Here is a 113886-nt window from a genome sequence, read left to right as displayed (position 1 = left end):
CGCTGGGCAACTGGATCGGCTTCGACAACTACACGTTCCTGTTGTCCGATCCCGCGTTCCGTGACTCGCTGCTGATCATCGCGCTGTTCACGGTGTTCATCGTGCCGGTCACGTTCGTCGCGTCGCTGGGGCTGGCCGTGCTGGTCAACAGCATCCGCCGCGGCAAGGCGTTCTTCCGCACGGTCTTCCTCATCCCCGGCGCGGTGTCCTACGTGGTCGCTGCGCTCGTGTGGAAGATGGCGCTGTTCAACGGCCTGCCCTCGGGTGTCGCGAACGTGATCGGCGGCCTGTTCGGCGCCGATCCCGTGGCGTGGCTGTCGGAGACGAGCCCGCCGGTGTACTGGGTCGCGGTGGTCACGCTGCGGTTGTGGCTGCAGGTCGGGCTGTACATGATCCTGTTCCTCGCGGGCCTGCAGGCGATCTCGCCGTCGCTCTACGAAGCGGGTGAGCTCGACGGCACGTCGAAGTGGCAGGCCTTCCGCTACATCACGTTGCCGCAGCTGCGGAACACGTCGGTGGCGGTGCTGCTGCTCATCCTCATCGCGGCGTTCCAGGCGTTCGACGAGTTCTACAACCTGTTCGGCACCGGTCTTTCCGGCACCGCGACCGCGCCGGTGAAGCCGCCGCTGGTGTACCTCTACGACTCCGCGCTGGGCGACCAGAACTACGGCGTCGGTTCCGCAGGCGCGTTCCTGCTGACGGTGATCATCGTGGCGATCACGTTGCTGCAGGGGAAGTTCGTGGGCTTCGGGAAGAAGGACTGACATGGCCGTGCTGACCGGAAGTGTCTCAGCAGCGCCCGCGAAGGTCCGGGAACGCCGCCCGGGCGGCTGGGGACGGGTGCCGAAGTACGCGCTGGCCACCGTGCTCGTGGTGATCTTCCTGCTGCCGTTCTACATCATGGTGCGCAACGCGTTGATGACGCGCGCGCAGGTCGCCTCGCCCGAGTGGTCGTGGCTGCCGGACCCGCTTTCGTGGGTGAACTTCGGCGACCTGTTCGCCGACGCGTCGGTGCCGATGGGCCACGCGCTGCTCAACTCGTTCGTCATCGCCATCATCACGGCGCCGGTGGGCACGATGTTCGGCTCGATGGCGGGCTACGCGCTGGCCCGCATCAACGTGCCCGGCCGCCGCGCGGTGTTCACCTACGTGCTGGTGACGCTGATGATCCCGCAGTCGGTCACGTTCGTGCCGACGTTCGTGGTCGTCGGCGCCATGGGCGGGGTGAACACGGAGTGGGGCATCATCGCGCCGAACCTGTTCAGCGCGTTCACAGTGATCCTCTTCCGCAACTTCTACCTGCGGTTCCCGGCGGAGATCGAGGAGGCGGGCCGGCTCGACGGGCTCGGTTACCTCGGTGTGTACCGCCGGCTCGTGCTGCCCAACTCCGGCAGCATGATCGCCTCGCTCGGCGCGCTGATGTTCATCGAGAGCTGGAACTCCTTCCTGTGGCCGCTGGTCATCGGGCAGGACCCGTCCTCGTGGACGGCCCAGATCGCGCTCTCGACCTTCCTCACCGCGCAGACGATCAACCTGCCCGCCCTGTTCGCCGGCGCGCTCGTGACCATCGCCCCGCTCGTGGCGATGTTCCTGGTGGCGCAACGGTTCATCGTCCGCGGCATCGCGGCGAGCGGGATGAAGGAGTAACCCCCACCCCACCGGGAGCGTGACCGATGAAGTCCACACTCCGTCGACTGTGGACGGTAGCCGCCGTCCTCGTCCTGACTGGGACCCTCGCCGCGCCCGCGGCGCAGGCCAAGACCACGTTCGTGACGCCGTTCATGGGCTGGAGCAGCTGGAGCGTCCAGTCGTCCACCCGCCCGACGTACGGCACGAGCTGGCTGGTCGACTCGCACATCCGCGACGCGGCCGACGCCGTGTCGGCGAAGCTCAAGTCCGCCGGCTACACGAACATCAACCTCGACGCGGGCTGGAACGCGAACTTCGACTGGGTGTTCCACAGCGACGCCAACGGGATCGCCGACCCCGACCCCGGCCGGTTCCCGAACGGCATCGCGCCGCTGGCGTCGTACGTACACGGCAAGGGCCTGAAGATCGGCCTGTACGCGGCGACCGGGCTCGACAAGGAGGTCTACGACAAGAACGCGCCCATCGCCGGCACCTCCTGCCACACGCGCGACATCGTGGTGCTGCCGCTCACGCCGTCGAACATGTGGGGCGGCAACTGGAAGGTCGACTACAGCAACCCGTGTGCGCAGAAGTACTACGACTCCGTGGTGGCGAAGTTCGCTTCGTGGGATGTGGACTTCCTGAAGGTGGACGGCACGACGGCCGACAACGTGCCCGACATCGCCGCGTGGTCGAAGGCGATCGACCACACCGGGCGCGCGATGTGGCTCACGGCCGGCGCGTGGCCGGTGCCGCGCGAGGCGGGGCCGGGGCTGGCGCCGTACGCGAACAGCGTGCGCGTGGACACCGATGTGGAGTGCTACTGCGGCACGGTGTCTTCGTGGGACAGCTCGGTGAAGAAGCGCTGGGACGACCTGCCGGCGTGGCAGGGCGTGTTCGACGCCGGCTACCGGCCGGACCTGGACTCGATGCCGATCTCGAACAACACCGGCAGCGGGATCCAGGACGGGCTCGACGACGCCGAACGGCAGAGCGTGATGACGTTCTGGTCGATGGCGTCGTCGCCGCTCTACGTGGGTGGTGACGTGTACTTCCTGGACGACTCGGCTGTGCGCATCCTCACGAACCCCGAGGTGATCTCCGTCGACCGGTCGGGCACGTATCCGGCGCAGGTGGCCGGCGGGACGCTGCAGGTGTGGAAGAAGCAGCTGCCCGGCGGGAAGCAGGCGGTGGCGGTCTACAACCTGGGTTCTTCGGCGGCGAACATCCCGGTGAGCTGGTCGTCGCTGGGGCTGTCGGGTTCGCGCGCGGTGCGTGACCTGGTGGCGCGGGCGGATCTGGGGTCGTTCTCGGGTTCGTGGACGGCGACCGCGGTGCCGGCGCACGGGTCGCGGTTGATCACGGTCGGCTGAATTTCCTGCCGAAGGCCCCTCCCCGAAGTCGTTGGGGGAGGGGCCTTTCCGTGTTTCCGGGCGTTTTCCGGCGGGTTTCGGGGCCTCGCCACGGGGCGCCGGTTCGTGCTATGTTCATATGAAGAACTTGTGTGCGCGATGCGAACACTTTCGAGTGTCAGCAGGCGCGCGGTCGAGATCCAGGACGGAAAGGCTCGCGATGGCTAGGGTGCTGTCGCTCGGCGAGGCGGTCGCCGAGCTGGTGCACGACGGGGACACCGTCGCGCTGGAGGGGTTCACGCACCTCATCCCGGTCGAGGCCGGGCACGAGATCATCCGGCAGGGGCGCAAGAACCTCACGCTGGTGCGGATGACCCCCGACATCGTGTACGACCAGCTGATCGGCGCCGGGTGCGCGAGCAAGCTGATCTTCTCGTGGGGTGGCAACCCGGGTGTCGGCTCGCTGCACCGGTTCCGCGACGCCGTGCAGCACAGCTGGCCGGTGCCGCTGGAGATCGAGGAGCACAGCCACGCGGGCATGGCCAACCGCTATGTCGCCGGCGCCTCGGGCCTGCCGTTCGCGGTGCTGCGCGGCTACACGGGCACGGACCTGCCGGCGCAGACGGACACGATCAAGCCGATCACCTGCCCGTTCACCGGTGAGCAGCTCACTGCCGTCCCGGCGCTGAACCCCGACGTCACGATCGTGCACGCCCAGCGCGCCGACCGCGCGGGCAACGTGCAGCTGTGGGGCATCGCCGGCGTGCAGAAGGAAGCGGTGCTGGCGGCGAAGCGGTCGCTGGTCACCGTGGAAGAGGTCGTCGACGAGCTGGAGCCGAAGCCGGGCGCGCTGGTGCTGCCGACGTGGGCCGTCACCGCCGTCGCCGAGGTGCCGGGTGGCGCGAAGCCGTCGTACGCGGCGGGCTACTACGAGCGTGACAACTCCGCTTACCAGGCGTGGGACCCGATCGGGCGCGACCGCGACGAGTTCACCAAGTGGCTGAACGAGCTGACCGGGGTGAAGGCATGAGCGAGTACACCTCCGACGAGATGATGAGCATCGCCGCGGCGCGCGCGCTCGGCGAGGGCATGTCCTGCTTCGTGGGCATCGGCCTGCCGAGCACCGCCGCCAACCTGGCGCGGCGCACGCACGCGCCGAACCTCACGCTGATCTACGAATCCGGCTGCCTGGGTGCGAAGCCGACCCGGCTGCCGCTCTCGATCGGCGACGGCGAGCTGGCCGACACCGCCGACGCCGTGGTGAGCGTGCCCGAGGTGTTCAACTACTGGCTGCAGCCCGGCCGCATCGACGTCGGCTTCCTCGGTGCCGCGCAGCTCGACAAGTTCGGCAACATCAACACCACCGTGATCGGGTCCGACTACCACGACCCGAAGGTCCGCCTCCCCGGTGCGGGCGGCGCGCCCGAGATCGCCGCCTCCTGCAAGGAGGTGTTCATCGTGCTGCGGCAGAGCCCGCGCGCGTTCGTGGACAAGGTCGACTTCATCACCTCGTTCGGCCACGGCACGGGCAAGGGTGACCGCGAGAAGCTCGGCCTCCGTGGCGCGGGCCCGACGCTGGTGGTCACCGACCTCGGCCTCATGCGGCCCGACCCGGAGACCGCCGAGCTCACGCTGACCGAGTTGCACCCCGGCATCGAGGTCGAGCAGGCGATCGCGGCGACAGGGTGGAAACTGAAGGTGGCGGCGGACCTCAAGACCACCCCGGCGCCCACGGACGAAGAACTGACCCTGCTCCGATCCCTGAAGAAGGCCGGCGAATGAGCGACGTATTCCTGTTCGACGCGATCCGCACCCCCTTCGGCCGCCACGGCGGCGCGCTGGCGAAGGTGCGCCCCGACGACCTCGCCGCCACCGTGCTGAAGTCGCTGGCCGAGCGCAACGACCTCGATCCGTCCACTGTGGACGAGGTGCTGCTCGGCGACGCCAACGGCGCCGGTGAGGACAACCGCAACGTGGCGCGCATGGCGACGCTGCTCGCGGGCTGGCCGGTGACTGTGCCGGGTGGCACGCTCAACCGCCTGTGCGGCTCGGGTCTCGACGCCGTGATGCAGGCCAGCCGCACGATCCAGGTGGGCGACGCGTCGCTGATCGCCGCTGGCGGTGTGGAGTCGATGAGCCGCGCGCCGCTGGTGATGGCCAAGCCGGACAAGGCGTTCCCGGCCGCCAACCAGACGCTGTACAACTCCGCGCTGGGCTGGCGCATGGTGAACCCGGCCATGCCGCAGGAGTACGTGATCTCCAACGGCGACTCCACCGAATACCTCGCCGAGCGTTACGGCATCACGCGCGAGGAGCAGGACGAGTTCGCGGTGCGCAGCCACGTCAACGCCGCCCGCGCGTGGGACGAGGGCTTCTACGACAACCACGTGGTGCCGGTCGAGGGCGTCGAGCTGACCCGGGACGAGGGCATCCGGCCCGACTCCACGATGGAGAAGCTGGCCAAGCTGAAGCCCGCGTTCAAGCGCGACGGCGGCACGGTCACGGCCGGCAACTCCTCGCCGATCAACGACGGCGCATCGGCGGTGCTGCTGGGCGACGAGGCCGCCGGCAAGCGGCTCGGCAAGGCGCCGCTGGCCCGGATCGCCGGCCGCGGTGCGGCGGGTGTCGAGCCCAACATCTTCGGCGTCGGCCCGGTCCGCGCGGCCGAGATCGCGCTGGAGCGCGCCGGCATCGGCTGGGGCGACGTCGCGGCCGTGGAGCTCAACGAGGCGTTCGCCGCCCAGTCGCTGGCGTGCCTCAAGGAGTGGAAGGAGCTCGACCCCGAGCTCATGAACGTCCACGGCGGGGCCATTGCGATCGGGCACCCGCTCGGCGCGTCGGGCGGCCGGATCCTCGGCACGCTCGCCTACCGGCTGCAGCAGACCGGCGGGCGCTACGGCGTCGCCGCGATCTGCATCGGCGTGGGCCAGGGGCTCGCCGTCGTCCTCGAACGCCAGTGACACCCCTGCTCTGAAACCACCGACCGGATAGGAGGAAACGTGGCCGCTCCCACCGATCTCCGCCTGCCCCGCTACCCGCGGGAGCCGGAGGACGCCAACGCCCCACTGGACTTCGCGGGGTACCGCTCCACGACGTTGCGCCACCCGTCGCAGCCGCTGGTGCTGCTCCCGCAGATGCTCACCGAGGTCACCGGGCCGCTGCTCGGCCCGGGTCGCCTCGGCGAGCTCGACAACGACCTGACCCGCCAGCACGACGGCGAGCCGCAGGGCCAGCGCATCATCGTCACCGGCCGGCTGCTCGACGGCGACGGCCGGCCGATCCGCAACTCGCTCGTCGAGATCTGGCAGGCCAACGCAGGCGGCCGCTACCGCCACACCGGCGACCGCTGGCCCTCGCCGATCGACCCGAACTTCTCCGGGCTCGGCCGCGCGCTGACCGACGACGACGGGCGCTACGAGTTCACCACCATCAAGCCTGGCGCATACCCGTGGAAGAACCACGACAACGCCTGGCGCCCCGCGCACATCCACTTCTCCGTGTTCGGCTCGGCGTTCACGCAGCGGCTGGTCACGCAGATGTACTTCCCGGAAGACCCGCTGTTCTCGCAGGACCCGATCTTCAACTCGATCCCCGACGAGAAGGCGCGGCAGCGGATGATCTCGCGCTTCAACCTGGAGCGCACGGTGCCGGAGTGGGCGCTGGCGTTCGACTTCGACATCGTCGTGCGCGGCCGTGAGCAGTCGGTGTTCGAGGACGAGGAGGACGAGGACTGATGGGCGAGCTGCTCACGACGCCGTCGCAGACCGTCGGCCCGTACCTGTCGATCGGGTTGCCGTGGGAAGACGGGCCGTTCGTGGTGCCCGAGGGCACCGAAGGCGCGTTCTGGATCCGCGGCACCGTCACCGACGGCGCGGGCGAGGTCGTGCCCGACGCCTTGATCGAGACCTGGCAGGCCGACCCGCAGGGCGGGTTCGACCACCCGGACGACCCGCGGGGCCGCAGCGAGTCGGGCTTCCGCGCGTTCGGCCGGTGCCCCACCGACGAGAACGGCGAATACCGCATCCTCACGCTCCTGCCGGGTGTCCTGCCCGGTGAGCAGGGTGAGCAGGCGCGCCACATCGACGTGTCGGTGTTCGCGCGCGGGCTGCTCAACCGGGTCGTCACGCGGATTTACTTCGAGGACCAGGACAACTCGGGCGACGCGGTGCTGGCGAGCGTGCCGGCCGAGCGCCGCGACACGCTCGTGGCGAAGAAGACCGAAGACGGTTACCGCTTCGACGTGCGGCTGCAGGGCGAGGGCGAGACGGTCTTCTTCGCGCTCTGATCGATAAACTGTCCACTTTGGAGGTACAGGCGTGAGCGGCGTGGCGGTGCACCGGGTCGTCGAGGGCCCGGACGACGGCCCGGTGGTGGTGTTCTCCAACTCGATCGGCAGCGACCACCGCATGTGGGACCCGCAGGTGGCGCCGCTCGTCGAGCGCGGCTACCGGGTCGTGCGGTACGACACGCGCGGCCACGGCGCTTCGCCCGTGCCGGACGGTCCGTACGAGCTGGCCGACCTGGGCGGTGACGTGCTGGCGCTGCTGGACGACCTGGGTGTGGAGCGCGCGCACCTCGTCGGGCTTTCGCTGGGCGGGATGACCGGGATGTGGCTGGGCGTCAACGCAGCCGAGCGGTTGCGGAGCCTCACGTTGTGCTGCACGTCGGCGAAGCTCGGCCCTCCGCAGATGTGGGCGGACCGCGCGAAGGTGGTGCGGGCCGAGGGCACCGGCGCCATCGCCGAGGCCGGGGTGGGGCGCTGGGTCACGCCGTCGTACGCGCAGTCGCACCCGGACGAGGTGGCGTTCCTGCGCGCGATGGTGGCCGACTGCCCGGACGAGGGGTACGCGGCCTGCTGCGGCGTGATCGAGCGCATGGACCAGCTGGCCGACCTGCCGAAGATCACTACGCCGACGCTGGTGATCTCCGGCGCCGACGACCCCGCGACTCCGCCCGACACCCACGGCCGGCTCGTCGCCGAAGGTATTCCGGGCGCGCGGTTCGAGGTCGTCGCTTCGGCCGCGCACCTGGGCAACTACGAGCAGCCGGCGGAGTTCACGCGGCTGATCCTCGAGCAGATCACGGAGGCAGTGTGATGGCCGACGTTCCGGGCGAACGTTTCGAAGCGGGCATGAAGGTGCGCCGCGAGGTGCTGGGCGACGAGCACGTGGACGCGTCGGTGGCGCGGACCACGGAGTTCAGCAAGCCGTTCCAGGAGTACATCACCGAAGCGGCGTGGGGCTCGATCTGGACGCGCGACGGCCTGGACCGCAAGACGCGCAGCTGCATCACGCTGGCGGCGCTCACCGCGTTGCACTGCCACGACGAGCTGGCCATGCACGTGCGCGCGGCCGTCCGCAACGGCCTCACCGCCGCGGAGATCCGCGAGGTGCTGATGCACACCGGCGTGTACGCGGGCGTGCCCGCGGCGAACACGGCGATGGCCATCGCCCAGCGCACGCTGGCCGAACTGGGCGAGCCCACCGCGCAGGTCCCCGACGCCGGATAGGGTTCGCGGCATGGACTCCGACGAACCGGCCGAACGCGGGGCACACCACGTGCAGTCGCTGGAGCGCGGGCTGGCGGTGATCAAGGCCTTCAGCGCCCAGGCACCGCACCCCACGCTCAGCGACGTCGCGCGGATCACGGGCCTCACGCGCGCCGCCGCGCGCCGGTTCCTGCTCACGCTCGTGGACCTCGGATACGTCCGCACGGACGGCAAGTACTTCTCGCTGACCGCGCGCGTGCTCGACCTGGGGTACGCGTACCTGTCGAGCCTGTCGCTGTCGGAGGTCGCGCAACCGCACCTGGAGCGGCTTTCCGCGCAGGTGCGGGAATCCAGCTCCGTGTCGGTGCTGGAGCCGCCGGACATCGTCTACGTCGCGCGCGTGGCCGTCTCGCGCATCATGACCGTGAGCATCAACGTCGGCACGCGCTTCCCGGCCTACGCCACGTCCATGGGTCACGTGCTGCTCGCCGACATGTCGGCGGCGGAGCTCGAGGCGTACTTCCTGATCACCGACCTCGACCGCCTCACGTCCCACACCCTCACCGACCGCCTCACCCTCGAGGCCGAGCTCGCCCACGTCGCCGAGCAGGGCTGGGCCATGGTCGACCAGGAGCTCGAGGAGGGCCTGCGCTCGGTCGCCGCGCCGATCCGCAACCGCCAGGGCCGCGCGGTCGCCGCCGTGAACATCTCCACGCACGCCAGCCGCACCCCCGCCCACTCCGTGCGCGAAGACCTGGTCCCACCCCTGCTCGCCACGGCCCACGCCATCGCCGCCGACCTCGCCGGCTCCAGCCCCGCGCAGGCCACCCGTGGCTGACCCCCGCTATGCCGGCCCTGCGCCGCGCGAGCAACCGACCGGCCCGCCCGCCGCGCCGCGCGCGGCCGCCGCCGCGACGGCGCTCGCAGGGTTTGCCGTCGGCCGGTCGGGTGCCGGTGTGGTTGCGCCGGATGGGGCGCCGGCCGCGGTGGGCGTGCTGAGAGCTGGCTCGGCTGGCACGCCGCGCGTGTCGGCAGCCGGTTCGGGCGCTGCGGATGGGGCGCCGGCTGGGTTTGCCGTGGGCCGGTTGGGTGTCGGCGTGGTTCCGTCCGATACGGCGGGGGCTGGCTCGGCTGGCACGCCGCCTGTGCCCGCAGCAAGTTCGGGCGCTGCGGATGCGGCGCCCGCTGGGTCTGCAGTGGGCAGGTCGCGTGCCGGTGTGGTTGCGCCGGATGGGGCGCAGGCTCAACTCGCGGCGCGCGAGTCCCCGGCCGCGGGCGTGCCACGAGCCGATTCGGTCGACACGCCGCGGGTGGCGGGAGTCGGTTCGAGCGCTGGCGATGCGATGTCGGCGGGGTCCGTGGCGGGTCCCTCCGAATTCGGTGCGGTTGCGCCGGGGCGGGCGCAGGCCGCGGCGCACGAGTCGCCAGCCGCGGTGCGTGGGTCGGTTACCGATGCGGCTCCGCGCGTGGCCGGGTTGTTGCTCGCCGCCGGGGCGGGGCGGCGGTTCGGGGGGCCGAAGGCGCTGGTCGAGCTGGACGGGGAGCCGTTGGTGCGGCGGGCGTTGCGGACGCTGACCGAGGCCGGGTGTGGCCCGGTGCGGGTGGCGGTCGGGGCGGCGGCCGAGGACGTGACGAAGCTGCTGCCCGACCCGAGCCAGGCGATCTATGCCGACGGCTGGGAGGGCGGCATGGGTGCCTCGCTGAAGGCGGGGTTGGCGGCGCTGGCGAGACAGTTCCCGGACGGCGAAACCGCACCCGTGGCGGTGCTCGTGCACCTGGTCGACCTGCCGTGGGTGCCGGCGGCGGCGTTGGCGCGCGTAATGGCGAAAGCTTCGACGACGGCCGTGGTCCGCGCGGCCTACGACGGCGTACCCGGGCATCCCGTGCTGTTCGGGCGGCGGTGGTGGGGCGAGGTCGCCGCGTCGGCGCAGGGGGACCGCGGGGCGCGGGACTGGTTGCGGGGCCGGGGGGACGTCGTGCTCGTCGAGTGCGGGGATCTGGGCAGTGGGCAGGACGTCGACCGGCCCGCTGACCTGGGGCGGACCCCGAAGACGGCGGGATGACCGGCGCAACCCCGCCCGGGAGCCCTACGATCGGGAGCGTGACCGAGTCCCTCGCCTCGCCCGAAGAGCTCACCGCCGCGCTCGACGCCACCGGGTACCTCGCCGACGAGGGTCTGGCGACCGCCGGGTTCCTCGCCCTGCGCCTGCGCCGCCCGTTGTTCTGTGAAGGCGAACCCGGGACGGGCAAGACGTCGCTGGCGCTGGCTCTCTCGGCCGCGCTCGACCTGCCGCTCGTGCGCCTGCAGTGCCACGAGGGCATCGACGCCGCGCAAGCCCTCTACGAATGGGACTTCCCCCGCCAGCTCCTGCACCTGCGCGCCCTCGAAGCCGCCGACGGCGGCCGCCTCGACGCCGACACCGCCGAGCGCTCGCTCTACACCGAGCGGTTCCTGCTCGCGCGCCCGCTGCTGCAGGCGCTGACCACCGCGCCGTGCGTACTGCTCGTCGACGAGATCGACCGCGCCGATGACGAGTTCGAAGCGTTCCTGCTCCAGCTGCTCGACGAGTACACCGTCACGATCCCCGAATACGGCGAGGTCCGCGCCGAGCAGCCGCCGCTCGTCGTGCTCACCTCCAACCGCACGCGCGAGGTCCACGACGCCCTCAAGCGCCGCTGCCTCTACCACTGGCTCGAGCACCCCGACCTCGCCCGCGAGATCACCATCCTGCGCCGCCGCATCCCCGGCATCGGCGAAACCCTCGCCCGCCAGGTCGCCGACGCCGTCCACCGCCTCCGCGCCATGGACCTCCTCAAGCCCCCGGGCGTAGCCGAATCCCTTGACTGGGCCCGCGCCCTCCTCGCCCTCGACCGCGACGAGCTCGACGCCGCCACCGCCGCCCGCACCCTCGGCGCCGTCCTCAAGTACAGCGAGGACATGGACCGCGTCCGCGCCAAACTGGACACGCTCTTCTCCTGACCCGGCACTCAACCCGGGCGACCCCGCCTCGCGCACGATCGCATCCTGCCGCCGCGCCGACGACCCCTCACGGCTCCGGGCCTGGACCCCCGCCGTCTCGGGGCGGCTCCTTCGGCGCGGCGTTCGAGCGCGGTCGCGGGTGAGTGGCGCCGGTGGCAATGCCCGCGCACGGCGAACAGCCACTTTGCGACTCGTAGCCGGTCCGCGACTGCGGCGCTGTGTTCCTGCTATACCTCGGGTTGCCTCCTTCGGCGCAGCGTTTGCGCGGTGCCGTTGTCGCGTGCCGCGGTGAGTGGTGCCGAGTGGTGATGATCGCGCGCCGAACAGCGGTTTTCCGTGGCGGCGTGGTTCCGCGAGCGTGGTGCCGTTCTCGTGCGAACCCTCGGGTCGTCTTGCGCGGCGCAGCGTTTGCGCGGTGCCGTTGTCGCGTGCCGCCGTGAGTGGTGCCGAGTGGTGATGATCGCGCGCCGAACAGCGGCTTTGCGTGGCGGCGTGGTTCCGCGAGCGTGGCGCCGTTCTCGTGCGACGCCTCGGGTCGTCTTGCGCGGCGCGGTGCTTGTGTGGGGTCGGCCGTTTGCCGTGATGCGTGGTGACGCGTGGTGATGATCGCGCGCCCTACAGCGGCTTTGCGTGGTGGCGTAGTTCCGCGAGCGTGGCGCTGTTCTCGTGAGAACCGTCGGGTCGTCTTAGGCGCGCAGTGTTTGCGGGGGGTCGGCCGCTCGCCGCGGTGCGTGGTGCCGCGAGGTGATGATCGCGCGCCGAACAGCGGTTTTCCGTCGCGGCGTGGTCCCGCGAGCGTGGCGAGGCCCTCCTGCAAAGCCTCGGGTCGTCTTGCGCGGCGCAGTGCCTGCGCGGGGTCGGCCGCTTGCCGCGGCGACTGGCGCTGTGTGGTGATCGCGCAAAGCGAACAACGGCTTTCGGTGGCGCCGTCGTTCCGCGAACGTGGTGTGGTGGTCGATCGTTCCGTAATCGTCCACTGTGGACTCGATGTTAATTGCGTTGACCGGACCACCGGCCGCGAGCCATGATTTTCCCATCAGCGCGACAGAAGCAGCCGAGAGGAGGAAGACCGTGTGGATGACCGAGATCGATCGCGCAGCAGCGGTCTTCCCCCGTGCTCTGACCTGGCACTGAACCCCGGCGCCGAACCCGGACAACGAACCGGCCCGGGCGCGCGCTGACCGCACACCGACAGCGGCACCGAAGCGCGAAACCGTGCCCGGAATCCACCACCTCACCTTCTCGATCTTTTCCCGATAAGTCTCCGCGCGCCCGCCCTCCCGCTACCTTGGGTGGTCGCTGTGCGGAGCCGCCGAGTGCGTGCGTCGTCCCGGGGGAGGGGCGGCGTGCGCGCTCGCGCGTCACCGAAAGCGCCGCCGCGGGCGAAAGCGTTGCACAATGGGGGCATGGACACCGAGGTCGCTGATCCGCTGGCCGGGTTCGCCGGGTTCGCGGCGGCTCTGCGTGAGGCGGGCGTCGCGTGCGATGCGCGGCGCGTGCAGGCGTATCTGGCCGCCGTCGCGGAGGTGGACATCGCGGAGCCCACGCAGCTGTACTGGGCCGGCCGGCTCACGTTGTGTTCCGATCCCGACGACCTGCCGCGCTACGAGGAAGCCTTCGCGCGCTGGTTCGAGGGCGACGAGACCCGCCGCGGCACCCAATCCGTCCCCGCGCAGAAGCGTGCCCGCATCGCGCCGTTGACCTCCGACAGTGGTGGCAGCGGCGAAGGCGAGGAAGAGCCCGACACCCTGAAGGTCGCCGCGAGTGACCACGAAGTGCTGCGCCACCGTGATCTCGCCGAGCTCACCAAAACCGAGCGTGAGCACCTGCGCGAGCTCCTGGCCACGCTCAAACCGGTTCCGCCGCAACGCCGCGCGGCACGCCGACACCCCGCCCACCGCGGCCGGCTGGACCCCGCCCGCACGCTGCGCGCCATGCTCGCCGACGGCGGCGAACCCGTGCGCCTCGTCCGCAGCCGCCGCGGCACCCGCCCGCGGAAGACGGTGCTGCTCATCGACGTCTCGGGTTCGATGAGCCCCTATGCCGACGCGTTGCTGCGCTTCGCCCACGTGCTCACCAGGTCCGCACCGTCGAGCGTCGAGGTCTTCACGCTCGGCACGCGCATGACGCGGGTGTCGCGCCAGCTGCGGCAGCGCGACCCGGAGCAGGCCATGCTCGCGGCCGGCAACGCGGTGCCCGATTTCGCCGGCGGCACGCGCCTCGGCGAGACGCTGCGGGTGTTCCTCGACCGCTGGGGCCAGCGCGGAATCGCGCGCCGCTCCGTGGTCACCGTGTTCTCCGACGGCTGGGAACGCGGCGACGTCGCGCTGCTGTCCGAGCAACTCGGCAGACTGCGCCGGCTCGCGCACGCCGTATTCTGGGTGAATCCGCACGCAGGGCGGGAGGGGTACGCTCCGGTTCAGTCCGGCATCGTGGCCGCCCTGCCCCACATCGACCGGTTGCTGGCCGGGCACAGCCTGGCGACTTTGGAACGACTGCTCGGGGAGATTGCCGATGCGTGACGTACTGGACGACGTGTACCGCCGCTGGCTGGCGGGCGAGACGGTGGGCCTGGGCACGGTGGTGGCCACGTTCTCGTCGGCGCCGCGGTCACCGGGCGCGTCGATGGTGGTGGCGCCGGACGGCACCGTCGCCGGCAGCGTGTCCGGCGGGTGCGTCGAGGGCGCGGTCTACGAGCTGGCCCAGGAAGTGGTCACCGACCGCAAGCCCGTGCTGCAGCGCTACGGCGTGACCGACGACGACGCCTTCGCCGTGGGCCTGACCTGCGGCGGGATCATCGACATCTACGTGGAGCACCTCGACCGCGAGTCGATGCCGGAGCTGGACCAGGTCGTGGCCTCGGTGCGCAGCGGCGAGCCCGTCGCCATCGTGACGATCGTCGAGCACGAGACGCCCGGCCTGGTCGGCGAGCGCATGATCGTGTGGCCCGACCGCGTCGAGGGCTCGCTCGGCTCTTCGCGCATGGACGACGCCGTGGCCGACGACGCGCGCGGCCTCCTGGCCAGCGGTCGCACCGGCACCCTGCGCTACGGGCCGGACGGCCAGCGCCGCGGCGAAGGCATGGCCGTGTTCGTGAACTCGTTCGAACCGCCGCCGCGGCTGCTCGTGTTCGGCGCCATCGACTTCGCCGCCGCCATGGCGCGCATGGGCGCCTACCTCGGCTACCAGGTCACGGTGTGCGACGCGCGGCCCGTGTTCGCCACCAGCAGCCGGTTCCCCGACGCGCACGAGGTCGTGGTCGACTGGCCCCACCGCTACCTCGCCGCCGAGGCCGAGGCCGGCCGCATCGACAGCCGCACCGCGATCGCCGTGCTCACGCACGACCCGAAGTTCGACGTGCCGCTGCTGGAGATCGCGCTGCGCCTCGACGTCGGCTACGTCGGCGCCATGGGCTCCCGCAAGACCCACGACGACCGCTTCGCCCGCCTTCGCGAAGCCGGCATCACGGAAGCCGAGCTGGAACGGCTTTCGTCGCCGATCGGCCTCGACCTGGGCGCGCGCACGCCCGAGGAAACCGCGGTGTCGATCGCGGCGGAGATCATTTCGCTGCGCTGGAGCGGAACCGGACGACGATTGGCCGCTTTGTCCGGCCGGATCCACAACTGAGTGTTTTTCAGAAAGTCCCGCACGCCACGGTGTGCGGGACTTTTTGATGAGTCCGCATCTGCGGAGGAAACACACGGGATAAACCGCACTTGCGGAATTTGATCCACTGTAGACCCGACAATGCGGTGAAAAACCCGTCCATCCTCGAGCGACTGCGGCGAGCAGTGGGGGACTGACCGGAAATCCCCACGCCCAGGCGGAAGTCGACCATGGCGTGACCGTCCACCTGAGACTCGGGTGAGTTTTGCCGCCGGGTGGAAAAATCACCCGGACGGAGGTCCGCATCTGCGGAATGGCCCTGCACATAAGCATGCAGATGCGGGAGTACGGCCCGGATGTACGACATCCGGACTTGTCCGCGCGCGTAAGGAGTAGCAGGCTCCCATGTGAGGCCGATCACGATCGACCTTGGCCGTTCCCGAACCGGCCCGCCGGCCCCACCCGGGTCAGGCGGGCATTTGCTCTTGGAGGCCTTTGATGCGCATCACCGTCACCGTCGACGGCACGAAGTACACCGATGAGGTGGAGCCCCGCACACTTCTCGTCCATTACCTGCGGGAACGCGTCGGGAAAGTGGGCACGGTCGTCGGCTGCGACACGAGCAACTGCGGCGCGTGCACCGTCCACCTCGACGGCCACAGCGTGAAGTCCTGCTCAGTGCTCGCGGTCCAGGCCGACGGCAGCGAGGTCACCACCGTCGAAGGACTCGCCCGCGACGGGCGGCTCCACCCGGTGCAACAGGCGTTCCACGACAACCACGCCCTGCAGTGCGGGTTCTGCACGCCGGGCATGATCATGCAGTCCATCGACCTGCTGGCCGACAACCCCGATCCAGACGAACAGGCCGTCCGTGAAGGACTCGAAGGCAACCTGTGCCGCTGCACGGGTTACCAGAACATCGTGCGCGCCGTGCGCGACGCTGCGAAGCACATGAGCCCGGGCGCCGGACCCGAGGCCGAACAGATCAAGCACGTCGGTGTGGGTGGTGAGTGATGACTGCCACGATCGAACCCGAAGTCGGGAAGTCCCGTCGCCGCAAGGAGGACGAGCGGCTCATCACCGGCCGCACCCGCTGGACCGACAACATCGCGCTCCCGGGCATGCTGCACCTCGCCGTGCTGCGCAGCCCCATGGCGCACGCGAAGATCACCTCCCTCGACACTTCGGCGGCCAAGGATTCGCCGGGTGTCATCGCCGTCTACACCGCCAAGGACCTGGATCCGGACGGTTCGATCGGCATGCCGTGCGCGTGGCCGATCACGCCGGACATGAAGGCGCCGCGCCGGCCCGTGCTGGCCGATGGCCAGGTGAACTTCGCCGGTGAGGGCATCGCCGTGGTCGTGGCGCGCAGCTCCAGCGAAGCCCACGACGCGCTCGAAGGCATCGAGGTCGAGTACGACGAGCTGCCCGTGGTGCTCGACATGGAGGCCGCGCTCGCCGAGGGCGCGCAGCTCGTGCACGAGGACCTGGGCACCAACAAGAACGCGTTCTGGGCGTTCGACTCGGCCGAGGCGGGTACCGGCGGCAATGTCGAGGACGCCATCGCCTCGTCCGAGATCGTGGTCAAGCGCCGCTTCCGCCAGCAGCGGCTCATTCCCGCGTTCATGGAGCCGCGGGCGTGTGTCGTCGATCCGACGGGCGCGCAGCTGACGATGTGGTCGGCCACGCAGGTCCCGCACATCCTGCGGGTGATGACGGCGCTGACACTGGGGCTCCCGGAGCACAAGGTGCGCGTGATCGCGCCTGACGTCGGCGGCGGCTTCGGCGGCAAGATCGCCGTGCTGCCCGAAGAGATGATGGCCGTCCTGGTGGCGCAGAAGCTCGGGAAACCGGTGAAGTGGAACGAGTCGCGCTCCGAGTCGATCCTCACCGCCCACCACGGCCGCGATCAGATCCAGGACATCACGATCTCCGCGAACGCCGACGGCACGGTCACCGGCCTGAAGGTCGAGCTGATCGCGAACCTGGGTGCCTACAACGGGCTCGTCGGCCCGGGTGTGCCGATCCTGGGCGCGTTCATGTTCAACGCGATCTACAAGTTCCCCGCCTACCACTTCGCTTGCACCAACGTGTTCACCACGACCACGCTCACCGACGCCTACCGCGGCGCCGGCCGGCCGGAGGCGACCTACGCCATCGAGCGGATCATGGACGAGCTCGCAGACGAGCTCGGCATGGACCCGATGGAGCTGCGCGAGAAGAACTGGATCAAGCACGAGGAGTTCCCGTTCACCACGGTGGCCGGGCTGACCTACGACTCGGGCAACTACGAGGCCGCCACCGCGAAGGCCAAGGAGCTCTTCGACTACGACGGCCTGCGGCGCGAGCAGCAGCGGCGGCGCGAATCGGGTGACCCGGTGCAGCTCGGCATCGGCATCTCCACATTCACGGAGATGTGCGGCCTGGCGCCGTCGCGGGTGCTCGGCTCGCTGGACTACGGGGCGGGCGGCTGGGAGTACGCGCAGCTGCGGGTGCTGCCCACAGGAAAGATCGAGGTGACCACCGGAGCCTCGGCCCACGGCCAGGGGCACGAGACGGCGTGGAGCCAGATCGTGGCCGACCAGCTGGGTGTGCCGTTCGAGGACATCGAGGTGCTGCACGGCGACACGCAGTCGTCCCACAAGGGCATGGACACCTACGGCTCGCGGTCTCTCGTCGTCGGGGGCATCGCCGTCGTGAAGGCGGCCGAGAAGGTCGTGGCGAAGGCGATGCCGATCGCCGCGCACATGCTCGAATGCGCCGAGGACGACCTGGAGTTCGGAGGTGGCAAGTTCACGGTCAAGGGCACAGATCAGTCGACGACGATCCAGGATGTCGCCTTGGCCGTGTTCGCGGCCCACGACCTGCCCGACGGAATCGAGCCCTCGCTCGACTCCGACGCGACGTTCGACCCGGAGAACTTCTCCTTCCCGCACGGCACGCACCTGTGTGCCGCCGAGGTGGACACGGAGACGGGCCGGATCAAGCTGCGCTCGTACGTGTGCGTGGACGACGTCGGCGTGGTCGTGAACCCGCTGATCGTCGACGGCCAGGTGCACGGCGGGCTCGCGCAGGGCATCGCGCAGGCGCTGTTCGAGGAGGCAGTGCACGACGAGAGCGGCACGCTCACCACGGGCACGTTCGCCGACTACCTGCTGCCCTCGTCGGCAGACCTGCCGTCGTTCACCACGGCGCGCACCGAAACGCCGTCGACGACGAACCCGCTCGGCGCCAAGGGCGTCGGCGAGGCGGGCACGATCGCCTCGACACCGGCGGTGGTCAACGCGGTGGTCGACGCCGTGCGCCACTTCGGCGTGAACGACATCGAAATGCCGCTGACGCCGATGCGCGTGTGGCACGCCATCCAGCACGGAACCACGGGAGCCGGGGGAGCCGGCTCGGAGGCCGGCGGCGGCCTCGGTTCGATCGACGCTTCCGGAGGTGCCCAGTGATCCCGGCCCCGTTCGAGTACGTGGCTCCGTCCAGTGTGGACGAAGCGGTGCAGGCGCTCGCCGCCGCGGGCGAGGACGCCAAGGTGCTGGCGGGCGGGCAGAGCCTGCTGCCGGTGCTGCGGATGCGGCTCGCCGCGCCGACCACCCTGGTGGACCTGCGCAACATCGCGGAGATGCGCGGTGTCCGCGAAGACGGCGACGCCATCGTGATCGGCGCGATGACCACGCACTACGACGTGCAGCGCGATGCCCTCGTCGCCGAGCACGCGGCGCTGGCCAAGGAGGCGACCGACAAGGTGGCCGACCCGCAGGTGCGCCACCGCGGCACGTTCGGCGGCTCGCTCGCGCACGCCGATCCGGCGGGTGACCTGCCGGCTGTGGCGGTGGCGCTCGACGGCTCGCTGGTGATCGCCGGACCGAACGGCCGGCGCACGGTGGGCGCGGGAGAGTTCTTCCAGGACTTCTTCACCACTGTGCTGGCGCCCGACGAGCTGCTCGTGGAGGTTCGCCTGCCCAAGCACACGGGCTGGAGCGCGCACTACGAGAAGTTCAACCGCGTCGCGCAGGCGTGGTCGATCGTCGCGGTCGCGGCCACCGTCCGCACCGAGGGCGGCGTGATCGAGGAGGCCCGGGTGGCGCTCACGAACATGGGCTCGACGCCGGTGCGGGCCGTCGCGGTGGAGCAAGCGCTGGTGGGCGCCTCGGCGAACGCCGACGTGATCCGCGCGGCCGCCGCGCACGCCGCCGACGGCACGAGCCCGGCCGCCGACGGCAACTCCGACGTCGAGTACCGGCAGCACCTCGCGCGGGTGCTCACGGGCCGTGCCCTCACGGCCGCGGTCGGAGGCTGATTGTCGACGAGGCCCACCTTTCGGCCGTCACGGTCGTAAGGTGGGCCTCATCGGTTCTTGGCTTTTGGTTCTGCGGTTCGAAGGAGAGGAGGTCGGCCCGTGCGGCTCGACCACGAATTCACCGTCCCCGCGCCTCTCGAGGAGGTGTGGCAGGCCGTCATCGACCCCGAGCGCGTCGCCCCGTGCATGCCGGGGGCCGCGCTCACCAAGGTGGAGGGCGACTCCTTCACGGGTACGGTGAAGGTCAAGCTGGGCCCGATCTCCTTGCTGTACAAGGGATCCGGCGAGTTCCTCGAAAAGGACGAAGCGGCCCGCAAGGTCGTCATCAAGGCCTCCGGCAAGGACGCCCGCGGCGGCGGCACCGCGGCGGCGACCGTCACGGTCACCCTGCGCGCGACCGACGACGGCGGCACCCACGGCGACGTGGCCAGCGACATCGCCATCACGGGCCGCCCGGCGCAGTTCGGCCGCGGCCTGATCTCGGAGGTGGGCGGCAAGCTGCTGGACACCTTCGCGGGCAACCTGGCCGACTCACTGCGAGCGGACTCCGGCGCCGGCGCCACGCCCGGCCCAGCCGCCGCGTCCGCCGGCTCGGGCTCGGTATCGACCACCCAGGCGGCGACCGCCCCGGCCGCCGAGGCGACCGCCAAGAGCGACCTCGCCGAACAGTCCGCCGCCGACAGCGCCGAAGCCGGCTCAGCGGCCAAGCCCCAGCTCCGCAGCGTCCCTTCCGGCGGCTCGACCGGCGAAACCGAAGCCATCGACCTCCTGGACTACGCGGGCCAGTCCGTGGCCAAACGCCTCATCCCGGTCGCCGCGGGCGCCGCGGTGCTGTTCGCGGTGTTCATGATCATCCGGGCCCTGCGCCGCCGCTGACATCCGCGCCTGCTCCGCGCCCCTAACCCGGCCCGGCGGACAAAGCCCCGCCCTCCCCGGGGGCGTGCCCATGTCCATTTTATCGGCCCACCCCGATGAAACCGGCCCGGAGCGGCACGGAGCGCCTGGTTGTCCACAACTCGACTCGGCTGTGGACAACCAGGGGCGGCGGGCTCGCGAGCACACCTGACGAACCGGAATTTGCCCACCCGCTCTACCCCAGCCATGACCGCGGGGCAGAGGAGCTCCGGGATTTCCCCCGGTCCGGCGACGGCGGAGGGTTGACCGGCTACCCTGGGCCACCTCGTCGGCCGAAGGGGCGTCACGATGCTGGGAGCGGGACCCCGCGGCGTGCGGGGTGCGCTGGCGGCGTGGCGGGAGTGGGACGGCCTGCCGGCGCGGTGGGGGATGTGGGTGGTGGCGCGGCGAAGGTGGATCGCGTACGCCGTGGTGTGCGAGGTGGCCGCCGTGGCGGTCGTGGCGGTCGGGTTCGCGACGAACTTCGGCGGCGCGGTGCAGTTCGGGTGGTTCGCGACGCTCGTCGTGCTCGGGATCGCGCAGGCGGAGATGTCGCGGCGGATCGAACGGCTGCGGCGGTGGATGAGCGGCCAGACGCACATCAACGTCACCTCCGTCTGGTACCTCGCGGGCGCGTTCCTGCTGCCGCCGGCGTGGGTGGCGCTGCTGGCGCTCGTCCTCTACCTGCACCTGTGGTTGCGAGTCTGGCGAAGCGTCCGCACGCGGCCTGCGCACCGGTTCCTCGCCAGCACGGCGTGGGCGATGCTCAGCTGCTTCGCGGCGTCCTCCGTGCTGACCATCGACCACCTCAACGACGCGCACCTCGACACGTGGCACGGTGTGCTCGCCCTCGTCGCGGCTGCCGCGGTGTTCGAGCTGGTCAACATGGCGCTGGTCGCCGCCGGCATCTACCTCTACACGGGCAGCCGCCAGGCCGCGGACCTCATCGGCACGTGGGAGGACAACGCCTTCGAGATCGCCACGCTGTGCCTCGGCGGCCTCGCCGCGCTCGCGCTCGTGGCGCAGCCCGTGCTCGTCGTCTTCGTGGTGGCGCCGCTGCTTCTGCTGCACCGCTACCTGCTTCTGAAACAGCAACTGCAGGTCGCCGCCGTCACGGACGAGAAGACCGGGCTGCTCAACACCGCCGGCTGGCACGACCTCGCCACGCGCGAGTTCACCCGCGCCCGCCGACGGGGCCCCGGCAGTGAGTTCGCCGTGCTGATGATCGACCTCGACCACTTCAAGCGCATCAACGACACCTACGGCCACCTCACCGGCGACGAGGTCCTGGCCGCCGTCGCCGTGGCGATCGCGGAGGCCGTGCGCCAGAGCGACACCGTCGGGCGCTTCGGCGGCGAGGAGTTCGTGGTGCTGCTGCCGGCCACCGGCGGCACGCCCGTGCTCGCCATCGCCGAGCGCGTGCGGGTCGCGGTGGGGGAGCTGAGCGTGGTGGTCGGCGGGACGGTGCAGGTCAGCGGCCTGTCGGTGTCCATCGGCGTCGCCGGCTACCCCGACGCGGGCGACACGCTCGACCAGGTGCTGCGCTCCGCCGACGCCGCCCTCTACCGAGCCAAGGACGCCGGGCGCAACCGCGTCGCCGTGTGAGTCACCGCTCGAAATACGCGTTCCCCGCGGTTGTTGAACGTTGTATGAGTGCGGATCACGAGACGGACGTCGTGGTGATCGGGGCGGGACAGGCGGGGCTGTCGGCGGCGTACCACCTGCGCCGCTCGGGTCTCGCCAACGAGACCGGCTTCGTGGTCCTCGACCACGGCAAACGCCCCGGCGGCGCGTGGCAGTACCGCTGGCCCTCGCTGGTCGTCGGCAAGGTCAACGGCATCCACGACCTCCCCGGCATGGCGTTCGGCACGCCCGACCCGGCCCGGCCCGCCAGTGAGGTCGTGTCCGAGTACTTCGGCCGCTTCGAGAAGACGTTCGACCTGCCCGTGCACCGCCCGGTCGACGTCACGGCGATCCGCGAGGACGGCGAACGCCTGCTGGTCGAGACCCCCGCCGAGACGTGGGCCGCACGTGCCGTGATCAGCGCGACCGGCACGTGGGACCGCCCCTTCTGGCCCCACTACCCGGGCCAGGAGCGCTTCGCCGGCCGCCAGTTGCACACCGCCGACTACCCCGGCGCCGAGGCGTTCCGCGGGCGCCGCGTGGTCGTGGTCGGCGGCGGAATCTCGGCGGTCCAGCTGCTGATGGAGATCGGGCCCGTCGCGAGGTCGACGACCTGGGTCACCCGCCGCCCGCCGGTGTGGCGCGACGAGGAGTTCAGCGAGGAGTGGGGCCGCCAGGCCGTCGCGAAGGTGGAGCGGCGCGTGCGCGAGGGGCTGCCGCCGCAGAGTGTCGTGAGCGTCACCGACCTCGCCGTGACGCCCGAGGTGCGGGCCGCGGAAGCCGCCGGGTACCTCGACCGCAAGCCGATGTTCGACCACCTCGTGCCCGAGGGCGTCGCCTGGGCCGACGGCACGTTCGAACCCGCGGACACCATTCTCTGGGCCACCGGCTTCCGCGCCTCGATCGACCACCTGGCGCCCCTGCACCTGCGTGCGCCCGGCGGCGGCATCCGCATGGACGGCACACGCGTGGTCGCCGAGCCGCGCCTACACCTCGTGGGCTACGGGCCCTCGGCCAGCACCGTCGGCGCCAACCGCGCCGGACGCGCCGCCGTGCAGGAGATCCGCCGGTACCTCGGCCTCTGAGCTCGACAACTCGACAACTCGATACGACGTAAAGTATCGTCGGCGCCAATCGCTTACAATGTAAAGAGATGGGGCCGACATGGTCACGCTGCCCGGCGGAACCACGATCGACGTCGAGGTGCACGGCGACGGACCGGCGTTGCTGCTGCCCGTGAACCCACGCCCGCTGGAAGGCGAGCAGGCCGAGTCCGTGCGTCAGTGGGGCGGCGACCCCGCGCTGGGTCGCTCGCTCATCGACGGCCTCGCCGGCTTCCGCGTGATCGCCTTCGACTACGAAGGCCACACCCTCGCCCACCCTCGCCCGGAAACCCTTACGCCGGAGGAAATCTCGGCCGACCTGCTGGCGATCGCATCCGCCGTGGACGCCGAACGCTTCGCCTACTACGGCTACTCCTGGCTCGCCCTCGCCGGCCTTCAGCTGGCCGTGCGCACCGACCGCCTCACCGCGCTGGTGATGGGTGGCTACCCGCCGCTCGACGGCCCGTACGACGCGATGCTCGCCGTCACCCGGGCGACGCACGCGATGCCCCGCACTGAAGGTGGCGACGCGACGCCGGGCGACTGGGACTCCGTCGGCTTCACGATGTCCACGGCGCAGACCCGCCAGTTCGTCACGCTTTATGAAGCCTTGCAAGGCTTCGACGACCACGCCGTCCACCTGACGTGTCCCCGCCTGTGCTTCGCGGGCGCCGAGGACCGCATCGAATACGGCGAACGCTGGGGCGGCGTCACGGTTGACATCGCGGGTCCCCTCGTGAGAAACCGCGCGGCCCTCGAGCGGGACGGCTGGAAGGTGGAACTCCTCGACGGTCTCGACCACATGACCGCCATGCAGGCCAAGGCGGTGCTCCCGATGATCTCGGCCATCAGGCCGCGCTGAGTCTCGCTCGGCCGGAGTCCTCGCGCGGGGTGGCCGGGTGTGTCAGTCGCCCGGCACCAGGACGATCCGGCCGACCGGCTCACGACGTTCCATCCGCTCGTGTGCGGTGACGGCCTCGGCGAACGGGAGCACGTCGATCTCGGTCTCACCGAGGCCGGCGGCGACCGCCGCCAGTGCCGCCTCCAATGCCGGCCGGATGACCTGCCGGTGGGCGGGCAGGTAGGCGCCCGCGTTGAAGCCGGCGACCGTGGTGCCCGTCAGCCACAGCTGGTTGGTGTCGACCTGGTGGCTCCAGTCGCCGCCGGCGTTGCCCGCCACGATCAGCCTGCCGCCCGCCTTGAGCAAAGCCAGGCTGTGTGTCCGGACGTCGCCGCCGACCGGGTCGACGATGACGTCGAACTTCTCCTCGCCCAGTGCGCCGGACAGATCGGCGGAGTCGACGATGGTGTCGTAGGGCAGCTTGGTCACGGCGGCCGCGGCGAGCTTGCCGCGGCGGACGGTGCCCACGACGCGGGCGGCACCGAGCCGGCGCGCGATGCCGGGGAACGCCGCGGAGAACCCGCCCAGCGCACCCTGGACCAGGACGCTCTCTCCCTCGGCGAGGTGAGCGACTCGGGTGAGCGCCACGTGGGCCATCGCCGCGTTCGGCACGACCGCGACCGCGACCGCGGGGTCGATGCCGTAGCGCTGCGTCGAGGCCACGAGCGCGGTGTCCGCGACGGAGATCGACGCGTACCCGCCCGCGCCGGTGGCCGACATCGAGACCACCGGTTCCCCGATGGCGAACCCGGTGACCCCCTCGCCCAGTTCGCGGACCGTCCCGGCGACCTCCAGGCCGGGGACGAACGGGGGCCGCGGCAGGCCCGGCCGGTCGCCGAACAGCCCTTGGCGCATGAACACGTCGATCAGCCCCACCGCGGCGTGGCTGACGTCGATGGTGATCTGGCCCGGCCCGGGCACCGGATCCGGCAACTCGGCGACCGACAGGACGCTCGGCTCGCCGAACGCGGTGATCTGCACTGCTCGCACGGAAAGGTCCTCTTTCGTTCAAGGAAGACTCATAACGCACCTCGTGATGCGCTATGCCGACCGTAGCACCGCGCACGGCGTTAGCGCACCCCATGATGCGCTAAAATTGATCCATGCGTGAACGAGCCCGATCGGCCGAAGACAAGGCGCAGCGGGCCGAGGACCTGCTCGGCGCTGCCGAATCAGTCGCTCTCGAACTCGGCGGGGTGCGGTTCGTCACCATCGCCGCGGTCACCGAACGGGCCGGCCTGCACCGGACCGGGGTGCGGCGCTACTACGCGAACAAGGAGGAACTGCTGCTGGAGCTGGCCGAACGTGGCTGGGGACAGTGGCGCGACGCCGTCGCCGCGGCCGTCCTCGACCGAACCGGGCTGGGGCCGGACCGGGTCGCGGCCGTCCTCGCGGACACCCTCTCGCCGCTGTCGGTGTTCTGTGACCTGCTCGGTCACGTCGCCATGCACCTCGAAGGCGACGTCGACATCGAACGGGCTCGTGCCTACAAGACCAACGCCTTCGCCGCCGCTGCCGGGATCGTCACCGCGTTGGAGCGGGCGAGCACCATGACCGCCGATCAGCTCCGGAACCTCATCACCACCGCGATCTCTCTCGCGGCCGCCCTGTGGCAGGCCTCGCACCCGACCCCGACGCTGGCGACGCTCTACGAGCAGGAACCGGACTGGGGGCATGTCGCGTTCGACTTCGAACCTCGGCTCGGCCTGCTCCTGCGCGCGACGGCCGCGGGGCTGGCGTAGATCAAGAAATTAGACAGCCAAGGCTGATCAGTATAGGCTGTCTATCGTGAACGAACAGACCTCTCCCGACGCCGTGGCCCAGCGGCTGCGGATCGTCTTCGGCCGGCTGCGGCGCCGGTTGCAGGACGCGTCGTCCGTGCGTGGCCTGAGTGCGCCGCAGGCGTCGGCGCTGGCTCGGCTGGCGATTTCCGAACCGTCGTCGGCCAGCCAGCTGGCCGGCGCGGAGCGGGTCCGGCCGCAGTCGATGGCCAAGACGGTCGCGGCCCTGCACGAGCAAGGCCTGATCCGGCGCGAGGCCGACGCCGAAGACGCCCGCCGCCAGCTGCTCTTCCTGACCGACGAGGGCCGCGCGGTCGCCCAGGGGGCCCGCGCGAGCCGGGAAGAGTGGCTGGCCAAGGCGTTCGAGCAGCGCTTCACCGAGGCCGAGCGCCGGGTGCTGGACCAGGCGCTGACCTTGCTGGAGCGCGTGGTCGAAGAATGAGCGCACCCGTGAAGCCGCGCCAGCGCTTCGGCGCGGAAGACGGGTTCAACCGCAAGCTCATCGCGCCTCTCGTCTCGGGTGCGATCCTGAACCCGATCAACTCCACGATCGTCTCCGTCGCGCTGGTGCCGATCGGCGCCGCGTTCGGCGCGCCGCCCTCGCAGACGGCGTGGCTGATCTCCGCGCTCTACCTCGCGACGGCGGTCGGCCAGCCCGTGGTCGGGCGTCTCATCGACGTCTACGGCCCACGCCGGCTGTTCCTCCCCGCGACGGCCCTGGTCGGGGTCGCGGGCGTGATCGGCGCCCTGGCCCCGAACCTGGCGGTGCTGATCGTCGCCCGCGTGATCCTCGGCTTCGGCACCTGCGCCGGCTACCCCGCGGCGATGCGGCTGATCCGCGACGAAGGCCGCCGCACCGGCAAGGACAGCCCTGCCGGCGTGCTCACCATCCTCGCGATCGCCACGCAGACCATCGCCGTGATCGGCCCGCCGCTGGGCGGGCTCCTGATCGGCCTCGGCGGCTGGCGCACCACGCTGGCGGTCAACATCCCCATTGCGATCGTGGCGTTCGTGCTCGGCCGGCTGCGGTTCCCGCGCGACGAACGCGCACCCGGCAAGCTGAACCTCGACGTCCCCGGCATGGCCCTGTTCGCGACGACGCTGGTCGCGCTCCTGCTGTTCCTCATGAACCCGCACACCGGCTCGTGGTACCTGCTCGTGATCACCGTGCTCGCCGCCTCGGCCTTCACGGTGCACGAGCTGCGCCACCCCAAGCCGTTCATCGACCTGCGGGTGCTCGGCGGCAACGTCCCGCTGCTGCTCACCTACGGCCGCGCCCTGCTCGCGTACGTCGTGTCCTACAGCTTCATCTACGGCTTCACCCAGTGGCTCGAGGACGGCCGCGGCTTGTCGGCGAGCACCGCCGGCCTGGTCACGCTGCCGATGTTCGCCACCGGCATCGTCGTCTCGGCGATCACCGGACGCCGGCAGGGCTTGCGCGGCAAGCTGGTCGTCGCGTCGGTCGCCCAGCTCGTCGCGTGCGTGCTCTTGCTGACGCTGGTGCCGGCCAGTCCGTTGTGGACGATCGTCGGCATCGTGCTGATCTTCGGCATCCCGCAAGGGCTCAACAGCCTCGCGCTGCAGAACGCCGTGTACCGGCAGGCGAATCCGGAGAACGTGGGCGCGTCGGCGGGTCTGCTGCGCACCTTCGGCTACCTCGGCGCCATCGTGTCCTCCGCCGCCCAAGGCGGATTCTTCGGCCAACGGGCCGACACCGGCGGCCTCCATCACCTGGCGTGGTTCCTGGTGATCGCGAGCGTCGTCTTCTTGCTCGTCAACGTCCTCGACCGGACGCTGGCGCGATCCACCCATCCCGAAAGGCACCCGGAAATGACCGAACAGCTCGACCCGGCCCGCACCGCCCTGCTCGTCATGGACTACCAGGCCGGCATCGTGAGCCGCGTCGCCGACGACCAGGCGCTGGTCGATCGCGTCGACACCGCCATCGCCGACGTCCGCGCCCACGGCGGGCACGTCGGCTGGGTCCGCGTCGGTTTCGACGACGCCGAGTTCGACGCCATCCCGGCCACCAGCGTGTTCGCCCGCATGGTTTCGCCCGAAACCCGTGCGGTGATGCACGCCGACGCCCCGGCCACCCAGATCGACGAGCGGCTCAGCCCGCAGCCGCAGGACGTCTCGGTGCGCAAGGTCCGCGTCGGCGCGTTCACCACCACCGACCTCGACACGCAGCTGCGCGGCCGCGACGTCGACACGCTCGTGCTCGCCGGCATCAGCACCAGCGGCGTGGTGCTCAGCACCGTGCGCGAGGCGATGGACCGCGACTACCGCATCCTCGTGCTCGACGACGCCAGCGCCGACCCGGAGCCCGGCACCCACGAGTTCCTCACCGGCCAGATCTTCCCGAAGTTCGCCACGGTGCTCGACGTCGACGCGCTCGCGAAGCTCTGGGCCTAGCGGCTCAGCGGCTCAGGTAGCGGACCTGCCCGGGCTTCGCGGCGTCGAAGTCCGGGCGGCCCGCCAGGTGCTCGGGCACGCCGACCTCCCACCACGCGCCGGCTTCCGTCCAGGCCGCGGGCAGCGTGCGCACCACGACCACCGCGGGCCGGCGCTCGGCGACGGCGGCCGCGCGCGCCTTGGCATACGCGTCGCGCAGATCGTCGACCGACGAGGCCTCGAAAACGAGGCAGCCCAGCGATTCCGCGTGGCGCGCGAAGTCCACGCGCGGCGGCTCGGCGTGGGAGGTGCGGCAGTCGGCGTAGAAGTTGTTGAAGGGCTTGCCGCCCTGGCCCTGCTGCAGGCGCGCGATCACGGCGTACCCGTCGTTGTCGCAGACCACCGCGACGAGCGGGTGGCCCGCGAACGCGGCGGAAAACAGGTCGGAGTTGAGCATCAGGTACGAGCCGTCGCCGAGCAGGGTCGTCACGAGACCGCCGTCGTGGGCGATCGCGGCGCCCCACGCGCCGGAGAGCTCGTAACCCATGCACGAGAAGCCGTACTCCACGTCCATGCTCACCTCGCCCGAGCCGCGCCAGCCGCCGATCAGCTCACCGGGCAGCCCGCCGGACGCCGTCATCACGTAGTCGCGGGGCTCGGACAGGTCGTTGACCACGCCGACGACCTGCGCGTAGCTGGGGATCTCCGAGGCGGCAGAACGCAAGGAGTCGATGTGCTGGTCCCACTTGACGCGTTCCTCGGCGGCCTGGGAAGTCCACTGTGGATCGACGCGCCAGCTTTCCAGCTGTCCCCCCAGATCGTCGAGCCCGGCGTAGGCGTCGCCGATGACGGCCAGCGCGCCGTGCTTCACCGCGTCGAACGCGGCCGCGTTGAGCGTGACCAGCCGCATCTCCGGTGAGAACACCGTCCACGACGCCGTGGTGAAGTCCTGCAGCCGGGTACCGACGGCGAACACGACATCGGCCGAAGCGGCCACGGCGTTCGCCGAAGACGACCCGGTGATGCCCAGCGGCCCTGCGTACAGCGGGTGCGTGTGCGCCACCAGCGTCCGTCCGGCCGTGGTTTCCGTGACGGGAATCCCGTGCCGCTCGGCGAACTCCAGCGCACGGCGGCCCGCTCCCGAGTAGCGCACGCCGCCACCCAGCACCAGCAGCGGACGCCGGGCCGCGCGCAGCACGCCCGCCGCCTCGGTCACCGCGCGCCGGTCCGGGCGCGGGCGTGGCAGCCGGTGCGTCACAGGCTCGAACAGCGAAGGCGGAAAGTCGAAGGTCTCGGCCTGGACGTCCTGCGGCAGCGCGAGCGTCACCGGCCCGCAGTCGGCCGGGTCGGTGAGCACCCGCGCGACCTGCGGCAACGTCGCGAGCAGCTGCTCCGGACGCGTGATCCGGTCGAAGTAGCGGCTCACGGCGCGGAACGCGTCGTTCACGGTCGCCGTGCCGTCGTGGAAGGGCTCGATCTGCTGCAGCACCGGGTCGGGCGCGCGGCTGACGAACGTGTCGCCCGGCAGCAGCAGCACCGGCAGCCGGTTGGCGTGCGCGACGCCCGCGGCCGTCACCATGTTGAGTGCGCCCGGACCGATCGACGAGGTCACGACGCCGACCTGGCGCCGTTGCGTCGCCTTCGCGTAGCCGACGGCCGCGAGCGCCATGCCCTGCTCGGTGTGCCCGCGCCACACGGGGATCTCGTCGCGGTGCTCTTCCAGCGCCGTGCCGAGGCCGAGGACGTTGCCGTGGCCGAAGATCGCGAAGACGCCGGGGAACAGCGGCAGCTCGCGCCCGTCGAGCGTCTCGGACCGTTGCGCCAGCAGCCAGCGCACCAACGCCTGCGCCGTCGTCAGCTTCATCGCGCGCGTCCCTCGTAATCGGTGACCGGACAGCGCGGGTCCGGCTCCTGCGTGGCCCACGTGTCGCGGACCCAGCCGTGCGCGGGGTCGTCGCAGAACGCCATCGAACGTTCTTCCGCGGGCCCGGCCAGCACGTTCAGGTAGTACATCGGGTAACCCGGCGCCGCGACGCACGGGCCGTGGTAGCCGCGCGGGATGAGGAACACGTCCCCGTCGCGCACGGCCACGTCTTCATCCAGCGAACCGTCGGCCGTGTAGGTGCGGTGCAGGCCGAAGCCCTCGCGCGAGGGCGTGACGCCGTCGCGCCCGGCGATGCGGAAGTAGTAGATCTCCTCGTTCACGACCTCGCACTCGCCGGCCTCGTCGTGCTTGTGCGGCGGGTACGAGGACCAGTTGCCGTCGGGGGTGATGAGCTCGCACGCGTTGAGCTTGTCCGCGTGGTCCCACACGCCGGGCACGCCGAAATTGGTGACCTGGCGCGTTGCCTGGCCCGAGCCGCGGACCTCCACCGGCACGTCCTCGGCCGCGCCGTACCTCGGCTCCAGCCGGTTTTCGCAGCGGGCCATCGGCATCGCCACCTCGGCGCCGGTGGGTGAGGTCAGCACCACCTCGGCGTCGCGGGGCACGTACACGAAGTCCGTGACGCGCGAGAACACCGAATCGCGGCCTTCGAGCTCGAATTCCTCGTCGTCGACCCGCACGCTGAGGGAGCCGGACAGCGGCAGCACGAAGGCCTCGAACTCGCCGGTCTCGATCATCCGGGGCAGCCGGCGGCCGACCTTGAGCACCCGCAGGCCGGTGTGGTTCCACCCGGCCCCTTCGGGCGTCAGGAGAATCGGGTCGGAGTCGTCGGCCAGTGTCCCGTGTGGACGGTGCAGTGCGCTCACTTCGCGGCCTCCAGGATCTTCGCGGCAGCTGCCACGGCGGACCCGACGTCGCCGTCGGGCGGGTAGAGCAGGGTACGGCCCACGACGAGGCCGCGCACCACGTCGTGGCGCAGCGTGCGGCCCCACGACGCCAGGTCGGCGGCCGGATCGCCGGACGGCACCCCGCCGAGGATCACCACCGGCAGCGTCGTGGCGCCGAGCACGGCGGTGTCGTCGGTCGAGGGCAGCTTGAGCCAGGTGTGCGCCGACGTGACGCCGATGCCCGACGCCACCGTGACGGCCCGGGCCAGCGCCGCCGCGTCCTTCTGCAGCACGAGCCGGCCTTCGGCGCGGGCGTACGGCAGGGGCTCGACCATGGCCATGAGGCCGTAGGACGCGAGCTCCGTGACGGCGTCGGCGCAGGCCTGCAGCGTGGGGACGGTGCCGGGATCGTCGTCGACGAGCCGCAGCAGCATCTTGCCGCCGTCGAGCCGGCAGTCGACGAGCGACGCGGCGTGGTAGCCGGTGAAGCGGTCGTCGATCTCCCAGTCGGCGCCGGCCAGGCCGCCGCGGTTCATCGAGCCGATCACGACCTTGTCGTGCAACGCGTCGAGCAGCAGCAGCTCCTCGACGACGTCGGGGGTGGCGAGCAACCCGTCGACGGACGGGTTGGCCAGCGCCACGAGCAGCCGTTCGAGCAGCGACCGGCGGTCGGCCATCGCGAGGGGATCGCCGCCCACACCCAGCGCTCCGCGCGCCGGGTGGTCGGCGGCCACGAGGAACAGGGTTCCCTTGTCCGACAACAGGTTCTCGCGCCGCCGCCGCGACGCGTACGCCCGCCGCACCGCGCCCGGGTCGGTGGCCCGCACGCGCAGCAGCTCGCTCCAGCGTTCGTCGGACAGCATCAGTGTCACAACAGCTCCTCGATCTCCGCGGCGGTCGGCATCGCGTCGGCGCACGCGAGCCGCGCCGCGACCAGCGCGCCGGCCGCGTTCGCGTACTCCGCGAGGCGCACCGGCTCCCAGCCCGACAGCAGCCCGTGCACGAGGGCGCCGCCGAAGCCGTCGCCCGCGCCGAGGCCGCACACCACCTCGACGCGCTGCGGCTTCACCGTCGCGCGGCCTTCCGGGGTCGCGACGAGCACGCCTTCCGCACCCTTCTTGATCACCGCGAGGCGCACGCCGCGCCCCAGCATCCGGTCGGCGGCCTCTTCCGGGTCCGCCGTGCCCACGGCCACCTCGACCTCCGCGCGGTTGCCGACGGCGACCGTCACGTGGTCGAGCATCCAGCCGATCTCCTCGCGCGCGGTCTCGACGTCCGGCCAGAACATCGGCCGGTAGTCGAGGTCGACGACGGTGTGCCGGCGCCGCCCGCGGGCTTCGAGGATCTTGCGCTGCGTCGTGCGCGCCGGCTCCGTGGACACGCCCGTGCCCGTGACCCACAGCAGCGGCACCTCGCGCACGACGTCCCACGGCACGTCGGCGTCGGTCAGCGTGAGGTCGGGCGCGATGGGGGAGCGGTAGAACAGCAGCGGCGGGTCGGCCGGCGGGTTCAGCTCGCAGAACACGACCGGCGTCTGCAGCTCCGGCGACGTGCCCACGTGCTCGGGTGAGACACCGAAGCCCGTGAGCGCCTGGCGCACGTAGTCGCCGAACCCGTCGGGCCCCACCTTCGTGAGCACGGCGGTGCGGCGGCCGAGCCGCGCGGCGGCGACCGCGACGTTGGTCGCGGTGCCGCCGAGCGACTTGGCGAACGTGGCGACCTCGGCCAGCGGCACGCCGCTCTGCTCGGGGTAGAGGTCCACCCCGACCCGGCCGATGGTCAGCGCTTCGAGACTCACGTCTCCACCGCGCGCAGCTCGTGCTCCAGGGCCTCCAGCTCGGCACCACCCGCCATCTGCCGCGTGAGCTCGGCGATGTCGATCTCGGACTTCTCGTACGACCCGAGCGCGGCACCTCGCTTGAGCAGCAGGAACCGGTCGGCCACCGGGTAGGCGTGGTGCGGGTTGTGGGTGATCAGCACGACGCCGAGGCCGCGGTCGCGCGCCTGTGCCACATACTTGAGCACCACGCCGGCCTGCTTCACGCCGAGCGCCGCGGTGGGCTCGTCGAGGATCAGCACCTTCGCGCCGAAGTGCACGGCCCGCGCGATGGCCACGCACTGGCGTTCACCGCCGGAGAGTGTGCCCACGGGCTGCTCGACGTCGCGCAGGTCGATGCCCATGTCCGCGAGCGCCTTCTTGGTGGTCTCGCGGCCCTTCTTCCGGTCGAGCATGCGGAACGGCCCGACGCCTACCGTCGGCTCGGAGCCGAGGAAGAAGTTGCGCCACACGCTCATCAGCGGCACCACGGCGAGGTCCTGGTACACCGTGGCGATGCCGCGGTCCAGCGCCTCGCGGGGAGAGGTGAACCGCACGGGCTCGCCCTCGACCAGGAACTCGCCGCGGTCGTGCTGGTGCACGCCGGCGAGGATCTTGATCAGCGTGGACTTGCCGGCGCCGTTGTCGCCGAGCACGCAGGTGACCTCACCGGCGTTGACCACAGTGGACACATCCCGGAGCGCCACGACGCTGCCGTACATCTTGCCGACGTCCTTGACCTCGATCAGGGGAGCGTTCATCGCCGGACCCTTTCCGCGCGTCGCCGGAAGGCGTTGTTGACCAGGACCGCGGCCAGCAGCATGATCCCGAGGAACAGCATGAACCAGTCGCTGTCCCAGCCGGCGAACACGATGCCCTGGCGCGCCATGCCGAAGATGAGGGCGCCGATCGCGGCGCCCACGGCCGAGCCGTAGCCACCGGTGAGCAGGCAGCCGCCGATCACCGCGGCGATGATGTACTGGAACTCCAGCCCGATGCCCTGGTTGGCCTGCACGCTCGCGAACCGCAGGATGTTGATCGAGCCGACGAGCCACGCGGCCAGCGCCGTGCCCATGAACAGCAGGATCTTCGTGCGCACCACCGGCACGCCGACCGCGCGCGAGCTGGCCGCCGAGCCGCCGACGGCGAAGATCCAGTTGCCGAACCGCGTGCGCGACAGCAGCCACGCGGCGACCGCCGTGACGCCGATCCACCACACGATGGAGATCTGGAACGGCGTGCCCCCGATGTTCACCGTCGAGGCGAACACGAATCCGGCCGACGCGTAACCGTCGGTCGAGCGCATGCCCGAGACCTGCACGGTGCCGGTGACCAGCCGCGTCACGCCGAGGTTGAGGCCCTGCAACGCGAGGAACGTGCCGAGCGTGACGATGAAGCTCGGCAGGCCCGTTTTCATCACGAGCCAGCCGTTGAACGCGCCCACGACGAGCGCGAACACCAGCGAGGCCAGGAGGGCGAGCCACACGTTCCAGCCCACCTCGGTCGCGAGGATGGCGGTGACCAGCGAGGTCGACGCCGTCATCACACCGGCCGAGAGGTCGAACTCGCCGCCGATCATGAGCAGGGAGACGGCCACGGCCATGATGCCGAGCGTCGCCGCGTCGTCGAGCCAGGTCGCGGCGCCGCTGGCGCTGAAGAACTTTTCGGTGACGAGGGAGAAGAAGAGGAAGACGACAGCGGCGCCGAGCAGGGCGCCGATCTCCGGCCGGACCACCAGCCGGTCCATGAGCGTCGGCTTCACGAGCCGTTCGTCGAGCGTGGTGGTGGTCATCGGGTGCCCCTTTGCACGTACTGGCCGACCTTGTCCACAGTGGATTTGTCGACCAGGTCGGGGCCGGTGAGCACCGGCTTGCCGCCGCCGACGATGTTCGCGTTGTCGCGGTAGAGCTTGAGGAACATGACCGGGAGGTAACCCTGCTCGTACTGCTGCTGGTCGACGGCGAAGAGCACGTCACCCGACTTGATGGCGGCCACCACGTCGGAGTTCAGGTCGAACGTGCCGACCTGCGCCTGCGAGCCCACCGACTTGATCGCGCTCACGGCGCGGGCGGCGACCTGCGAGTTCAGGGTCAGCACCGCGTCGATCGACGGGTCGGTCTGCACGGCACCGCGGATGCGCGACTCGGCGTCGGTGGGGTTGGAGATGTCCACCTGCAGCGTCAGCACGTCGCCGCCGAAGCCGCTCTTCGCGCCGTCGCAGCGTTGCGCCTGGCCGACGTTGCCGGCCTCGTGGATCACGCAGAGCAGCTTCTTCTTGCCGAGGTCCTTGAACTTCTTCCCGGCTTCCTGGCCCGCGATGGACTCGTTCTGGCCGACGTGGGTGAGTGCGCCGTACGCCGCGCTCTTGTCCTCGCCGGAGTTGATGGTGATCACCGGGATCCCGGCGCGCACCGCCGCCTCGATCGAGGGCTGCAGGGCCTCGGGGTTGGCCATCGAGACGACCAGGCCCCCGATCTGCTGGGCGACGGCGTTGTCGATCAGCTTGGCCTGCGCACCCGGGTCACCGTCGGACGCGTATTCGACCTGGACACCCAGGTCCTTGCCCGCCTGCTCGGCGCCGTTCTTGACCACGTTCCAGAACGCGTCGCCCGCGGTGCCGTGGGTGATCACGGCGACCTTGAGCGGTCCGGACTCCACCGGCGCCGCGGCGGGGGCCGTGGCCTTCGGCTCGGCCGCGGGCCCGGTGCACGCCGAGAGCAGCAGGCCGGTGGCCAGCAGCCCCGCCACTACCCGGGCGGCCCTCGAGCGCGGTTTCGGCACCGTGTGCCTCGAAACCGTGCGCCTCAAGCGATGGGACATCGTCGTCTCTCCTCGCTTCGTCTTCCTCGTTGTCTACTCAGCCGGCCAGGCGGCCGACGATCGCCCCGAGGCAGGCCAGGCTCGCCGCCACGTCCCGCTTCGGCAGGTCCACGGGGCTGCGCTCGTCGAGCGCCGTGTCCTGCTCCAGCACGTACCAGCCGTCGTAGCCTGCTTCGTGCACGAAGCGAACCATGGCTTCGATGTCCACGTCACCCTCACCCAGCGGGACGTACAGACCTTTGCCCACGGCCTCGGTGTACCCGACGGTGCCCTTGCGGACGGCTTCGGCCAGCTCACCGCGCACGTCCTTGAGGTGCAGGTGCCCGATCCGGTCCGGGTACCGCCGCGCCAGCTCGACGGGATCGGTGCCGCCGATCAGCAGGTGCCCGGTGTCGAGGCACAGCGGCAGGTCGGAGTCGGCGAGGAACCGTTCGACCTCGGCCTGCGTCTCGGCGTGGGTGCCGACGTGGGGGTGCAGGACGGTCTTGAGGCCGTGGCCGGCCGCGACGTCGCGGATGCGGCCGGCGGTGGTGATCAGGGTGGCCCACTCGGAGTCGGTGAGGGCGGGCCGTTCGTCGTAGCCGTCGAGGCCGGTCGCGGCGGCGAGCACGAGCACCTCGGCTCCGCACGCGGCGAAGAGCGCGGCGGAGTCCTCGGCTTCGGCGAGGGCGGCCTCCGGGTTCTCGTGCAGCACCACCGCGAGGAATCCGCCGATGAGGTTGAGACCGTGACCGCCGAGGAGCTTCTTCAGCTCGGCCGGGTCGCGCGGGAGGTACCCGGGCGGGCCGAGCTCGGTGGCGGTGATGCCGAGCTCCGCCATCTCCCCGAGCACGGTCGGCGCGTCGAGGACCCGGCCCCAGCCCGGCACTTCGCACACCCCCCAGGAGATCGGTGCGGCGGCGATGCGGATGGTGGCGGTCATGGGAACCCTCTCCGTGCGGTGACCCTTGGCGTTGGCCCGTTCGGTGCGCGTTGGAGCGCTCTATTGATTAGAGCGCTCTAAGCTTGTAGCGTCGGCCACACCCGAGTCAAGGGCCGGTTTCCGGCCGGTTCCGGCGGAGAGGCAAGCGAATCGTGAAGCCCACCATGGAGGATGTCGCCGCGCGGGCGGGGGTTTCCCGGGCGCTCGTGTCCCTCGTGATGCGGGGCGCGCCCAATGTTTCGGCGCTGCGCCGCGAAGCCGTGCTGAAGGCGGCCGACGAGCTGGGCTACTCGCCGCACGTGATGGCCCGCTCGCTCGCGAGCCGCACGTCGACCGTGCTCGGCGTGATGGTGAACGACCTGCGCAACGCGTTTTTCGCCGACGTGGTCGAGGGTCTCGACGCGGCGGCGCAGGCGGCCGGGTTCGATCTCATCCTCAACACCGGTGGCCGCGTGCCCTCGCGGGAGAGTGCCGCGTTGCGCAGCCTGCTGTCCTTCCGGCCGGCGGGGCTGATCCTGCTGTCGCCGGTCGTGCCCGCGTCGGCGATCGAGGCGGCGGCGCGGCAATGCCCGGTGGTGCTCGTGTCGCGGACTTCGCGGGCGGCCGGCGTGGACACGGTGAACGACGACGGTGAGGCGGGGTCGGCGCTGGCCGTCGAGCACCTCGTGGGCCTGGGGCATCGCCGGATCGCGCACCTCGACGGCGGGGGAGCGGCCGGTGCCGCAGCACGTCGCCGGGGGTTCCGGCGGACGATGACGGCGCACGGGCTGGAGCCGATCGTGGTGCGCAGCGAGCACACGGACACCGCGGGCGAGAAGGCGGTGCTGGAGCTGCTGAGCACGTACGACCGGGCCGAGGTGCCGACCGCGTTGGTGGCCGGTAACGACTTCAACGCCGTGGGCGCGATCTCCGCGCTGGAGGACAACGGGTTTCGCGTTCCCGGTGACGTGTCCGTGGTCGGCTACGACAACACGTCGCTGGCTTCGCTGCGGCACGTCTCACTGACCACTGTGGACCAGCCGCGCACCGAGATGGGCCGGCTGGCGTTCGAAGCGCTGCTGGAGCGCGTGCGCGGCGAGCGCACGACGCCGGTCCGGCACCTGTTGCACCCCTCGCTGGTGGTCCGCTCGACCACCGCCGTTCGCTAGGAGCTCTCTCGTGACCGAACTCGTCCGGCACTGGATCGACGGCGCCCGCACGGCCGGCGTCTCGACCCGTCGTGGCGAAGTCTTCCAGCCGGCCACCGGCGAGGTGGCGCGGCAGGTCGTGCTCGCCGATTCATCCGATGTGGACACTGCGGTGGCGTCGGCGCTGAAGGCTTCGCGAGACTGGGCCGACAGCTCGCTGGCGCAGCGCACGAAGATCATGTTCGCGTTCCGCCAGTTGGTGGACGCCCATCGCGACGAGCTGGCCGCGCTGATCACCGCCGAGCACGGCAAAGTGCTCTCCGACGCCGCGGGTGAGGTGCAGCGCGGGCTGGAGGTCGTGGAGTTCGCGTGCGGCATCGCGCAGGTCCTCAAGGGTGAGCACTCCGAGCAGGTCTCGCGCGGGATCGACGCGTATTCACTGCGTCAGCCGCTGGGCGTGGTCGCCGGGATCACGCCGTTCAACTTCCCGGTGATGGTGCCGATGTGGATGTTCCCGGTGGCGATCGCGTGCGGGAACACGTTCGTGCTCAAGCCTTCGGATCGCGATCCGTCGGCGTCGGTGCGGCTCGCGGAGCTGTTCGCCGAGGCCGGGTTGCCGCCGGGTGTGCTCAACGTGGTGCAGGGTGACGCCGAGGCGGTGAACTCGCTGCTGACGCATCCGGACGTCGCCGGCGTGTCCTTCGTGGGCTCGACGCCGATCGCGCGGCACGTGTACGAGACCGCGACGGCGGCGGGCAAACGCGTGCAGGCGCTGGGTGGCGCGAAGAACCACATGGTCGTGCTGCCGGATGCCGACGTCGACGGTGCCGCCGACGCCGCTGTGTCCGCCGGGTACGGCAGCGCGGGGGAGCGGTGCATGGCGATCTCGGTGGTCGTCGCCGTGGGGGACACGGCCGATGAGCTGGTCTCGGCCATCGCTTCCCGGACCCGTTCTCTTGTCACGGGACCTGGGGTCGACGCTTCGTCGCAGATGGGGCCGGTCGTCACCGCTGCCGCGCGGGACCGGATCGTGTCCTATGTGGACGCCGGTGAACAGGCGGGCGCTTCGGTGGTCGTCGACGGCCGTGGTCTCGCGGCGCGGGAAGACGGCTTCTGGGTCGGCCCGACGCTGCTCGACCACGTGACGCCGGACATGACCGTGTACACCGACGAGATCTTCGGCCCGGTGCTGTCGGTGGTGCGCGCGGAGACGTTCGAGGCGGCGCTTGAGCTGGTCAACGCCAACCCGTACGGCAACGGTACCGCCGTCTTCACCACCGACGGGCTGGCCGCGCGCGAGTTCGAGCGCCGGGTGACCGTCGGGATGGTCGGCATCAACGTGCCCATCCCCGTGCCGATGGCCTACTACTCCTTCGGCGGCTGGAAGGACTCGCTCTTCGGCGACACGCACGTGCACGGCGCCGAGGGCGTGCGCTTCTACACCCGCACGAAAGCCGTGACCTCACGCTGGCCGCGGCAGCCCCACGGCGTCGACCTCGGTTTTCCCACGCACTGATTCGTTCTCGACCACGAGCAGGAGGCTTCCACGATGAGGTTGGGACTGGCGGGCACCGGCCGGATCGGCACCGCCCACGCCGAAACGCTCAAGGGCTTCGACGAGGTCTCCTCGGTGGTCGTCGCCGACGTCGACACCGCACGAGCCCAGGCCGCGGCAGCGAAACTCGGCGTCGAGGCCGCTTCCGGGATCTCCGAGCTGTTCTCTTCCGGTTTGGACGCCCTCGTCGTCACCGCGGCCACCGACGCCCACCCCGGCCTGATCATGAAGGCCGTCGACGCGGGCCTGCCGGTGTTCTGCGAAAAGCCGGTGGCCGCCGACATCACCGGGACCCTGGCGGTCATCGACCACATCGCGGGCTCGCCGGTGCCCGTCCAGATCGGCTTCCAACGCCGCTTCGACGCCGGCTACCGGGCCGCGCGCGCTGCTGTGCTGGATGGCTCGCTCGGCTGGCTCCACACCGTCCGCGCCACCACCCTGGACCCGGAACCCCCGCCCGCTGCCTACGTCCCCCACTCCGGTGGTCTCTTCCGCGACTGCGGCGTGCACGACTTCGACATCGTCCGCTGGGTCACCGGCCGCGAGGTCGTCCAGGTCTTCGCACTGGGCGCCAACCGCGGCGAGCAGTTCTTCGTCGACGCCGGCGACGTCGACACCGCCGCGGTCCTCCTGACCCTCGACGACGGCACCCTCGCCACCGTTTCGCTGACCCGCTACAACGGCGCGGGCTACGACGTGCGCCTCGAAGCCCTCGGCTCGCGCTCCGGCGTCGTGGTGGGCCTCGACGACCGCGCACCACTGCACTCCGTGGAGCCCGGCGTGGCCCCTCTGCCGGGCCCCGCCTACCCCGGCTTCATGGAACGCTTCCGCCCGGCTTACGCCGCCGAGCTCGCGGCCTTCCTGGACGTCGCCGCCGGCCGGGCGCCCAGCCCCGCGGGCGTGGGGGACGCGCTGGAGGCGTTCTACATCGCGGAGGCTTGCGAACTGTCGCGGCGGGAAGGGCGTCCGGTGCAGGTGAGCGAGGTTCGGCGGTAGGTCACGCTTGCCGCAGGACCGCTCTGGACGGGTCAGTCCGCGGCAAGTCCGTCGCATCCGGGAGGCGGGCCACGGCTCGTCTTGCCGGGTCGGCCGGTCAGAGGTCGAGGCGGGCGTCCACGTCGGCGCCGTGCACGTCGAGGTCTGCGCCGGCGCCGGTGAGCAGGCGGCGGGCGGCGGCGTTGTCCACGGTGGTCGAGGCGATGAACCTCGCCGCGCCGCCGTCGCGCGCGGCTTCGAGCAGCACTTCCGTCACGCGCTTGCCGATGCCGAGCCCGCGCACCGAGCGGCCCAGCCACACGCCGGCCTCGACCTCGACGGCCGTGGGCCCGTGCACGGGCTGCAGGCGCGCCGCACCGGCCGCGCGGCCGTCGACCTCGACGAGCCACGTGGTTTCGATCGCGGTGTCCGGGTCGAGGCAGCGGCGCCGGTGGAACGCGAGAAACGCCTCGCGCCGCTCGGGCGTCCAGCCCGGCGGGCCCTCCACCGGAGGCATCACCTCGAGGGGGTCGGCGTCGGCGACCGCGGCCTCGAGCAGCCGGTGCAGGGCCGGCTCGTCGAGGGGGGTCAGCACGATCTCGGATTCGGAGGCTCCGGTCACGCCGGAAAGCTTGGCACGAGGATCTTGGGCGCGCGACCTGGTAATACGGCTTACCAACGTTGCCGTCAACGAGCAACGTGACGACTGTCCAGTGTGGAAAGACTCCACGGCGTCGCGGGGCGTCGCTAGGGTGGTCGGCGTTCGATGTCTTGGATGAGAACAGGAGCGGCCTTCGATGGAATACGTCCGGCTGGGCTCGACCGGCCTGCAGGTCTCAAGGGTGATCCTCGGCTGCATGAGCTACGGCGTGCCGGATCGCGGCCGCCACGAGTGGTCCCTCGGTCTCGACGATTCGCGCCCGTTCTTCCGTGAGGCGGTGGAAGCGGGCATCACCACGTTCGACACCGCCAACACCTATTCCGACGGCTCCAGCGAAGAGATCACCGGCAAGCTCCTCGGCGAGTTCACCCGGCGCGACGAGATCGTGATCGCCACCAAGGTCTTCAACCGCATGGGCCCCGGCCCCAACGGCGCCGGCCTCTCGCGCGGCGCCATCATGACCCAGATCGACGCCAGCCTGCGCCGCCTCGGCACGGATTACGTGGACCTGTACCAGATCCACCGCTACGACGAGAACACCCCGATCGAGGAAACCATGGAGGCCCTGCACGACCTCGTGCGCGCCGGCAAGGTCCGCTACCTCGGCGCCTCGTCGATGTGGGCGTGGCAGTTCGCGCAGGCCCAGTACGTCGCCGACCTCGGCGGCTGGACCCGCTTCGTCTCCATGCAGGACCAGTACAACCTCATCCAGCGCGAGGAAGAGCGCGAGATGCACCCGTTCTGCTTCGACCAGGGCGTCGGCGTGCTGCCGTGGAGCCCGCTGGCCCGCGGGCGGCTGACGCGCGATTGGGACGAATCGACCAAGCGCAGCGAAAACGACCGGTTTGCGGAGAAGCTCTACTCGCAGGCGGAGGAAGCCGACCGCCGGGTTTCTTCCGCGGTGGCCGAGATCGCTGCCGATCGCGGGGTTTCCCGCGCGCAGGTCGCGTTGGCTTGGATGCTGCACAAGCCGGCTGTCACGGCGCCGATCTTCGGTGCGACGAAGCCCGGGCACGTCGCGGACGCCGTGGCGGCCGTGGAGCTGGGACTGACGGAGAAGGAGATGGCGCGGCTGGAGGAGCACTACGTGCCGCACGTTCCGGCGGGCTTCTGAGTTCTGGCCGAACGGCACCGGCGTCAGATGACTGACGCCGATGCCGTTGATCCGCGGCGGCCTGGGCCCGGAAGAACGAGCGGGCGATCGTCGACCCCGGCGCGCCGCTGTTGCGCAAGAAGCGGGTGACGGCAGCCGGCATCGACGACGCCTCAGTCCAGCTGCAGTTCCGGCGAGTACATGTCGAACCAGTGGTACAGGTCCAGCGCCCGGTCCATCCCGACCCGCTGCGTCTGCTCGATCGACACCGGGTCCACTTCGGACACCTTCGTGAGCCACTCGCGGCTCACGAGCTGGAACACCGGGTTGTCGTGCTCCGCCAGGACTTCCTTCACCTGCTGCTGCAGCGCGGCGGGGTAGCCGGGGTCCTGGGTGGACGGATACGGGCTCTTCACGCGGTCGCGCACCGAGTCCGGCAGGACGTGCTTGGTCGCGTGGCGCAGGAGGCTCTTCTCGCGGCCGTCGAAGGTCTTGAGCGACCACGGCGTGTTGTAGACGTACTCCACGAGCCGGTGGTCGCAGAACGGCACGCGCACCTCCAGGCCCACGGCCATCGACGCGCGGTCCTTGCGGTCGAGCAGCATGCGCACGAAGCGGCTGAGGTGGAGGTTGCAGATGGTGCGCATGCGCGCCTCCTGCTCCGACTCGCCGTCGAGGTGCTCGACCTTGTCCACGGCGGTGCGGTACTGGTCGGCCACGTAGTCGCCGAGGCTCAGGTGCGTGGCGACGTCGGGGCGCAGCAACGCTTCGCGCTCCGTCATCAGGCCCGAGCGGAACGCCAGCCACGGGAACGTGTCGGCGTGCACCGACTCGTCGTGGAACCAGCGGTAGCCGCCGAACACCTCGTCGGCCGACTCGCCCGACAGGGCCACCGTTGACTCGCCGCGGATCGCCTTGAACAGCAGGTACAGCGACGTGTCCATGTCGCCGAGGCCGGCCGGGATGTCGCGCGCCCGCAGCACGGTGCGGCGCACCTCCGGGTCGGACAGCTCCCCCGGGTTGAGCACCACGTCCTGGTGCGCCGAGCCGACGAGCTTCGCGACGTCGCGGATGAACGGCGAGTCCGGGGTGTCGCGCATCTCGTCGGGCTTGAAGTTCTCCTCCTGGCCCGTGAAGTCGACCGAGAACGTGCGCAGCTGCTCACCCTGCTCGGCCAGGCGCGCGGCCGCGAGACCCGTGACGGCGCTGGAGTCGAGCCCGCCCGAGAGCAGCACGCAGCGCGGCACGTCGGCCACGAGCTGGCGGTTGACGATGTCGGTCATCAGCTCGCGCACGCGCGCGACGGTGGTCTCCTGGTCGTCGGTGTGCTGCTTCGCGTCGAGCTTCCAGTAGGTGCGGGTGCGGATGCCGTCCTTCGACACCGTGACGACGGTGCCCGGCTCGACCTCGGCCATGCCCTTCCACAGCGACCAGCCGGGGCGCTTGGTGAACGCCATCAGCTCGCGCAGCCCGTCGCTGTCGACCACGCGCTTCGCCAGCGGGTTGGCCAGGATCGCCTTGGGCTCCGAGCCGAACAGCACGCCATCGCGAGTCGGGTAGTAGTAGAACGGCTTGATCCCCATGCGGTCGCGGATCATCACGAGCTTCCGGTCGCGCTCGTCCCAGATCGCGAACGCGTACATGCCGTTCAGGTGGTCGACGACCTGGTCGCCCCACTGCAGGTACCCGTGGAGCACGACCTCGGTGTCGCTGTCGGTCTCCCACGTGTGCCCGAGCTTCGTGAGTTCTTCACGAAGTTCGGTGAAGTTGTAGGCCTCGCCGCTGTAGACCATGGAGATCTCGCCGTTGGGCGTGCGCACGCTCATGGGCTGGCGGCCGCCCGGCAGGTCGATGATCGCGAGCCTGCGGTGCCCGAGCGCGACGTTGCGGCGCACCCACGTGCCACGGTCGTCCGGGCCGCGGCACGCCATCGTCTCCGTCATCGCGTCGACGATCTCCTGCCGTTGCGACAGGTCAGAGTCGTAGGAAACCCAGCCGGCGATTCCGCACATCCGCGTGCCTCCGTGATTTTGCTTAGGTAATACAACTATTCGAAACACTGGTGTAACACAGCCGGGTGGGGCATGTCTGCCCGAATTGCACGCTCCGTCGTAGATCCACTACTTATTGTGGTGTGAGTCACTCACCAACTACTTGGCGTCACCGGTCAAGATCGACCGAACGCCACGAGGTACCAGGCGAACGGCGGTGGTGGGGGTCACCCGGCGTCAAGAACGCGTAAATGGCCCAGGAGGCCGCGTCAAGGAGGCGTCAGACCGTCTCCATCACGGAGCGCTACGACCGCACAGTTGCGGTCGTCCAACGGTCACCCGCCCCGGGTGACCTGTCTTGAGAGGTGCCTTGTGGCCGACTTGTTGTACGTCTTGCTGACGATCGGCGTGTTTGTGGTCCTAGCCCTGACGCTGCGCGGGATGGAGAAGCTGTGAGCGGCGCCGGCACCGTGGCCAACATCGTCGGCGGACTGCTGGCGCTGGGTCTGATCATCTACCTGTTCATCGCACTGGTGAGGCCGGAGAAGTTCTGATGAGTGATGTCGGCGCCGGCCTCGTGCAGGTCGGTCTACTGCTGGTCGCCCTCGCGGTGGTCTACAAGCCGCTCGGCGACTACATGGCCCGGGTCTTCTCGAGCGAGAAGCACTGGCGGGTCGAAAAGGTCTTCTACAAGGTCGTCCGCGTGAACCCGGACTCCGAACAGCACTGGAAGACGTACGCGTCCGGGGTGCTCGGGTTCTCGTTCGCGTCGGTCATCCTGCTGTACCTGCTGCAACGCCTGCAGGCGGTGCTGCCGTGGAACTTCGGCCGCGGCCCCGTGTCGCCCTCGGTCGCGTTCAACACGGCGGCGAGCTTCGTGGCGAACACGAACTGGCAGTCCTACGTCCCCGAGACGACGATGGGCCACTTCGTCCAGATGGCCGGCCTCACCGTGCAGAACTTCGTGTCGGCGGCCGTCGGCCTCGCCGTCGCGATCGCGGTGACGCGCGGGTTCATCCGCTCGAAGACCAACCGTCTCGGCAACTTCTGGGTGGACCTGGTCCGCGGCTCGATCCGCGTGCTGCTGCCGATGGCGTTCGTCTTCGCCATCGTGCTCATCGGGCTCGGCGTGGTGCAGAGCCTGCACTCCGGCGTCGCGGTGACGAACCCCGACGGCAGCCAGAGCACCATCGCGCTGGCGCCCGCCGCGAGCCAGGAGACGATCAAGGAGCTCGGCACCAACGGCGGCGGGATCCTCAACGCGAACTCCGCGCACCCGTTCGAGAACCCGAACGCGTGGACCAACCTGATCGAGATGTTCCTGATCCTCGTGATCCCGGTCAGCCTCACCCGCACCTTCGGCAAGCTCGTCGGCAACAAGAAGCAGGGCTACGTCCTGCTGTCGGTCATGGGCGCGATCTGGGGTGCGATGCTGGCCCTGATCTGGAGCTCCGAGTCCCTCACCAACAGCCCCGCCGCGCTGGCCGCGGGCGCCAACATGGAGGGCAAGGAACAACGCTTCGGGCTGAGTCTCACGTCGATCTTCGCCGATACGACAACGGGTACGTCCACCGGCGCGATCAACGGCGCCCACGACAGCCTCTCGGGTCTCGGCGGTGGCGGCACGTTGCTGAACATGCTCTTCGGCGAGATCTCGCCGGGCGGCGTCGGCACGGGCCTCTACGGCATCCTCGTGATGGCCGTGATCGCGATGTTCCTCGCGGGCCTGATGGTCGGGCGCACGCCGGAGTACCTGGGCAAGAAGCTCGGCAAGCGTGAGGTCACGGCCGCCGCGATCTCGATGCTCGCGATGCCGACCCTGGTGCTCGTCGGCGCCGGGATCTCGCTGGCCCTGCCGTCCACGCAGAGCGCGCTCGGCAACCCGGGGGCGCATGGCCTGTCGGAGATCCTCTACGGGTACGCGTCGACCGCCAACAACAACGGCAGCGCGTTCGGCGGCCTGACCGCCACGAGCGACTGGTTCCAGTCGTCGTTCGGCGTCGCGATGCTGCTCGGCCGGTTCATCCCGATCATCGCCGTGCTCTGCCTGGCCGGTTCGCTCGCCCAGCAGAAGAAGGTCCCCGAGACCGCGGGCACCTTGCCCACCACCGGACCGCTGTTCGGCACGATGCTCACCGGCACCATCGTGCTCGTCGCGGCTCTCACTTTCGTCCCGGCGCTCGCGCTCGGGCCCATCGCGGAGGCGTTGGCATGACCGTCACCGAAACCCCTCGAAGTCCCCTCGAGGACCAGCAGCACCACGCGGAGAACGCGGGCCGGGTCGGGGCCGGCGCGTTCAACGCGCGTCAGCTCTGGCTCTCGATGCCCGAGGCGCTGCGCAAGCTCAACCCGAAGCACCAGCTGAAGAACCCCGTGATGTTCGTGGTTTGGGTCGGTTCGGTCCTCACCACGGTGTTCGCGATCGTCGACCCGAGCGTGTTCGCGATCCTGGTCGCGATCTGGCTGTGGCTCACGGTGCTGTTCGCGAACCTGGCCGAGGCCGTCGCCGAAGGGCGCGGCAAGGCGCAGGCCGAATCGCTGCGCAAGTCCAAGAAGGAAACGATCGCGCGCCGGCTCACCGAGGACGGTTCCGAGGAGAGCGTGCCCGGTGTCGATCTGCGGGTCGGCGACCTGGTGGTCGTCGAGGCCGGCCAGATCATCCCCGGTGACGGTGACGTCGTCGAAGGCATCGCGACCGTCGACGAGTCGGCCATCACGGGCGAGTCGGCCCCGGTCATCCGCGAGTCGGGCGGCGACCGCTCGGCCGTGACGGGTGGCACCACGGTGCTGTCCGACCGGATCGTCGTGAAGATCACGACCAAGCCCGGTGAGTCCTTCGTGGACCGCATGATCGCGTTGGTGGAAGGCGCTTCCCGGCAGAAGACGCCCAACGAGATCGCGCTGACGATCCTGCTCTCCACACTCACGATCATCTTCGTGCTCGCCGTGGTGGCGCTGCAGCCGATGGCCGGGTACTCGGGCGCCGAGCAGTCGGTGATCGTGCTGACCGCCCTGCTGGTCTGTCTCATCCCGACCACGATCGGCGCGCTGCTGAGCGCCATCGGCATCGCGGGCATGGACCGGCTGGTGCAGCGCAATGTGCTGGCTACCTCCGGTCGCGCGGTGGAAGCCGCGGGCGACGTCTCGACGCTGCTGCTCGACAAGACGGGCACGATCACCTTCGGCAACCGCAAGGCGACCGAGCTGATCCCCGTCGGCGGATCCGCCATGGACGACCTGGCCCGCGCGGCCCGGCTGTCCAGCCTCGCCGACGGCACGCCCGAGGGCCGCAGCATCATCGAGCTGATCGCGGCGAACCACGGCCTGCCCGAGAAGGCCGGCGACGACGAGAAGCTCGCCGAGTTCGTGCCCTTCACGGCGCAGACGCGGATGAGCGGCGTCGACCTCGGCGACCGCGAGGTCCGCAAGGGCGCCACCTCGGCCGTGCGCCAGTGGGTGCGCGAGCGCGGCGGCGAGATGCCGGACGAGACCGAGCGGATCGTCGACGAGATCAGCCAGCAGGGCGGCACGCCGCTGGTGCTCGCGGAGTCGGCCGGCGGGCGGGCGTTCGTGCGCGGCGTGATCCGGCTGTCCGACGTGGTCAAGCCGGGCATGAAGGAGCGCTTCCAGGAACTGCGTTCGATGGGCATCAAGACGGTGATGATCACGGGTGACAACCCGCTCACCGCCAAGGCCATCGCCGAGGACGCGGGCGTCGACGACTACCTCGCCGAGGCCAAGCCCGAGGACAAGATGGCGCTCATCAAGAAGGAGCAGGAGGGCGGGCGGCTCGTCGCGATGACGGGTGACGGCACGAACGACGCTCCCGCGCTGGCGCAGTCGGACGTCGGTGTCGCGATGAACACGGGCACGTCGGCCGCGAAAGAGGCCGGCAACATGGTCGACCTCGACTCGAACCCGACCAAGCTCATCGAGATCGTGGAGATCGGCAAGCAGCTGCTCATCACGCGCGGTGCGCTCACCACGTTCAGCGTCGCCAACGACCTCGCGAAGTACTTCGCCATCCTGCCCGCGATGTTCACGAGCATCTTCGCCCAGCTGGGCGCGCTGAACATCATGCACCTGGCGACCCCGCAGTCGGCCATCCTCTCGGCCGTCATCTTCAACGCGCTGATCATCGTGTTCCTGATCCCGCTCGCCCTGCGCGGCGTGCGCTACAAGCCCTCGTCGGCTTCCGCGCTGCTGCGCCGGAACCTGCTCATCTACGGCCTCGGCGGCATCGTGAGCCCGTTCCTCGGGATCTGGATCATCGACCTGATCGTGCGGCACATCCCTGGAATCGGGTGAATCAGATGAACACACTGGTCAAGCAGACCTGGGCGGGTCTGCGCGTTCTGATCGCACTGACGATCATCCTCGGCATCGTCTATCCGCTGGCCGTCTGGACGATCGGCCGGATCCCCGGTCTGCAGGGCAACGCCGAGGGATCGGTCGTCACGCAGAACGGGCAGGCCGTCGGGTCGTCCCTCATCGGCATCGACCCGGTGCCGGCCGACCCCGCGCACGACCCCTGGTTCCACAACCGGCCGTCGGCCGGCTCGAAGGACGCGCTCGGCCCCGGCGACCCGTCCGCCTCGGGCGCGTCGAACAAGGGCCCGTTCAACGAGGACCTCGTGAAGACCATCACCGAACGCAAGGACGCCATCGCGAAGCGGGAGAACGTCGCCCCGGCCCAGGTGCCGGCCGACGCCGTGACCGCTTCCGGTTCCGGCCTGGACCCGTCGATCAGCGTCGCCTACGCCGATCTGCAGATCCCGCGCGTCGCGATGAACACGGGGCTGAGCGAGGACAAGGTGCGCCAGCTGGTCGAGGCGAACACCTCCGGTGCCGGCATCGGTGTGCCGGGCGTGAACGTGCTGCTGCTCAACTTGGCCGTGCATTCCGCCGCGCCGGGAGCACACTGACAACGTGAGCACACCGAGTACGACCCCGAAGCCGCGCCGAGGAGAACTGCGGATCTACCTCGGCGCGGCTCCGGGCGTGGGCAAGACCTTCGCGATGCTGGGCGAGGCGCGCCGCCGGCTGGAACGCGGCACCGACGTCGTGGTGGGCCTCGTGGAGACCCACGGTCGGCAGAAGACCGCCGACCTGCTCGACGGCCTCGAGATCGTGCCGCGGCGCACGGTCAGCCACCGCGGGCACGAGTTCGCCGAGATGGACCTCGAAGCGATCCTGAAGCGCGCGCCCGAGGTCGTCGTCATCGACGAGCTGGCGCACACCAACGTGCCCGGCGCGCGCAACGACAAGCGCTGGCAGGACGTCGAGGAACTGCTCGAGTCGGGGATCGACGTGCTGTCCACGGTCAACGTGCAGCACCTGCAGAGCCTCAACGACGTCGTCGAGCGCATCACCGGCGTCACGCAGCAGGAGACCGTGCCCGACGAGGTCGTGCGCAAGGCCGAGCAGCTGGAGCTCGTGGACATCACGCCGGAGGCCCTGCGGCGCCGGCTCGCGCACGGCAACGTCTACCCGGCCGAGCGCATCGACGCCGCATTGGGCAACTACTTCCGCCCCGGCAACCTCACCGCGCTGCGCGAGCTGGCGCTGCTGTGGGTCGCCGACCAGGTCGACGTCGCTCTGCAGCGCTACCGCGCCGAGCAGAAGATCACCGACACGTGGGAGGCGCGCGAACGCGTCGTCGTGTCCATCACCGGCGGACCCGAGAGCGAGACGCTCATCCGGCGCGCGAGCCGCATCGCCACGCGCGCGGGCGCGGAGCTGCAGGTGGTGCACATCCTGCGCGGCGACGGTCTGTCCGGCCTCAGCCCCACGGCCATGGCGCGCAGCCGCACGCTGGCCGAGGAGGTCGGGGCCACGTTCCACGCGGTCGTCGGCGACGACGTGCCCACCGCGTTGCTGGACTTCGCACGCGGGGTCAACGCCACGCAGCTCGTGATCGGCACGTCGCGCCGGTCGCGGGTGGCGCGGCTGTTCGACGAGGGCATCGGTGCGGCCGTGGTGCAGCAGTCCGGCTCGATCGACGTGCACATGGTCACGCACTCCTACGCCGGCGGCCGGCTGCGGGCGCGGCTCGGCGCGAGCCCGCTGGCGCCGTCGCGGCTCGTGCTGGGCTGGCTGCTGAGCCTGGCGCTGCCGATCCTCGCGACCGGGCTGGGCGTGCTGCTGCGCGACACTGTCGAGTTCTCCACCGATGTGATCCTCTACGTGCTCGCGACGGTGATCGTCGCGCTCGTCGGCGGCCTCGGCCCGGCGGTGGTCGCGGCCGTGTTCGGCGCGGGCCTGCTCAACTTCTTCTTCACGCCACCGCTTTACACGCTCAACGTGCACAGTCCGCAGAACGTGGTCACGCTCGTGGCGATGATCGTGGTCGCCGTGCTGGTGGCCCTCGTCGTCGCCTCGGCGGCCCGGCGCGGCAGCCAGGCCGCGCGGGCGCGCACGGAAGCGGCGCTGCTGGCGTCGTACGCACGAACGGTGCTGACGAACCCGAACCCGATCGAGCGGCTGCTGGAGAAGGTGCGGGAGAACTTCGGCCTGACGTCGGTGACGTTGCTGGAGAAGAAGAACGGCGCGTGGCACAAGGTCGCGATCGCCGGGCAGTTCCCGTGCGCCGACCCGGACGAGGCCGATGTGGACATCGCGGTGACCGCCGACGTCCACCTGACGCTGCGCGGCCGGGCGCTGCCCGCGGCCAACCGGCGGGTGCTGGAAGCCGTGGCGGGGCAGGCGCTGCTCGCCCTGCGCCAGCAGCGGATGGCCGCGGCCGCGGCGGAGGCCGAGCGCAAGGCCGAGGCGACGGAGCTGCGCACCACGCTGCTCTCGGCCGTCGGCCACGACCTGCGCACGCCGTTGACGTCCATCAAGGCGGCGATCGGCAGCCTGCGCGCGCCCGACCTGTCCCTGTCCGAGGAGGACACGGGCGAGCTGCTGGAGGCCATCGAGCTCTCGGCCGACCGGCTCGCCGGGCTCATCGACAACCTGCTCGATTCCTCCCGCCTGGCCACCGGCGCGGTCACGCCGCACCTGCGGCCGGTGGGCTACGACGAGGTGGTGGCCCACGCACTGTCCAACGTGGACAATTCGCGCGACGTGAAGGTGGGCGTGGACATGAGCCTGCCTTCGGTGCTGGCCGACCCCGGCTTGCTCGAACGGGTGATCGCCAACGTCCTCGACAACGCCCTGCGCCACGGCGGCGGCGTGGTGTCGGCGCGGGCGAGCGCGCACTCCGAGTACGTGGAGCTGCGGATCGTGGACCACGGCCGCGGTCTGCGGAAAGGCACGGCGGACTCGGCGTTCGCGCCGTTCCAGCGGCTCGGCGGCGACCGCGACTCGACCCCCGGCGTGGGGTTGGGGCTGTCGGTCGCGAAGGGCTTCATCGAGGCCATGGGCGGCAGCATCCGGGCCGAGGACACGCCGGGCGGCGGTCTCACCGTGGTGATCTCGTTGCCGGCCTACACCGGGCAGAATCCGGACAAGGACCTCCTCAAGATCGACGAGGCCGCCGGCTCAGTCGCCGACGAGGCGGTGGAGGGAGTGGGCACGTGAGTCCCGACAAGGCGGCCACCGTGCTGGTGGTCGACGACGAACCGCAGATCGTGCGCGCGCTGCGGATCAACCTCAACGCCCGCGGGTACAAGGTGATCACGGCGCACGACGGCACCGCGGCGCTCAAGGCCGTGGCCGAGACGAAACCCGACGTGGTGGTGCTCGACCTCGGGCTGCCCGACCTCGACGGCACCGAGGTGATCGCCGGCCTGCGCGGCTGGACCACGGTGCCGATCATCGTGCTCTCCGCGCGCGGCGACTCCGCCGACAAGGTCCAGGCGCTCGACGCGGGCGCCGACGACTACGTGACCAAACCGTTCGGCATGGACGAGCTGCTCGCCCGGCTGCGGGCCGCCGTGCGACGCTCCACTGTGGCCGGCTCCGACGGCGCGGAAGCCGTGGTGGACACCGGTTCCTTCACGATCGACCTGGCGGCGAAGAAGGTCCGCCGCGACGGGCGCGAGGTGCACCTGACCAAGACCGAGTGGGGCGTGCTGGAGCTGCTGGTGCGCAACCGCGGCCGGCTGGTGGCGCAGAAGCAGCTGCTGCACGAGGTGTGGGGACCGTCGTACGAGACGGAGTCGCACTACCTGCGCGTGTACCTGGCACAGCTGCGGCGCAAGCTGGAGCCGGAGCCCTCCCGCCCGCGGCACCTGCTGACGGAACCCGGGATGGGGTACCGCTTCGAGGTCTGAACACGACGATGGCCGCCCCGCGGGGCGGCCATCGTCGTGTTGTCAGCTGGTGGGACCGGTCGGGTCGGTCGTGCGAACGTCCGTGGAGGACGAGACCGGCGGCGAGCTCGGTGGCTCACCGCTGCTGCTCGAACCGCCGCCACCGCTGCTGCTCGGCGGCGGGTTGTCCGAAGACGAGGGCGGGTTCTCGGACGAAGACGGCGGGTCGCTGGGCTTCGTCGGCGTCGACGGCGGCGGGTCGCTGCGCGGCGTCGTCGTCGGGCTCACTGTGTTGCCGCCGGTGGGGTGCTGCCCCGGGTTGCCAGGCTGACCTGGCGGGTTGTTCGGCGGCGGGATGACCACGGTGGTGGTCGGCACGCCGTCGGAGCCCGTGGAGACCACGGTCGTCGGGGTCGAGGGGACCGAGGTCGGGTCGCCCGGGGTCGGCTCGCCGGACACGGTCATCGGGGCGCCCGGCACGGCGTTGCCCGGCACGACCTGCGAGCTGCCCGGCAGGGTGCCCTGGCCGCCGCCGGGGACGGTGGTGGACGTGGCGGTGGTGCTGCCCGGGCCGGCCAGTTCGGCGACCGCGGCGAAGGCCGTGGCGACCACGAGCCCGCTGACGCCGAGGATGGCGTAGCCGGCCCGGTTCATCAGGCCGCTCGCGGCCTTCGGTGGTGCGACGGAGATGCGTGAGCTCGGATCCGGCCCGTCGGGACGGGACATGCAGGCTCCTTACATGCGGTTCATCGCTGTACAGGTCGGGGCAGTCAGGACGACGCCGTCCCTCGGCGTCGCCGGTGCCCTGGCTTTCGGGCACCACATCCCGACGTCGGAAGTCGTGGCGCGGTTCGGTCCGGCACCCCGGAGTGGTTCGGGGGATCGGGGTGCCGGACGCGGACCCCGGCCGGGAGGTTATCACCGCCTGTGACCCATTCGCGCAGGTACGGGGCCTGCCCCGTCACTGTCCGCAGCGGGTGGCGTGGGGCAGGATGGACGCGTGAGTGAGGAAGAAACACACATCCGGCTTTCGGCGTGGGTCCACGGGCGAGTGCAGGGGGTCGGTTTCCGCTGGTGGACCCGGAGCCGTGCGCTGGAACTCGGCCTGGTCGGCTTTGCGCGCAACTTGCCCGACGGGCGTGTCGAGGTGGTAGCGGAGGGTGGTCGAGACCACTGTGAGCGGTTGTTGGCCACCCTGAAGTCGGGAGAATCACCCGGAAGTGTGGATCACGTCGTCGAGCGCTGGAGCCCGGCGAAGGGCGGTCTGACAGGGTTCGTCGAGCGCTGACCGGCAGCGCCGGGGGCATTGCGCCGCCCGGGTGACCGCTGTGACGGGTGGGACACAAGGGGTTGCCGGTGCGCTGCATTCTGTGCTAGGCGCGCCGGGAGAAGGCGGCCTCCCGCGATCACGGCGGGTGCCCAGGTAGCCTTGGCGGACTGTAGAGCCAGTACTCGCGGCCGGAAGGGTCAGCACCACGTGCACCTGAAAAGCTTGACGCTGAAGGGTTTCAAGTCCTTCGCCTCGGCCACCACGCTGCGGTTCGAACCCGGGATCACGTGCGTGGTCGGGCCCAACGGTTCGGGCAAGTCCAACGTTCTCGACGCGCTGCGCTGGGTCATGGGCACCCAGGGCGCCAAGGACCTGCGCGGCGGCAAGATGGAAGACGTCATCTTCGCCGGCACCGCGGGCCGCGCCCCGCTGGGCCGCGCCGAGGTCACGCTCACCATCGACAACGCCGACGGCGCGCTGCCGATCGAGTACACCGAGGTCTCCATCACGCGCCGTATGTTCCGCGACGGCGCGAGCGAGTACGAGATCAACGGTGACCGCTGCCGCCTGATGGACGTGCAGGAACTGCTGTCGGACTCCGGTATCGGCCGCGAGATGCACGTCATCGTCGGGCAGGGGCAGCTGTCGGCGATCCTCGAGTCGAAGCCCGAAGAGCGCCGCGCCTTCATCGAGGAGGCCGCGGGCGTCCTCAAGCACCGCAAGCGCAAGGAACAGACCCTGCGCAAGCTCGCCAACATGCAGGGCAACCTCGACCGCCTCGGCGACCTCACCACCGAGCTGCGCCGCCAGCTCAAGCCGTTGGGCAAGCAGGCCGAGATCGCGCGCAAGGCCCAGTCGGTGCAGTCCGAGCTGCGCGACTCCCGCCTGCGCCTGCTGGCCGACGACCTCGTGACCCAGCGCGACGCCATCGCCCGCGAAGAGGCCGACGAGCGCACCGCCCGCCAGCGCCGCACCGAGGTGGAGCAGGCCCTGGAGGTCGTGGCCGCCGAGGAGACGGAGCTGGAGGCCTCGCTCGCCGAGGACGCGCCGAAGCTGCAGACCGCGCAGGAGACCTGGTACAAGCTCTCCGCGCTGGCCGAGCGCCTGCGCGGCACCGTGCGCCTGGCCGTGGAGCGCCAGCGCCACCTGTCCTCCGACGTCTCGGCCCCGACGGGCGGACGTGACCCGGAGGAGCTGCTGGCCGAGGCCGAGCAGGTTGCCGAGCGCGAGCAGGAGCTCAACGAGGCCGTGATGGAGGCCCGCGAGCTGCTCGCCGAGACCGTGCTGCGGCGCGAGGACCTCGAACAGCGCGTGCAGGCCGCCGAACGCGCCCACTGGGCCGCGGTGCGCGCCATCGCCGACCGCCGCGAGGGCATGGCGAAGCTGACTGGCCAGGTCGAGGCGTTGCGCAGCAAGAACGGCGCCACCGCCGACGAGATCGACCGCCTGTCGGTGTCTCTGCAGGAGTCCGCCGAGCGGGCGGAGATCGCGGCCGACGAGCTCGAAGAGGCCAAGGCCGAGGGTGGGGTCGAGGAGTCCGACGACGCCGACCTGATGCAGCGCCACGACCGCGCGGTCGAGGCCAACAACGCCGCCAAGGCGCGCGTCGAAGAGCTGGTGAAGGCCGAGCGCTCCGCCGAACGCGAAATCGCGTCGGAGCGGGCGCGCGTCGAGGCGCTGTCGATGGGCCTCAAGCGCAAGGACGGCGCCGGCGCGCTGCTGGGCGCGTCGCACGAGCTGCCGGGCCTGCTGGGTTCGGTCGCCGCGCTGCTCACGGTGGAGCCGGGCCACGAGGTGGCGCTGGCCGCCGCGCTCGGGCCGGTGGCCGACGCCGTGGCCGTGGCCGGCGGCGAGCAGGCGCTGACCGCGCTGAAGTACTTGAAGGACACCGATTCCGGCCGCGCCGGCATCGTGCTCGGCGGCTCCGGCTTCACTGCGTCCACTGTGGACACATCGTCGTGGCCGATGCTGCCGTACGGCGCCCGCTGGGCCCGTGAGGTCGTGACCGCACCCGAGCAGCTGCGCCCGGCCGTGGAGCAGGCGCTGGACAAGCTGGCTCTCGTCGACGGCCTCGACGCCGCGCGTCAGCTGGTGGCGAGCCACCCGGACGTGCGGGCGGTGACGCGCGAGGGCGACGTCTTCGGCGCCCGCTGGGTCGCCGGTGGCTCAGCTGCACGCGAGAGCGTGATCGAGGTCCAGGCGGCCGTCGACGAGGCGGGCGAGCGGCTGCGCACGGCCGAGCGCGCGCTGGAACGGCACACCGCCGAGCTGGAAGGCGCCCGCGCCGAGCAGCAGGCCCGGCGCGAAGAGGTCGGCCAGGCCAAGGACGCCCTCGGCGACGCGAAGGTCCGCAAGGCGCGTTCGTCGGAGCGGCTGAACCGGATGCAGCAGGCCGCGCGCTCGGCGCAGGCCGAGGTCGAGCGGCTCGCCGGGCAGCGCGCGAAGGTCGAGCAGAGCCGCGAGCAGGCGCTCGCGCAGCTGGCCGAGCTGGAGGAGCGGCTCGCCGCCGTCGCCGAGCAGCCGGTGGAGGACGACCCCGACACGGCCGAGCGCGACGAGGCCGTGGAACAGCTGACCGTGGTCCGCCAGGAGGAGATGGAGGCGCGGCTGGCGCAGCGCACCTCCGAGGAGCGGGCGCGCAGCATCGCCGGGCGCGCCGAGTCGCTGCGCCGCGCGGCCCGTGCCGAGCAAGAGGCGCGGGAACGCGCGGCCAAGGCCCGCGAGGCACGCGAGCGGGGCGCCGCGATCGCCAACGCCGTGGTCAACGCCGGTGAGCTCGCGCTGGAACGCATCGAGCACTCCGTGCAGCGCGCGGCCGCCGAACGCGACGAAGCCCAGGCGCAGCGCCAGACCCGCGAGACCGCGCTCACCGCGGTGCGTGCCAAGGTCCGCGAGCTGTCCGGCGAGCTCGAGAAGCTGACCGACGCCGTGCACCGCGACGAGGTGCTGCGGGCCGAGCAGCGGCTGCGGCTGGAGACGCTCGAGGCCAAGATCGCCGAGGACTTCGGCATCGGCCTCACCGACCTCGTCCAGGAGTACGGCCCCGACGTGCCGGTGCCGCCGAGCGCCGGCGAGATGGCCGAGTACGAGGCGGCGAAGGAACGCGGCGAGGACGTGACCATGCCGCCGCCTATGCCGTACGACCGCGACACGCAAGCCCGCCGCGCCAAGCGCGCGGAGAAGGACCTGACGCTGCTGGGCAAGGTCAACCCGCTGGCGCTGGAGGAGTTCGCGGCGCTGGAGGAGCGCTACAAGTTCCTCTCGACCCAGCTCGAGGACCTCAAGGACACGCGCAAGGACCTCGAAGCCGTGATCCGGCAGGTCGACGAGAAGATCCTCGAGGTCTTCGCCTCGGCCTACGCCGACGTGGCGCGCGAGTTCGAAACCGTGTTCAGCGTGCTGTTCCCCGGCGGCGAGGGCCGCATGGTCCTCACCGAGCCCAACGACCTGCTCGCCACCGGCGTCGACGTCGAGGCGCGCCCGCCGGGCAAGAAGGTGAAGCGGCTGTCGCTGCTCTCGGGTGGCGAGAAGTCGCTGGTGGCCGTGGGCATGCTCGTGGCCATCTTCCGCGCCCGCCCTTCACCCTTCTACGTGATGGACGAGGTCGAGGCGGCGCTCGACGACACCAACATGCGCCGGCTGATCGGGTTGCTGGAGCAGCTGCGCGACTCGTCGCAGCTGATCATCATCACCCACCAGAAGCCGACCATGGAGATCGCCGACGCGCTCTACGGCGTGAGCATGCAGGGTGATGGCATCACGAAGGTGATCTCGCAGCGCCTGCGTGCCGAAGACGAGGAGCCGGTGCCCGCGGGCTGACTCCGGACGTGCGAAAAGGGGCTTTCCCGGGTGACCGGGGGAGCCCCTTTTCCGTTGTTGCTTTCAGTTCGCGGTCCAGAAGGCGTACTCGGCCGAGTACGGCGTGGAGGTCTGCTGACCCGTGGTGCACGCGCCCTTCGGGGCGAGGCCGCCCTTGGTGGCCAGCCGTTGCACGTAGGTGACGGTGCCGAACACGCCCTTGCCGGTGTCCTGGTCGGACTTGAGCAGGATCTCCGGGATCGCGTCGGTGTGCTGCACCGCCTTGCCGGGCACGGCGGTGGCGGCGACCGTGCTGCCGTCCACAGTGGACGTCCACACCGGTCCCTTGCTGTGCAGGGCCACGGCCTTGCCGTTGTCGGACATGATGGCCGCGGGCTGGATCAGGGTCCACGCGCCGTCGGTGCAGCCGTAGATCTGCACGCCCTCGCCGTGGAAGGTGGCCACGCGCTTGTTGCCCGGCGGCACCTGCACCTGCGCGGGGGCTGCGATCACCTCGGGGGTGCCGTCCTGGGTCCCGGCCTGGTCCTGCGCCTGCGTTCCGGCCTGGGCGCCGGCCGCCGCCTTCGCCGGCGCGCCCGGATCGGCCGCCGCGGCCCCGGAGGCTGACGAACACGCCGTCGCACCGCCCAGGAGGATCATCGAACCTGCCGCCAGTGCCAGAGAAATCCGCTTCATCGTCCCCGCCTGATCCGGGCCCGCCGTCCGGTGGCGGGCGCTCGTCAGATGCACGAGCGCCCACCCCGGGACGGTTCACCCGATGGGGGAAAAATTCTCGCCGGGGTGATCAACCGCCGGTCAGACGGTGACTTCTTCCTGCGGCGCGTCGACTTCCGCGGCGTGCGGGTCGGCGTCGCGGTGGCGCAGCGCGAGCAGCCCGCCGACGACCATCGTGATCACCACGCCGACGAACGTGTACCAGTAGGTGGCCAGCGGCACGAGTGTCTTCGTGGCCGCGCCGAACTGGATGTGCACGGCCGTGGTGGTCTTGTCGAACTTGACGAACAGGATCAGGAACGCCATGCCCACCACCGAGCACGCGAACGCGACCACCGCGTCGGCCTGGCGCGCCTTCTTCACGATCAGGCCGAGGAAGAACGAGCCCAGCAGCGCGCCGTAGGTGTAGCCGACGATGCCGAGGCCCTGCTGGATCACCGGGTCCTTCGAGTTGGTGAACAGCGACGCGAAGATCGCGAACACGACCGCCCAGATCAACGTCCACATGCGACCGTGGCGCAGCAGCTTCGAGTCCTCCACCGACCGGTTCGTGAAGCGCTGGTAGAGGTCGGCGATGGTCGAGGTGGACAGTGCGTTGAGCGCCGAGGCCAGCGCGCCCATCGTGGACGCGAGGATGCCGGCGATGAGCAGGCCGGCCAGGCCTACGGGCAGGTCGTTGACGATGAAGTTGGAGAACACGTCGTCGCCGGACATCTTCCCGGCCGCGACCGCCGTGGCCGTCGCGCCCGTCTTGCCGCCGGTGTACACCCACAGCATCGCGCCCACGACCAGGAACAACGCGAACTGCACGAACACCACGAACGACGAGCCGATCAGCGCGCGCTGACCGTCGCGCAGGCTCTTGGTCGACAGCAGCCGCCCGACGATCAGCTGGTCCGCGCCGTGCGAGGCCATCGACAGGAACGCGCCGCCGACCACAGCGCCGATGAACGCGTACGGGCTGGTGATGATGTTGGACGTGAAGTCGGTGAGCTGGAACCTGCCCTGGCTCGCGGCGATCGAGGTCCAGCCGTCGGGCAGCTTCGTCGAGAGGAACACGACCGCGCCGATGGCGCCGAGGACGTAGAGCGACCACTGGATCACGTCGACCCAGATCACCGACTTGATGCCGCCGACGAACGCGTAGATGAGCGTGAGCGCCGTGAGCAGCACCACGATGTGCCAGTACGACGTGTGGATGCCGTAGTGGTCGAGGATCGCCTTGATCGGGATGGCACCGGCGAACAGCCGCAGGCCCTCGGCGAGCAGGCGCGTGACCACGAACGTGACCGACGCCGTGCCCTGCAGCCCGCGCCCGAAGCGGCGGCCGAGGAACTCGTACGCGCTCACGTAGTTGCCGCGGAAGTAGCGGGGCAGCAGCACGAACGCGGCGACGATGCGGCCGAGGATGTAGCCGAACGCCACCTCGAGGAAGAGGAACTCGCTGCCGAAGACCAGGCCCGGGGTCGAGATCACGGTGAGCGTGGACGTCTCGGTGGCCACGACCGAGAGCGTGACGGCCCACCAGGGCATGCTTCGTTCGCCGACGAAGTAGTCGTTCGCGGACTTCTGTCTGCGGCCGACCAGCACGCCGATGATCGGCATCGCCGCCAGGTACACGATGACGATCACCAGATCGACTGGGTTCATGGGGTTTCTCCTACCGTCGTGCGCCAACTTCCGTGACCCGCAAGCGGTCCACGGTGCCCCCCAGTGGGGCCGGAAGGTTCAGGGGGTCCGCTCCGGGCGTGATCGCGCCGAGCAGCCGGGGCCCGCGCGCGCCCGTCGCCGACGGCAGCGTGGCCGGCACTCCGCACCAGGTCAGCCAGCCGAGCAACGCCGTCAGGTACGCCTCTTTGCCCGCGCCGGGCAGGCCGAGGTCGTCGCTCGTGCGCAGGGCGACGCCGGCCAGGTCGGCCGCCAGCGCCGCCATCACGGCGGGGTTGCGCATGCCGCCGCCGGAGACGACGAGCGTCGCCGCGTGGTGGCGCCGGCATTCGGCGGCGACGGTCGCGGCGGTGAGTTCGGTGAGCGTCGCCAGGAGGTCTTCGGGCGTGAGCGGCGGCAGACCGGCGAGGGCGGCGTCGAGGTAGGCGCCGTGGAAGTGCTCCTTGCCGGTGGACTTCGGTGGTGCGGCGGCGAAGTACGGGTCGGCGAGCAGCCGGTCGAGCAGGTCCCGGCGGACGGTGCCGGCGAGCGCGAGCTTCCCGTCGACGTCGGCGTGCTGCTCACCGCCGGTCACGCGGGTGGCGGCGAGGTCGAGCAACGCGTTGGCGGGACCGGTGTCGTACGCGAGCACGGCGTCGCTCTCCCCGACCACCGTGATGTTGGCGATGCCGCCGAGGTTGAGCGCGGCCACGGGGTTGCCCGTCTCTTCGGCGAGGCCGCGCAGCCACAACGCGTCGAGCGTGCTGGCCAGCGGTGCGCCCTGACCGCCCGCGGTGATGTCGCGGATGCGCAGGTCGGCGACGACGGGCGTGCCGGTGCGTTCGGCGATCCACGCCGGCTGGCCCAGCTGCAGCGTGCCGAGCGCCACGCCGTTCTCCACCCAGTGGTAGACGGTCTGGCCGAGCGACGCGATCACGTCCACGGGCCCGTACTCGGCGATGCCCCGCGCGGCGGCTTCGGCGAAGGCCTGGCCGACGCGGGTGTCGAGGACGGTGAGCGCTTCGGCGCTGCTCGGGTTGGGCGGCAGGGCGTTCAGCACTGCCCCGCGGGTTTCCGGCGTGAACGGCACGTCGAGCTCGCCGAGCGGAGTGAGGACCACGGTGCCGTCTTCGGCGTGCAGCTCGGCGACGGCGACGTCGATGCCGTCGACCGAAGTCCCCGAGAGGAGGCCGAGAACGCGGAAGCCGTGGGTTTTCATCCGGAGTGGTTTAGCCGGGGTGAAGCGGTGACGCAAGCCGCGCCGTGAAGTCTTGGCCGAATCGGAACTCTGCGTGTGATCCGTTGGCCTGAAGGGGGTAGCGCGGTGGGGTGTCCGGGGGAGCCGGGGAGCGGATGACAGGATGGGTGCGTGTCGAGCACCTGGTTCTGGATCGTCATCGTCGCCGTCGTCGTCCTGGTCGCCGTGCTGGTGTCCGGGCTGCTCATCGCACGTCGGCGGCGGATCAGCCTCGAACAGACGCGCAAGGTCGAGGAGAAGCCGAAGGGCGGCGGGTACACCGCGTCCGGCGGCATCACCTTCGCGCCCGGAGGCGAGGCTGAGGCCGTCGCTGCGCCGGAACCGGTGCCGGCCGAGCACCCCGTCGAGGACCGCCCGGAGGTCGACGGCCAGCCCGCCGTGGGCGACGACGCCGCCGTGCCGCGCGACTCCGACCAGCGCACGATGCGCGACGTCAAGCTGCCCGAGCCCGAGGCGGAAGCTCCCGCGGCCGTCGAGGGCACCGTCGAACCGATCGAGCCGGTGCTCCCGATCGAGGAGATCGACCCCGCGACCGGCCGGCTGGAGCGCCTGCGTGGACGGTTGTCGAAGTCGCGTTCGATGTTCGGCCAGAGCCTGCTGGGCCTGCTCGGCGCCGGTGACCTCGACGAGGACTCCTGGCAGGACGTCGAGGACTCGCTGCTCGTCGCCGACCTCGGCGCGGCCACCACGACCCAGATCGTCGAGCGCCTGCGGGACGAGCTGTCGCGTCGCGCGGTGCGCACGCCCGCCGAAGCGCGCGAAGTACTGCGCGAGGTCCTGACCGCTTCGCTGTCCACGGACGGCATCCGCGCCGTGCGCGCGCTGCCGCACGAGGTCGACGGCCAGAAGCAGCCGGCCGTGGTGCTCGTCGCCGGCGTGAACGGCACCGGCAAGACCACCACCACCGGCAAGCTCGCGCGCGTGCTCGTCTCGCAGGGCTCCACCGTGGTGCTCGGCGCGGCCGACACGTTCCGCGCCGCGGCCGCCGACCAGCTCCAGACCTGGGGCGACCGCGTCGGCGCGTCCGTCGTGCGCGGCAAGGAAGGCGCCGACCCCGCGGCCGTCGCGTTCGACGCGGTGAAGCGCGGCATCGACGAAGGTGCCGACGCGGTCCTCGTCGACACCGCCGGCCGCCTCCACACCAAGACCGGCCTCATGGACGAGCTCGGCAAGGTCAAGCGCGTCGTCGAGAAGCAGGCGAAGGTCGACGAGGTCCTGCTGGTGCTCGACGCCACCACGGGCCAGAACGGCCTCGCCCAGGCCCGCGTGTTCTCCGAGGTCATCGACGTCACGGGCATCGTCCTCACCAAGCTCGACGGCACGGCGAAGGGCGGCATCGTCTTCCAGGTCCAGAAGGAGCTCGGGGTGCCGGTGAAGCTCGTCGGCCTCGGCGAGGGCCCGGACGACCTGGCGCCGTTCGAGCCCGGCGCGTTCGTGGACGCCCTGCTCGGCTGAGACACGATTCGCTCGTTGAGGTGATCAACGGGCGAAGAGCGCAGAACCCCCGCCGGTCTCTGTCACGGTGATCACGTCGTGACAGCCGGACGAGGGGTTCGCGGGGATGACGGGCGGGTTCGACGCCGTAACGGAGGAGCTCGAACGCGCCGCCGACACCATCGGTGACGTGGTCGGAGGCGCCGCGGGCCTGCTGTGGCAGGGGCCGAGCGGCGACTACGGGCACCCCGGTGTGCAGGCGGGCTGGGGCAGCTTCATCGAGGACATCAAGTCCGTCGTCGACGCGCTCGAGGGCAAAGCCCAGGGCCACGGCGAGGACCTGCGCACCGCGGCGGTGCGTTACGCGGGCGCCGACGACACGGCGACCGACGCGATCGTGAAAACCGCGGCGAAGGCGTTCGGCGGGCACGGCGGACCGTCCGACGGTGGCATCTTCGGCCCGCTCGGCGAGATTCTGCACCGGTCCGCGGGCCCGGCCGAAGGCGAGAAGCTCGGTCCCGCGTGGACGGGCGGCGGGACCGGCCGCATCAGCGGGTCGATCGAAGAACTCCCGCCGGACGTGATGAGCCCCGAGCGTTCCCGGGAGCTGTTCCCCGGTCCGAAGTCCGAGGTGGAGGGCCCTGACCCCGCCACTGAGGCGGACCGCGAAGGGCCGGTCTTCTGATGGCCGCCGAGCTGGGGGAGACGACCGACCCGAAGGACCTCGTCCCCGGGGAGCCGCGGTTCATCTCGGGTGACCTGAAGGACCTCGTCCGCAACATCCAGAAAATGGCCGCGATCTCCGACGGCCTCTCCGGCGTCGACGCGAAGCAGTGGACCGGCGAGGCGAGTGACCGCTTCCGCGAGACCTTCGGCCAGGAACCGAAGAAGTGGTTCGACACCATCGGGGTCCTGGGCGGCGGCGCCAATGCGCTGGCCGACTACGGCGACGCACTCACGCGCAGCCAGTCCGAGGCCCAGCGGGCGCTCGAGCTGTACACGCAGGGGCAGGCGGCCACGCGGGCCGCGTCGGCGCAGTGGACCGTCCAGGCCTACCGAGCCCTCACCTCCGGTGCGCAGGTTCCGCCTTTCGCTGACCCGGGCCAGTCCGCGACGCAGGAGGCCGAGCGGATCCTGCGGGCCGCCCGGGCCGCGCTCGAGGAGGCCGGCGGTGAGACGGCGAAGAAGCTCGGCTTCAAGAAGCAGGACGACGGCAGCTATTCGAAGGATCTCAAGAAATTCGGTGCCGACCGGCGCCAGAAGTGGGATCCGGACAAGAAGCAGTGGGTCGACACCGACGAAGACGAGAAGGGCTGGGCCGCGGGCAAAGGCGGCAAGGGGCGCAGCTTCGAAGCCGAGTGGGGTTCGCAGTCCGACGGGATGCTCACCGACAAACTCGGCGGCCTTCTCGAAAAGTTCGGCATCGACACGTCGGAGAGCACCGTGTCGGCCTCGGCGAGCGTCGACCTGGTCGACGGTTCGCTGGACGGCAAGTTCGGCGACGGAACGTTCGGCGGCAGCGGCAAGATCGAGGGCGCGGCCCTCGGAGCCGGCGCTGAGGCCCACGCAGGGGCGTCCGCGCTGGGCCTGACCGCGGGCGCGTCGGCCGAGGCGTATTTGGCCAAGGGCAGCGCGGAAGGCGAAATTCACTACGGCGACCACGTTGCGGTGAAGGGCGACGCCTCGGCGGAAGTCGGGGCCAAGGCATCCGCCCAGGGCTCCCTCGGCTGGTCCGGGATGCAGGGCAGCGTCGAGGGGTTCGTGGGCGGCCGGATCGAGGGCAACGCGAGCGCCGAGGTCGCCGGTGTCACCGCCGGTGCGCACGGCGAAGCGTGGGCCGGGATCGGCGCCGAGGCGAGCGGCCAGTTCGGCATGGGCGACGACGGGAAGTTCCACGTCGGCGCTTCGGTCGGCGTGGCCCTGGGTATCGGTGGCAAGGTCGGGTTCGACCTGAGCATCGACCCGGGTGAGGTCGTCGACACCGTGCAGGACGTGGCCGGTGACGTCGGCGAGGTCGCGTCCGACGTCGGGCACGGCATCGCGAACGCGGCCGGCGCCGTCGGCGACTTCCTCGGCTTCTGACCACCAGAACCAGCAGATTCGGAGCAGACACAGTGGCAGGCACCCTCCCCGTCCCGATCGAGTTCTCGCTGCCGGACGGCTGGCGATCGGTTCCGCCCGACCAGGTCGGCACCCCGGACGCCGCGTTTGTCGCGCTGAATCCCGCGTCGGCACGCGAAGGGTTCACCGCGAACATCACGATCACCGGCGAGCTGCGCGAGGACGACGTCGCGCTCACGGCGGTCGGCGACGAGGCCGTGGAGAAGCTGCGCGCGGCCGGCGCCCAGGGCGTGCAGCTCGGGCGGCGCAACGAGGTCGGCTCGGCTGAGAACCCCGGGCTCACGCAGGCGGTGAAGCTGACCGTCGGGCTCAAGGGCAAGCAGGTGGATCTCGTGCAGTTCCAGGTGTTCCTGGCGATGCGCGACCAGCAGGACCCGCAGCGGCGGGCCGTGCTGCACGTGGTGCTGTCGGCGTTGCTGGAGAACCAGTTCGAGCACGTGATCGACGACTTCCAGAAGTTCCTCACCACCGTCAAACCGGAGCAGGCGGCATGAACGACACCGCGCGGCAGCTGCTGGCCCGCATCGAAGCGATCGACGCGGCCGCGACCGACAACCGCCTCCGGGCCGAGGCGTACCAACGGGTCGCCGACGAGCTCAAAGACGCCATGGGCAGCGCCACGTCGCCGGATGGCGTGGTCACCGTGGTCGCCGGGCCCGGCGGCGCGATCGCCTCGGTCACCTTCAGCGAACGCGCCCGTGAGACCGATCCCGCTGTGCTGTCTTCCGACGTCCTGCGCGCGATCGGCGAAGCGCAGGCCGCGGCCGCGCGGATGCAGGCCGACGTCGTCCGTCGCGGCCTCGGCAGCACGGAGTTCCTCGACCGCGTGCTCGACTCCGACGAACAGCTCTTCGGCGCTCCTCGCCCGACCTCGGTGGCACCGCCGCCGCGCCCGCCGGTTCGCGAAGTGCCGCCGGAGGACGAGTTCGACGACTTCTCCGTGTACGACCAGGAATCGACCCGGTGAGCGTCGCTCTGATCCTCGTGATCGTCGTCGGCGGCACGCCCTTGGTCGCGGCCGCGGTGGCGTGGTCCGTCGTGGACGAGCTGTTCTCTCCGGCCGGTGTGTTCGCCCGGCCGCCCGAAGCGTTCGAGGCGCGCGAGATCGTGAGCGGGACGCACCGCGGGCGCCCGTTCGAGTTCACCTTTCCCCGTTCCGTCTGGACCTAGAGGAGGCAAACAGTGTTGCGTCGGGTGGTTGTCGCCGTGTGCGGAATCGCGTTGGTGGCCGGGTGTTCCGCGCACGTGGAGGTGCAGCGGCGGGTGGCGAAGGCCGATCTGGAGAAGGGGATCGCCGACGCGCTGCAGAGCTCGTTCGGGCGGCGGCCGGACTCGATCACCTGCCCCGGCCCGATCGACGCGAAGGTCGGGCAGCAGATGCGCTGCGAACTGGCCGACGGGTCCACGAAGTACGGCCTCACGGCGACCATCCACACCGTGAACGGCAGCGACGTCCGCTACTCGGTGAAGGTCGACGACCACGCCGTCGGCAATTGAGATGACACACCGGCCCGCGCGGGCGCACACTCCAGCCATGGATTGACGCCCGCGTGGACCGCCCGTTTCCCCTCGTCACCCGAACATCCCCAGACGAGAGGAGACCCAGTCATGATCATCGAAGGCCCGCGCGTCCGCCTGCGCCCGCTCACGCGGGACGACCGGCAGCGCGCCCAGGAAATCCTGTCCACGCCCGAAGTCGCGCGGTGGTGGGGCGAAACCGTGCACGAGGTCGAAAGGCTCCTCGAGGAGGAAGCCGGCTTCTCCAGCTACGCCATCGAGCTCGACGGCGAGGTCGTCGGCCTCATCCAGAGCTGCGAGGAGCTCGACCCGCAGTACCGCCACGCCGGCATCGACATCGCCGTCGCCCCGAGCCACCACGGTCGCGGCCTCGGCCCGGAGGCCATCCGCGTGCTCGCCGCGCACCTGTTCGCCCAGGGCCACCACCGCCTGACGATCGACCCGGCCGCCGCCAACGACAAGGCCGTGCACGTGTACACCAAGCTCGGCTTCCGCCCCGTCGGCCTGCTGCGCCAGTACGAACGCGGCCCCGACGGCACCTTTCACGACGGCCTGCTGATGGACCTGCTGGAAGGTGAGCTCAGGTAACCGGCAGCTGCTGCGAAAGCCGGTCGGCGATCTTCTGCACCACGGGCGCGATGCTCGCCACCGCGTCCGCGGTCAGCCGGCCGGACGGGCCGGACACGGACACTGCCGCGGGTACCGGCATGCCGGGGACCGCGACGGCGATGCACCGGACGCCGAGCTCCTGCTCGGCCTCGTCCAGTGCGTAGCCCTGGGCAGCGATGCGCGTGAGCTCGGTGGCGAGCGAAGAAGGGTCGGTGAAGGTGTGTTCGGTGTACGCGGGCATGCCGGTGCGCGCCAGGAGCGCCGCGACGTCGTCGGCGGGCAGCTGCGCGAGCATCGCCTTGCCGACTCCGGTGCCGTGGGGCAGCAGGCGCCGGCCGACCTCGGTGAACATGCGCATGGAGTGCTTGGAGGGCACCTGGGCCACGTACACGACCTCGTCGCGTTCCAGCACGGCGAGGTTGGCCGTCTCGCCGACCTCCTCGACGAGCTCGACCAGCAGCGGCCGCGCCCACGAGCCGAACTGCATGCTGGCGTTCTCGCCGAGGCGGATGAGCCGCGCGCCGAGGGCGTAGCGGCGGTTGGTGTTCTGCCGGACGTACCCGAGGTCCACCAGCGTCCGGATCAGCCGGTGAATGGTCGGCATGGGCAGCCCGGACAGGGTCGCGAGCTCCGACAGGCTGGCCTCCCCACCCGTGTCCGCGAGGTGCTCCAGCAGCTCGAACGCACGCTGCAGGGACTGGACGCCGCCGTCCCGTCCGCCTTTTTCAGCCGCCACCGGTGGTCCTCCTCACAGGTCCTCTTCTTCCGAGCGTTTGAGCTTCCGCTATGCAGAAACTATAGTCCGTCAGGTAAAAACCGTAGGGACGTTATCCAAAGAACGACTCGGGGTGTTTCGCATGTCTGAAGTCCAGGTCCTCGGCGGCTCGGTGGAGCGCGGCGACGAGATCCTGACGCCGGAAGCCCTCGCCTTCCTGGCGGGGCTCCACGACGCCTTCGCGGCGCGCCGGGACGAGCTGCTCGTGGCCCGCGGCAAGCGCCGCGAAGAGGCCCGCACGACCGGCCGGCTCGACTTCCTGCCGGAGACCAAGGAGATCCGCGAAGGCGACTGGAAGGTCGCCGAGGCGCCGCCGGCGTTGCGCGACCGCCGCGTGGAGATCACCGGTCCCACCGACCGCAAGATGACCATCAACGCCCTCAACTCCGGCGCCAAGGTGTGGCTCGCCGACTTCGAGGACGCCAACACGCCGCACTGGGCCAACGTCGTGTCCGGCCAGGTCAACCTGTCCGACGCCATCCGCGAGACGATCACGCTGGAGAGCGGCGGCAAGAGCTACGCGCTCAAGCCCGACGTCGAGCACGCCACCATCGTGGTCCGCCCGCGTGGCTGGCACCTCGACGAGCGCAACCTCACCTTCGGCGGCCGCCAGGGCGTCGGCGCGCTGGTCGACTTCGGCCTGTACTTCTTCCACAACGCGGCCGAGCTGCTCAAGCGCGGCAAGGGCCCGTACTTCTACCTGCCGAAGATGGAGAGCCACCTCGAGGCGCGGCTGTGGAACGACGTGTTCACCCACGCCGAGAAGGCCCTCGGCATCGAGCACGGCACCGTCCGCGCCACCGTGCTGATCGAGACGATCCCGGCCGCGTTCGAGATGGAGGAGATCCTCTACGAGCTGCGCGAGCACGCGTCGGGCCTCAACGCGGGCCGCTGGGACTACCTGTTCAGCGTGATCAAGTACTTCCGCGACGCCGGCGAGAAGTTCGTGCTGCCGGACCGCAACTCGGTGACCATGACCGCGCCGTTCATGCGCGCGTACACCGAGCTGCTCGTGCACACCTGCCACAGCCGCGGCGCGTTCGCGATCGGCGGCATGGCGGCGTTCATCCCGAGCAAGGACCCGAAGGTCAACGAGGGCGCGTTCGAGAAGGTCCACGCCGACAAGGCCCGCGAGGCGGCCGACGGCTTCGACGGTTCCTGGGTCGCGCACCCCGGCATGGTCGCCCTCTGCAAGGAGGAGTTCGACAAGGTCCTCGGCGACAAGCCGAACCAGCTCGACCGCACCCGCGACGAGGTCAGCGTCACGGCCGACCAGCTCCTCGACGTCGCCTCGACGCCGGGCAGCGCCACCGCGGCCGGCCTGCGCGCCGCCGTCGAGGTCGGCATCCGCTACATCGCCTCCTGGCTGAGCGGCAACGGCGCGGCGGCCATCCACAACCTCATGGAGGACGCGGCCACGGCCGAGATCTCCCGTTCGCAGGTGTGGCAGTGGGTCAAGAACGGCACCACGCTCGACACCGGCGACAAGGTCACCGCCGAGCTCGTGCGCGGCGTGCTGGCCGAGGTCCGCGGCGAGCTGTCGGCCGAGGTCAAGGAAGACGTGCTCACCCCGGCCGTCGAGCTGTTCGAGCAGGTCGCGCTGGCCGACGAGTTCCCGGACTTCCTCACGCTCCCGGCGTACGAGCACATCAAGTAATGGCGGACGGCCGGCTCACCGAGGACGTCTACACCGCCGCCGACGCACGCCTGGCCGAGGCCGACGCGCGCGTCGCGGCGCTGTACCCCGGTGAGCCGCCGGGCCGCCGGCCCGTGCACACCGTGTACGTGCCGGCGTCCCAGTACCGCACCCGCCTGGTCGCCGACTGGGGCAAGCAGGCCATGCGCGTGTTCGTCGAGCACGGCGACGTGCTGGGTCTTGACGCGGACGTCGCCGAGCGCGTGCGCACGAAGCTGCTCACCGAGCCCATCGAAGACCTGCGCATCGACTTCGAGGACGGCTACGGCCACCCGGGCGACGAGGCGGAGGACGCCGCCGCGCTGTCGGCCGGCCGTGTCCTGGCAACCACGGGCGGCACCCCGTTCGTGGGCATCCGCTTCAAAAGCTTCGAACCCGCCACCCGCCGCCGCGGCATCCGCACCCTGGACCTGTTCCTGAACGGTTTGCTCACCAACGGCGACCTCCCCGACGGCTTCGTCGTCACCCTGCCGAAGGTGACCGCCGTCGAACAGGTCTCCGTGGCCGCCGACGTCCTCGGCCAACTGGAGGCCGCCTACGGCCTGCCCGAAGGCACCCTGCGCTTCGAGGTCCAGATCGAGACCGCCCAGTCCATCCTCGCCCACGACGGCACCGTGTCGGTCGCCCGCATCATCCAGGCGGCCGACGGCCGCTGCTCCGGCCTGCACTACGGCACCTACGACTACAGCGCCGGCCTCGGCATCGGCGCCGCCTACCAGAGCATGGCCCACCCGGCCGCCGACTTCGCGAAGCACCTCATGCAGGTCGCCGCCGCCGGCACCGGCGTCCGCCTCTCCGACGGCTCCACCAACCGCCTCCCCCTCGGCGACGACCTCCCCGGCGCCTGGGCCGAACACCTGCGATTGGTCCGCCGCTCCCTGGAAAACGGCTTCTACCAGGGCTGGGACCTCCACCCGAACCAACTGCCGACCCGCTTCGCCGCCACCTACGCCTTCTACCGCGAAGGCTTCCCCACCGCCGCAAAGCGCCTCAGCGACTACGCGTCCCAATCCTCGACCGGCGTCCTCGACGAACCGGCCACCGCCGCCGCCCTCGCCCACTACCTCCTCGGCGGCCTCCACTGCGGCGCCCTGGACCCGGCCGAACTCCCCTTCGACGCCGCCACCCTCGACCGCTACACCCGCCGCCAAGCCTGACCACCCCACCCCAACGCGGCGTTGGTTGCGCCGAGCGCACCGAATGCCGCATTGGGTGCGTTGAGCGCACCGAACGCCACATTGGGCCGCTCTGGTCGCCACCCAACCGCCGGTCGCCTACCCAACTCACGACTCACCCGGGCCGCGCAAACCCCACGAACCGCCGCCCACCCACGCGACGGAACCTGCACCCAGCCCCGCCCCGGCACCCCGATCCGAAGCCTCTTTGCGGCCGGCGAGGCGTTGTCAAGGCACGCTTTCCCGCCTTGACAACGCCTCACCGGCCGTCAACACAATCCAGCTTCGGGGTGCACCCCCAACGCAACACGCCCTGCGAGGACCAAGAACCCCTCACACCCCACGCCACACCTCGCGAGGACCAACACCCCACCCAACACCCCGCGAGGACAACAACCCACCCCAGGTAGGCTCCCTGCCGTCTTTCTGGTGTGGGGTGGGAAAGGAAAACGCGACACCATGTCTCAACAATCGGCGACTCAACCGACACAACCCGAAACCCTCGAATTCCAATCCGAGGCCCGCCAGCTGCTCCAGCTGATGATCCACTCGATCTACTCGAACAAGGACATCTTCCTCCGCGAGCTCATCTCCAACGCCTCCGACGCACTGGACAAGCTCCGCCTCGAGACCTACCGCGACAAGGACCTCGAAGCCGACACCGCCGACCTCCACATCGAGCTGACCCTCGACAAGGACGCCCGCACCCTCACCGTCCGCGACAACGGCATCGGCATGTCCCGCGACGACGTGGTGAACCTCATCGGCACCATCGCCAAGTCGGGCACCGCCGAGTTCCTCCGCAAGCTCAAGGAATCCCAGGACGCGGCGGGCTCGCAGGACCTCATCGGCCAGTTCGGCGTCGGCTTCTACTCCAGCTTCATGGTCGCCGACAAGGTCACCCTGACCACGCGCAAAGCCGGTACCGCCGACGGCGTCCGCTGGGAATCCGAAGGCGAGGGCACCTACACGATCGAACCGGTCGCCGACGCCCCGCAGGGCACCGCGGTCACACTGCACCTCAAGCCGGCCGACGACGAGGACCACCTCTTCGACTACACGTCGGAGTGGAAGGTCCGCGAGATCGTCAAGCGCTACTCCGACTTCATCACCTGGCCCGTCCGGATGGCCAAGCAGCCCAGCCCCCTGGCCGCCGCCGAAGAAGCCACGGAAGAAGCCGCCGACGAAGACGCGAAAGAGCCTGCCGCGCCCGAGTTCGAGACCGTCAACTCCCGCAAGGCCCTCTGGGCCCGCCCCTCGTCGGAAGTCTCCGACGAGGAGTACCAGGAGTTCTACAAGCACATCAGCCACGACTGGAACAACGCCCTCGAAACCGTCCGCATGCAGGCGGAAGGCACGTTCGAGTACCAGGCACTGCTCTTCATCCCGGCGCAGGCGCCGATGGACCTGTTCATGCGGGACGCGAAGCGCGGTGTGCAGCTGTACGTGAAGCGCGTGTTCATCATGGACGACTGCGAAGCGCTGATGCCGAACTACCTGCGCTTCATCAAGGGTGTCGTCGACGCGCAGGACCTCTCGCTCAACGTCTCGCGCGAGATCCTGCAGCAGGACCGCCAGATCCGTGCGATCCGGCGGCGGCTGGAGAAGAAGATCCTCTCCACGATCAAGACGATGATGACCGAGGACGCCGAGAAGTACGCGACGTTCTGGCGCGAGTTCGGCCGCGCGGTGAAGGAGGGTCTGCTCGACGACCCGGAGAACCGCCCGGCCATCCTGGAGATCTCGTCGTTCGCGTCCACGAACCACGCGGAGAAGCCGACCTCGCTGCGTGACTACGTCTCGCGGATGAAGGAAGGCCAGGAGCACATCTACTACCTCACCGGTGAGTCGCGCACGGTGATCGAGAACTCGCCGCACCTGGAAGCGTTCCGCGCCAAGGGCTACGAGGTCCTCATCCTCACCGACCCGGTCGACGAGATGTGGGTCGACGGCGTGGGCGGGTTCGAGGAGAAGTCGTTCCAGTCCGTGGCCAAGGGCGAGGTCGACCTCGGCGGCGAGGAGACGTCCGACGAGCAGAAGGCCGAGTACGCGGACCTGCTCAAGTGGATGTCGGCGACGCTCACCGACAGCGTCAAGGAGGTTCGCCTGTCCTCGCGGCTGACCACCTCGCCGTCGTGCATCGTCGGCGACTCGGGTGACATGACGCCGACGCTGGAGAAGATGTACCGCGCGATGGGCCAGGAGATGCCGCAGATCAAGCGGGTCCTGGAGCTCAACCCGGACCACGCGCTGGTCTCCGGGCTGCGCAAGGCGTTCGCGGACAACCCGGCCGACGGTTCGCTGGCCGAGACGGCGGAGCTGCTGCACGGCATGGCGCTGCTGGCCGAGGGCGGCGAGCTGGCCGACCCGGGCCGGTTCCTGAAACTGGTCGCCGACCGGGCCGCGAAGGCTCTCTGACCACGAGTCCGTGAAGGGCGCCTGGTTCCCAGAAGGTGCCCTTCACGGCCGTTCAGGACTCCGAGGTCAGGGCCAGGTAGACGTCGACCTGCGCGACGAAGTCCGTGAGGTCCACGCCGAGCAGCTCGGCGGCGCGGCCGATGCGGTAGCGCAGGGTGTTCACGTGGATGTGCAGGGTTTTCGCCGCGCGCGTGGGGGAGCCGGAGCACTCCAGGAACACGCGCACGGTGCGCACGAGATCCGAATGCTGCTCGGCGTCGTAGTCGAGCAGTGGGCCGAGCAGGCGCCGGCGCAACGCGGCGCGCAGGTCGGTGGACGTGCCGGCGAGCAGCAGCTGGTGCACGCCGAGCGCGGCGGCGGGCACGACCACCACGTCACCTTGCCGGTCCGCGGCAAGGGAAAGCGCGTGACGCGCCACTTCGAACGCACCGCGTGACTCCGCCGCGGGCACGGGATCGCTGACACCGGCGAGGATCCGCGTCGCGCGCAGCAGCGGCTCCACTGTGTACAGAGCAGTCACCGCGTCGCCGGCCCAGCCGGCGGGCCAGGAACCGTCGTCGGCCACGAGCGCGAGCGCCTCCGTGTGGTCGCGGCTGCCGGTCGGCGTGATCGCTTTCCCCGTGGTGGCCAGGAGTTCGGCGAGCACCTCGTCGGCTTCCGCGCTGTCTTCCGTGCGCAGCGCGACCGCGCGGACGTTGCCGCCGAGCGGCGCCGGCGACGGACGCGACCGCGCGCGAGCCAGCCCGACGAGCCCGGCCAGCTCCTCGGCGAGCTCCGTCTGCGCGGTGCTCAGCGGTCCGTCCACGGCGAGCAGCCACGGCACCGCGTGGCGGCTCTCCACCGGCAGTACGGTGAGGCCGCCCGCCGCCGTGGGCCGGGCGCGGGCGGCGGCGAACTGGCGCACGGGCTCGGCCGCCGACACCGGCAGCGGTGCCGTGCCGGCCACCACGCGGGGCACGCCCGAGAGGACCCAGCACGCCGTGCCGAGCTCCTCGGCCGCGCGGGCCAGCAGGTCTTCCAGCGGCGCGTCCTCCGCGGCGGCGGTAAGCAAGCGTTTGCGCGCCCCGTCGGCGGCGGCCGCGAGCGCCAGCACCACGCGTTCGGTGATCACGGCGAACGACAGGTCCGGCGGCACTTCCAGCAGCGGGACGCCGTGGCGCGCGCACGTGTCGATGACGTCTTCCGGGATGCCGCCGGCGTCCGCGCCCGACGCGGCCAACGCGGCGGCGCCCCCGGCTGCCAGCGCGGCGACGAACGGCTCCGCGTCACCCGGCGTGCGCCACCACAGCAGCCCGGACAGCACGAGCTCGCCCGCCGTCAGGTAGCGGCCCGGGTCGGGCAGCTCGGTCACGTAGATCCGCGTGACGGCGCGGTCGAGCAGGTCCTCGGCGGTGCTCGGGTGCGGGCGCAGGCCGGGCAGGCCCAGCAGGGTTCTCACGGTCGTCATCAGGCTTGTAGGAAAGCACAAACGGGTGGTCTTCCGCTGGGGCGGCTTTCATGGCGGGGCACCGTTGCCGCGCGAGCGGGTTCGGCGTGTACTGGGACATCAGGCCGAGGGGAGGAGCTCGAGCGTGGATTTCCTGCGACCTGCCGATCTGGGCGAGGCGCTGGCCGTGAAGGCCGAACGCCCCGACGCGGTGCCGATCGCCGGCGGCACGGACGTGATGGTGGAGCTGAACTTCGACCACCGCCGCCCGGCCGCGCTGCTCGATCTCACCGGTGTCGCTGAGCTGGCCGAGTGGTCCACTTCGGACGGGACTCTTCCGGAAAGCACCGTCCGGCTCGGTGCGGCCGTGTCTTATTCGCGCGTGATCACCGAGCTGGGTGAACCTTTGCCCGCATTGGCGATGGCCTCGCGCACGGTCGGCTCGCCGCAGATCCGCAACCGCGGCACGGTCGGTGGCAACCTCGGCGCCGCGTCACCGGCCGGCGACACGCACCCGGTGCTGCTCGCGCTCGGCGCGCGCGTCGAGGTCGCGTCCGTCCGGGGGACGCGGGTGCTGCCGGCGGAGGAGTTCTATCTCGGCGTGAAGCGCAACGCGCTGGAGCCCGACGAGCTGATCACCGCCGTCCACCTGCCCGCGCACGCGGGTCCCCAGCAGTTCGCGAAGGTCGGCACGCGAAACGCGATGGTGATCGCCGTCTGTTCCTTCGCGGTGAACCTGCGGCCTGCGAAGCGGGAGGTCGGCGCCTCGGTCGGGTCCGCCGCACCCACCCCGCGCCGGGCCCGCGCGGCCGAGGAATTCCTGGCCGCGGAGCTGCCGTGGGACGCGCCCACGGCGTTGGCCGACTCCTTGAAACGACGCTTCGGCGAGCTCGTGGCCGAGGCCGCCGCACCGATCGACGACGTCCGCGGCAGCGCGGACTACCGCAGACACGCCCTGGCCGTGCTCGCTCGGCGCACGCTGACCTGGGCCTGGGACGAACACCGGGGGAGTGAGCGCACGTGCGCGTGAACGTGACCGTCAACGGCGAGGCCCGCGAGGCCGACGACGTGTGGGAAGGCGAGAGCCTGCTCTACGTGCTGCGCGAGCGGCTCGGCCTGCCGGGTTCGAAAAACGCCTGTGAACAGGGCGAATGCGGGTCCTGCACGGTGTACCTCGACGACGTGCCGGTGTGCTCGTGCCTCGTCGCGGCCGGTCAGGTCGAGGGCCGCTCGGTGCGCACCGTCGAAGGGCTGGCCGACGGCGACAAGCTGGACCCGGTGCAGCAGTCCTTCGTGGACAACGGCGCCGTGCAGTGCGGCTTCTGCACCCCCGGTCTCGTCGTCGCGGCCCACGACCTGCTCAACCGCGTGGCGCAGCCCAGCGACGAGGAAATCCGCGAGGCGCTGGCCGGGAACCTCTGCCGGTGCACGGGGTACGAGAAGATCCTCGACGCCGTGCGGGCCGCCGCTGTCGCGAAGAGCGGTGTCGCATGAGGACGGTCATCGAGAACGCCGCGATCGCCACCGTCAGCGGCCCCGAATATGGCTCGGGCTACGTGCTCGTGGACAACGGCGTGATCGCCGAAGTCGGCGAAGGCACCTTCACCGGCGACGCCGAGGAGCACGTGGACGCGTCCGGCTGCCTCGTCACGCCGGGCCTGGTCAACACCCACCACCACCTCTACCAGTGGGCCACGCGCGGGATGGCCGCCGACCACACGCTGTTCGAGTGGCTCGTCGCGCTCTACCCCGTGTGGGGCCGGCTCGACGCGGACATCACGCACGCCGCGGGCACCGCCGGGATGGCGCGGCTCGCGCTCACCGGGTGCACGACCCTGGCCGACCACCACTACGTCTTCCCCCGCGACGGCGGCGATCAGGTCGAGGCGCTCGTCGCGGCCCGGCAACGCGTCGGCCTGCGGCTGCACCTGGTTCGTGGCTCGATGGACCGCGGCGAGTCCGACGGTGGTCTGCCGCCGGACAACCTCGTGGAGGGCACCGACGCCGCACTGGTCGGCACGGAGGCGGTGATCGACCGGTTCCACGACTCGTCGCCCGACGCGCACCTGCGGATCGCGGTCGGCCCGTGCTCGCCGTTCTCCGTCACCGAACGGCTGATGACCGGTGCGGCCGACCTCGCGCGCCGCAAGGGCGTCCGGCTCCACACGCACCTCGCCGAGACGCTCGACGAGGAACGCCAGTGCCTGGCCGAGGTCGGCTGCACGCCCGCCGAGTACGCGGACAAGCTCGGCTGGCTGGCGAGCGACGTCTGGCTCGCGCACACCATCCACCTCTCGCCCGACGCGATCCGCCGCTTCGGCGCCACCGGCACGGGCTCGGCGCACTGCCCGACGTCCAACGGCCGCCTCGGCGCGGGCATCGCCCCCGTACGCGACCTGCTGGACGCCGGCGCGCCCGTGGGCCTCGGGGTCGACGGCGCCGCGTCCAACGAGTCCGGCGGGCTCGGCGAGGAGCTGCACCAGGCGTTGCTGCAGGCTCGCCAACGCGGCGGGCCGACCGCGCTGACCACCCGGGAAGCGTTGTGGCTCGGCACGATGGGCGGCGCTCGCTGCCTCGGCCGCGACGCCGAGCTGGGCTCGGTCGAGGCCGGCAAACTCGGCGACCTCGCCGTGTGGGACCTGACGGGGCTCGAATACGCGGGCATCACCGACCCGGTCGCCGCGCTCGTGCTGGGCGCGACCCCGCCGTTGGCGCGCCTGCTCGTGGGCGGCCGGACCGTCGTGGAGCACGGCACGCTGCGTGAGGAGGACGAGTCCGCGATCGCCCGCGACCTGGCCGCCGCGAGCGCCCGGCTGGGGGAGGACCGATGACGACGACCACCACTACGACTTCGTCAGCCACTGTCAACGGCGTCGGCGCCAACGCGCCGCGGCCCGACGGCACGGTGAAGGTGCGCGGCGAGTTCGCGTATTCCTCGGACCTGTGGCACGAGGACATGCTGTGGGGCGCGACCCTGCGCAGCCCCCACCCGTACGCGCGGATCACCGGGATCGACCTCACGGAAGCCCTTGCCGTGCAAGGGGTTTACGCGGTGCTGACCCACGAGGACGTGCCCGGCGTCAACCGCTACGGGCTGGAGCACGCCGACCAGCCGGTGCTCGCCGACGAGGTCGTGCGCTACGAGGGTGAGCCCGTGGCGCTCGTGGCCGCCGACCACCCGGAGACGGCGCGGCGGGCGATGAAGCGGATCAAGGTGACGTATGAGGAGCTGACGCCCGTCACCAGTTCCGAGGCGGCGGTGAACGGCGAGGGTCTTTCGCTGCACCCCGACGGCAACGTGGTGCGTCACGTGCGGATCCGGCGTGGTTCCGAGGATGTCCGGGCCGACGTCGTGGTGTCCGGCGTGTACGAGGTCGGCATGCAGGACCAGGCCTTCCTCGGCCCGGAGTCGGGGCTCGCGGTGCCCGACACGGTCGGCGGCGTGGACCTGTACGTCGCGACGCAGTGGCTGCACGTGGACCAGCAGCAGATCGTCGCGGCGCTCGGGCTGCCGGTCGAGCAGGTGCGGCTGACGCTCGGCGGTGTCGGCGGCGCGTTCGGCGGCCGCGAGGACCTGTCGATGCAGGTGCACGCGTGCCTGCTCGCGCTGCACACCGGCAAGCCGGTGAAGATGGTCTACAACCGCGAAGAATCGTTCTACGGCCACGTGCACCGCCATCCGGCGAAGATGTACTACGAGCACGGCGCCACCTCCGACGGCCGGCTCGTGTACGTCCGCGCGCGCCTTTTCCTCGACGGCGGCGCGTACGCGTCGTCCACCGGCGCGGTGGTGGCCAACGCGGCGACGCTGGGCGTCGGACCGTACACAGTGGACAATGTGGCGGTCGACTGCTGGGGCGCCTACACGAACAACCCGCCGTGCGGCGCGATGCGGGGCTTCGGCGCGGTGCAGGCGGCGTTCGGGTACGAGTCGCAGATGGACAAGCTGGCCGCCGCGTGTGGCCTCGACCCGGTCGAGCTGCGCATCCGCAACGCGATGACCGAGGGCGCCGTGATGCCGACGGGCCAGGTCGTGGACTCGGCCGCGCCCGTCGCCGAGTTGCTGGAACGGCTGCGGGCCCGGCCGCTGCCCGCGTCGCGCTCGTTCGACCTGCGCCACCTGCCCGGCGGCGTCTCCAACACCACGCACGGCGAGGGCGTGGTGCGTGGCGTCGGGTATGCCGTGGGGATCAAGAACGTGTGTTTCTCCGAGGGCTTCGACGACTACTCCACCGCGCGCGTGCGCCTGGAGCTCGTCGGTGGCGAACCCGCGGCCACCGTGCACACCGCGGCGTGCGAGGTCGGGCAGGGGCTCGTGACGATCATGCAGCAGATCGTGCGCACCGAGCTCGGCGTGGAGCAGGTGACCGTGCTGCCCATGGACACCTCCATCGGCAACGGCGGGTCGACCTCGGCGTCCCGCCAGAGCTACGTGACCGGCGGCGCCGTGCAGGCCGCGTCCGCCGCCGTGCGCGCCCGCGTCCTGGCCTCCGCCGGCCTGCCTTCCGGCACCCGCGTGGCCGGCGGCAAGCTCGTCGCCACCGACGGCGTGGTGCTGGCGGATCTCGCCGCCGTGCTGGGCACCTCGGCGTTCGACGAAACGGTCGAGTGGCGCCACCGCCCCACGTATCCACTCGACCCGGTCACCGGCCAGGGGACCGCCCACGTGCAGTACGGCTTCGCCGCCCACCGCGCCGTCGTCGACGTCGACGTGGAGCTAGGCCTGGTGAAGGTCGTCGCCCTCGACTGCGCCCAGGACGTCGGCCGCGCGCTGAACCCGCAGGCCGTCCTCGGCCAGATCCAGGGCGGCTCCGCCCAGGGCCTCGGCCTCGCCGTCATGGAGGAAATCCAGGTCGACGGCGGCCGCGTCCGCAACCCCTCCTTCACCGACTACCTCATCCCCACCGTCCTCGACATGCCCCCGATGTCCATCGACGTCCTCGAACGCCCCGACCCCCACGCCCCCTACGGCCTCCGCGGCGTCGGCGAACCCCCCACCATCTCCTCCACCCCGGCCATCGTCTCCGCCATCCGCGCCGCGACGGGTCTGGCACTGACCCGGGTGCCGGTCCGCCCGGAACACCTGACGGGGACGTAGGGCCCGGCGAATTCGCTGGTGGCGCACTGACGGGCGGTCGCACACCTTGGACCCTGGGCCCGTGCGACCATCGCCGCGGGACCACCGGCGGCGCGGACCCACGTCGAAATGCAGCGCCGTTGGGGTGGGCACGCTTCGCGGGCCTTCCTCGGCGCCCGCCGCGGCCGTGGTCGCCGGTTTCGACCCTGAGAAAGCGGTCCGTGTCGTGGTGTCCGGTTGGTGAATGGCGGGCTGGCGGACGCCACGGCACCGTGGTTGAGTCGACGCGGAACGTCCGATGTGGATCAGACGGGGAGCGCACATGCCGGACCGCGGACACGACCGCCTTTTCGACCCGCTCACCACAAAAGGCACGGCCTTCACCCACGACGAGCGGCGGGAGCTCGGCCTGCTGGGGCTGTTGCCCAACGCCGAGAAGACGATCGGCGAGCAGGTGGCGCACACCTACGCCGAGTTCGCGCGTCAGCCGGCGGACCTGGCCAAGCACGTGTTCCTGCGCGGCCTCCAGGATCGCAATGAAACGTTGTTCTACCGGCTGCTGGCCGAGCACCTCGAGGAGACGCTCCCGATCGTCTACACGCCCACCGTCGGCGAGGCGTGCCAGCGGTTCAGCGAGATCTACCGGCGCCCGCGCGGGCTGTATGTGGCCTATCCCGACCGCGAGCATCTCAGGGAGGTGCTGAGGAACCGGCCGCGGCGGGAGGTTGACGTCATCGTGGTCACCGACGGCCAGCGCATCCTCGGACTGGGTGACCAGGGCATCGGCGGCATGGGCATCCCCATCGGGAAGTTGTCGCTGTACACGCTGATCGGCGGCATCGACCCGGCGCGCACGTTGCCGATCTTGCTCGACGTGGGCACCGACAACGTCGAGCGCCTCGAAGACCCGCAGTACCTCGGCTGGCGCCACCGGCGCATCGGCGACGACGAGTACTACGCGTTCGTGGACGACTTTGTCACGGCGGTGCGCGAAGAGCTGCCCGAGGTGCTGCTGCAGTGGGAGGACTTCGCCACGGCGCACGCCGAGCCGATCCTCGACCGCTACCGCGACCGCCTGCTCACCTTCAACGACGACATCCAGGGCACGGCCGCCGTCGCGGTCGGCGCGCTGCACGGCGCGGCGAAGGTGGCCGGGCGGCCGCTTTCCCAGCAGCAGGTGGTGATGCTCGGCGCGGGCTCGGCCGGCATCGGCGTGCTGGAGATGATCCGCCAGGAGATGGTCGCCCAGGGCCTGTCCGACGCCGAGGCGGCCGGGCGCATCTGGGTCGTCGACATCGCGGGCCTGCTCACCGACGACCGCACCGACCTGTCGGAAAGCCAGCGCCGCTTCGCCCAGCCGGCCGCCAAAACCCAGGGCTGGACCGGCACCGGGCTGGCCGACGTCGTGCACAACGTCGACGTCGGCGTGCTGCTCGGCCTCTCGACGGCGGCGGGCGCGTTCACCGAGGAAATCGTGCGTGAGCTGGCCGCCAAGACCGACCGGCCGATCATCTTCCCGCTCTCCAACCCCACCAGCCGCGCCGAGGCGCATCCACGTGAGCTGGACTTCTGGACCGGCGGCCGCGCCCTCGTCGCTACCGGCTCGCCGTTCGGGCCGGTGGAGCGCGACGGCAAGCAGCACCGCGTCGCACAGTGCAACAACGTCTACATCTTCCCGGCCATCGGCCTGGCCGTCACGGCGTCCGGCGCCACCCGCGTGACCGACGCGATGATGCGCGTCGCCGCCAAGACGCTCGGCGAAGCGTCCCCCGCCCTCACCGACCCGGACGAACCACTGCTGCCGTCCTGGGACGACGTGCCGGAAGTGGCCACGCGGATCGCCATCGCCGTCGCCGAGCAGGCGATCAAGGACGGCGTCGCCCCGGAAAACGACCACCTCGCCGAAACGGTCCGCCAAGCCCGCTGGACGCCCGACTACCGCTAGCGCTTCTTCCCGTCGTGGTCCAGTTCTGCCAGCAGACGCCGGGCCACGTCCACCACCGCCGCGCCTGCCACCGCCATGGGCTCCGGCGAACGCATCGAGCGCGCCAGTACGAACGCGCCCTCCAGGCTGGTGATGAGTGCGATCGTCAGCACCCGCGCTTGCTCGGCCGGCAGGCCGAAGGCGGCGAACTTCTCCGTGCCCGCGTCGATCCACGCCGTGAAGACGTCGGCCGTCGCCTGGCGCAGGGGTTCGCTCGTCGTCGCGACTTCCAGGGCCACCGTGGCGATCGGGCAGCCCTCGACGTAGTCGGTGTCCAGCAGCGTCGTCACGCCGGCGGCGAAGAACGCCTCGATGCCGCTCACGACATCGGGCGCCGGGGCGATGAAGAGGTCGTACAGCTGCGCGTACTCCATGCCCGACGTGCGGATGACCTCTTCGGCGAGCTGTTCCTTGCCACCGGGGAAGAAGTGGTAGAGCGAGCCGAAGGGCGCGCCGGCCTTCTCGACGATCTGCTTCACGCCCGTGCCGGTGTAGCCGCCGCGGCGGAAGAGCTCCGCGCCCGCGGCCAGGATGCGGTCCTTCGTGCCTGTCACGGCACCGAGGATAGCTCCGGGGCGGTAGAGCGTTCTATCAACCGCTCGCCGAACACCAGGTTCAGCACCACGGCCGTGAGACAGCCCGCGCTGATGCCGGAGTTCAGCACCACCTGCAGCGCCGCCGGGAAGCCCGAGTAGAAACCCGGCACCGCGATGGGAATCAGGCCCACGCCCAGCGACGCGGCGACGATCGCGACGTTGCCGGGATGCTCGAACGACGCCTTCGCCAGCGTCCGCACACCGCTCACCGCGACGCTGCCGAACAGCACCAGCCCGGCCCCGCCGAGCACCGGTTGCGGCACGAGCGCGACGATCCCGCCGGTCACCGGGAGCGCGCCGAGCACCACCAGCACCACGCCACTGGCCGCGACCACGTACCGGCTGACCATCCGCGTCAGCGACACGAGCCCGATGTTCTGCGCGAACGCCGTGCACGCGAACCCGCCGAACACCGTGCTCACGGCGGTGGCCAGCCCGTCGGCGCGCAGTCCGTCGGCCAGCGTCCGGCTCGTGGTCGGCCGCCCGACGATCTCGCCGAGCGCCAGCAGGTCGGCCGTGCTCTCGGCCATCACCACGAGCATCACGATGAGCATCGACACGATCGCCGCGATGTCGAACACCGGCGCGCCGAAGTGAAACGGCGTGGCGATGCCGAACACCGGCGCCTGCTTCAAAGTCGACGTGTCGACTTCACCCAGTGGCCACGCCACCAGCGTCCCGGCGACCAGGCCCAGCAACAGTGCGATCCGGCTCCAGAAACCCTTGAGGAACCGCGTGAACACCAGCACCGCGACCAGGGTGACGCCCGCCAGCAGCAGCCCGCTCGGCCGCGCGGCCGGCTGCTGCGCGGAAATCCACTGCACGGCCACCGGCAGCAGCGAGACGCCGATGAGCGTGATCACGGTCCCCGTCACCACGGGCGGGAAGAATCGCGTGAGCTTCGAGAAGAACGGCGCGGCCAGCACCACGAACACACCGCCGACGAGCGTCGCGCCGTAGACGACACCCAGCGCGTTGCCGGCGTGCTGCTGAGCGATCGACAGGATCGGCGCGACGGACGCGAACGTGACGCCGTTGACCAGCGGCAGCCGCGCGCCGAAGCGCCACACGCCGAGCGTCTGCAGCAGGGTGGCGAGGCCGGCGGTGAAGAGGGACGCGCTGATGAGCAGGCTCAGCTGGCCGGGCGAGAGCCCGACGGCCGCGCCGATCACCAGCGGTGGAGCCACCACGCCGGCGTACATCGCCGCGACGTGCTGGATTCCGCCGAGCACGAGCTGTGGCCACTTCGGGCGCACATCGACGGGATGACGGGAAGGTCGTTCTGACATGTGCTCTCCCGGTGGGATTCGGGGCTAGAGCACGGCGTCGGTCCAGGCCGGGCCGGGCTCCTCGGCTTCGTCGCGGACCGCGGTGCCTTCGATGAGGCCATACGGGCGGTCGGCGGCGTAGAACACCTCGTTGTGGTTCTCGAGGCCGAAGGGGCTCAGATCGACGAGGAAGTGGTGCTTGTTCGGCAGGGAAAGCCGGACCTCGGCGACCTCGGGCCGTGCGAGCAGCACGGCCTCGCCCATCGTGTACAGGGTCTGCTGCAACGACAGGCTGTGTTTCGTGGCGAACGCCTGCAGCAGCGTCCGCCGGATCTCCTGGTGGTTCTTGGCCCAGTCGACATCGAATGGGTCGCCGTCGTAGCGCCAGCGCGCGGTGACGGCGGTGGCGAGGATGCGGTCGTCGGTCTCGGCGAGCGTCGTGTACGCGTCGCGCGGGAAGCTGTGGAACTCCGAGCCGCCCGACTTGAGCACGGTCAGACCGTCCACACCGGACACCACCCACGCGCGGTCGGCGTGCACGGTCACGGTGGTCGTGCGGCTTTCGCCCCCAGAACGGCTGAACGCGTGGTCGTGCGGTTGGCCGTCGACGGGGATGCGTTCCCAGGCGTGCTCGGCGACGGTGATGCGCGCGCCGGTGATCGCTTCCTGCGTGGCGACGAAATGGCGGCCCAGGCGCAGCGCGAAGTCCTCGATCTCGCCGACGTCCTGCTGCTTCGCGAACGCGTAGACGGTGTTCTTCTGCGCGTCGGTGGTCAGTACAGCGCTGTTGTCGCCGGTCAGGTGCGTGGCCGCGAGGTCGCCGCGCAGGGCCGTGGACACGGTGAGGTCGCGCAGGTGGTGCACCGGACCGTCGCGGCGGACGGTGACCAGGCGGACCTCCGCCTTGCCGTACTGGTTGGGGCCCAAGGAGATTCCCACGGTCAGCTCCCGCGATAGGTCGAGTAGGCGAACGGGCTCAGCAGCACCGGCACGTGGTGGTGCGAGGTGCCGTCGGTGATGCGGAACGCGATGGTGACGTCGGGGAAGAACGCTTCGGGCCCGAGGTAGGCGCCGGTGTCGAAGATCAGCCGGTAGACGCCGGGTTCGAGGGTGTCGGGGCCGAGGTCGCGCACGCGTCCGTCGTCGTCGGTGACGCCCTCGGCGAGCGGTGTGCCGTCGCCGCGTTCGAACCGCACGGCGATGCCGGCGGCCGGTTTGCCGGCGGCCGTGTCCAGCACGTGCGTGGTCACCAAGCTCATGCGTTTATCGCTTTCCGCAGGCGCAGCGCGGCGATCTTCGCCAGCTCCGCGCCCGCCACGTCGAGTTCGGTCTCGGGGTCGTTGCCCAGCCGCGACCGCAGGTTCGCGAGCAGTTCCGCGCCACCGCGGCCGCCGGCGCACACGAGGAACACGTGGCCGAAACGGGCTTCGTACTCGGCGTTGGCGGCGGCGAACTCGTCGGCGTTGTCCACACCGGACTGCTCCGAGCGCGACCACTCGGCGTCGGCGCCCTTGCTCGTCGGCTTCTCCCCGATCCGCGGGTGGGCGGCGATGGCGGCGCTCACCTCGTCGCGGTGCAGGGGAGTGGCTTTTTCAGCGGTGGTCAGGAGCGCGGCGAAGTCCGCGTACGGCCGGCCGGCGAGCACCGCGTCGACCCAGCGCGGCACGGCCAGGCAGGCCGTGAGGGCGGGCCGCACGTCGGCGGCGTCGGCGGTGTTGAACTCGGCGAGTGCGAGTGGCACGGGATCTCCTCGCTGCGGGGGAGCTGGTGCCTGCCGACGGTACGGTGCCCTCGCGCCGCCGTCAACATTTTGTTGAACCCGCTGGTCAGTCCACTTCCCGGTTGAGGTAGTTGTAGACCGTGAAGCGCGTGACGCCCAGCGCCTCGGCCACCGCGGAGACCGATTTCCGCAGGCTGAAGGCGCCGCGTTCGCGCAGCAGCCGGACCGCCCGCTGCTTGTCCGGGCGGTCGAGGTCGCCGAGCTTTGCGCCCAGTTCGCGCTCGACGTCGGCGATGAGCCGGGCCAGCGCGGTGTTGAGCTCGACGGGCGGGGTCGGCGCCGGTTCGTCGGTGCGCCGGAGCTGGACCGTGACGCGGGTGGCGCCGCCTTCGAGCGCGGCCCGTGCGATGGCCGGCAACGCGTTCATCAGCTGGTCGGCCGAGCCGCGTGCGAGTGTGCCGAGTGGACCGAAGTCGGTGTCGAGCCCGGCGTCGCGGGCCGCGTCGCGAGCGCGCACGGCGTGCTCCGGCGGGGCGCCCTCGCCCTGGAAGGGTTCGCTGGTGAACTCGGCTTCTAGCTCCACCCGGTGACCGTAACGTGGAAGGCGAGGCGTTGACGAGGCGAGAGCGTCGTGGTTAATCTCGGTTGGCGAAAGATACTTTCCGTACTGTGAAACAACCTGCCGGTATCGCCGACGGGAGAAGGAGTGTGCCCGCAGATGGATCTCGTGGTGCGCGCCGCACGTGCGGTGACGGCGGCCGGTGAAGGTCCCGCGACGCTGGGGGTCGACGGCGGCCGGATTGTCGCGCTGGAGCAGGGAATCGTGGACCTGCCCGCCGACCGGATGGTCGAGCTCGCGGCCGACGAGGTGCTGCTGCCGGGGCTCGTGGACACCCACGTGCACGTGAACGACCCCGGCCGCGCCGAGTGGGAGGGCTTCGAGACCGCGACGCGCGCGGCCGCCGCCGGTGGGGTCACGACGATCGTCGACATGCCGCTCAACAGCCTGCCGCCGACGGTCGACGTCGCCGCGCTGGAGGTGAAGCGCAAGGCGGCTTCGGGACGCGCGCACGTGGACGTCGGGTTCTGGGGCGGCGCGATTCCCGGCAACACCGGCGATCTGCGTCCGCTGTACGACGCTGGTGTGTTCGGGTTCAAGTGCTTCCTGCTGCACTCCGGCGTCGACGAGTTCCCGCCGCTCGACGCCGCGGGCCTGGAGGCCGCGCTGCGCGAACTCGCGAGTTTCGACGCGCTGATGATCGTGCACGCGGAGGACTCCGACGCCATCGACGCCGCACCGGATCCGCACGGTGAGAAGTACACCGATTTCCTCGGCTCTCGCCCGCGTGGCGCCGAGAACCTGGCCATCACCCACGTGATCGAGGCGGCCCGGCGCACCGGCGCCCGCGCGCACGTGCTGCACCTGTCCTCTTCGGACGCTCTGCCGCTGATCGCGAGCGCGCGCCGCGAGGGCGTGGCGCTGTCGGTGGAGACGTGCCCGCACTACCTGAGTTTCGTTGCGGAGGAGATCCGCGACGGCGCCACGCAGTTCAAGTGCTGCCCGCCGATCCGCGAGGCGGCCAACCGGGAACTGCTGTGGCAAGGCCTCGCCGACGGTGTGATCGACACGATCGTGAGCGACCACTCGCCGTGCACACCGGAATTGAAACGGTTCGACACCGGCGATTTCGGCCTCGCGTGGGGCGGGATCTCCAGCCTGCAGCTGGGGTTGCCCGCGGTGTGGACGCAGGCGCGCCAACGCGGCTTCGGCCTCGCCGACGTGGTGCGGTGGATGGCCGAACGCCCGGCGGCGCAGGTCGGGATGACGCGCAAGGGCCACCTCGCCGTGGGCTACGACGCCGACTTCTCGGTGTTCGCGCCGGACGAGGCGTTTGTCGTCGACGTGGCCGCGCTGAAGCACCGCAACCCGGTGAGCGCGTACGACCAACGGCCGCTGGCCGGCGTGGTGCGCGGTACGTGGCTGCGGGGTTCGCCGGTGACCGGCGACGAGCCGCGGGGAGAGCTGCTGACCAGGGGGAACTGTTAGAGATGGAGGACCACGTGTCGCACGACCGTCCCGAGTGGACAGCCCAGCCGGACCTCGCTTCCCGCACGTTCGGGGGCACGGTGATGTGGGCGAGCGACGAGCTGTTCGCCGAGAAGGAGAACCTCGTCAACCCGTGGCGCCCCGCGCACCGGGCCGAGACGTTCGGGCCGAAGGGCCAGGTCTACGACGGCTGGGAGACGCGCCGGCACCGCGAACCGGGTGACGACCAGGCCGTGCTGCGCCTCGGCGCCGCCGGGGTGGTGTCGGGCGTGGTGGTGGACACGGCGTTCTTCAAGGGCAACTACCCGCCGTTCGTTTCGGTGGAAGCGGTGTCGGTACCCGGCTACCCGAGCGCGGCGGAACTGTCCGAAATGGACTGGGAGGTGCTGGTCGACCACGAGCCCGTGGCCGGAGACTCGGAGAACTTCTTCAAGGTATCGTCGGCCCGGCGGTTCACCCACGTCCGCCTCACGCAGCACCCGGACGGCGGCGTGGCCCGCCTGCGCGTGCACGGCTCGCCGGTGCCCGACCCCGCGCTGCTGGACCCGCGCTCGCTCGACCTCGCCGCGCTGGCCAACGGCGGCGTCGTCACGGGCTGCAGCAACATGTTCTACTCGTCGCCCAACAACCTGTTCTCGCCCGGGCTCGCCGCGCACCAGGCCGAGGGCTGGGAAACCGCGCGCCGCCGCGACGACGGCAACGACTGGGTGACCGTGCGCCTCGCCGGCGCCGGCATCGTGCGCTTCGCCGAGGTCGACACGAGCAACCTCAAGGGCAACGCACCGGGCTGGGCCGCGCTGTCGGGCCGCCTCGACGACGGTGACTGGGTTCCGCTGCTTCCCCGCACCCGTCTGCAGCCGGACACCCGCCACCGCTTCGCCCTCGAAGACGGCCCGCAGATCACCGAGGCCCGCCTCGACATCTACCCGGACGGCGGCCTCGCCCGCCTGCGTCTCTACGGCGAGCTCACCAAACGCGGGCGTGAAGCCGTCACCACGCGCTTCACCGAAACGACGGCCTGAGGTGCGCTAGGAGTTCGCGCCGGGCCGGTTGAGGTAGATCGAGGCACAGGACAGCAACGTGCCGACGGCGAAGATCGCCGCGAGCCACCACGGTGCACCGGTCACGACGGCCCAGATGAACCCCGCCGCCATCAACACGGCGGCCAGGGCGTTACGCATCTGCAGCGGGGTCGGTTTGGCCATACCGCCACTTTCTCACGGGCCTGACCAGCTCCTCGCGGCAGGACCGGCCATGATCGGCCGGCTTCGCGGAATGTGGCGATCCGGCTGCACACCGCGACGGGTGCGCGGGCGGCGATGGGGTTGCCCCGAGCGCGGCTGTTCTATAAGTTGTAGAACAGACCGATGAGCCTCCCGAGCATGGCCAACGCCGTGCGCGCCCTCCTGGAGCACCGATGATCCTCGACGTCGACCTCACCAGCGAGGTGCCGATCTACCAGCAGATCCACGACCGCGTCGTCGAGGCGATCGCGGCCGGGGACCTCGCCGACGGAGACGCGTTGCCCTCGACGCGCCAGCTCGCCGTGGACCTCGGCATCAACTTCCACACCGTGAACAAGGCCTACGACCAGCTGCGGCGTGAGGGGCTGCTGCTGATCACCCGGAAAAGCGGCGCGGTGGTGCAGCGGGCCTCGACCGCGGGTTTCGCGGCCGACTGGCAGGCGCGGCTGAAGACGTTGCTGGCCGAGGCGGTCGCCCACGGGCTGGGCGAGCGAGAGGTCCTCGGCCACTGCGAGGCGACGCTGCGGGCGTTCGAGGAGGTGCGCGCGTGATCGGGGTGATCGTCCTGCGAGACCTGCTCGCGCCGGTGCTGTTGCTGGCCAGTGCGTGGGTGATGCCGTCGGTGGCGAAGCCGACGGTGCCGTTCGGCGTCCGCGTGCCGCCCGAACGCGTCTGCGACCCGCTGATCGCCGAGCAGCGGCGGATCTACCGGTGGTGGGTGGGCGTGGCCGGGAGCGCGCTGGTGGTCGCCGGGCTCATCGTGGGCGTGGTCGTGCAGCAGGTCCTCGTGCCGGTGCTCGTCGTCGTGGCGCTGCTGGGGGTCGTCGCGCCGGCGTACGTGCGGGCGCGCGCAGTGATCCGCTCGGCCAAGCGGCGCGAGGACTGGTACCAGGGCCTGCGGCAGACGGTCACCGCCGACACCTCCCGCGTCACGCGCCCACCGTTCCCGTGGCTGTGGGCGGTGCCGGCGCTGCTCGTGCTCGCCGCGACAGTCGCGCTCGGCGTCGTGCGCTACCCGGACCTGCCCGCGACGCTGGCGCTGCACTACACCGCGTCCGGCACCCCGGACCGTACGGCCGCGAAGTCGGTGGGCAGCGCGTTCGGCCTGGTGTTCGTGCAGGCCGGGCTGACGGTGCTGTTCTGCGTGCTGGCCTACGTCGCCCCGCGGTTCCGGCCCGACCTCGACCCGGCGCGTCCGAAGGCCAGCGCCGGTCAGTACCGGCGCTTCGCCGCGACCCTGCCGCGCCTGCTGCTGCTCTTCGGCGCCTGCGTCAACCTGACGATCGCCCTGGCCGCGGAGCAGATCTGGTCGGCCCCGGCGTCGATCTCGGTCGCGCCGATCATCCTGCCCACCTTGGTGGGCGTCGCGGGACTGCTGGTCTTCGCCGTCCGCTACGGCCAGGGCGGCAGCCGCCTGGAGACCGCCGACGAACCGCCCCGCGACGCCGTCGAACGCGACGACGACCGCTTCTGGAAAGGCGGCCTGCTCTACGTCAACCGCGCCGACCACGCGGTCTTCGTGCCGAAACGCTTCGGGATCGGCTGGACGCTCAACTTCGGCAACCCCGTGGCGATCAGCGGGTTCGTGGTCCTGATCGCCGCCGTGATCACCGTGCCGCTCGTGGTCCGTTAAGGAGCCGACTGGCGCCGCGAGCTGATCACGCCCGTGTTGAAGCCCGCCAGGTGCAGGCCGCCGGCGAAGCGCGCGTGCTCGATCTTCACGCAGCGGTTCATCACCACGTCGAGCCCGGCTTCACGGCCACGGTCGGCCACCTGCTCGTGCCACAGGCCCAGCTGCAGCCACAACGTGCGCGCGCCCGCGGCGATGACCTCCTCGGCCACCTGTGGCAGGTCGTCGTGCTTGCGGAACACGCTCACCAGGTCGATCTCACCCGGCACGTCGGCCAGCGTGGGGTACACGGGCTTGCCGAGCAGGGTGTCGAGGCGCGGGTTCACGAAGTTGATCTCGTACCGCGTCGACGACGTCAGGTACGTCGCCACGAAGTAGCTCGGCCGCGCCGGGTTGGCCGACGCGCCGATCACCGTCACCGACCGCGTGCGGCCGAGGATGCGCCGCCGCTCCACGGCCGAAACGTCGTAGTTCACTGCCGTGGTCACGCAGCCACCGCCTTGTCGAGAGCCTGATCGAGGTCCCACAGGATGTCCTCGACGTCTTCCAGCCCCACCGAAAGCCGGATCAGGTCCGGGCCGACGCCCGCGGCCGCCAGCTGGTCGTCCGACAGCTGCGCGTGCGTGGTCGACGCCGGGTGGATCACCAGAGTGCGGGCGTCGCCGACGTTCGCCAGGTGCGACAGCAGCTCCACCGACTCCACGAACTTCTCGCCCGAGCTCCGGCCGCCCTTGACCCCGAACGAGAACACCGCGCCCGGCCCGGCCGGCAGGTACTTGCGCGCCAGCTCGTGGTCGGCGTGGTCCGGCAGCCCGGCGTAGGAAACCCAGGCCACGCGCGGGTCGGCGTTCAGGTACTCCGCCACGGCCTTCGCGTTGGCCACGTGCGCGTCCATCCGCTGCGGCAGCGTCTCCACGCCCTGCAGCAGCAGGAACGCCGAGTGCGGCGAGAGCACCGCGCCGATGTCGCGCAGCTGCTCGGCGCGCAGGCGCGTGCAGAACGCGTACTCGCCGAAGTTCTCCCAGTACTTCAGGCCGCCGTACGAGTCGACGGTCTCGGTCATGCGCGGGAACTTGCCGTTGCCCCAGTCGAAGCGGCCCGACTCCACGACCACGCCGCCGAGCGTGGTGCCGTGGCCGCCGAGGAACTTCGTGGCCGAGTGCAGCACGATGTCCGCGCCGTGCTCGATCGGGCGGCACAGGTACGGCGTCGCGAGCGTCGCGTCGACGACCAGCGGGATGTCGTGCGAGTGCGCGAGGTCCGCGAGCCCGGCCAGGTCGGCGATGCCGCCCGACGGGTTGCCGATCACCTCGGTGTAGATCAGCCGCGTCTTGTCGGTGACGGCCTTCGCGTAGTCCTCGATGCCGCCGTTGACGAACGTCGTCTCGACCCCGAAGCGCTTGAGCGTGCCGGTGAGCTGCGTGACGGTGCCGCCGTAGAGGCCGCTCGCGGACACGATGTGCTCACCCGCCTCGGCCAGCGCGGAGAAGGTGAGGAACTCCGCGGCCTGGCCGCTGGCCGTCGCCACGCCGCCGATGGCGCCCTCGAGGCTCGCGAGACGCTCCTCGAACGCGGCCACGGTCGGGTTGCCGATGCGGCTGTAGATGTTCCCGTACTTCTGCAGCGCGAAGAGGTTGGCGGCGTCGGCCGCGTCCTCGAACACGAAGCTGGTGGTCTGGTAGATCGGCACGGCGCGTGCGCCGGTGGCGGGGTCGGGCGTGCCACCCGCGTGCAGGGCGCGGGTGCGGAAGCCCCAGGTGCGTTCACTCATCAACCGTCACGCTACTCAGCGCGGCCGCCACGGGCCATCCTTCCCGAACCGTGATCGTCACACCCACTTCAGAAGGTCCGCGGTGGGCGCCTCGGCAGGCTTTCTCGTGCTTTGGTCGGACGCCCGGTCGTCCTTCCTGGATGCCGGACGGCGACGGACCGCCTACCGGCAAGCCGGGCAACCGCTGTCCGCAGGCGGCCGACTCGCCCGGCGGGCAGCCGAGCGTCAACGAGGACTGCCTCTACCTCAACGTCACCACGCCTGCGAAGTCCGGCACCTCGCGTCCGGTGATGGTGTGGCTGCACGGCGGCGACGGCGCCGGTGCGGGCGCCGACTACGACCCCACACGGCTGGTCGACCAGGGCAACGTCGCGGTGTTCGGCGAGTCGTCGGGGGCGTTCGCGACCTGCGCGCTGCTGTCCGCGCCGCAGGCTAAGGGGCTGGTCGAGCGCGCGATCATGGAAAGCCGCTCGTGCTCGGCGTACTTCGCGAAGAACGCGCTGGCCCCGGGGGCTGGGCCGCCACACGCTCTTCACGCCGCTGTAGGACGCCCAGGCCGCCGGCACCGCCGCGGCCGCGTAGATCGCCGCCGCCTACCCCGCGCGGGATACCGGGCCCTTCGCCGCGTCGCTGTCCTGGGCCGCCGCCACCACGGACGATGGCTGGGACTGTCCGACCGCGGCCGACGCCCAGGCCCTCGCCTCGGCCGGGCGCCCGGTGTACACGTACTTCTTCGCCGACGAGAACGCGCCGTCGATCCCGGGCTACGCCGTGCCGCAGGGCTTCCCGCTCGGCGCGGCCCACGGCCTGGAGATGGGCTACCTGTTCTGGGAAGCCCAGGGGCAACGCGGCCCAGCAGCGGCTGTCCCGCACGATGATCGGGCACTGGACTAACTTCGCCCGCCCGGGCGAGCCCACCGGCGCGGGCCCACCTACCTGGCCGAAGTTCTCGGAAGGCGCCCGCGTCCAGCGGTTCGCCCCGGACCGGGTCGGGCCGATCGACCCGCAGGCGCAGTCGAAGTGCTCGCTGTGGCGCCAGCTCGGCGTCTGAGTTGCTAGCCGCCGAGGGCCGCGCGCAGTCGTGCGTCGCGCTCCTCGGGCGTCTGCCGTGGGCAGCTGACGCACTTCGGGTTGCCCACTTCGTAGATCAGGCAGCACGACGCCCGCTTCACGGCCTGCGTGCGGCCGACCGTGACGTACCGCGGCGCGGGCAGGCCGAGGCCGGTGGACGCCACGACGTCGGCCGCGAGGTGCGGCGCCGAAGCCCACAGCAGGCGGTTGGCGATCGAGTCCGTCGCGATGGCGCCCAGCGCTCGTGGCCGGGCGCCGGTGACTTCGGCGATGGTGGTGATGGCCGTGCTCAGCGCCGCGCCGAGTGCCGGGCCGAGCGGGCCGCTCAGCGCTCGCGCCGAGCGGGAGCCGAGGAACCGCCCGTCGGGCACGATGTCGAGCTCGACGGCGTCCAGCGACGGGTCCAGCACCTCACCGCCGGCGGCGAGCGATTCCATGGTCGGCGCGACGAGCACGGACGACAGCGAGTACCACCAGATCGTGCCGACCACCTCCGGCGGCGCGCAGCCGTAGAGCTTCGCGGCACCGCCGATGCGGGCGCGCACCCACGTCGCGTCGGCCAGCAGCGTGGCGGGCGTCACGGCTGCCGCCGCCACACGCTCACCCCCACCGCGAGCGTCACGCCCCGGCCTTCTGCGGCGAGCAGGCGCTCCCGACGCCCGTCTCGGTCGAGGTGGAAACCGGCGGGACCCATGGCGACCACGTCGTGCACCTGGCGCGCGGTGAACGGCGCCGTGTGCACCACGTCCACTCGCGACACCCGCGTGAACCGGTCGCCCAGCGCCGTTTCGAGCCGCTGCTCCTTGTGCTCGTCCACGGACAGCACGAGGTCGCCCAGCTCGGCGAGGTGCCCGGGCAGCGGCGCGGCCACCACGAGCACGCCGCCGGGCTCGAGCACCCGGTGGAACTCGGCGGGATTGCGCGGGGAGAACACGTCGAGCACCACGGAAGCCACACCGTCGGCAACGGGCCACGGCTCCCACAGGTTCCACACCACGGCGCCCAGCCGCTCGTGCGCGCGGGCGGCCCGGCGCAGCGCGACGGCGGAGACGTCCAACGCGAGTCCGGTCGCCTCGGGCGCGGCGTCGAGCACGCGCGCGAGGTAGTAACCGGGGCCGGCGCCGGCGTCGATCACGAGGCCCGTGGCGGCCGGCGCGGCGACGCGCGCGAGCTCGTCGGCGAGGGGCGCGTACGCGCCGGAATTCAGGAGCGCCGAACGCGCCTCGACCATCGGCACGGTGTCGGCGGTTCCGGCGGGGATGCGTGCGTGCAACAGGTTGACGTAACCCTGGCGGGCCAAGTCGAACGAGTGACCGTCTTCGCAACGCACCGTGCGGCCCGTTAGCCCGACCGGGGCAAGGCACACCGAACACCGGAGGGCGTCCACGACCCGTCGTGGCAGTGGGTCATTTCCGGGTCCGGCCGAGGTCATGCGGCTATTCGACCATGACGTTTCGCAATCGGACACCCCACCCCGCGTGGCGGGAAACCTTCCCGTAACAAGCGCCACGGATGAGTTCACGCCCGCGAAACCTTCGGCGCCGCCCCGCGAAACACCCGGAACCAAGACTTCCGGGTCATCTACCCAGGGCACGGGAGGACGATTGTGCTGAACGCAGGAGACACCGCGTGGGTGCTGGCCGGCGCCGCGCTGGTCATGCTCATGACACCGGGACTGGCGTTCTTCTACGGCGGCATGGTCCGCGCGAAGAGCGTTTTGAACATGCTGATGATGAACTTCATCGCGCTGGCCGTGGTGGGGGTGCTGTGGGTCCTCTTCGGCTTCTCCATGTCCTTCGGCAACGACGCTTTCGGCGGCCTGGTCGGCAACTTCGACCTCGCCGGGCTGTCGGACACCTTCGGCAAGCTGGTCGGCTTCGCCGCGGCGGCCACGGACTCCGCTCCGGCCGTCCCCTGGCCGGGCCCGGACGCCTTGCCGTTGCTGGCGTTCTGCATGTTCCAGCTGATGTTCGCGATCATCACGCCGGCGTTGATCTCCGGTGCGATCGCGGATCGCGCGAAATTCTGGGGCTGGACGCTGTTCGTGGTCATCTGGGTGTCCATCGTGTACTTCCCGGTGGCGCACTGGGTGTTCTCGTTCAACGGTTTCCTCGGTGAGAACTCGGTCGGCGGCTGGATCGCCAACAACCTGAAGGCGCTCGACTTCGCCGGTGGTACCGCGGTCCACATCAACGCCGGTGCGGCGGGCCTGGCGCTGGCGATCGTGCTGGGCAAGCGCAAGGGCTTCCCGAAGGACACCGGACGGCCGCACAACGTGCCGTTCGTGCTGCTCGGCGCCTCGCTGCTGTGGTTCGGCTGGTACGGCTTCAACGCCGGTTCCTCGCTGGCCGCCAACGACCTCGCGGCCGTCGCGTTCACCAACACGACCGTGGCCACCGCGGCCGCCGTGCTCGGCTGGCTGCTGGTGGAGCAGCTGAAGTTCGGCAAGCCGACGACACTGGGTGCCGCTTCCGGCGCCGTCGCGGGTCTGGTCGCGATCACCCCGGCGTGTGGGTTCGTGAGCCCGCTCGGCTCGATCGCGATCGGCGTGATCGCCGGTGTGCTGTGCGCGCTGGCCGTGTCGCTGAAGTACCGCTTCGGGTTCGACGACTCGCTCGACGTCGTGGGTGTCCACCTCGTCGGCGGCCTCGTGGGCACGCTGCTCATCGGCTTCTTCGGCACCACGAGCGTCAACTCCCTCGGCGCCGACGGGCTCTTCTACGGCGGCGGCTTCACCCAGCTGGGCCGTCAGGCGGCTGCGGCCGGCGCGGTGCTCGCGTACTCGTTCATCCTGTCCTTCATCATCGGGTTCATCATCAAGAAGGCGGGCGGCTTCCGCGTCAGCACCGAGGATGAGGTCAGCGGCATCGACGAGGCGCAGCACGCGGAGAGCGCCTACGACTTCACCGGCATGGGCGGCGGGCTCGGCCAGCCGACCACGATCCCGGTCAAGTCCGCCATCGCCCCTGCGAAGTTCGAGGAGACCAAGGCATGAAGCTCATCACCGCGATCGTGAAGCCGTTCACGCTCGACGACATCCGCTCCTCGCTGGAGCAGCTGGGCGTGCTCGGCATGACCGTGAGCGAGGTCCAGGGCTACGGCAGGCAGAAGGGCCACACCGAGGTCTACCGCGGCGCCGAGTACTCCGTGGACTTCGTGGCGAAGCTGAAGATCGAGGTCGTGACGGACGACGCGAACGTCGAGAAGGTCCTCGACGCCATCACCACCGCCGCGCACACGGGCAAGATCGGCGACGGCAAGCTGTGGGTGACGCCGGTCGAGACCGTGATCAGGGTGCGCACCGGCGAGCGCGGAGCGGACGCGCTCTAGGTGAGCACTCACGGGGGTGAACTGGTCCGGGCTCGAGAACAGCTGCTCACGGGACGCCACGGTCCGGCCGCGCTGCGGGCGGCCCTGGTGGACCTGTACGAATTCTGGCTCGCGAAGGGCGCTTCGGCGGCCGGCGTCGACACCGCTGATCCCGGTGTCGCGCTGGTCGCCGTCGGCGGCCTGGGGCGGCGTGAGCTGGTGCCGTTCTCGGATCTGGACCTGGTGCTGGTGCACAACGGGAACCCACGCGTCGGCGAACTCGCCGACGCGTTGTGGTATCCGCTGTGGGACGCGAAACTCGGGCTCGACCACTCGGTGCGTACGCCGGGCGAAGCACTGAAGGTCGCTTCGGAGGACCTGCGCACGCAGCTCGGCTTGCTGGACGCACGCCATCTCGCGGGCGACGCCGAGCTGACCGAGCGGCTCGCGTCCGCCTCACGCGACCAGTGGCGGCGCACGGCCCGTAAGCGGCTCGACGAGCTGGCCGACTCGGTGCGCACGCGCTGGCGGCGCAGCGGCGAGATCGCGCAGTCGGCGGAACCGGACCTCAAGCACGGCCGCGGGGGACTGCGGGACTTCGCGGTGCTGGAGGCGCTGGCGCTGGCGCAGCTCACGGCGCGTCCGGGCGAGGAGCTGCTGGCGGCCAAGACGTTGCTGCTCGACGCGCGCACGGAGCTGCGGCGGGAGCTTCGCCGTGAGCGGGACATTCTGAGCGCCCCTGAAGCCGAGGTCGTGGCTTCGGAGCTCGGGCTCGCCGACCGGTTCGCCTTGGCGCGCAAGCTTTCCGGGGCGGGACGGACGATCGCCTACGCGGTGGACGTCGCCCTTCGGTCCACAGCGGAACCTTCCCGGCCGCGGTTCGGCCGGCGGCCTACACGCACCCCGCTGGCCGAGGGCGTGGTGCTGCACGGCGACGAGGTGTCACTGGCGCGCGACGCCGTACCCGCGAAGGACCCGGCTCTGTTGTTGCGCGTTGCCGCTGCTTCGGCGCGCACGGGCAAACCCATCGCGCACGGCACTTTGCGCACTCTGGCCGACTCCGCACCCGAGCTGCGCGCTCCGTGGCCGGACGAGGCCCGCAACGCGTTGGTGGAGCTCCTCGGCGCGGGGGAGGGCCTGGTCGACGCCGTGGAGGCCCTCGATCGGACCGGCTTGTGGGCCCGGCTGTTCCCGGAGTGGGGCGCCGTGCGCGACCTGCCGCCGCGTTCGCCCGTGCACCAGTGGACGGTGGACCGGCACCTCGTGCAGGCGTGCGTCGAGGCCGCCCGCCTGACCACCACGGTGGCGCGCCCCGACCTGCTGCTGATCGGCGCGCTGCTGCACGACATCGGCAAAGGCCGCGACGCCGACCACTCCGAACTGGGCGCCGACATCGCCGCCCAGGTGGCCGCCCGCCTCGGTCTGCCTTCCGCCGACGTGCAAACGGTTAGCGCCATGGTCCGGCACCACTTGCTGCTCCCGCACACCGCCACCCGCCGCGACATCGCCGACCCCGCCACCGTGTCCCGCGTGGTCAAAACCCTGGACGGCGACGTCGTCCTGCTCGATCTGCTCCACGCCCTGACGCAGGCCGACTCCCTGGCCACCGGCCCGGGCGTCTGGACGGACTGGAAGGCGCGCCTGCTCGCCGACCTGGTCGCGGCCGGCGAGGAATCCCTGCACGGCAAGGGTTTCACCCCGCCCGACCCCCTGGACAGCTCCCAACGCGAGCTCATGGCCGAAGCCGTCCGGTCGGGAATCGGCGAGGTCCGCATCACCGCCCAGGGCAAGGTCGTCACGGTGACCCTCGCCGTCCCGTCGCGCGCCGAGCTCCTGGCGCCCGCCGCGGGCGTCCTGGCGCTCAACTCGCTGGAAGTCCACGCCGCCGTCCTGCGCGACCGCGTCGGCGTCTTCACCGCCTCACCCAAGTTCGGCTCGCTACCCGACTCGGCGCTGCTGCGCGAACAGTTCTCCCGCGCCGTGGCCGGCACCCTGCCCCTGACCCAACGCCTGGCCGCCAAGGAACGCGACTACGCCACCACCGCGTCGGCCGTCGTGGCGCCCAAGGTCCTCTGGTTCGACGACGAAACCAGCGGCCCCAACACCGTGGTGCTCGAACTGCGCGCCACCGACCGCATCGGCCTGCTCTTCCGCGTCGCCCGCGCCCTGAGCCGCTCGGGCGCCTCCGTGCACTGGGCCAAAGCCACCACCTTGGGCGGCGCCGTCGTCGACTCCTTCGCCGTCAGCCCCTCCACGGGCCGCGTCGACTCCCCCTGGCGCGCCAAAGTCGAGGACGCCGTACTGACCGCCGCTTCGTAACCACGGGGCGGGCTACGGTTTCCCCCGTGGCCCGCCCCCTCCTCTTCCTCGACGTCGACGGCCCCCTCATCCCCTTCGGCGCCTCGGACTACCCACTCTTCCCACCACCGCCCGGCCCGGCCGACCACCCTCTCCTGGCCCGCCTCGACCCCACCCACGGCACTCGCCTCGCCGCGCTGCCCTGCGACCTCGTCTGGGCCACAACCTGGTTGACCGACGCCAACGACGTCATCGCCCCACGCCTCGGCCTACCACCCCTGCCACTCGTCGACGACCCAACCGACTCAGAGGCCGACGGCCTGCACTGGAAAACCCGCCCACTGCTCACCTTCGCCGCCGGCCGCCCCTTCGCCTGGGCCGACGACGAAATCTCACCCGCCGACCGCGCCTGGGTGTCCGCACACCACCCCACCGCCGCCCCGCTACACCGCGTCGACCCCCACACCGGCCTGACCGACGCCGACTTCACCACCCTCGCCAACTGGCTCGAAACACTCGCCCCGACCCCCTGACCGTCCCCACTCGCAAACACCCCACCCCACCCACCGCGCCCCAATGCGGCGTTGGTTGCGCTCACCGCACCGAACGCCACATTGGGGCGCTCCGGCCACCACCCAACCGCCACCCGCCCACCCAACCCACGCCCCACTCAGGCCGCGCAAACCCCACCAACCGCCGCCCACCCACGCGACGAAACCTGCACCCAGCCCCGCCCCGGCACCCCGATCCGAAGCCTCTTTGCGGCCGGCGAGGCGTTGTCAAGGCACGCTTTCCCGCCTTGACAACGCCTCACCGGCCGTCAACACAATCCAGCTTCGGGGTGCACACCTGACGCAACACGCCCTGCGAGGACCCAGACCAACGGACCAACACCCAAGCCCCCCCAACCGTCCCCACCCGCAAACACCACCCCACCACCCATCACACGATCGGGGTGTCGCACTAGCAAACACGAATCCCAGTGGCAATATGGCGCGAGTCCAGAGCAGCCGTGCAGAGGGCGGGGTGTGACGTGCTGGGTTCCGAGCAAAACCTGCCAAGACTCTGTCTCCCACCCACCGTCGTCGCAGCACACCTGCGTTCCTGCGCCGAAGAACTAGCCGGCTCCTTACGCACCGACGGCGAAACCGCGACACTCCGCGAGCTCACTGAAGTAGTCACCCAACTCGTCGCAGGTCAGCACGCCCTAGCCCATGCTCTCGCCGCCCTCGCGGGCCGCGTCGACGTACGCAACGGAGCCTTGGCGGCCGCGCCATCCGTGGACGTCGAGGTGGTCACCGAGGTACTCCAGGCAGCAGCATGCGCAGTCGGCTGTTCAGCCGAAGCACTGGCCGAAGCCGAGCCGTCGTTCGAGTGCGTGAGCGAGTCCGCCGGCCCCGACACCCGCTTGTAGCACCGACGGCGCACCCCACGAGGGAACCGCCCTCGAACCGCATGCTTGCCGAAATCCCTCCACCGGAGGACCGTGGTCGCCACGACCTGCGCCACCGAAGGCCGCGAAGAACCACGGCTTGAGTAGTCCTACCTAACTCCGGTTGGGGGTCTTCACACTGCCCCGCCGGCCCGTGCCCCGGCAGACTTCTCCCCAACGCAAGGCGGAACGCGTTCGCCCGGTACTGGGGGTCTGGCGAGCGGGCGACGGGGCACCCGTCTGGCGTGCACGCGGCGGAAGGCTCCCGGGGAGGTGAGCCCTTCCGCCAAGGTTCCGGGGCCGGCCGTGGGGAGCGGCCGCGTCCCGGAACCCCTGGGGGAGCTCAGGAATCCGCCATCCGCACCATCAGCTCCGCGGCCATGCGCAACAGCTGCTGTTCCGTGGGGCTCAACGAGCGCTCCATCGCCGCCGCCAGCCACTGCTCGCGCGAGATCGAGTAGTCCCGCAGCACCACGCGTCCGGCGTGCGTGATGTCGAGCAGGGACCGCCGCCCGTCCGACGGGTCCGCCGTCCGCGTGATCAACCCCCGCGCCGTCAACGAAGCCAGCACGCGGGTCAGCGACTGCGGATGCATCCGCTCGGCCTCCGCCAGTTCGCTCGGCGTGTGCGTGCCCGCGCGGTAGAGCCGCGACAGCACGGCCAGCACCGTCGGGCCCGGCGACGGCGAGTCCGCCTCCGAGCGCATGCGCCAGTTGAGCCGCCCGACTCCCTCCCGGACGTGGCGGGCCAGCTCGGCCAGCTCGTCGGCACGGCGGGTGTCGGCTTCGGTCTGCATATCGCCACATTAGGCGGTTTCCCCGCGCACGAGCCGCGCGTACCGGCCGTCGAGCGCCAGCAGTTCCGGGTGCGTGCCGCGTTCCACGATCCGGCCGGCGTCGAGCACCACGATCTGGTCCGCGTTCTCCACAGTGGACAGCCGGTGCGCGATGGTCAGCGTCGTGCGGCCGGCGGCGAGCCGGTCGAGCTCCGCCTGCACCGAGCGTTCGGTGCGGTTGTCGAGCGCGCTCGTGGCCTCGTCCAGGATCAGGACGGGCGGGTTGCGCAGCAGGATCCGCGCGATCGCCATCCGCTGCTTCTCCCCGCCGGAGAACCGGTATCCGCGCTGGCCGACGACCGTGTCGTAGCCCTCGGGCAGCTTCGCGAGCGTGTCGTGGATGTGTGCGGCCTTCGCGGCCTCCTCGATCTCCGCGTCGGTGGCGTCCGGCTTGGCGAAACGCAGGTTCTCCCGCACCGACGCGTGGAACAGGTACGTCTCCTGCGACACGAAGCCGACCCCCGCGGCCAGCGACGCGAGCGTGACGTCCCGGACGTCCGTGCCGTCGATGGCCACCCGGCCTTCCGTCACCTCATAAAGCCGGGCGACGAGGTAGGCGAGCGTGGTCTTGCCCGAGCCCGTCGAGCCGACCAGCGCCGTGGTCGTGCCCGGCGCCACGTCGAGGTCGATGTCGCGCAGGGTCCACGGTTCTTCGTCGTCGTAGCGGAACGACACCGACCGCATCGACACTGCACCTTCGCGCACGGCCAGCTGCCGGGCGCCGGGCCGGTCGCCGATCTCCACGCGCAGGTCGAGCACCTCGAAGATCCGCCCGAACAGCGCCTTCGCCGCGGCCACGCTCTGGCTCAACGTCTGCATAGCCGTGGCCGGCCCGAGCAGCCGGTTGAGCATGCTCGTGAACGCCACCACCGTGCCCAGCGAAACCGGCGCCGAACCGCCCGCCAGCTCCAGCCCCGCGACCCAGTACACGAGCGCCGGGATGATCGTGAGGCTCATGACCCGCGATGCCCGCTGCCAGCGCCCCGCCAGCGCAGCACTGCGTTCCAGCGCCGCGACCTCGCGCGACTCCTCGGCGAAGCGTTCCCGCATCTGCCGCTCGTTGCCCATGGTCTTGGCCAGCAGCACACCCGTGACGGACAGGGACTCCTCGACGATCGTCGTCAGCCGCGCCATCCGCCGGGTCCGGCCGCGGGCGAGCTTGCGCTGCTTGCCGCCCAGCCGCAGCGTGAACAGCAGGAACAACGGCACGACCACGAGCGAGAGCAGGGCCAGCTGCCAGTCCATGATCAGGATCGCGACGGCGATCGCCAGCGCCGTGGTGCCGTTCTGCACGATCGACGCCGCGGTGGTCGTGACCACGTTGTCCACGCCGCCGATGTCGTTGAACACCCGCGACAGGATCTCGCCGGTCTTGGTGCGGGTGAAGAAGCCGAGCGACATGCGCTGCAGGTGGCCGTAGACCGACACGCGCAGGTCGTTCATCACGCGCTGCCCGATCGTGTTCGACAGGCCGGTGGTCGCCACGCCGAGCGCGCCCGAGCCCAGCGCCGCGGCGATCATCCCCAGCGCCAGCACGCTCACCAGCAGCGCGTCGCGGTGGGGGAGCGCGTCGTCGAGGATCGCCCGCAGCAGGAACGGCGACGTGACGCCGAGCCCGGCCTGCACCACCAGGAGCGCGAACAGCGCGGCCATCTGCGCCCGGTGCGGCCGGAACAGCGCGGCGATGCGGCTGAACGGCACTTTCTCGTCGGTGTCCGCCTCCGGTTCGGCCAGCGAAGGGCGCGGCGTCGTCGCTGAAGTCATACGCAGATGTTTACCGATTTGGGCTGTCGAGTCGAGCGTTTTTCTTGCTTTGACAGGGAGTGGCGATCAAGGTTATTACGCATGTGCGTACTAACCTTCTGTCGAAGGTTCGCGCACCCGCGAGGCAGCTCGGCCCGGACCGCTACCCTGGGAGGTTGCCGGGGTCGCCCAGCGAAACCCGGTACGCGAACGACGACCCAGCTGGAGCGTGCACACCCGTGTTCGACACCCTCTCCGATCGGCTCACCGCCGCCCTGCAGACGCTGTCTCGCAAGGGCCGGCTGTCCGACGCCGACATCGACGCCACCGCGCGCGAGATCCGCATCGCGCTGCTGGAGGCCGACGTCGCGCTGCCGGTGGTCAAGGAGTTCATCGCCCGGATCAAGGACCGGGCGAAGGGCGCCGAGGTCTCGCAGGCGCTCAACCCGGCGCAGCAGGTCATCAAGATCGTCAACGAGGAGCTCGTGGGCATCCTCGGCGGCGAGACGCGCCGGCTGAACCTCGCGAAGAACCCGCCGTCGGTGATCATGCTCGCCGGCCTGCAGGGTGCCGGTAAGACGACGCTCGCCGGCAAGCTCGCGATGTGGCTGAAGAAGCAGGGTCACGCGCCGATGCTGGTGGCCTGTGACCTCCAGCGCCCGAACGCCGTCACGCAGCTGCAGGTCGTCGGCGAGCGCGCCGGGGTCGTCACGTTCGCGCCGGAGCCGGGCAACGGCGTCGGCGACCCGGTGGACGTCGCCCGCCGCGCCATCGCGGAGGCCAAGCACGCGCAGCACGACATCGTGGTGGTGGACACCGCGGGCCGCCTGGGTGTCGACGAAGAGCTGATGAAGCAGGCCGCGGACATCCGCGACGCCGTGCAGCCGGACGAGATCCTGTTCGTCGTCGACGCCATGATCGGCCAGGACGCCGTGACCACGGCCCAGGCGTTCCGCGACGGCGTCGGCTTCACCGGCGTGGTGCTGACGAAGCTCGACGGCGACGCCCGCGGTGGTGCGGCGCTGAGCGTGCGCGAGGTCACCGGCCAGCCGATCCTCTTCGCGTCCAACGGCGAGAAGCTCGAGGACTTCGACACCTTCCACCCCGACCGGATGGCCTCGCGCATCCTCGGGATGGGCGACGTGCTCACCCTCATCGAGCAGGCCGAGCAGCACTTCGACCAGGACCAGGCCGAGAAGGCCGCGGCGAAGCTGACCAGTGGCCAGCTGACGCTGGAAGACTTCCTGGAGCAGATGCTCGCGGTCCGCAAGATGGGTCCGATCGGCAACCTGCTCGGCATGCTGCCGGGCGCGGGCCAGATGAAGGACCAGCTCGCGCAGGTCGACGACAAGCACCTCGACAAGCTGCAGGCGATCATCCGCGGCATGACCCCGGCCGAGCGCGACGACCCGAAGCTGATCAACGGCTCGCGTCGCCTGCGCATCGCCAACGGCTCGGGCGTCACCGTCCGCGAGGTCAACGACCTGGTCAACCGCTTCTTCGAAGCCCGCAAGATGATGGCCCAGATGGCCGGGCGCTTCGGCTTCGGCGGCGGTGGCGGCAGCAAGACGCGCAAGGGCAAGAAGGGGAAGAAGGGCAAGGGGCGCGGCCCCACGCAGCCCAAGGTCCGAGGCGGCTTCCCCGGCGGCATGCCGATGCTGCCCCCGGGTGGCATGCCCACCGGTGGCGGGATGCCCGACCTGTCGCAGCTCGGCGGCATGAACGACGTGCCGGGCTTCGACCCGTCGAAGTTCAAGCTGCCGAAGAACCCGGGCAACAATTGAGCGCGTTGCACGTCTCCGGCACCGTCCTGCCCGACGGCTCGCCGCGTGAGCTCTGGATCACCGACGGGCGCATCTCGTTCGAGCCCGTCCCCGGTGCGGAAACGCTCGCGACCGGCGGGTTCCTGGTGCCCGGCCTCGTCGATGCCCACTGCCACCCGGGCCTCGGCCCGCGCGGCGCGGTGCCGGTGGAAGAGGCCGCCGAGCAGGCGGCGACCGACCGCGACGCGGGCACACTGCTGATCCGCGACTGCGGCCTGCCGCTCGACGTGCGGCCGCTGCAGGCGCGCGCCGACCTGCCCACGATCATCCGCTGCGGCCGCCACCTCGCGCTGCCGAAGCGCTACGTGCCCGGCTTCGCCATCGAGCTGGACGACGTCGCGCTGCTGCCCGAAGCCGTCGCGGAGCAAGCGAGGGACGGCGACGGCTGGGTCAAGCTCGTCGGCGACTGGATCGACCGCGGCGAGGGCGACCTCGCGCCGCTGTGGCCCGACGACGTGCTGGCCGAGGCCGTCGGGGTCGCGCACGAGCTCGGCGCGCGCGTGACCGCCCACGTCTTCGGCGAAGCCGCCCTGCCCGGACTCATCAACGCGGGCATCGACTGCCTGGAGCACGGCACCGCGCTGAACCCGGACCAGCTGGCCGAGCTGGCGCGCCGCGACGTGGCGCTCGTGCCCACGCTGATCAACATCGAGAACTTCCCCGGCATCGCCGACCAGGCCACGAAGTACCCCACGTACGCGGCGCACATGCGGGCGCTGCACGCGGGCGTCGCCGACATGGTCTCCTCCGCCGTCGAGGCGGGCGTGCGCGTGTTCGCGGGCACCGACGCCGGCGGCATGGTCGCCCACGGCCTCATCGCCGACGAGGTCGAAGCGCTGCACCGCGCCGGCATGACGCGCGAGCAGGCGCTGGCGAGCGCGTCCTGGGCCGCCCGCGAGTGGCTCGGCCACCCTGGCATCGAGGACGGCGCGCCGGCTGACCTGATCGTGTACCCGGCCGACCCGCGGGAGGACCTCGCGGTGCTGCGCCACCCGTCGCACATCGTCCTGCGGGGCACGGTTTTCGGCTGAAACAACGTCCTGCGCCGGTGATCGCCCGAGTACTGTGCGAAGTCTCCTCGGCGGCTAGGCTCGACCGGTGAGCCGAGCGATCACCGGAGGGCGGGCGTGACCACTTCCCAGCCCCGGGAACCGATTCCGGGTGCCACGCCGATCCGTCCGGAGGACCTGGTGGCCACCCCGCGCGAGTTCCCGCCGCACCGGTGGGGCTTCGGGGCGTTCCTGCTCGTGGAGGCCGTGCTCATCGCGTCGGCCGCGTTCGTGAGTGCGTTGCTGGGCGATCCCCCGGCCGGTCAGCCACTGCCGATCCGCACGGTGCTGCTGGGCACGATGCTGCCCGCGATGATCGCCGCGGGCGTCGCGCTGCTGGCCACGGTCGTGCGCGGCAACGGGCCCAAGCTCGACCTGCGCCTGGAGTGGCGCTGGTCCGACGTGAAGATCGGCTTCAAGTTCGGCCTGCTCGGGCTGGTGCTCACGTCGCTGAGCGCCTGGGTGTGGACCGAGATCGTGGGCTCGGCCGACGCGACGTCGGCGATCAGCGCGCTGGTGGACGACCGGAAGATGTCGGTGTCGGCGGCCATCGTGACGTTCGTCTACCTCTGGCTGCTCGGGCCGATCTGCGAGGAGGTCATCTACCGCGGCCTGCTCTGGGGCGCGGTGGAGCGGCTGCAGTGGCGCAGTGAGCGATGGGGCCGCATGGCGGCTTTCCTGCTGTCCACGGCCGTGTTCGCCGCCAGCCACCTCGAACCGCTGCGGACCACGCTCCTGCTGGTCATCGCCGTGCCGATCGGCCTGGCGCGCTTCGCGACGGGCCGGCTGCCGGGCAGTGTGGTGGCGCACTCGATGAACAACTTCCTGCCCTCGGTCGCGATCCTGCTCAGCTCGCTCGGCGTCGCGTAGGTGTGGCGTGGGTGTCACGTCGGCCCGGGCCGCTGTTGCGAGGCCCTGCGCAGGCACTTCGAGCCATCTGGCAGAATGTTCGCTTGCCCGCTTCCGTCCGGACCCTCTCACCGTTCGGGGGCTCCTGTTTCGGGCGCCCGTGATCGTGTCCCCACGCGGTCGACGTACGCCCACCCTGCACCAGCACTGAGGAGTACCCACACCCGTGGCCGTCAAGATCAAGCTGCAGCGCCTCGGCAAGATCCGTGCGCCGTACTACCGCATCATCGTCGCCGACGCGCGCACCCGCCGGGACGGCAAGGCCATCGAGACGATCGGCAAGTACCACCCGAAGGAAGAGCCGAGCCTGATCGAGGTCGACACCGACCGCGCCCAGTACTGGCTGGGCGTCGGCGCCCTGCCGACCGAGCCGGTCCAGCGCATCCTCGAGATCACCGGCGACTGGCAGAAGTTCAAGGGCCTGCCGGGCGCCGAGGGCACCCTGAAGGTGGCCGAGCCGAAGCCGTCCAAGCAGGACCTGTTCAACGCGGCGCTGGCCGCGGCCGGTGAGGAGCCCTCCACCGAGGCCACCACGCCGAAGAAGAAGTCCGCTCCCAAGAAGGCCGAGGCCGAGAAGGCCGAAGCCGCTGAGGGCGAGAAGTCCGAGTGAGTTTTCTCGCTGACTCCCTCGAGCACCTGGTGCGCGGGATCGTCGACAACCCGGACGAGGTCCGGGTCGAGCTGCTGACCACCCGCCGTGGCCGCACGCTCGAGGTGCACGTGCACCCCGACGACCTCGGCAAGGTGATCGGCCGGGGCGGTCGCACGGCGACCGCTCTGCGCACCGTGATGGGCGGCATCGGTGGCCGCGGCGTCCGCGTGGACGTCGTCGACACCGATCGCTGAGCCCTTTCGGAAACGGTCAGGATGGACGTCGTAGTCGGTCGCATCGCCAAGGCGCACGGCATTCGCGGGGAACTCGCGGTGGACGTGCGCACGGACTCGCCCGAGCAGCGGTTCGCCGTCGGTGCGGTCGTCACGACGCAGCTGCGTGACGGCAGCAAGAGGGATCTCACCATCGCAGCCGCCCGCGAACACAGCGGGCGGCTGCTGGTGCGTTTCGAGGAGGTCCTCACGCGCGACGTCGCGGAGACGCTGCGCGGCGCGTTGCTGCTCGCCGACACCGCCACCCTGCCGCCGACGGACGATCCCGACGAGTTCTACGACCACGAGCTGGCCGGCCTCAGCGCCGAGCTGGCCGACGGCACGGTCGTGGGCAAGGTCGTCGAGGTCGTCCACTCGCCGGCGGGAGAGCTGCTGGAGCTCGACGTCGACGGTCGTGAGGTGCTCGTGCCGTTCGTGCGCGCGATCGTCCCGACGGTCGACGTCGCGGGCGGGCGCGTGGTGCTGGACCCGCCCGAGGGCCTGCTGGACGAGGCCTAGATGCGCATCGACGTCGTCACGATCTTCCCGGAGTACCTCGACCCGCTGCGCGCCGCGCTGCTGGGCCGGGCGATCGACCGCGGCCTCATCGAGATCGGCGTGCACGACCTGCGCGAGTGGACCCACGACGTCCACCGCGCGGTCGACGACGCGCCGTACGGCGGCGGCCCCGGCATGGTCATGAAGCCCCAGATCTGGGGCCCGGCACTCGACGAGGTCTGCGGGCCCGACACGCGGCTCGTGGTCCCGACGCCGGCGGGCAAGCCGTTCACACAGGAGCTGGCCCACGCGTACGCCGAGGAGAAGCACCTGGTCTTCGCCTGCGGCCGCTACGAGGGCATCGACCAGCGGGTGGTCGACGACGCCGCGCGCCGCATGCCCGTGGACGAGGTGTCGATCGGCGACTACGTGCTGGTCGGCGGCGAGGCCGCGGTGCTGGTGATCGTGGAGGCCGTGGTCCGGCTGCTGCCGGGCGTGCTCGGCAACGCGCGGTCGGCAGCCGAGGACTCGTTCTCCGACGGGCTGCTCGAAGGCCCCAGCTACACCCGCCCGGAAGTGTGGCGCGACCTGGCGGTGCCCGACGTGCTGCGCTCCGGGAACCACGCGCTCGTGGAGCGCTGGCGGCGCGACCAGGCGCTGGAACGCACGGCCCTGCGGCGCCCGGATCTTCTGGCCCGGTTGCCGGAGGGTAGTCTGAACAGCCGAGATCACGAGGTACTCGACCGGCTCGGCGAGGACCTCGGCTAGACCCCGTGCGAAGCGAGCACCAGCGCCTCTGCCATAATCGACAGGTTGGCGTGAGTGGACCGCCTCGTTCACGAGCCCGCCATCAGCTCCCGGGTACGGCCGCAGCACTGCTGCGCGCCCGGGGAGACGTACGCAAGCACTACCGAATCGACGAGGACGGACCACCGATGAACACCCTGGACGCGCTGGACGCGCAGTCACTGCGTTCCGACATCCCGGACTTCCGTCCGGGCGACACGCTCAAGGTCCACGTCCGCGTCATCGAGGGCAACCGCGAGCGCAACCAGGTCTTCCAGGGCGTCGTGATCCGTCGCCAGGGCGGCGGCGTCCGCGAGACCTTCACCGTGCGCAAGGTTTCGTTCGGCGTGGGCGTCGAGCGCACCTTCCCGGTGCACTCGCCGAACCTGGCCGAGGTCGAGGTCTTCAAGCGCGGCGACGTGCGGCGCGCGAAGCTCTACTACCTGCGCGACCTTCGCGGCAAGAAGGCGAAGATCAAGGAGCGCCGCGAGAACCGCGAGACCACCTCTGCTTCCTGAGTGCCCACGCGGTACCCGGTAGCCTGGCGACGTGGTCGACCCCGTGCCCCAGAACGCCGATGAGGACGACCCCGACGACTCGGAACAGTCTCGTTCCGAGGAACGTCGGGGGTCCCACCGGCGGGGCAAGCCTCAGAAGAAGCGGTCGTTCTGGAAGGAACTGCCGATCCTGATCGCGATCGCCCTGGTGCTCACGATCCTGATCCAGGCCTTCCTGGCGAAGGTCTTCATGATCCCCTCGGGGTCCATGGAGGCCACGCTTCACGGCTGCCCCGGCTGCACGGGCGACCGGATTCTGGTCGACCGCGTCACCTACGACTTCACGGATCCCTCGCCGGGTGACGTGATCGTGTTCAAGGGTCCGCCCGCGTGGACCGAGAACGAGATCGCGCCGCAGGAATCCAGCAACATCATCGTCCGCGGCCTGCGGGGTCTCGGCTCGCTGGTGGGTTTTGCCCCGCCGGACGAGCGCGACTTCGTGAAGCGCGTGATCGCCGTCGGCGGCCAGACCGTGCAGTGCTGCGATCCGCAGAACCGCGTGATCGTCGACGGCAAGGCCCTCGACGAGCCGTACATCCACTGGGAGAACCCCGACCACGCGATGCAGGACTCGTTCGCGCCGGTCAAGGTGCCGCAAGGCACCCTGTGGGTGATGGGCGACAACCGCAACAACTCGTCCGACTCGCGGTTCCAGGGCGGCGGCGGTGCCAATGGTGCCGTGCCCGTGGACGACGTGATCGGCAAGGCCCGGATCATCGTGTTCCCGCCGAGCCGCTGGGGCGGGGTCACGGACCACGATCCGCAGGCCGACGCCCAGCCGGTGGCCCTCGGTGCCCCGGCCTGGCAGGAGGGCCTGCCGCTCGGCGTCGGGTTCGCCGCCGCGGTGCCCACGCTGTTCGTCGGCCGGCGGGTGAAGGCGGGCCTGCGCAAGGCGAGACGTTAGGGTGCCCCACCCGAGAAGGTCCGTCAGACGGGTATTCCAGTTGTGACCGTTCCCGCTCCCCGAACCCCGGCCGAACCCCTGCGGCCGCCGCGCGCCGTCGTGCGTGGCGAGCTGTTCTGGGGTCTGCAGGGTGCTCTCGAACGCCGTGGCCTGGGCCCCGTCGCCGGGGTGGATGAGGCCGGCGCCGGTGCGTGCGCGGGCCCGCTCGTGGTGGCTTCCTGCGTGCTGCGCCCCGGCGACGGCGCGCGACTGCCGGAGCTCACCGACTCGAAGCTGCTCACCGCCAAGGCCCGCGACCGCGTCTACGACCTGGTTCTCAAGCGCGCCCTCGACTACGCGGTGATCGTGATCCCGTCCGAACAGGTCGACCTGCTCGGCATCCGGGTGATGAACCTCGAGGGGATGCGGCGCGCGGTCGTCGCTCTGCGCGAACATCCGGGGTATGTGCTCACCGACGGTTTCCCCGTGCCGGGCATCCCGGCGCCCAACGTCGCGGTCATCAAGGGCGACCGCAGCGTGGCCAGCATCGCCGCCGCGTCGGTGCTCGCGAAGGTGACGCGCGATCGCATCATGGCCGGCCTGCACGACGAGCTGCCGCACTACGGCTTCGACGTGCACAAGGGCTACAGCACCGCCGACCACCTGCGGGCTCTCACCGAGCACGGCCCGAGCCCCGCGCACCGCTGGTCCTACACGAATGTGGCCACCGCGGCCCTCGCACACGGACTCACCCCACCGCACCCGGTCGTGCTCACCTACGCTGCTCTGGAGAACGCGGCTTCGGAAGCCGCCGAAGAGGAGAATGGTTCTCGGGAAAACCCGAGCGCGCCGGTCCGTGCCCTGGCCCGCTCGGTGGGTAAGAATGAACGCTCCGCCGCCGGAGCAGCAAGACGAACGCGAGGAGGGGCGCGGATTTCATGAGCGCAGAGGATCTCGAGAAGTACGAGACCGAGATGGAGCTCTCGCTGTACCGCGAGTACCGCGACATCGTCGGCCAGTTCTCGTACGTGGTGGAGACCGAGCGGCGGTTCTACCTGGCCAACGCAGTCGACGTACAGGTACGCGACGGCGGCGGCGAGGTGTACTTCGAGGTCCGCATGTCGGACGCGTGGGTCTGGGACATGTACCGCCCCGCCCGCTTCGTGAAGCACGTCCGCGTCATCACGTTCAAGGACGTCAACGTGGAAGAACTCGACAAACCCGACCTGCGCCTCCCCGAGGACGGCCCCTTCTCGGGCTGAGGTCTCAGACGGTTTTCACCGGCCACCCGGGCTTCGCGCCCGGGTGGCCGTTTTGTGTCTCGGGCCCTCGTCAGCCCCGGCCGCTGCTGGAACGCCGATTTCGAGCCGTCTGCGCGGCTTGTGTGTGGCATCGATGTCCCGGAGCTCGATGCCTCGGTTTGGCCGGCTCCGCATTGCCCGCCCCCGCATTGCCGCCCCCGTCGATTCGTCGCGCCGCGGCGGCCACCGCGACCTGCTCCGTTGCCTGGTGAAAATGTCGGTGCCAGTCGCTAGCACCCGACCCCGACATTTTCACGCCGCCTTTCGCTCCTCTTGCCTCGTTTATCCACAACCCCCCAGTTGTCCACAGCTCGACTTTTCGGCCCTGGCGCCCTCCTCCGTCACTCTGCGACGGTTGATCGCACACGCACCGTGACAGCCCGGCAAAGGCCCGGCGACGGCGCACCGAGGGGGAGCGATGAACGACGGCCCGGACCCGGCCGCCCAGTGGCGCCGCGCGTTCGGCCGCTGGGGCGAAGACCTGGCGGCCCGGCACCTGCAGAACGCGGGCCTGGTGGTACTCAGCCGCAACTGGCTCTGCCGCGAGGGCGAACTCGACCTCGTCCTGGCCGACGGCGACCGGGTCGTCTTCTGCGAGGTCAAAACCCGCGCCACCAGCACCTTCGGCACCCCCGCGGAATCCGTCACCGACGAAAAGATCACCCGCATCCACCGCGCCGCCCAACGCTGGCTGCGCGCCCACCGCGTCGGCTGGTGCCGCACCCGCTACGACGTCGTGACCGTCTTCGCCCCCTCCGGGGCCCACCCGCAGGTCCACCACATCGCGGGAGCCTTCTGATGCCCATCACCACCGCCCACCACTTCCCGCCGATGCCGCACCCGCACCTGTCCCACCCCGCCGGCCCTCACGACTCCCGCCAAGCCGGCGCGCTCGGGAAGCAGCCCTCCGTTGCGCTGGCCCGGAACCACCACATCGCGCCGGCCCGGGCTTCAGTGCCTCACTTCTCTGCTTTTGGCGGCATCTTGTCCATCGCCAAGCCGAACCGTCGTGCACTAGTGCCGAGCTTCGGGTTCGAGCTCAGCCGAGCGGCTCGCGTTGTCGTCGCTGGGCATGGATCTACCACCACCAAGACCGCCCGCGGCTATGCGTCGCGGTGGAGCCGCCATGCCGAACCTGCCTCGGAGACCTGTGTGATTACCGCGAACGATGGGGTTCCGTTGACTTGCATGGGTTCCGGCCGCGGCGTGGTTCCCATCGAAGGGACTCACGACCGCGCGCCGCTCGATCTCCGCCGTCACCACACCGGCCGTGTTGTGACCGCGGCGAGCGATGGGGTTCCGCGTGGAGACATCTATCGCTTTGCGCTGCCGGTGAATTGCCATGCCGAACCCGACCCGGTGACGTGCGCAAGTTCCACGCACGGCGTGGTGCTCATCGAACGGACTCGTAGCCGCGCGCCGCTCGATCTTCGGCGTCACCATTGCGACTTCAGCGCAGCAACCCAGTCGACCGTCGCGGAGGTGGCCTGATGCCCATCGCCAAAGCATGGAGCGTCGCGCTGTTGGGCATCGAAGGCCGCGTGATCGAGATCGAGGCCGACCTGGGCGGCGGGCTCAGCCGGGTGACCCTGGTCGGCCTGCCCGACGCCGGTCTGAGAGAAGCCAAGGACCGCGTGCGCTCGGCCGTCCGCAACTCCGGCCAGCCCTGGCCGGACGGCAAAGTCACGCTAGGCCTGTCGCCGGCCAACCTTCCCAAGGTCGGCTCGGGTTACGACCTCGGCATCGCCGCCGCGGTGCTCGCCGCGAACGGAGCCGTCCCGGCCACCAAGCTCCTCCGCACCATCCTCCTCGGCGAGCTGGCCCTCGACGGCCGCATCCGACCCGTCCGCGGAGTGCTGCCGGGCCTCCTGGCCGCAAGGGCCGCCGGCTACGAGCGAGCCGTCGTCCCGACGGAGTCGCTTTACGAAGCCGCGCTCGTCGACGGCCTCGAAGTTGCCGGCGTCTCGCGCCTGGCTGACCTCGTCGCGTGGCTCAAGGACGAAGGCGAACTCGAGTCGAGCCCCGAACCCGTCGCGGCGGAGCCGCCGGAAGTACCGGACCTCGCCGACGTCGTCGGCCAACCGGAAGCCCGCTGGGCCCTGGAGGTCGCCGCCGCGGGTGGGCACCACCTGTTGCTCACCGGCCCACCCGGCGTCGGCAAGACCATGCTCGCCAAACGCCTGCCAGGCCTGCTCCCCGCGTTGTCCCAAGAGGAATCACTGCAGGTCACAGCGATCCACTCCATCGACGGTTCCCTGTCGAAGGCGTCGCCGCTGGTGACCGTGCCGCCATTCGTCGCGCCGCACCACTCGATCACTGTCGCGGCGCTCGTCGGCGGGGGCAGCGGCATAGCGACGCCCGGCGCCATCAGCCGGGCCCATCGCGGCGTGCTGTTCCTGGACGAGGTCTGCGAATTCAGCGGCCACCGCCTCGACTCGCTGCGCACCGTGCTCGAAGAAGGCGAGGTCCGCATCGCCCGCACGAAGGGCTCCGTCCGCTACCCGGCTCGATTCCAGCTCATCCTCGCCACCAACCCATGCCCCTGCGCGCCGCCGCGTGAGACCGACTGCATCTGCTCGCCGATCGTCCGCCGGCGCTACCTCGGGCGGATTTCCGGACCGCTGCTGGACCGCGTCGACCTCCGCGTGCGGCTGCGTCCGCTGACCGCCATCTCCGCCCACCAGTCCACGGCGCCCGAATCTTCCGAGACGGTCCGCGCCCGCGTCCTGGCCGCCCGCGATCGCGCCGCCCACCGCTGGCGCACGAACGGTTGGCGCGCCAACTCCGACGTCCCCGGCCCCGCCCTCCGCCGCGAGTTCGTGCTGCCGTCGGCGACCACCGCCCTGCTCGACCGCGCTCTCGACCGCGGCCTCCTCACGGCTCGCGGCGCTGACCGTTGCCTCCGCATCGCCTGGACGCTCGCCGACCTCTCCGCCACACCCCACCCGACCCCCGACCACGTCGCCGCCGCGCTCGACTTCCGCGAAAGGACCGCCGCATGACCCGCCCCCGAAAGGAATCCGCCGTGAAACGCCGCCTGCGTCTCGTCCCGAATCCCCACAATCCGCCCCAACGCGATCCCGCCCGCGTCCGCGCCGTCCTCGCGCCGCGCCGGCTGTCGCTCGTGAGACTGCGAGGTGCGGCATGACGGCCCTGCCCACCGAACAGCCCGTCGCCACCGCCACCGACGAAGAACGCCTCGCCCGCGCGTACTTGCTGCGCGTCGCCGAGCCCCCGGCGCCGGCGTTGGTCGCGTTCGTGGGGGAACGCGGCCCGGTCGAGGCGGCGGCCCGCGTCCGCAGCGGCGACTGCCCTGAACGGGTCCGC

At 70.9% G+C, this 113886-nt stretch carries 108 protein-coding genes and 1 pseudogene (2 of these 109 cut by a window edge); 79 read left to right on the top strand and 30 right to left on the bottom strand.

The window, feature by feature from the left end:
• The 22 genes from ACFY1H_RS20285 to ACFY1H_RS20180 all read left to right on the top strand — a co-directional run.
• On the top strand, window positions 1–764 hold the 3' portion of the coding sequence (locus ACFY1H_RS20285; protein ID WP_366580733.1) for a sugar ABC transporter permease. The gene continues 208 nt to the left of window position 1, outside the view; only the last 764 of its 972 coding nucleotides appear in the window; its start codon lies beyond the left edge, outside the window; it ends in the stop codon at window positions 762–764.
• Window position 765: 1 nt separating this feature from the next.
• Entirely contained in the window at window positions 766–1647 is an 882-nt protein-coding gene (locus ACFY1H_RS20280; RefSeq protein ID WP_366580735.1) for a carbohydrate ABC transporter permease, read from the top strand.
• A gap of 26 nt (window positions 1648–1673) precedes the next feature.
• Window positions 1674–3002, top strand: a complete 1329-nt coding sequence (locus ACFY1H_RS20275; RefSeq protein WP_386948305.1) for a glycoside hydrolase family 27 protein — start codon at window positions 1674–1676, stop codon at window positions 3000–3002.
• Window positions 3003–3201: 199 nt separating this feature from the next.
• Window positions 3202–4011, top strand: a complete 810-nt coding sequence (locus ACFY1H_RS20270) for a CoA transferase subunit A (protein WP_366580739.1) — start codon at window positions 3202–3204, stop codon at window positions 4009–4011.
• Window positions 4008–4763 carry a CoA-transferase subunit beta gene (locus tag ACFY1H_RS20265; RefSeq protein ID WP_366580741.1) on the top strand — a complete coding sequence of 252 codons (756 nt, stop codon included), beginning with the start codon at window positions 4008–4010 and terminating at the stop codon, window positions 4761–4763. Before ACFY1H_RS20270 ends, ACFY1H_RS20265 begins: the two co-directional genes overlap by 4 nt.
• A complete protein-coding gene (locus ACFY1H_RS20260; protein ID WP_366580743.1) occupies window positions 4760–5941 on the top strand; it encodes a thiolase family protein in 1182 nt (393 codons plus the stop codon). The genes ACFY1H_RS20265 and ACFY1H_RS20260 overlap by 4 nt, the downstream gene beginning before the upstream one ends.
• A gap of 39 nt (window positions 5942–5980) precedes the next feature.
• On the top strand, window positions 5981–6715 hold the full coding sequence (pcaH, locus tag ACFY1H_RS20255; protein WP_366580745.1) for a protocatechuate 3,4-dioxygenase subunit beta: 735 nt from the start codon (window positions 5981–5983) through the stop codon (window positions 6713–6715).
• The gene (gene pcaG / locus ACFY1H_RS20250) at window positions 6715–7266 is read left to right on the top strand and encodes a protocatechuate 3,4-dioxygenase subunit alpha (protein ID WP_364065682.1); all 552 of its coding nucleotides are present in this window, start codon (window positions 6715–6717) and stop codon (window positions 7264–7266) included. The genes pcaH and pcaG overlap by 1 nt, the downstream gene beginning before the upstream one ends.
• A 31-nt stretch (window positions 7267–7297) precedes the next feature.
• Window positions 7298–8077: a 3-oxoadipate enol-lactonase gene (gene pcaD / locus ACFY1H_RS20245; protein ID WP_386948300.1), complete on the top strand. Its 780-nt coding sequence runs from the start codon at window positions 7298–7300 to the stop codon at window positions 8075–8077.
• Window positions 8077–8490, top strand: coding sequence for a 4-carboxymuconolactone decarboxylase (gene pcaC / locus ACFY1H_RS20240; RefSeq protein WP_366580749.1), 414 nt, complete (start codon window positions 8077–8079; stop codon window positions 8488–8490). Before pcaD ends, pcaC begins: the two co-directional genes overlap by 1 nt.
• 10 nt (window positions 8491–8500) lie before the next feature.
• Entirely contained in the window at window positions 8501–9307 is an 807-nt protein-coding gene (locus tag ACFY1H_RS20235; protein WP_366580751.1) for an IclR family transcriptional regulator C-terminal domain-containing protein, read from the top strand.
• Window positions 9308–9935: 628 nt separating this feature from the next.
• Window positions 9936–10532 (top strand): NTP transferase domain-containing protein, encoded by a 597-nt coding sequence (locus tag ACFY1H_RS20230; protein ID WP_386948296.1) that lies wholly within the window; start codon window positions 9936–9938, stop codon window positions 10530–10532.
• On the top strand, window positions 10529–11449 hold the full coding sequence (locus tag ACFY1H_RS20225) for a MoxR family ATPase (protein ID WP_366580755.1): 921 nt from the start codon (window positions 10529–10531) through the stop codon (window positions 11447–11449). The genes ACFY1H_RS20230 and ACFY1H_RS20225 overlap by 4 nt, the downstream gene beginning before the upstream one ends.
• Before the next feature lie 1406 nt (window positions 11450–12855).
• Window positions 12856–13971, top strand: a complete 1116-nt coding sequence (locus ACFY1H_RS20220) for a VWA domain-containing protein (RefSeq protein ID WP_366580757.1) — start codon at window positions 12856–12858, stop codon at window positions 13969–13971.
• Entirely contained in the window at window positions 13964–15076 is a 1113-nt protein-coding gene (locus ACFY1H_RS20215) for an XdhC/CoxI family protein (RefSeq protein ID WP_366580759.1), read from the top strand. The genes ACFY1H_RS20220 and ACFY1H_RS20215 overlap by 8 nt, the downstream gene beginning before the upstream one ends.
• Before the next feature lie 477 nt (window positions 15077–15553).
• Window positions 15554–16069, top strand: coding sequence for a (2Fe-2S)-binding protein (locus tag ACFY1H_RS20210; RefSeq protein WP_366580761.1), 516 nt, complete (start codon window positions 15554–15556; stop codon window positions 16067–16069).
• Window positions 16069–18507 carry a molybdopterin cofactor-binding domain-containing protein gene (locus tag ACFY1H_RS20205; RefSeq protein ID WP_366580763.1) on the top strand — a complete coding sequence of 813 codons (2439 nt, stop codon included), beginning with the start codon at window positions 16069–16071 and terminating at the stop codon, window positions 18505–18507. The genes ACFY1H_RS20210 and ACFY1H_RS20205 overlap by 1 nt, the downstream gene beginning before the upstream one ends.
• Window positions 18504–19358, top strand: coding sequence for a xanthine dehydrogenase family protein subunit M (locus ACFY1H_RS20200; RefSeq protein ID WP_366580765.1), 855 nt, complete (start codon window positions 18504–18506; stop codon window positions 19356–19358). Before ACFY1H_RS20205 ends, ACFY1H_RS20200 begins: the two co-directional genes overlap by 4 nt.
• Before the next feature lie 99 nt (window positions 19359–19457).
• Window positions 19458–20234 (top strand): SRPBCC family protein, encoded by a 777-nt coding sequence (locus ACFY1H_RS20195; protein WP_366580767.1) that lies wholly within the window; start codon window positions 19458–19460, stop codon window positions 20232–20234.
• Between the two features lie 408 nt (window positions 20235–20642).
• Complete coding sequence (locus ACFY1H_RS20190; protein WP_386949369.1) at window positions 20643–21857, top strand: diguanylate cyclase; 1215 nt, start codon at window positions 20643–20645, stop codon at window positions 21855–21857.
• Between the two features lie 44 nt (window positions 21858–21901).
• The gene (locus ACFY1H_RS20185; protein ID WP_386948289.1) at window positions 21902–22960 is read left to right on the top strand and encodes an NAD(P)-binding domain-containing protein; all 1059 of its coding nucleotides are present in this window, start codon (window positions 21902–21904) and stop codon (window positions 22958–22960) included.
• Between the two features lie 79 nt (window positions 22961–23039).
• Window positions 23040–23840, top strand: coding sequence for an alpha/beta fold hydrolase (locus ACFY1H_RS20180; protein ID WP_386948287.1), 801 nt, complete (start codon window positions 23040–23042; stop codon window positions 23838–23840).
• Between the two features lie 42 nt (window positions 23841–23882).
• On the opposite strand, the gene ACFY1H_RS20175 is transcribed toward ACFY1H_RS20180, so the two are convergent.
• On the bottom strand, window positions 23883–24869 hold the full coding sequence (locus ACFY1H_RS20175) for a zinc-binding alcohol dehydrogenase family protein (protein ID WP_386948284.1): 987 nt from the start codon (window positions 24867–24869) through the stop codon (window positions 23883–23885).
• A 113-nt stretch (window positions 24870–24982) separates the two neighbouring features.
• Between ACFY1H_RS20175 and ACFY1H_RS20170 the strand changes: the two genes are divergently transcribed.
• Genes ACFY1H_RS20170 through ACFY1H_RS20160 form a run of 3 tightly spaced genes read left to right on the top strand, consistent with a single transcriptional unit; the run spans window position 24983 to window position 28075 of the window.
• On the top strand, window positions 24983–25621 hold the full coding sequence (locus tag ACFY1H_RS20170) for a hypothetical protein (RefSeq protein WP_386948281.1): 639 nt from the start codon (window positions 24983–24985) through the stop codon (window positions 25619–25621).
• A gap of 46 nt (window positions 25622–25667) precedes the next feature.
• The gene (locus tag ACFY1H_RS20165) at window positions 25668–26102 is read left to right on the top strand and encodes a MarR family transcriptional regulator (RefSeq protein WP_366580779.1); all 435 of its coding nucleotides are present in this window, start codon (window positions 25668–25670) and stop codon (window positions 26100–26102) included.
• The gene (locus ACFY1H_RS20160; RefSeq protein ID WP_386948278.1) at window positions 26099–28075 is read left to right on the top strand and encodes an MFS transporter; all 1977 of its coding nucleotides are present in this window, start codon (window positions 26099–26101) and stop codon (window positions 28073–28075) included. Before ACFY1H_RS20165 ends, ACFY1H_RS20160 begins: the two co-directional genes overlap by 4 nt.
• A gap of 4 nt (window positions 28076–28079) precedes the next feature.
• On the opposite strand, the gene iolD is transcribed toward ACFY1H_RS20160, so the two are convergent.
• The 8 genes from iolD to ACFY1H_RS20120 are packed head-to-tail and all read right to left on the bottom strand — an operon-like array spanning window position 28080 to window position 36384.
• Window positions 28080–29918 (bottom strand): 3D-(3,5/4)-trihydroxycyclohexane-1,2-dione acylhydrolase (decyclizing), encoded by a 1839-nt coding sequence (gene iolD, locus ACFY1H_RS20155; protein ID WP_386948275.1) that lies wholly within the window; start codon window positions 29916–29918, stop codon window positions 28080–28082.
• A complete protein-coding gene (gene iolB, locus ACFY1H_RS20150) occupies window positions 29915–30805 on the bottom strand; it encodes a 5-deoxy-glucuronate isomerase (protein ID WP_386948272.1) in 891 nt (296 codons plus the stop codon). The genes iolD and iolB overlap by 4 nt, the downstream gene beginning before the upstream one ends.
• Window positions 30802–31689 carry an aldolase gene (locus ACFY1H_RS20145; protein WP_366581110.1) on the bottom strand — a complete coding sequence of 296 codons (888 nt, stop codon included), beginning with the start codon at window positions 31687–31689 and terminating at the stop codon, window positions 30802–30804. The genes iolB and ACFY1H_RS20145 overlap by 4 nt, the downstream gene beginning before the upstream one ends.
• A gap of 5 nt (window positions 31690–31694) precedes the next feature.
• Window positions 31695–32624: a 5-dehydro-2-deoxygluconokinase gene (gene iolC, locus ACFY1H_RS20140; protein WP_366580787.1), complete on the bottom strand. Its 930-nt coding sequence runs from the start codon at window positions 32622–32624 to the stop codon at window positions 31695–31697.
• Entirely contained in the window at window positions 32621–33403 is a 783-nt protein-coding gene (locus ACFY1H_RS20135) for an ATP-binding cassette domain-containing protein (protein ID WP_386948269.1), read from the bottom strand. The genes iolC and ACFY1H_RS20135 overlap by 4 nt, the downstream gene beginning before the upstream one ends.
• Complete coding sequence (locus ACFY1H_RS20130; RefSeq protein WP_366580790.1) at window positions 33400–34434, bottom strand: ABC transporter permease; 1035 nt, start codon at window positions 34432–34434, stop codon at window positions 33400–33402. Before ACFY1H_RS20130 ends, ACFY1H_RS20135 begins: the two co-directional genes overlap by 4 nt.
• Complete coding sequence (locus ACFY1H_RS20125; protein ID WP_386948265.1) at window positions 34431–35462, bottom strand: substrate-binding domain-containing protein; 1032 nt, start codon at window positions 35460–35462, stop codon at window positions 34431–34433. The genes ACFY1H_RS20130 and ACFY1H_RS20125 overlap by 4 nt, the downstream gene beginning before the upstream one ends.
• Window positions 35463–35499: 37 nt before the next feature.
• On the bottom strand, window positions 35500–36384 hold the full coding sequence (locus ACFY1H_RS20120; RefSeq protein WP_386948262.1) for a sugar phosphate isomerase/epimerase family protein: 885 nt from the start codon (window positions 36382–36384) through the stop codon (window positions 35500–35502).
• A 164-nt stretch (window positions 36385–36548) separates the two neighbouring features.
• Here ACFY1H_RS20120 and ACFY1H_RS20115 point away from each other — a divergent pair, with 164 nt between their 5' ends.
• From ACFY1H_RS20115 to ACFY1H_RS20105, 3 genes are read left to right on the top strand one after another with little or no spacing between them, the layout of a single operon-like run.
• A complete protein-coding gene (locus ACFY1H_RS20115; protein ID WP_386948259.1) occupies window positions 36549–37532 on the top strand; it encodes a LacI family DNA-binding transcriptional regulator in 984 nt (327 codons plus the stop codon).
• A 10-nt stretch (window positions 37533–37542) separates the two neighbouring features.
• The gene (locus ACFY1H_RS20110) at window positions 37543–39027 is read left to right on the top strand and encodes a CoA-acylating methylmalonate-semialdehyde dehydrogenase (RefSeq protein WP_386948256.1); all 1485 of its coding nucleotides are present in this window, start codon (window positions 37543–37545) and stop codon (window positions 39025–39027) included.
• A gap of 33 nt (window positions 39028–39060) precedes the next feature.
• Window positions 39061–40062 (top strand): Gfo/Idh/MocA family oxidoreductase, encoded by a 1002-nt coding sequence (locus ACFY1H_RS20105; protein ID WP_366580798.1) that lies wholly within the window; start codon window positions 39061–39063, stop codon window positions 40060–40062.
• 97 nt (window positions 40063–40159) lie between these two features.
• Here the strand turns inward: ACFY1H_RS20105 and ACFY1H_RS20100 are convergent, their stop codons facing one another.
• Window positions 40160–40663, bottom strand: coding sequence for a GNAT family N-acetyltransferase (locus tag ACFY1H_RS20100; RefSeq protein ID WP_366580800.1), 504 nt, complete (start codon window positions 40661–40663; stop codon window positions 40160–40162).
• 175 nt (window positions 40664–40838) lie between these two features.
• Here ACFY1H_RS20100 and ACFY1H_RS20095 point away from each other — a divergent pair, with 175 nt between their 5' ends.
• The gene (locus tag ACFY1H_RS20095; protein ID WP_366580802.1) at window positions 40839–41816 is read left to right on the top strand and encodes an aldo/keto reductase; all 978 of its coding nucleotides are present in this window, start codon (window positions 40839–40841) and stop codon (window positions 41814–41816) included.
• A 152-nt stretch (window positions 41817–41968) separates the two neighbouring features.
• Here the strand turns inward: ACFY1H_RS20095 and asnB are convergent, their stop codons facing one another.
• Window positions 41969–43807: an asparagine synthase (glutamine-hydrolyzing) gene (asnB, locus tag ACFY1H_RS20090; protein ID WP_386948252.1), complete on the bottom strand. Its 1839-nt coding sequence runs from the start codon at window positions 43805–43807 to the stop codon at window positions 41969–41971.
• A gap of 431 nt (window positions 43808–44238) precedes the next feature.
• On the opposite strand from asnB, the gene kdpF reads away from it, so the two are divergent.
• The 6 genes from kdpF to ACFY1H_RS20060 are packed head-to-tail and all read left to right on the top strand — an operon-like array spanning window position 44239 to window position 52005.
• A complete protein-coding gene (gene kdpF / locus ACFY1H_RS20085; protein ID WP_326569282.1) occupies window positions 44239–44340 on the top strand; it encodes a K(+)-transporting ATPase subunit F in 102 nt (33 codons plus the stop codon).
• Window positions 44340–46001 (top strand): potassium-transporting ATPase subunit KdpA, encoded by a 1662-nt coding sequence (gene kdpA, locus ACFY1H_RS20080; RefSeq protein WP_386948247.1) that lies wholly within the window; start codon window positions 44340–44342, stop codon window positions 45999–46001. The genes kdpF and kdpA overlap by 1 nt, the downstream gene beginning before the upstream one ends.
• On the top strand, window positions 45998–48094 hold the full coding sequence (kdpB, locus tag ACFY1H_RS20075) for a potassium-transporting ATPase subunit KdpB (protein WP_386948244.1): 2097 nt from the start codon (window positions 45998–46000) through the stop codon (window positions 48092–48094). The genes kdpA and kdpB overlap by 4 nt, the downstream gene beginning before the upstream one ends.
• Before the next feature lie 5 nt (window positions 48095–48099).
• On the top strand, window positions 48100–48711 hold the full coding sequence (locus ACFY1H_RS20070) for a potassium-transporting ATPase subunit C (protein WP_366580810.1): 612 nt from the start codon (window positions 48100–48102) through the stop codon (window positions 48709–48711).
• A 4-nt stretch (window positions 48712–48715) separates the two neighbouring features.
• Window positions 48716–51310, top strand: a complete 2595-nt coding sequence (locus tag ACFY1H_RS20065; RefSeq protein WP_366580811.1) for a sensor histidine kinase KdpD — start codon at window positions 48716–48718, stop codon at window positions 51308–51310.
• Window positions 51307–52005 carry a response regulator gene (locus tag ACFY1H_RS20060; RefSeq protein WP_364065569.1) on the top strand — a complete coding sequence of 233 codons (699 nt, stop codon included), beginning with the start codon at window positions 51307–51309 and terminating at the stop codon, window positions 52003–52005. Before ACFY1H_RS20065 ends, ACFY1H_RS20060 begins: the two co-directional genes overlap by 4 nt.
• Window positions 52006–52047: 42 nt before the next feature.
• Here ACFY1H_RS20060 and ACFY1H_RS20055 read toward each other — a convergent pair whose 3' ends face one another.
• Window positions 52048–52710: a hypothetical protein gene (locus tag ACFY1H_RS20055; protein WP_386948239.1), complete on the bottom strand. Its 663-nt coding sequence runs from the start codon at window positions 52708–52710 to the stop codon at window positions 52048–52050.
• A gap of 274 nt (window positions 52711–52984) precedes the next feature.
• On the opposite strand from ACFY1H_RS20055, the gene ACFY1H_RS20050 reads away from it, so the two are divergent.
• Window positions 52985–53272: an acylphosphatase gene (locus tag ACFY1H_RS20050; RefSeq protein WP_366580815.1), complete on the top strand. Its 288-nt coding sequence runs from the start codon at window positions 52985–52987 to the stop codon at window positions 53270–53272.
• 189 nt (window positions 53273–53461) lie between these two features.
• Window positions 53462–57073 carry a chromosome segregation protein SMC gene (smc, locus tag ACFY1H_RS20045; RefSeq protein WP_386948236.1) on the top strand — a complete coding sequence of 1204 codons (3612 nt, stop codon included), beginning with the start codon at window positions 53462–53464 and terminating at the stop codon, window positions 57071–57073.
• A 63-nt stretch (window positions 57074–57136) separates the two neighbouring features.
• On the opposite strand, the gene ACFY1H_RS20040 is transcribed toward smc, so the two are convergent.
• The 3 genes from ACFY1H_RS20040 to ACFY1H_RS20030 form a co-directional block, all read right to left on the bottom strand.
• Window positions 57137–57748 (bottom strand): DUF3455 domain-containing protein, encoded by a 612-nt coding sequence (locus ACFY1H_RS20040; protein WP_386948233.1) that lies wholly within the window; start codon window positions 57746–57748, stop codon window positions 57137–57139.
• A gap of 120 nt (window positions 57749–57868) precedes the next feature.
• A complete protein-coding gene (locus ACFY1H_RS20035; RefSeq protein WP_386948230.1) occupies window positions 57869–59437 on the bottom strand; it encodes a sodium:solute symporter in 1569 nt (522 codons plus the stop codon).
• 10 nt (window positions 59438–59447) lie between these two features.
• Window positions 59448–60653: an anhydro-N-acetylmuramic acid kinase gene (locus ACFY1H_RS20030; protein ID WP_386948228.1), complete on the bottom strand. Its 1206-nt coding sequence runs from the start codon at window positions 60651–60653 to the stop codon at window positions 59448–59450.
• A gap of 150 nt (window positions 60654–60803) precedes the next feature.
• On the opposite strand from ACFY1H_RS20030, the gene ftsY reads away from it, so the two are divergent.
• The 8 genes from ftsY to ACFY1H_RS19990 all read left to right on the top strand — a co-directional run bounded on the left by ftsY (window position 60804) and on the right by ACFY1H_RS19990 (window position 66353).
• On the top strand, window positions 60804–62147 hold the full coding sequence (gene ftsY / locus ACFY1H_RS20025) for a signal recognition particle-docking protein FtsY (RefSeq protein WP_366580825.1): 1344 nt from the start codon (window positions 60804–60806) through the stop codon (window positions 62145–62147).
• Between the two features lie 106 nt (window positions 62148–62253).
• The gene (locus tag ACFY1H_RS20020; RefSeq protein ID WP_366580826.1) at window positions 62254–62811 is read left to right on the top strand and encodes a hypothetical protein; all 558 of its coding nucleotides are present in this window, start codon (window positions 62254–62256) and stop codon (window positions 62809–62811) included.
• On the top strand, window positions 62811–64208 hold the full coding sequence (locus ACFY1H_RS20015) for a putative T7SS-secreted protein (RefSeq protein ID WP_386948224.1): 1398 nt from the start codon (window positions 62811–62813) through the stop codon (window positions 64206–64208). Before ACFY1H_RS20020 ends, ACFY1H_RS20015 begins: the two co-directional genes overlap by 1 nt.
• A gap of 32 nt (window positions 64209–64240) precedes the next feature.
• Window positions 64241–64741 (top strand): hypothetical protein, encoded by a 501-nt coding sequence (locus tag ACFY1H_RS20010; RefSeq protein WP_386948221.1) that lies wholly within the window; start codon window positions 64241–64243, stop codon window positions 64739–64741.
• Window positions 64738–65214, top strand: coding sequence for a YbaB/EbfC family nucleoid-associated protein (locus ACFY1H_RS20005; RefSeq protein WP_366580831.1), 477 nt, complete (start codon window positions 64738–64740; stop codon window positions 65212–65214). The genes ACFY1H_RS20010 and ACFY1H_RS20005 overlap by 4 nt, the downstream gene beginning before the upstream one ends.
• Window positions 65211–65417 carry a hypothetical protein gene (locus ACFY1H_RS20000; protein ID WP_366580833.1) on the top strand — a complete coding sequence of 69 codons (207 nt, stop codon included), beginning with the start codon at window positions 65211–65213 and terminating at the stop codon, window positions 65415–65417. Before ACFY1H_RS20005 ends, ACFY1H_RS20000 begins: the two co-directional genes overlap by 4 nt.
• Before the next feature lie 12 nt (window positions 65418–65429).
• On the top strand, window positions 65430–65744 hold the full coding sequence (locus tag ACFY1H_RS19995) for a DUF4333 domain-containing protein (protein WP_366580835.1): 315 nt from the start codon (window positions 65430–65432) through the stop codon (window positions 65742–65744).
• 111 nt (window positions 65745–65855) lie between these two features.
• The gene (locus ACFY1H_RS19990) at window positions 65856–66353 is read left to right on the top strand and encodes a GNAT family N-acetyltransferase (RefSeq protein WP_386948216.1); all 498 of its coding nucleotides are present in this window, start codon (window positions 65856–65858) and stop codon (window positions 66351–66353) included.
• Here the strand turns inward: ACFY1H_RS19990 and ACFY1H_RS19985 are convergent.
• Entirely contained in the window at window positions 66346–67110 is a 765-nt protein-coding gene (locus ACFY1H_RS19985) for an IclR family transcriptional regulator (protein ID WP_366580839.1), read from the bottom strand. The genes ACFY1H_RS19990 and ACFY1H_RS19985 overlap by 8 nt on opposite strands.
• A 121-nt stretch (window positions 67111–67231) precedes the next feature.
• On the opposite strand from ACFY1H_RS19985, the gene aceB reads away from it, so the two are divergent.
• The 3 genes from aceB to htpG all read left to right on the top strand — a co-directional run bounded on the left by aceB (window position 67232) and on the right by htpG (window position 72438).
• Entirely contained in the window at window positions 67232–68806 is a 1575-nt protein-coding gene (gene aceB, locus ACFY1H_RS19980) for a malate synthase A (protein WP_386948212.1), read from the top strand.
• A complete protein-coding gene (locus ACFY1H_RS19975; RefSeq protein ID WP_386948209.1) occupies window positions 68806–70002 on the top strand; it encodes a DUF6986 family protein in 1197 nt (398 codons plus the stop codon). Before aceB ends, ACFY1H_RS19975 begins: the two co-directional genes overlap by 1 nt.
• 477 nt (window positions 70003–70479) lie before the next feature.
• On the top strand, window positions 70480–72438 hold the full coding sequence (gene htpG, locus ACFY1H_RS19970) for a molecular chaperone HtpG (protein ID WP_386948207.1): 1959 nt from the start codon (window positions 70480–70482) through the stop codon (window positions 72436–72438).
• 52 nt (window positions 72439–72490) lie between these two features.
• Here the strand turns inward: htpG and ACFY1H_RS19965 are convergent, their stop codons facing one another.
• Window positions 72491–73885 (bottom strand): PucR family transcriptional regulator ligand-binding domain-containing protein, encoded by a 1395-nt coding sequence (locus tag ACFY1H_RS19965; RefSeq protein ID WP_386948204.1) that lies wholly within the window; start codon window positions 73883–73885, stop codon window positions 72491–72493.
• Window positions 73886–74009: 124 nt separating this feature from the next.
• Between ACFY1H_RS19965 and ACFY1H_RS19960 the strand changes: the two genes are divergently transcribed.
• The 5 genes from ACFY1H_RS19960 to ACFY1H_RS19940 all read left to right on the top strand — a co-directional run bounded on the left by ACFY1H_RS19960 (window position 74010) and on the right by ACFY1H_RS19940 (window position 80886).
• A complete protein-coding gene (locus ACFY1H_RS19960) occupies window positions 74010–74894 on the top strand; it encodes a xanthine dehydrogenase family protein subunit M (protein WP_366580849.1) in 885 nt (294 codons plus the stop codon).
• Window positions 74885–75358: a (2Fe-2S)-binding protein gene (locus ACFY1H_RS19955; protein WP_366580851.1), complete on the top strand. Its 474-nt coding sequence runs from the start codon at window positions 74885–74887 to the stop codon at window positions 75356–75358. The genes ACFY1H_RS19960 and ACFY1H_RS19955 overlap by 10 nt, the downstream gene beginning before the upstream one ends.
• Entirely contained in the window at window positions 75355–76695 is a 1341-nt protein-coding gene (locus ACFY1H_RS19950; protein ID WP_386948199.1) for an 8-oxoguanine deaminase, read from the top strand. The genes ACFY1H_RS19955 and ACFY1H_RS19950 overlap by 4 nt, the downstream gene beginning before the upstream one ends.
• The gene (gene pucD, locus ACFY1H_RS19945) at window positions 76692–78962 is read left to right on the top strand and encodes a xanthine dehydrogenase subunit D (RefSeq protein WP_386948196.1); all 2271 of its coding nucleotides are present in this window, start codon (window positions 76692–76694) and stop codon (window positions 78960–78962) included. The genes ACFY1H_RS19950 and pucD overlap by 4 nt, the downstream gene beginning before the upstream one ends.
• A 301-nt stretch (window positions 78963–79263) precedes the next feature.
• A complete protein-coding gene (locus tag ACFY1H_RS19940) occupies window positions 79264–80886 on the top strand; it encodes an NAD-dependent malic enzyme (RefSeq protein WP_386948193.1) in 1623 nt (540 codons plus the stop codon).
• Here the strand turns inward: ACFY1H_RS19940 and ACFY1H_RS19935 are convergent.
• From ACFY1H_RS19935 to ACFY1H_RS19910, 6 genes are all read right to left on the bottom strand, one after another.
• Window positions 80883–81479 (bottom strand): TetR/AcrR family transcriptional regulator, encoded by a 597-nt coding sequence (locus ACFY1H_RS19935; protein WP_366580859.1) that lies wholly within the window; start codon window positions 81477–81479, stop codon window positions 80883–80885. The two genes, ACFY1H_RS19940 and ACFY1H_RS19935, sit on opposite strands and share 4 nt — an antisense overlap.
• Window positions 81476–82810 (bottom strand): nucleobase:cation symporter-2 family protein, encoded by a 1335-nt coding sequence (locus ACFY1H_RS19930; protein WP_386948188.1) that lies wholly within the window; start codon window positions 82808–82810, stop codon window positions 81476–81478. The genes ACFY1H_RS19935 and ACFY1H_RS19930 overlap by 4 nt, the downstream gene beginning before the upstream one ends.
• Before the next feature lie 24 nt (window positions 82811–82834).
• Entirely contained in the window at window positions 82835–83728 is an 894-nt protein-coding gene (gene pucL, locus ACFY1H_RS19925) for a factor-independent urate hydroxylase (RefSeq protein ID WP_366580863.1), read from the bottom strand.
• 2 nt (window positions 83729–83730) lie between these two features.
• Window positions 83731–84048 (bottom strand): hydroxyisourate hydrolase, encoded by a 318-nt coding sequence (gene uraH, locus ACFY1H_RS19920; protein ID WP_366580865.1) that lies wholly within the window; start codon window positions 84046–84048, stop codon window positions 83731–83733.
• On the bottom strand, window positions 84045–84530 hold the full coding sequence (uraD, locus tag ACFY1H_RS19915) for a 2-oxo-4-hydroxy-4-carboxy-5-ureidoimidazoline decarboxylase (protein ID WP_366580867.1): 486 nt from the start codon (window positions 84528–84530) through the stop codon (window positions 84045–84047). The genes uraH and uraD overlap by 4 nt, the downstream gene beginning before the upstream one ends.
• 85 nt (window positions 84531–84615) lie before the next feature.
• A complete protein-coding gene (locus ACFY1H_RS19910) occupies window positions 84616–85092 on the bottom strand; it encodes a helix-turn-helix domain-containing protein (RefSeq protein WP_386948184.1) in 477 nt (158 codons plus the stop codon).
• A 135-nt stretch (window positions 85093–85227) separates the two neighbouring features.
• Between ACFY1H_RS19910 and allB the strand changes: the two genes are divergently transcribed.
• Window positions 85228–86556 (top strand): allantoinase AllB, encoded by a 1329-nt coding sequence (gene allB / locus ACFY1H_RS19905; protein ID WP_386948181.1) that lies wholly within the window; start codon window positions 85228–85230, stop codon window positions 86554–86556.
• A gap of 2 nt (window positions 86557–86558) precedes the next feature.
• Window positions 86559–87578 carry an allantoicase gene (alc, locus tag ACFY1H_RS19900; RefSeq protein WP_366580873.1) on the top strand — a complete coding sequence of 340 codons (1020 nt, stop codon included), beginning with the start codon at window positions 86559–86561 and terminating at the stop codon, window positions 87576–87578.
• A 6-nt stretch (window positions 87579–87584) separates the two neighbouring features.
• Here alc and ACFY1H_RS19895 read toward each other — a convergent pair whose 3' ends face one another.
• Window positions 87585–87761: a hypothetical protein gene (locus ACFY1H_RS19895; RefSeq protein WP_386948178.1), complete on the bottom strand. Its 177-nt coding sequence runs from the start codon at window positions 87759–87761 to the stop codon at window positions 87585–87587.
• 212 nt (window positions 87762–87973) lie between these two features.
• On the opposite strand from ACFY1H_RS19895, the gene ACFY1H_RS19890 reads away from it, so the two are divergent.
• Complete coding sequence (locus tag ACFY1H_RS19890; RefSeq protein ID WP_366580876.1) at window positions 87974–88351, top strand: GntR family transcriptional regulator; 378 nt, start codon at window positions 87974–87976, stop codon at window positions 88349–88351.
• Window positions 88348–89433: a DUF1648 domain-containing protein gene (locus ACFY1H_RS19885; RefSeq protein ID WP_386948175.1), complete on the top strand. Its 1086-nt coding sequence runs from the start codon at window positions 88348–88350 to the stop codon at window positions 89431–89433. Before ACFY1H_RS19890 ends, ACFY1H_RS19885 begins: the two co-directional genes overlap by 4 nt.
• Here ACFY1H_RS19885 and ACFY1H_RS19880 read toward each other — a convergent pair.
• On the bottom strand, window positions 89430–89906 hold the full coding sequence (locus ACFY1H_RS19880; RefSeq protein ID WP_366581116.1) for a CoA-binding protein: 477 nt from the start codon (window positions 89904–89906) through the stop codon (window positions 89430–89432). The genes ACFY1H_RS19885 and ACFY1H_RS19880 overlap by 4 nt on opposite strands.
• 8 nt (window positions 89907–89914) lie before the next feature.
• Window positions 89915–91201, bottom strand: a complete 1287-nt coding sequence (locus tag ACFY1H_RS19875; RefSeq protein ID WP_386948173.1) for an O-acetylhomoserine aminocarboxypropyltransferase/cysteine synthase family protein — start codon at window positions 91199–91201, stop codon at window positions 89915–89917.
• A 140-nt stretch (window positions 91202–91341) separates the two neighbouring features.
• On the opposite strand from ACFY1H_RS19875, the pseudogene ACFY1H_RS19870 reads away from it, so the two are divergent.
• The 3 genes and pseudogenes from ACFY1H_RS19870 to ACFY1H_RS19860 form a co-directional block, all read left to right on the top strand.
• Window positions 91342–91566 (top strand): annotated as a pseudogene (locus tag ACFY1H_RS19870) (carboxylesterase family protein); the annotation flags it as partial.
• Window positions 91567–91918: 352 nt separating this feature from the next.
• Window positions 91919–92095: a hypothetical protein gene (locus ACFY1H_RS19865; protein WP_386949426.1), complete on the top strand. Its 177-nt coding sequence runs from the start codon at window positions 91919–91921 to the stop codon at window positions 92093–92095.
• A complete protein-coding gene (locus ACFY1H_RS19860; RefSeq protein WP_386948170.1) occupies window positions 92076–92252 on the top strand; it encodes a hypothetical protein in 177 nt (58 codons plus the stop codon). The genes ACFY1H_RS19865 and ACFY1H_RS19860 overlap by 20 nt, the downstream gene beginning before the upstream one ends.
• A 4-nt stretch (window positions 92253–92256) precedes the next feature.
• Here the strand turns inward: ACFY1H_RS19860 and ACFY1H_RS19855 are convergent, their stop codons facing one another.
• Together ACFY1H_RS19855 and ACFY1H_RS19850 are read right to left on the bottom strand one after the other, a co-directional pair.
• On the bottom strand, window positions 92257–92868 hold the full coding sequence (locus tag ACFY1H_RS19855) for a (2Fe-2S)-binding protein (RefSeq protein WP_386948167.1): 612 nt from the start codon (window positions 92866–92868) through the stop codon (window positions 92257–92259).
• Window positions 92850–93704 carry a putative RNA methyltransferase gene (locus ACFY1H_RS19850; RefSeq protein ID WP_386948164.1) on the bottom strand — a complete coding sequence of 285 codons (855 nt, stop codon included), beginning with the start codon at window positions 93702–93704 and terminating at the stop codon, window positions 92850–92852. Before ACFY1H_RS19850 ends, ACFY1H_RS19855 begins: the two co-directional genes overlap by 19 nt.
• Before the next feature lie 174 nt (window positions 93705–93878).
• On the opposite strand from ACFY1H_RS19850, the gene ACFY1H_RS19845 reads away from it, so the two are divergent.
• From ACFY1H_RS19845 to ACFY1H_RS19830, 4 genes are read left to right on the top strand one after another with little or no spacing between them, the layout of a single operon-like run.
• Window positions 93879–95267 (top strand): ammonium transporter, encoded by a 1389-nt coding sequence (locus tag ACFY1H_RS19845; protein ID WP_366580889.1) that lies wholly within the window; start codon window positions 93879–93881, stop codon window positions 95265–95267.
• Window positions 95264–95602, top strand: a complete 339-nt coding sequence (locus ACFY1H_RS19840) for a P-II family nitrogen regulator (RefSeq protein ID WP_285969503.1) — start codon at window positions 95264–95266, stop codon at window positions 95600–95602. The genes ACFY1H_RS19845 and ACFY1H_RS19840 overlap by 4 nt, the downstream gene beginning before the upstream one ends.
• Entirely contained in the window at window positions 95603–97900 is a 2298-nt protein-coding gene (locus ACFY1H_RS19835) for a [protein-PII] uridylyltransferase (protein WP_386948161.1), read from the top strand.
• 26 nt (window positions 97901–97926) lie between these two features.
• The gene (locus ACFY1H_RS19830) at window positions 97927–98412 is read left to right on the top strand and encodes a hypothetical protein (protein WP_386948158.1); all 486 of its coding nucleotides are present in this window, start codon (window positions 97927–97929) and stop codon (window positions 98410–98412) included.
• A 1242-nt stretch (window positions 98413–99654) separates the two neighbouring features.
• On the opposite strand, the gene ACFY1H_RS19825 is transcribed toward ACFY1H_RS19830, so the two are convergent.
• Complete coding sequence (locus tag ACFY1H_RS19825; protein ID WP_366580895.1) at window positions 99655–100107, bottom strand: MarR family transcriptional regulator; 453 nt, start codon at window positions 100105–100107, stop codon at window positions 99655–99657.
• Between the two features lie 9 nt (window positions 100108–100116).
• Window positions 100117–101910: an ABC transporter ATP-binding protein gene (locus ACFY1H_RS19820; RefSeq protein WP_386948155.1), complete on the bottom strand. Its 1794-nt coding sequence runs from the start codon at window positions 101908–101910 to the stop codon at window positions 100117–100119.
• Window positions 101911–102128: 218 nt separating this feature from the next.
• On the opposite strand from ACFY1H_RS19820, the gene ffh reads away from it, so the two are divergent.
• From ffh to dprA, 15 genes are all read left to right on the top strand, one after another.
• Complete coding sequence (gene ffh / locus ACFY1H_RS19815) at window positions 102129–103673, top strand: signal recognition particle protein (RefSeq protein WP_366580899.1); 1545 nt, start codon at window positions 102129–102131, stop codon at window positions 103671–103673.
• Window positions 103670–104743 (top strand): amidohydrolase family protein, encoded by a 1074-nt coding sequence (locus ACFY1H_RS19810; protein WP_366580900.1) that lies wholly within the window; start codon window positions 103670–103672, stop codon window positions 104741–104743. The genes ffh and ACFY1H_RS19810 overlap by 4 nt, the downstream gene beginning before the upstream one ends.
• 96 nt (window positions 104744–104839) lie before the next feature.
• Window positions 104840–105631 (top strand): type II CAAX endopeptidase family protein, encoded by a 792-nt coding sequence (locus ACFY1H_RS19805; protein WP_366580902.1) that lies wholly within the window; start codon window positions 104840–104842, stop codon window positions 105629–105631.
• Between the two features lie 205 nt (window positions 105632–105836).
• The gene (gene rpsP, locus ACFY1H_RS19800) at window positions 105837–106280 is read left to right on the top strand and encodes a 30S ribosomal protein S16 (RefSeq protein ID WP_386948150.1); all 444 of its coding nucleotides are present in this window, start codon (window positions 105837–105839) and stop codon (window positions 106278–106280) included.
• Window positions 106277–106516, top strand: a complete 240-nt coding sequence (locus ACFY1H_RS19795; protein WP_003103110.1) for an RNA-binding protein — start codon at window positions 106277–106279, stop codon at window positions 106514–106516. Before rpsP ends, ACFY1H_RS19795 begins: the two co-directional genes overlap by 4 nt.
• A 21-nt stretch (window positions 106517–106537) precedes the next feature.
• A complete protein-coding gene (gene rimM / locus ACFY1H_RS19790; protein ID WP_366580905.1) occupies window positions 106538–107053 on the top strand; it encodes a ribosome maturation factor RimM in 516 nt (171 codons plus the stop codon).
• Window positions 107054–107800: a tRNA (guanosine(37)-N1)-methyltransferase TrmD gene (gene trmD / locus ACFY1H_RS19785; RefSeq protein WP_366580907.1), complete on the top strand. Its 747-nt coding sequence runs from the start codon at window positions 107054–107056 to the stop codon at window positions 107798–107800.
• 167 nt (window positions 107801–107967) lie between these two features.
• Window positions 107968–108336, top strand: coding sequence for a 50S ribosomal protein L19 (rplS, locus tag ACFY1H_RS19780; protein WP_360599997.1), 369 nt, complete (start codon window positions 107968–107970; stop codon window positions 108334–108336).
• 31 nt (window positions 108337–108367) lie between these two features.
• Window positions 108368–109279 carry a signal peptidase I gene (gene lepB / locus ACFY1H_RS19775; RefSeq protein WP_366580909.1) on the top strand — a complete coding sequence of 304 codons (912 nt, stop codon included), beginning with the start codon at window positions 108368–108370 and terminating at the stop codon, window positions 109277–109279.
• 42 nt (window positions 109280–109321) lie between these two features.
• The gene (locus ACFY1H_RS19770) at window positions 109322–110200 is read left to right on the top strand and encodes a ribonuclease HII (protein WP_366580911.1); all 879 of its coding nucleotides are present in this window, start codon (window positions 109322–109324) and stop codon (window positions 110198–110200) included.
• Window positions 110197–110520, top strand: a complete 324-nt coding sequence (locus ACFY1H_RS19765) for a DUF2469 domain-containing protein (RefSeq protein WP_003096226.1) — start codon at window positions 110197–110199, stop codon at window positions 110518–110520. Before ACFY1H_RS19770 ends, ACFY1H_RS19765 begins: the two co-directional genes overlap by 4 nt.
• Before the next feature lie 457 nt (window positions 110521–110977).
• Window positions 110978–111358, top strand: coding sequence for a YraN family protein (locus tag ACFY1H_RS19760; RefSeq protein ID WP_386948142.1), 381 nt, complete (start codon window positions 110978–110980; stop codon window positions 111356–111358).
• Window positions 111358–112050 carry a hypothetical protein gene (locus ACFY1H_RS19755; RefSeq protein WP_386948138.1) on the top strand — a complete coding sequence of 231 codons (693 nt, stop codon included), beginning with the start codon at window positions 111358–111360 and terminating at the stop codon, window positions 112048–112050. Before ACFY1H_RS19760 ends, ACFY1H_RS19755 begins: the two co-directional genes overlap by 1 nt.
• The gene (locus ACFY1H_RS19750) at window positions 112050–113561 is read left to right on the top strand and encodes a YifB family Mg chelatase-like AAA ATPase (RefSeq protein ID WP_386948135.1); all 1512 of its coding nucleotides are present in this window, start codon (window positions 112050–112052) and stop codon (window positions 113559–113561) included. Before ACFY1H_RS19755 ends, ACFY1H_RS19750 begins: the two co-directional genes overlap by 1 nt.
• A 142-nt stretch (window positions 113562–113703) precedes the next feature.
• On the top strand, window positions 113704–113886 hold the 5' portion of the coding sequence (dprA, locus tag ACFY1H_RS19745) for a DNA-processing protein DprA (protein ID WP_386948132.1). Its footprint extends 999 nt past the window's final position; the window shows 183 of its 1182 coding nt (coding positions 1–183); it begins with the start codon at window positions 113704–113706; its stop codon lies off the right edge, out of view.

It is taken from the genome of Amycolatopsis sp. NPDC001319 (assembly GCF_042896185.1).
Lineage (GTDB): Bacteria > Actinomycetota > Actinomycetes > Mycobacteriales > Pseudonocardiaceae > Amycolatopsis.
This window is presented reverse-complemented; position numbering and strand designations above follow the sequence as displayed.

Bases quoted from the DNA above. Each gene is read 5' to 3' on its own strand.
- ACFY1H_RS20105 (WP_366580798.1), top strand. From the start codon at position 39,061: ATGAGGTTGGGACTGGCGGGCACCGGCCGGATCGGCACCGCCCACGCC.
- uraH (WP_366580865.1), bottom strand. From the start codon at position 84,048: ATGAGCTTGGTGACCACGCACGTGCTGGACACGGCCGCCGGCAAACCG.
- kdpB (WP_386948244.1), top strand. From the start codon at position 45,998: ATGACCGTCACCGAAACCCCTCGAAGTCCCCTCGAGGACCAGCAGCAC.
- ACFY1H_RS20005 (WP_366580831.1), top strand. From the start codon at position 64,738: ATGAACGACACCGCGCGGCAGCTGCTGGCCCGCATCGAAGCGATCGAC.
- ACFY1H_RS20215 (WP_366580759.1), top strand. From the start codon at position 13,964: ATGCGTGACGTACTGGACGACGTGTACCGCCGCTGGCTGGCGGGCGAG.
- ACFY1H_RS20205 (WP_366580763.1), top strand. From the start codon at position 16,069: ATGACTGCCACGATCGAACCCGAAGTCGGGAAGTCCCGTCGCCGCAAG.
- ACFY1H_RS20180 (WP_386948287.1), top strand. From the start codon at position 23,040: ATGGTCACGCTGCCCGGCGGAACCACGATCGACGTCGAGGTGCACGGC.
- ACFY1H_RS20190 (WP_386949369.1), top strand. From the start codon at position 20,643: ATGTGGGTGGTGGCGCGGCGAAGGTGGATCGCGTACGCCGTGGTGTGC.
- ACFY1H_RS20035 (WP_386948230.1), bottom strand. From the start codon at position 59,437: ATGAACCCAGTCGATCTGGTGATCGTCATCGTGTACCTGGCGGCGATG.
- ACFY1H_RS20135 (WP_386948269.1), bottom strand. From the start codon at position 33,403: ATGAACGCTCCCCTGATCGAGGTCAAGGACGTCGGCAAGATGTACGGC.
- ACFY1H_RS20095 (WP_366580802.1), top strand. From the start codon at position 40,839: ATGGAATACGTCCGGCTGGGCTCGACCGGCCTGCAGGTCTCAAGGGTG.
- ACFY1H_RS20275 (WP_386948305.1), top strand. From the start codon at position 1,674: ATGAAGTCCACACTCCGTCGACTGTGGACGGTAGCCGCCGTCCTCGTC.
- ACFY1H_RS19755 (WP_386948138.1), top strand. From the start codon at position 111,358: ATGCCCATCACCACCGCCCACCACTTCCCGCCGATGCCGCACCCGCAC.
- ACFY1H_RS20260 (WP_366580743.1), top strand. From the start codon at position 4,760: ATGAGCGACGTATTCCTGTTCGACGCGATCCGCACCCCCTTCGGCCGC.
- asnB (WP_386948252.1), bottom strand. From the start codon at position 43,807: ATGTGCGGAATCGCCGGCTGGGTTTCCTACGACTCTGACCTGTCGCAA.
- ACFY1H_RS20160 (WP_386948278.1), top strand. From the start codon at position 26,099: ATGAGCGCACCCGTGAAGCCGCGCCAGCGCTTCGGCGCGGAAGACGGG.
- ACFY1H_RS20225 (WP_366580755.1), top strand. From the start codon at position 10,529: ATGACCGGCGCAACCCCGCCCGGGAGCCCTACGATCGGGAGCGTGACC.
- iolD (WP_386948275.1), bottom strand. From the start codon at position 29,918: ATGAAGCTGACGACGGCGCAGGCGTTGGTGCGCTGGCTGCTGGCGCAA.
- ACFY1H_RS20210 (WP_366580761.1), top strand. From the start codon at position 15,554: ATGCGCATCACCGTCACCGTCGACGGCACGAAGTACACCGATGAGGTG.
- ACFY1H_RS19860 (WP_386948170.1), top strand. From the start codon at position 92,076: ATGATCGGGCACTGGACTAACTTCGCCCGCCCGGGCGAGCCCACCGGC.
- ACFY1H_RS19965 (WP_386948204.1), bottom strand. From the start codon at position 73,885: ATGACGACCGTGAGAACCCTGCTGGGCCTGCCCGGCCTGCGCCCGCAC.
- ACFY1H_RS19930 (WP_386948188.1), bottom strand. From the start codon at position 82,810: ATGTCAGAACGACCTTCCCGTCATCCCGTCGATGTGCGCCCGAAGTGG.
- ACFY1H_RS19850 (WP_386948164.1), bottom strand. From the start codon at position 93,704: ATGACCTCGGCCGGACCCGGAAATGACCCACTGCCACGACGGGTCGTG.
- ACFY1H_RS20185 (WP_386948289.1), top strand. From the start codon at position 21,902: ATGAGTGCGGATCACGAGACGGACGTCGTGGTGATCGGGGCGGGACAG.
- ACFY1H_RS20070 (WP_366580810.1), top strand. From the start codon at position 48,100: ATGAACACACTGGTCAAGCAGACCTGGGCGGGTCTGCGCGTTCTGATC.
- kdpA (WP_386948247.1), top strand. From the start codon at position 44,340: ATGAGTGATGTCGGCGCCGGCCTCGTGCAGGTCGGTCTACTGCTGGTC.
- ACFY1H_RS19940 (WP_386948193.1), top strand. From the start codon at position 79,264: ATGCCGGACCGCGGACACGACCGCCTTTTCGACCCGCTCACCACAAAA.
- ACFY1H_RS20170 (WP_386948281.1), top strand. From the start codon at position 24,983: ATGCGTGAACGAGCCCGATCGGCCGAAGACAAGGCGCAGCGGGCCGAG.
- pucD (WP_386948196.1), top strand. From the start codon at position 76,692: ATGACGACGACCACCACTACGACTTCGTCAGCCACTGTCAACGGCGTC.
- allB (WP_386948181.1), top strand. From the start codon at position 85,228: ATGGATCTCGTGGTGCGCGCCGCACGTGCGGTGACGGCGGCCGGTGAA.
- ACFY1H_RS20265 (WP_366580741.1), top strand. From the start codon at position 4,008: ATGAGCGAGTACACCTCCGACGAGATGATGAGCATCGCCGCGGCGCGC.
- ACFY1H_RS19820 (WP_386948155.1), bottom strand. From the start codon at position 101,910: ATGACTTCAGCGACGACGCCGCGCCCTTCGCTGGCCGAACCGGAGGCG.
- pcaC (WP_366580749.1), top strand. From the start codon at position 8,077: ATGGCCGACGTTCCGGGCGAACGTTTCGAAGCGGGCATGAAGGTGCGC.
- ACFY1H_RS20220 (WP_366580757.1), top strand. From the start codon at position 12,856: ATGGACACCGAGGTCGCTGATCCGCTGGCCGGGTTCGCCGGGTTCGCG.
- ACFY1H_RS19760 (WP_386948142.1), top strand. From the start codon at position 110,978: ATGAACGACGGCCCGGACCCGGCCGCCCAGTGGCGCCGCGCGTTCGGC.
- ACFY1H_RS19975 (WP_386948209.1), top strand. From the start codon at position 68,806: ATGGCGGACGGCCGGCTCACCGAGGACGTCTACACCGCCGCCGACGCA.
- ACFY1H_RS20280 (WP_366580735.1), top strand. From the start codon at position 766: ATGGCCGTGCTGACCGGAAGTGTCTCAGCAGCGCCCGCGAAGGTCCGG.
- ACFY1H_RS20040 (WP_386948233.1), bottom strand. From the start codon at position 57,748: ATGAAGCGGATTTCTCTGGCACTGGCGGCAGGTTCGATGATCCTCCTG.
- ACFY1H_RS20120 (WP_386948262.1), bottom strand. From the start codon at position 36,384: ATGACCGCCACCATCCGCATCGCCGCCGCACCGATCTCCTGGGGGGTG.
- ACFY1H_RS19990 (WP_386948216.1), top strand. From the start codon at position 65,856: ATGATCATCGAAGGCCCGCGCGTCCGCCTGCGCCCGCTCACGCGGGAC.
- ACFY1H_RS20115 (WP_386948259.1), top strand. From the start codon at position 36,549: ATGGAGGATGTCGCCGCGCGGGCGGGGGTTTCCCGGGCGCTCGTGTCC.
- ACFY1H_RS19890 (WP_366580876.1), top strand. From the start codon at position 87,974: ATGATCCTCGACGTCGACCTCACCAGCGAGGTGCCGATCTACCAGCAG.
- ACFY1H_RS20125 (WP_386948265.1), bottom strand. From the start codon at position 35,462: ATGTCCCATCGCTTGAGGCGCACGGTTTCGAGGCACACGGTGCCGAAA.
- pcaG (WP_364065682.1), top strand. From the start codon at position 6,715: ATGGGCGAGCTGCTCACGACGCCGTCGCAGACCGTCGGCCCGTACCTG.
- ACFY1H_RS20020 (WP_366580826.1), top strand. From the start codon at position 62,254: ATGACGGGCGGGTTCGACGCCGTAACGGAGGAGCTCGAACGCGCCGCC.
- ACFY1H_RS20235 (WP_366580751.1), top strand. From the start codon at position 8,501: ATGGACTCCGACGAACCGGCCGAACGCGGGGCACACCACGTGCAGTCG.
- htpG (WP_386948207.1), top strand. From the start codon at position 70,480: ATGTCTCAACAATCGGCGACTCAACCGACACAACCCGAAACCCTCGAA.
- ACFY1H_RS19840 (WP_285969503.1), top strand. From the start codon at position 95,264: ATGAAGCTCATCACCGCGATCGTGAAGCCGTTCACGCTCGACGACATC.
- ACFY1H_RS20055 (WP_386948239.1), bottom strand. From the start codon at position 52,710: ATGTCCCGTCCCGACGGGCCGGATCCGAGCTCACGCATCTCCGTCGCA.
- trmD (WP_366580907.1), top strand. From the start codon at position 107,054: ATGCGCATCGACGTCGTCACGATCTTCCCGGAGTACCTCGACCCGCTG.
- ACFY1H_RS20130 (WP_366580790.1), bottom strand. From the start codon at position 34,434: ATGACCACCACCACGCTCGACGAACGGCTCGTGAAGCCGACGCTCATG.
- ACFY1H_RS19765 (WP_003096226.1), top strand. From the start codon at position 110,197: ATGAGCGCAGAGGATCTCGAGAAGTACGAGACCGAGATGGAGCTCTCG.
- ACFY1H_RS19875 (WP_386948173.1), bottom strand. From the start codon at position 91,201: ATGAGTGAACGCACCTGGGGCTTCCGCACCCGCGCCCTGCACGCGGGT.
- ACFY1H_RS19750 (WP_386948135.1), top strand. From the start codon at position 112,050: ATGCCCATCGCCAAAGCATGGAGCGTCGCGCTGTTGGGCATCGAAGGC.
- ACFY1H_RS19950 (WP_386948199.1), top strand. From the start codon at position 75,355: ATGAGGACGGTCATCGAGAACGCCGCGATCGCCACCGTCAGCGGCCCC.
- rimM (WP_366580905.1), top strand. From the start codon at position 106,538: ATGGACGTCGTAGTCGGTCGCATCGCCAAGGCGCACGGCATTCGCGGG.
- ACFY1H_RS20145 (WP_366581110.1), bottom strand. From the start codon at position 31,689: ATGCTGTCCGACGAACGCTGGAGCGAGCTGCTGCGCGTGCGGGCCACC.
- ACFY1H_RS20030 (WP_386948228.1), bottom strand. From the start codon at position 60,653: ATGAAAACCCACGGCTTCCGCGTTCTCGGCCTCCTCTCGGGGACTTCG.
- ACFY1H_RS19825 (WP_366580895.1), bottom strand. From the start codon at position 100,107: ATGCAGACCGAAGCCGACACCCGCCGTGCCGACGAGCTGGCCGAGCTG.
- alc (WP_366580873.1), top strand. From the start codon at position 86,559: ATGGAGGACCACGTGTCGCACGACCGTCCCGAGTGGACAGCCCAGCCG.
- ACFY1H_RS20015 (WP_386948224.1), top strand. From the start codon at position 62,811: ATGGCCGCCGAGCTGGGGGAGACGACCGACCCGAAGGACCTCGTCCCC.
- aceB (WP_386948212.1), top strand. From the start codon at position 67,232: ATGTCTGAAGTCCAGGTCCTCGGCGGCTCGGTGGAGCGCGGCGACGAG.
- ACFY1H_RS20270 (WP_366580739.1), top strand. From the start codon at position 3,202: ATGGCTAGGGTGCTGTCGCTCGGCGAGGCGGTCGCCGAGCTGGTGCAC.
- ACFY1H_RS19895 (WP_386948178.1), bottom strand. From the start codon at position 87,761: ATGGCCAAACCGACCCCGCTGCAGATGCGTAACGCCCTGGCCGCCGTG.
- rplS (WP_360599997.1), top strand. From the start codon at position 107,968: ATGAACACCCTGGACGCGCTGGACGCGCAGTCACTGCGTTCCGACATC.